The organism is Leclercia barmai, assembly GCF_049312895.1.
In the GTDB taxonomy this organism is placed as follows: Bacteria; Pseudomonadota; Gammaproteobacteria; order Enterobacterales; family Enterobacteriaceae; genus Enterobacter; species Enterobacter barmai.
Map to the genome: position 1 here is coordinate 863,468 of NZ_JBMNWZ010000001.1, position 111,763 is coordinate 975,230.

117 protein-coding genes and 2 tRNA genes (2 of these 119 cut by a window edge) are annotated in these 111,763 nt (G+C 56.4%); 68 read left to right on the top strand and 51 right to left on the bottom strand.

Annotation, left to right across the window (positions count from 1 at the left end):
• Positions 1-159: the 5' portion of a LacI family DNA-binding transcriptional regulator gene (locus ACOYA6_RS03930; RefSeq protein ID WP_422654082.1), read on the bottom strand. It extends 840 nt beyond the left edge of the window; the window shows 159 of its 999 coding nt (coding positions 1-159); its start codon is at positions 157-159; its stop codon lies off the left edge, out of view.
• 44 nt (positions 160-203) lie between these two features.
• Positions 204-1,103, bottom strand: coding sequence for an ROK family protein (locus tag ACOYA6_RS03935; protein WP_422654083.1), 900 nt, complete (start codon positions 1,101-1,103; stop codon positions 204-206).
• Positions 1,104-1,346: 243 nt separating this feature from the next.
• On the opposite strand from ACOYA6_RS03935, the gene ACOYA6_RS03940 reads away from it, so the two are divergent.
• A complete protein-coding gene (locus ACOYA6_RS03940) occupies positions 1,347-2,750 on the top strand; it encodes an MFS transporter (RefSeq protein WP_422654084.1) in 1,404 nt (467 codons plus the stop codon).
• Positions 2,751-2,760: 10 nt separating this feature from the next.
• Complete coding sequence (locus ACOYA6_RS03945) at positions 2,761-4,737, top strand: glycoside hydrolase family 127 protein (protein WP_422654085.1); 1,977 nt, start codon at positions 2,761-2,763, stop codon at positions 4,735-4,737.
• A gap of 144 nt (positions 4,738-4,881) precedes the next feature.
• Here the strand turns inward: ACOYA6_RS03945 and ACOYA6_RS03950 are convergent, their stop codons facing one another.
• The 4 genes from ACOYA6_RS03950 to ACOYA6_RS03965 form a co-directional block, all read right to left on the bottom strand.
• A complete protein-coding gene (locus ACOYA6_RS03950; protein WP_422654086.1) occupies positions 4,882-6,252 on the bottom strand; it encodes a M24 family metallopeptidase in 1,371 nt (456 codons plus the stop codon).
• A gap of 25 nt (positions 6,253-6,277) precedes the next feature.
• Positions 6,278-6,514, bottom strand: a complete 237-nt coding sequence (locus ACOYA6_RS03955) for a DUF1272 domain-containing protein (RefSeq protein ID WP_039032278.1) — start codon at positions 6,512-6,514, stop codon at positions 6,278-6,280.
• Between the two features lie 112 nt (positions 6,515-6,626).
• Entirely contained in the window at positions 6,627-7,211 is a 585-nt protein-coding gene (locus ACOYA6_RS03960; protein ID WP_422654500.1) for an NTP transferase domain-containing protein, read from the bottom strand.
• Positions 7,212-7,260: 49 nt separating this feature from the next.
• Positions 7,261-8,055: an SDR family NAD(P)-dependent oxidoreductase gene (locus tag ACOYA6_RS03965; protein WP_422654087.1), complete on the bottom strand. Its 795-nt coding sequence runs from the start codon at positions 8,053-8,055 to the stop codon at positions 7,261-7,263.
• Between the two features lie 207 nt (positions 8,056-8,262).
• On the opposite strand from ACOYA6_RS03965, the gene ACOYA6_RS03970 reads away from it, so the two are divergent.
• From ACOYA6_RS03970 to ACOYA6_RS03980, 3 genes are all read left to right on the top strand, one after another.
• Positions 8,263-9,126 carry a DMT family transporter gene (locus ACOYA6_RS03970; protein ID WP_422654088.1) on the top strand — a complete coding sequence of 288 codons (864 nt, stop codon included), beginning with the start codon at positions 8,263-8,265 and terminating at the stop codon, positions 9,124-9,126.
• 306 nt (positions 9,127-9,432) lie between these two features.
• Positions 9,433-9,927, top strand: coding sequence for a putative pterin-binding protein (locus ACOYA6_RS03975; protein ID WP_138368582.1), 495 nt, complete (start codon positions 9,433-9,435; stop codon positions 9,925-9,927).
• A gap of 17 nt (positions 9,928-9,944) precedes the next feature.
• Positions 9,945-11,876 carry a putative bifunctional diguanylate cyclase/phosphodiesterase gene (locus ACOYA6_RS03980; protein ID WP_039032283.1) on the top strand — a complete coding sequence of 644 codons (1,932 nt, stop codon included), beginning with the start codon at positions 9,945-9,947 and terminating at the stop codon, positions 11,874-11,876.
• Between the two features lie 175 nt (positions 11,877-12,051).
• Here the strand turns inward: ACOYA6_RS03980 and ACOYA6_RS03985 are convergent, their stop codons facing one another.
• Both ACOYA6_RS03985 and ACOYA6_RS03990 read right to left on the bottom strand, forming a co-directional pair.
• Positions 12,052-13,029: a hypothetical protein gene (locus ACOYA6_RS03985; protein WP_422654089.1), complete on the bottom strand. Its 978-nt coding sequence runs from the start codon at positions 13,027-13,029 to the stop codon at positions 12,052-12,054.
• Between the two features lie 287 nt (positions 13,030-13,316).
• Positions 13,317-14,201: an SDR family oxidoreductase gene (locus tag ACOYA6_RS03990; protein WP_039032285.1), complete on the bottom strand. Its 885-nt coding sequence runs from the start codon at positions 14,199-14,201 to the stop codon at positions 13,317-13,319.
• A gap of 224 nt (positions 14,202-14,425) precedes the next feature.
• Between ACOYA6_RS03990 and ACOYA6_RS03995 the strand changes: the two genes are divergently transcribed.
• Entirely contained in the window at positions 14,426-15,220 is a 795-nt protein-coding gene (locus tag ACOYA6_RS03995; protein ID WP_422654090.1) for an AraC family transcriptional regulator, read from the top strand.
• On the opposite strand, the gene leuA is transcribed toward ACOYA6_RS03995, so the two are convergent.
• The gene (gene leuA / locus ACOYA6_RS04000; RefSeq protein ID WP_422654091.1) at positions 15,172-16,848 is read right to left on the bottom strand and encodes a 2-isopropylmalate synthase; all 1,677 of its coding nucleotides are present in this window, start codon (positions 16,846-16,848) and stop codon (positions 15,172-15,174) included. The two genes, ACOYA6_RS03995 and leuA, sit on opposite strands and share 49 nt — an antisense overlap.
• A 94-nt stretch (positions 16,849-16,942) precedes the next feature.
• Positions 16,943-17,827, bottom strand: coding sequence for a LysR substrate-binding domain-containing protein (locus tag ACOYA6_RS04005; protein WP_422654092.1), 885 nt, complete (start codon positions 17,825-17,827; stop codon positions 16,943-16,945).
• Between the two features lie 100 nt (positions 17,828-17,927).
• Between ACOYA6_RS04005 and ACOYA6_RS04010 the strand changes: the two genes are divergently transcribed.
• The 6 genes from ACOYA6_RS04010 (at position 17,928) to ACOYA6_RS04035 (ending at position 20,834) form a co-directional block, all read left to right on the top strand.
• Positions 17,928-18,230 (top strand): carboxymuconolactone decarboxylase family protein, encoded by a 303-nt coding sequence (locus tag ACOYA6_RS04010; protein WP_039032288.1) that lies wholly within the window; start codon positions 17,928-17,930, stop codon positions 18,228-18,230.
• A 5-nt stretch (positions 18,231-18,235) separates the two neighbouring features.
• A complete protein-coding gene (locus ACOYA6_RS04015) occupies positions 18,236-18,646 on the top strand; it encodes a tautomerase family protein (protein WP_422654093.1) in 411 nt (136 codons plus the stop codon).
• 227 nt (positions 18,647-18,873) lie between these two features.
• On the top strand, positions 18,874-19,434 hold the full coding sequence (locus tag ACOYA6_RS04020; RefSeq protein ID WP_422654094.1) for a type IV secretion protein Rhs: 561 nt from the start codon (positions 18,874-18,876) through the stop codon (positions 19,432-19,434).
• The gene (locus ACOYA6_RS04025; protein ID WP_197057151.1) at positions 19,431-19,847 is read left to right on the top strand and encodes a putative T6SS immunity periplasmic lipoprotein; all 417 of its coding nucleotides are present in this window, start codon (positions 19,431-19,433) and stop codon (positions 19,845-19,847) included. Before ACOYA6_RS04020 ends, ACOYA6_RS04025 begins: the two co-directional genes overlap by 4 nt.
• 26 nt (positions 19,848-19,873) lie before the next feature.
• Positions 19,874-20,242 (top strand): hypothetical protein, encoded by a 369-nt coding sequence (locus ACOYA6_RS04030; protein WP_156126928.1) that lies wholly within the window; start codon positions 19,874-19,876, stop codon positions 20,240-20,242.
• Positions 20,243-20,330: 88 nt separating this feature from the next.
• Positions 20,331-20,834, top strand: a complete 504-nt coding sequence (locus ACOYA6_RS04035; RefSeq protein ID WP_422654095.1) for an Hcp family type VI secretion system effector — start codon at positions 20,331-20,333, stop codon at positions 20,832-20,834.
• Between the two features lie 128 nt (positions 20,835-20,962).
• Here the strand turns inward: ACOYA6_RS04035 and catA are convergent, their stop codons facing one another.
• Together catA and ACOYA6_RS04045 are read right to left on the bottom strand one after the other, a co-directional pair.
• A complete protein-coding gene (catA, locus tag ACOYA6_RS04040; protein WP_039032291.1) occupies positions 20,963-21,622 on the bottom strand; it encodes a type A chloramphenicol O-acetyltransferase in 660 nt (219 codons plus the stop codon).
• Positions 21,623-21,702: 80 nt separating this feature from the next.
• On the bottom strand, positions 21,703-22,173 hold the full coding sequence (locus ACOYA6_RS04045) for a winged helix-turn-helix transcriptional regulator (RefSeq protein ID WP_422654096.1): 471 nt from the start codon (positions 22,171-22,173) through the stop codon (positions 21,703-21,705).
• A gap of 146 nt (positions 22,174-22,319) precedes the next feature.
• On the opposite strand from ACOYA6_RS04045, the gene agp reads away from it, so the two are divergent.
• Positions 22,320-23,561, top strand: coding sequence for a bifunctional glucose-1-phosphatase/inositol phosphatase (agp, locus tag ACOYA6_RS04050; protein WP_422654097.1), 1,242 nt, complete (start codon positions 22,320-22,322; stop codon positions 23,559-23,561).
• A 502-nt stretch (positions 23,562-24,063) separates the two neighbouring features.
• On the opposite strand, the gene ACOYA6_RS04055 is transcribed toward agp, so the two are convergent.
• Together ACOYA6_RS04055 and wrbA are read right to left on the bottom strand one after the other, a co-directional pair.
• Positions 24,064-24,291 carry a YccJ family protein gene (locus tag ACOYA6_RS04055; RefSeq protein ID WP_039032294.1) on the bottom strand — a complete coding sequence of 76 codons (228 nt, stop codon included), beginning with the start codon at positions 24,289-24,291 and terminating at the stop codon, positions 24,064-24,066.
• 20 nt (positions 24,292-24,311) lie between these two features.
• A complete protein-coding gene (wrbA, locus tag ACOYA6_RS04060; protein WP_039032295.1) occupies positions 24,312-24,908 on the bottom strand; it encodes an NAD(P)H:quinone oxidoreductase in 597 nt (198 codons plus the stop codon).
• 394 nt (positions 24,909-25,302) lie between these two features.
• Here wrbA and ACOYA6_RS04065 point away from each other — a divergent pair, with 394 nt between their 5' ends.
• Together ACOYA6_RS04065 and ACOYA6_RS04070 are read left to right on the top strand one after the other, a co-directional pair.
• Positions 25,303-25,479, top strand: coding sequence for a con-10 family general stress protein (locus tag ACOYA6_RS04065; protein ID WP_072036748.1), 177 nt, complete (start codon positions 25,303-25,305; stop codon positions 25,477-25,479).
• A gap of 140 nt (positions 25,480-25,619) precedes the next feature.
• Positions 25,620-26,540: a DMT family transporter gene (locus ACOYA6_RS04070; protein WP_039032297.1), complete on the top strand. Its 921-nt coding sequence runs from the start codon at positions 25,620-25,622 to the stop codon at positions 26,538-26,540.
• Here the strand turns inward: ACOYA6_RS04070 and rutG are convergent.
• From rutG to rutA, 7 genes are read right to left on the bottom strand one after another with little or no spacing between them, the layout of a single operon-like run.
• Positions 26,531-27,853: a pyrimidine utilization transport protein G gene (rutG, locus tag ACOYA6_RS04075; RefSeq protein WP_422654098.1), complete on the bottom strand. Its 1,323-nt coding sequence runs from the start codon at positions 27,851-27,853 to the stop codon at positions 26,531-26,533. The two genes, ACOYA6_RS04070 and rutG, sit on opposite strands and share 10 nt — an antisense overlap.
• A gap of 20 nt (positions 27,854-27,873) precedes the next feature.
• Positions 27,874-28,365: an NADH-dependent FMN reductase RutF gene (rutF, locus tag ACOYA6_RS04080; RefSeq protein WP_422654099.1), complete on the bottom strand. Its 492-nt coding sequence runs from the start codon at positions 28,363-28,365 to the stop codon at positions 27,874-27,876.
• Between the two features lie 9 nt (positions 28,366-28,374).
• Complete coding sequence (locus ACOYA6_RS04085; protein WP_139564731.1) at positions 28,375-28,965, bottom strand: malonic semialdehyde reductase; 591 nt, start codon at positions 28,963-28,965, stop codon at positions 28,375-28,377.
• Positions 28,962-29,774: a pyrimidine utilization protein D gene (rutD, locus tag ACOYA6_RS04090; protein WP_422654100.1), complete on the bottom strand. Its 813-nt coding sequence runs from the start codon at positions 29,772-29,774 to the stop codon at positions 28,962-28,964. Before rutD ends, ACOYA6_RS04085 begins: the two co-directional genes overlap by 4 nt.
• Positions 29,775-29,781: 7 nt before the next feature.
• Positions 29,782-30,168, bottom strand: coding sequence for a pyrimidine utilization protein C (rutC, locus tag ACOYA6_RS04095; RefSeq protein WP_139564733.1), 387 nt, complete (start codon positions 30,166-30,168; stop codon positions 29,782-29,784).
• 11 nt (positions 30,169-30,179) lie between these two features.
• Complete coding sequence (rutB, locus tag ACOYA6_RS04100; protein ID WP_139564734.1) at positions 30,180-30,872, bottom strand: pyrimidine utilization protein B; 693 nt, start codon at positions 30,870-30,872, stop codon at positions 30,180-30,182.
• Positions 30,872-31,963, bottom strand: a complete 1,092-nt coding sequence (rutA, locus tag ACOYA6_RS04105) for a pyrimidine utilization protein A (protein WP_039032304.1) — start codon at positions 31,961-31,963, stop codon at positions 30,872-30,874. The genes rutB and rutA overlap by 1 nt, the downstream gene beginning before the upstream one ends.
• Positions 31,964-32,213: 250 nt before the next feature.
• Here rutA and rutR point away from each other — a divergent pair, with 250 nt between their 5' ends.
• Positions 32,214-32,852, top strand: a complete 639-nt coding sequence (rutR, locus tag ACOYA6_RS04110; RefSeq protein ID WP_039032305.1) for an HTH-type transcriptional regulator RutR — start codon at positions 32,214-32,216, stop codon at positions 32,850-32,852.
• On the opposite strand, the gene ACOYA6_RS04115 is transcribed toward rutR, so the two are convergent.
• Both ACOYA6_RS04115 and putA read right to left on the bottom strand, forming a co-directional pair.
• Positions 32,849-33,244 carry a lysozyme inhibitor LprI family protein gene (locus ACOYA6_RS04115; RefSeq protein WP_422654101.1) on the bottom strand — a complete coding sequence of 132 codons (396 nt, stop codon included), beginning with the start codon at positions 33,242-33,244 and terminating at the stop codon, positions 32,849-32,851. The two genes, rutR and ACOYA6_RS04115, sit on opposite strands and share 4 nt — an antisense overlap.
• A 164-nt stretch (positions 33,245-33,408) precedes the next feature.
• Entirely contained in the window at positions 33,409-37,371 is a 3,963-nt protein-coding gene (gene putA, locus ACOYA6_RS04120; protein ID WP_422654102.1) for a trifunctional transcriptional regulator/proline dehydrogenase/L-glutamate gamma-semialdehyde dehydrogenase, read from the bottom strand.
• 420 nt (positions 37,372-37,791) lie between these two features.
• On the opposite strand from putA, the gene putP reads away from it, so the two are divergent.
• Together putP and ACOYA6_RS04130 are read left to right on the top strand one after the other, a co-directional pair.
• Positions 37,792-39,300, top strand: coding sequence for a sodium/proline symporter PutP (gene putP, locus ACOYA6_RS04125; RefSeq protein WP_138368601.1), 1,509 nt, complete (start codon positions 37,792-37,794; stop codon positions 39,298-39,300).
• 116 nt (positions 39,301-39,416) lie between these two features.
• Complete coding sequence (locus tag ACOYA6_RS04130; protein WP_039032309.1) at positions 39,417-39,836, top strand: DUF3574 domain-containing protein; 420 nt, start codon at positions 39,417-39,419, stop codon at positions 39,834-39,836.
• A 135-nt stretch (positions 39,837-39,971) separates the two neighbouring features.
• On the opposite strand, the gene ACOYA6_RS04135 is transcribed toward ACOYA6_RS04130, so the two are convergent.
• On the bottom strand, positions 39,972-41,156 hold the full coding sequence (locus tag ACOYA6_RS04135; RefSeq protein ID WP_139564739.1) for a NupC/NupG family nucleoside CNT transporter: 1,185 nt from the start codon (positions 41,154-41,156) through the stop codon (positions 39,972-39,974).
• Between the two features lie 250 nt (positions 41,157-41,406).
• Between ACOYA6_RS04135 and efeU the strand changes: the two genes are divergently transcribed.
• From efeU to ACOYA6_RS04160, 5 genes are all read left to right on the top strand, one after another.
• Positions 41,407-42,240, top strand: a complete 834-nt coding sequence (efeU, locus tag ACOYA6_RS04140) for an iron uptake transporter permease EfeU (RefSeq protein WP_422654103.1) — start codon at positions 41,407-41,409, stop codon at positions 42,238-42,240.
• A 43-nt stretch (positions 42,241-42,283) separates the two neighbouring features.
• Positions 42,284-43,411 (top strand): iron uptake system protein EfeO, encoded by a 1,128-nt coding sequence (efeO, locus tag ACOYA6_RS04145; protein WP_039032312.1) that lies wholly within the window; start codon positions 42,284-42,286, stop codon positions 43,409-43,411.
• 4 nt (positions 43,412-43,415) lie between these two features.
• Positions 43,416-44,699 carry an iron uptake transporter deferrochelatase/peroxidase subunit gene (gene efeB / locus ACOYA6_RS04150; protein WP_422654104.1) on the top strand — a complete coding sequence of 428 codons (1,284 nt, stop codon included), beginning with the start codon at positions 43,416-43,418 and terminating at the stop codon, positions 44,697-44,699.
• A gap of 500 nt (positions 44,700-45,199) precedes the next feature.
• Positions 45,200-45,994 carry a phosphate starvation-inducible protein PhoH gene (gene phoH / locus ACOYA6_RS04155; protein ID WP_039032314.1) on the top strand — a complete coding sequence of 265 codons (795 nt, stop codon included), beginning with the start codon at positions 45,200-45,202 and terminating at the stop codon, positions 45,992-45,994.
• 488 nt (positions 45,995-46,482) lie between these two features.
• On the top strand, positions 46,483-47,976 hold the full coding sequence (locus ACOYA6_RS04160) for an alanine/glycine:cation symporter family protein (RefSeq protein WP_039032315.1): 1,494 nt from the start codon (positions 46,483-46,485) through the stop codon (positions 47,974-47,976).
• Positions 47,977-48,273: 297 nt separating this feature from the next.
• Here the strand turns inward: ACOYA6_RS04160 and ACOYA6_RS04165 are convergent.
• From ACOYA6_RS04165 to ACOYA6_RS04175, 3 genes are all read right to left on the bottom strand, one after another.
• Positions 48,274-48,361: transfer RNA gene (locus ACOYA6_RS04165), tRNA-Ser, on the bottom strand.
• A 146-nt stretch (positions 48,362-48,507) separates the two neighbouring features.
• Positions 48,508-49,185: an isochorismatase family protein gene (locus tag ACOYA6_RS04170; protein WP_039032316.1), complete on the bottom strand. Its 678-nt coding sequence runs from the start codon at positions 49,183-49,185 to the stop codon at positions 48,508-48,510.
• 20 nt (positions 49,186-49,205) lie between these two features.
• Positions 49,206-50,066 (bottom strand): pirin family protein, encoded by an 861-nt coding sequence (locus ACOYA6_RS04175; RefSeq protein ID WP_039032317.1) that lies wholly within the window; start codon positions 50,064-50,066, stop codon positions 49,206-49,208.
• A 110-nt stretch (positions 50,067-50,176) separates the two neighbouring features.
• Here ACOYA6_RS04175 and ACOYA6_RS04180 point away from each other — a divergent pair, with 110 nt between their 5' ends.
• Entirely contained in the window at positions 50,177-51,082 is a 906-nt protein-coding gene (locus tag ACOYA6_RS04180) for a LysR family transcriptional regulator (protein WP_039032318.1), read from the top strand.
• 181 nt (positions 51,083-51,263) lie between these two features.
• On the opposite strand, the gene ACOYA6_RS04185 is transcribed toward ACOYA6_RS04180, so the two are convergent.
• Positions 51,264-51,351, bottom strand: a tRNA-Ser gene (locus ACOYA6_RS04185).
• Positions 51,352-51,578: 227 nt separating this feature from the next.
• On the opposite strand from ACOYA6_RS04185, the gene ghrA reads away from it, so the two are divergent.
• The 4 genes from ghrA (at position 51,579) to ACOYA6_RS04205 (ending at position 54,492) form a co-directional block, all read left to right on the top strand.
• On the top strand, positions 51,579-52,517 hold the full coding sequence (gene ghrA / locus ACOYA6_RS04190) for a glyoxylate/hydroxypyruvate reductase GhrA (protein ID WP_039032319.1): 939 nt from the start codon (positions 51,579-51,581) through the stop codon (positions 52,515-52,517).
• A gap of 83 nt (positions 52,518-52,600) precedes the next feature.
• Positions 52,601-53,338 carry a phosphatase gene (locus ACOYA6_RS04195; protein ID WP_039032320.1) on the top strand — a complete coding sequence of 246 codons (738 nt, stop codon included), beginning with the start codon at positions 52,601-52,603 and terminating at the stop codon, positions 53,336-53,338.
• 20 nt (positions 53,339-53,358) lie between these two features.
• Entirely contained in the window at positions 53,359-53,913 is a 555-nt protein-coding gene (locus ACOYA6_RS04200) for a TorD/DmsD family molecular chaperone (protein WP_139564746.1), read from the top strand.
• A gap of 96 nt (positions 53,914-54,009) precedes the next feature.
• Entirely contained in the window at positions 54,010-54,492 is a 483-nt protein-coding gene (locus ACOYA6_RS04205; RefSeq protein WP_139564747.1) for a DUF1097 domain-containing protein, read from the top strand.
• 43 nt (positions 54,493-54,535) lie between these two features.
• Here ACOYA6_RS04205 and csgG read toward each other — a convergent pair whose 3' ends face one another.
• Genes csgG through csgD form a run of 4 tightly spaced genes read right to left on the bottom strand, consistent with a single transcriptional unit; the run spans position 54,536 to position 56,867 of the window.
• Complete coding sequence (csgG, locus tag ACOYA6_RS04210; protein ID WP_039032323.1) at positions 54,536-55,369, bottom strand: curli production assembly/transport protein CsgG; 834 nt, start codon at positions 55,367-55,369, stop codon at positions 54,536-54,538.
• 26 nt (positions 55,370-55,395) lie between these two features.
• Positions 55,396-55,809: a curli production assembly/transport protein CsgF gene (gene csgF, locus ACOYA6_RS04215; protein WP_039032324.1), complete on the bottom strand. Its 414-nt coding sequence runs from the start codon at positions 55,807-55,809 to the stop codon at positions 55,396-55,398.
• 13 nt (positions 55,810-55,822) lie between these two features.
• Positions 55,823-56,212 (bottom strand): curli production assembly/transport protein CsgE, encoded by a 390-nt coding sequence (gene csgE / locus ACOYA6_RS04220; RefSeq protein WP_039032325.1) that lies wholly within the window; start codon positions 56,210-56,212, stop codon positions 55,823-55,825.
• Between the two features lie 4 nt (positions 56,213-56,216).
• Positions 56,217-56,867 carry a biofilm master transcriptional regulator CsgD gene (gene csgD, locus ACOYA6_RS04225; RefSeq protein ID WP_039032326.1) on the bottom strand — a complete coding sequence of 217 codons (651 nt, stop codon included), beginning with the start codon at positions 56,865-56,867 and terminating at the stop codon, positions 56,217-56,219.
• A gap of 743 nt (positions 56,868-57,610) precedes the next feature.
• On the opposite strand from csgD, the gene csgB reads away from it, so the two are divergent.
• From csgB to ACOYA6_RS04255, 6 genes are all read left to right on the top strand, one after another.
• Positions 57,611-58,060: a curli minor subunit CsgB gene (gene csgB, locus ACOYA6_RS04230; protein WP_039032327.1), complete on the top strand. Its 450-nt coding sequence runs from the start codon at positions 57,611-57,613 to the stop codon at positions 58,058-58,060.
• A gap of 40 nt (positions 58,061-58,100) precedes the next feature.
• Complete coding sequence (csgA, locus tag ACOYA6_RS04235; protein ID WP_039032328.1) at positions 58,101-58,550, top strand: curli major subunit CsgA; 450 nt, start codon at positions 58,101-58,103, stop codon at positions 58,548-58,550.
• A gap of 59 nt (positions 58,551-58,609) precedes the next feature.
• On the top strand, positions 58,610-58,936 hold the full coding sequence (gene csgC / locus ACOYA6_RS04240; RefSeq protein ID WP_039032344.1) for a curli assembly chaperone CsgC: 327 nt from the start codon (positions 58,610-58,612) through the stop codon (positions 58,934-58,936).
• A 159-nt stretch (positions 58,937-59,095) separates the two neighbouring features.
• Positions 59,096-59,392 carry a type 1 fimbrial protein gene (locus ACOYA6_RS04245; protein ID WP_422654105.1) on the top strand — a complete coding sequence of 99 codons (297 nt, stop codon included), beginning with the start codon at positions 59,096-59,098 and terminating at the stop codon, positions 59,390-59,392.
• An 85-nt stretch (positions 59,393-59,477) separates the two neighbouring features.
• A complete protein-coding gene (gene ymdB, locus ACOYA6_RS04250) occupies positions 59,478-60,020 on the top strand; it encodes an O-acetyl-ADP-ribose deacetylase (RefSeq protein WP_422654106.1) in 543 nt (180 codons plus the stop codon).
• The gene (locus ACOYA6_RS04255; RefSeq protein WP_176556545.1) at positions 59,956-61,440 is read left to right on the top strand and encodes a phospholipase D family protein; all 1,485 of its coding nucleotides are present in this window, start codon (positions 59,956-59,958) and stop codon (positions 61,438-61,440) included. The genes ymdB and ACOYA6_RS04255 overlap by 65 nt, the downstream gene beginning before the upstream one ends.
• 34 nt (positions 61,441-61,474) lie before the next feature.
• On the opposite strand, the gene mdoC is transcribed toward ACOYA6_RS04255, so the two are convergent.
• Positions 61,475-62,635 carry a glucans biosynthesis protein MdoC gene (mdoC, locus tag ACOYA6_RS04260; protein WP_138368616.1) on the bottom strand — a complete coding sequence of 387 codons (1,161 nt, stop codon included), beginning with the start codon at positions 62,633-62,635 and terminating at the stop codon, positions 61,475-61,477.
• 273 nt (positions 62,636-62,908) lie between these two features.
• Here mdoC and mdoG point away from each other — a divergent pair, with 273 nt between their 5' ends.
• From mdoG to ACOYA6_RS04275, 3 genes are all read left to right on the top strand, one after another.
• A complete protein-coding gene (gene mdoG, locus ACOYA6_RS04265; RefSeq protein ID WP_138368617.1) occupies positions 62,909-64,444 on the top strand; it encodes a glucans biosynthesis protein MdoG in 1,536 nt (511 codons plus the stop codon).
• Positions 64,437-66,965 (top strand): glucans biosynthesis glucosyltransferase MdoH, encoded by a 2,529-nt coding sequence (gene mdoH / locus ACOYA6_RS04270; RefSeq protein ID WP_422654107.1) that lies wholly within the window; start codon positions 64,437-64,439, stop codon positions 66,963-66,965. The genes mdoG and mdoH overlap by 8 nt, the downstream gene beginning before the upstream one ends.
• 120 nt (positions 66,966-67,085) lie before the next feature.
• Positions 67,086-67,313: a YceK/YidQ family lipoprotein gene (locus ACOYA6_RS04275; protein ID WP_422654108.1), complete on the top strand. Its 228-nt coding sequence runs from the start codon at positions 67,086-67,088 to the stop codon at positions 67,311-67,313.
• Here the strand turns inward: ACOYA6_RS04275 and ACOYA6_RS04280 are convergent, their stop codons facing one another.
• The 3 genes from ACOYA6_RS04280 to ACOYA6_RS04290 all read right to left on the bottom strand — a co-directional run bounded on the left by ACOYA6_RS04280 (position 67,314) and on the right by ACOYA6_RS04290 (position 70,109).
• Complete coding sequence (locus ACOYA6_RS04280) at positions 67,314-67,688, bottom strand: MysB family protein (protein WP_039032335.1); 375 nt, start codon at positions 67,686-67,688, stop codon at positions 67,314-67,316. It abuts the gene before it with no gap.
• Positions 67,689-67,786: 98 nt separating this feature from the next.
• The gene (gene mdtG / locus ACOYA6_RS04285) at positions 67,787-69,037 is read right to left on the bottom strand and encodes a multidrug efflux MFS transporter MdtG (protein ID WP_422654109.1); all 1,251 of its coding nucleotides are present in this window, start codon (positions 69,035-69,037) and stop codon (positions 67,787-67,789) included.
• Positions 69,038-69,182: 145 nt separating this feature from the next.
• Positions 69,183-70,109, bottom strand: a complete 927-nt coding sequence (locus ACOYA6_RS04290) for a Kdo(2)-lipid IV(A) acyltransferase (RefSeq protein ID WP_138368619.1) — start codon at positions 70,107-70,109, stop codon at positions 69,183-69,185.
• Between the two features lie 221 nt (positions 70,110-70,330).
• On the opposite strand from ACOYA6_RS04290, the gene trhO reads away from it, so the two are divergent.
• The gene (gene trhO, locus ACOYA6_RS04295) at positions 70,331-71,380 is read left to right on the top strand and encodes an oxygen-dependent tRNA uridine(34) hydroxylase TrhO (protein WP_039032337.1); all 1,050 of its coding nucleotides are present in this window, start codon (positions 70,331-70,333) and stop codon (positions 71,378-71,380) included.
• Positions 71,381-71,419: 39 nt separating this feature from the next.
• Here trhO and ACOYA6_RS04300 read toward each other — a convergent pair whose 3' ends face one another.
• The 9 genes from ACOYA6_RS04300 to mdtH all read right to left on the bottom strand — a co-directional run bounded on the left by ACOYA6_RS04300 (position 71,420) and on the right by mdtH (position 78,123).
• The gene (locus ACOYA6_RS04300; RefSeq protein WP_039032338.1) at positions 71,420-71,995 is read right to left on the bottom strand and encodes a YceI family protein; all 576 of its coding nucleotides are present in this window, start codon (positions 71,993-71,995) and stop codon (positions 71,420-71,422) included.
• A 1-nt stretch (position 71,996) separates the two neighbouring features.
• Positions 71,997-72,563: a cytochrome b gene (locus ACOYA6_RS04305; protein ID WP_138368621.1), complete on the bottom strand. Its 567-nt coding sequence runs from the start codon at positions 72,561-72,563 to the stop codon at positions 71,997-71,999.
• Between the two features lie 260 nt (positions 72,564-72,823).
• Positions 72,824-72,937, bottom strand: coding sequence for a DUF2770 family protein (locus tag ACOYA6_RS04310; protein WP_072036751.1), 114 nt, complete (start codon positions 72,935-72,937; stop codon positions 72,824-72,826).
• Positions 72,938-72,993: 56 nt separating this feature from the next.
• Entirely contained in the window at positions 72,994-74,112 is a 1,119-nt protein-coding gene (solA, locus tag ACOYA6_RS04315; protein ID WP_422654110.1) for an N-methyl-L-tryptophan oxidase, read from the bottom strand.
• 116 nt (positions 74,113-74,228) lie between these two features.
• The gene (bssS, locus tag ACOYA6_RS04320) at positions 74,229-74,483 is read right to left on the bottom strand and encodes a biofilm formation regulator BssS (RefSeq protein ID WP_039032340.1); all 255 of its coding nucleotides are present in this window, start codon (positions 74,481-74,483) and stop codon (positions 74,229-74,231) included.
• 272 nt (positions 74,484-74,755) lie between these two features.
• Complete coding sequence (gene dinI / locus ACOYA6_RS04325) at positions 74,756-75,001, bottom strand: DNA damage-inducible protein I (RefSeq protein ID WP_138368624.1); 246 nt, start codon at positions 74,999-75,001, stop codon at positions 74,756-74,758.
• A gap of 74 nt (positions 75,002-75,075) precedes the next feature.
• The gene (pyrC, locus tag ACOYA6_RS04330; protein WP_138368625.1) at positions 75,076-76,122 is read right to left on the bottom strand and encodes a dihydroorotase; all 1,047 of its coding nucleotides are present in this window, start codon (positions 76,120-76,122) and stop codon (positions 75,076-75,078) included.
• A 109-nt stretch (positions 76,123-76,231) separates the two neighbouring features.
• Positions 76,232-76,792, bottom strand: a complete 561-nt coding sequence (locus tag ACOYA6_RS04335; RefSeq protein WP_039028902.1) for a lipoprotein — start codon at positions 76,790-76,792, stop codon at positions 76,232-76,234.
• Between the two features lie 122 nt (positions 76,793-76,914).
• Positions 76,915-78,123 carry a multidrug efflux MFS transporter MdtH gene (gene mdtH / locus ACOYA6_RS04340; protein ID WP_422654111.1) on the bottom strand — a complete coding sequence of 403 codons (1,209 nt, stop codon included), beginning with the start codon at positions 78,121-78,123 and terminating at the stop codon, positions 76,915-76,917.
• A gap of 358 nt (positions 78,124-78,481) precedes the next feature.
• Here mdtH and rimJ point away from each other — a divergent pair, with 358 nt between their 5' ends.
• The 4 genes from rimJ (at position 78,482) to murJ (ending at position 82,340) form a co-directional block, all read left to right on the top strand.
• Positions 78,482-79,066, top strand: a complete 585-nt coding sequence (gene rimJ, locus ACOYA6_RS04345; RefSeq protein ID WP_039028904.1) for a ribosomal protein S5-alanine N-acetyltransferase — start codon at positions 78,482-78,484, stop codon at positions 79,064-79,066.
• A 9-nt stretch (positions 79,067-79,075) separates the two neighbouring features.
• Positions 79,076-79,726, top strand: coding sequence for a YceH family protein (locus ACOYA6_RS04350; protein WP_422654112.1), 651 nt, complete (start codon positions 79,076-79,078; stop codon positions 79,724-79,726).
• A gap of 2 nt (positions 79,727-79,728) precedes the next feature.
• Positions 79,729-80,652 (top strand): Gfo/Idh/MocA family protein, encoded by a 924-nt coding sequence (locus ACOYA6_RS04355; RefSeq protein WP_422654113.1) that lies wholly within the window; start codon positions 79,729-79,731, stop codon positions 80,650-80,652.
• 152 nt (positions 80,653-80,804) lie between these two features.
• Positions 80,805-82,340: a murein biosynthesis integral membrane protein MurJ gene (gene murJ / locus ACOYA6_RS04360; protein ID WP_422654114.1), complete on the top strand. Its 1,536-nt coding sequence runs from the start codon at positions 80,805-80,807 to the stop codon at positions 82,338-82,340.
• A 49-nt stretch (positions 82,341-82,389) separates the two neighbouring features.
• Here the strand turns inward: murJ and flgN are convergent, their stop codons facing one another.
• From flgN to flgA, 3 genes are all read right to left on the bottom strand, one after another.
• Positions 82,390-82,812, bottom strand: coding sequence for a flagella biosynthesis chaperone FlgN (gene flgN / locus ACOYA6_RS04365; RefSeq protein WP_039028908.1), 423 nt, complete (start codon positions 82,810-82,812; stop codon positions 82,390-82,392).
• A gap of 7 nt (positions 82,813-82,819) precedes the next feature.
• The gene (gene flgM, locus ACOYA6_RS04370) at positions 82,820-83,107 is read right to left on the bottom strand and encodes a flagellar biosynthesis anti-sigma factor FlgM (RefSeq protein ID WP_039028909.1); all 288 of its coding nucleotides are present in this window, start codon (positions 83,105-83,107) and stop codon (positions 82,820-82,822) included.
• Positions 83,108-83,200: 93 nt separating this feature from the next.
• Positions 83,201-83,857, bottom strand: a complete 657-nt coding sequence (gene flgA / locus ACOYA6_RS04375) for a flagellar basal body P-ring formation chaperone FlgA (protein WP_039028910.1) — start codon at positions 83,855-83,857, stop codon at positions 83,201-83,203.
• 160 nt (positions 83,858-84,017) lie between these two features.
• Between flgA and flgB the strand changes: the two genes are divergently transcribed.
• From flgB to flgL, 11 genes are all read left to right on the top strand, one after another.
• Positions 84,018-84,434, top strand: a complete 417-nt coding sequence (gene flgB / locus ACOYA6_RS04380; protein ID WP_039028911.1) for a flagellar basal body rod protein FlgB — start codon at positions 84,018-84,020, stop codon at positions 84,432-84,434.
• Positions 84,435-84,436: 2 nt separating this feature from the next.
• Positions 84,437-84,841, top strand: a complete 405-nt coding sequence (gene flgC, locus ACOYA6_RS04385) for a flagellar basal body rod protein FlgC (RefSeq protein WP_039028912.1) — start codon at positions 84,437-84,439, stop codon at positions 84,839-84,841.
• Between the two features lie 11 nt (positions 84,842-84,852).
• Positions 84,853-85,557: a flagellar hook assembly protein FlgD gene (gene flgD / locus ACOYA6_RS04390; RefSeq protein ID WP_039028913.1), complete on the top strand. Its 705-nt coding sequence runs from the start codon at positions 84,853-84,855 to the stop codon at positions 85,555-85,557.
• Between the two features lie 26 nt (positions 85,558-85,583).
• Positions 85,584-86,864 (top strand): flagellar hook protein FlgE, encoded by a 1,281-nt coding sequence (flgE, locus tag ACOYA6_RS04395; protein WP_039028914.1) that lies wholly within the window; start codon positions 85,584-85,586, stop codon positions 86,862-86,864.
• Between the two features lie 20 nt (positions 86,865-86,884).
• Complete coding sequence (locus ACOYA6_RS04400; RefSeq protein ID WP_039028915.1) at positions 86,885-87,640, top strand: flagellar basal body rod protein FlgF; 756 nt, start codon at positions 86,885-86,887, stop codon at positions 87,638-87,640.
• Positions 87,641-87,651: 11 nt separating this feature from the next.
• Entirely contained in the window at positions 87,652-88,434 is a 783-nt protein-coding gene (gene flgG / locus ACOYA6_RS04405; RefSeq protein WP_039028916.1) for a flagellar basal-body rod protein FlgG, read from the top strand.
• Between the two features lie 57 nt (positions 88,435-88,491).
• On the top strand, positions 88,492-89,190 hold the full coding sequence (flgH, locus tag ACOYA6_RS04410; RefSeq protein WP_039028917.1) for a flagellar basal body L-ring protein FlgH: 699 nt from the start codon (positions 88,492-88,494) through the stop codon (positions 89,188-89,190).
• 12 nt (positions 89,191-89,202) lie between these two features.
• Complete coding sequence (locus tag ACOYA6_RS04415; RefSeq protein ID WP_138368630.1) at positions 89,203-90,300, top strand: flagellar basal body P-ring protein FlgI; 1,098 nt, start codon at positions 89,203-89,205, stop codon at positions 90,298-90,300.
• Complete coding sequence (gene flgJ / locus ACOYA6_RS04420) at positions 90,300-91,253, top strand: flagellar assembly peptidoglycan hydrolase FlgJ (RefSeq protein ID WP_039028919.1); 954 nt, start codon at positions 90,300-90,302, stop codon at positions 91,251-91,253. Before ACOYA6_RS04415 ends, flgJ begins: the two co-directional genes overlap by 1 nt.
• Before the next feature lie 75 nt (positions 91,254-91,328).
• Positions 91,329-92,975 (top strand): flagellar hook-associated protein FlgK, encoded by a 1,647-nt coding sequence (gene flgK / locus ACOYA6_RS04425; protein ID WP_138368631.1) that lies wholly within the window; start codon positions 91,329-91,331, stop codon positions 92,973-92,975.
• 14 nt (positions 92,976-92,989) lie between these two features.
• Positions 92,990-93,943 (top strand): flagellar hook-associated protein FlgL, encoded by a 954-nt coding sequence (gene flgL, locus ACOYA6_RS04430; protein ID WP_039028921.1) that lies wholly within the window; start codon positions 92,990-92,992, stop codon positions 93,941-93,943.
• A gap of 80 nt (positions 93,944-94,023) precedes the next feature.
• On the opposite strand, the gene ACOYA6_RS04435 is transcribed toward flgL, so the two are convergent.
• Positions 94,024-95,238, bottom strand: a complete 1,215-nt coding sequence (locus tag ACOYA6_RS04435; protein WP_039028922.1) for an MFS transporter — start codon at positions 95,236-95,238, stop codon at positions 94,024-94,026.
• A gap of 109 nt (positions 95,239-95,347) precedes the next feature.
• On the opposite strand from ACOYA6_RS04435, the gene ACOYA6_RS04440 reads away from it, so the two are divergent.
• Entirely contained in the window at positions 95,348-96,286 is a 939-nt protein-coding gene (locus ACOYA6_RS04440; protein ID WP_039028923.1) for a LysR family transcriptional regulator, read from the top strand.
• Positions 96,287-96,326: 40 nt separating this feature from the next.
• Here the strand turns inward: ACOYA6_RS04440 and rne are convergent, their stop codons facing one another.
• Positions 96,327-99,506 (bottom strand): ribonuclease E, encoded by a 3,180-nt coding sequence (rne, locus tag ACOYA6_RS04445; RefSeq protein ID WP_422654115.1) that lies wholly within the window; start codon positions 99,504-99,506, stop codon positions 96,327-96,329.
• A 571-nt stretch (positions 99,507-100,077) separates the two neighbouring features.
• Between rne and rluC the strand changes: the two genes are divergently transcribed.
• Positions 100,078-101,025, top strand: coding sequence for a 23S rRNA pseudouridine(955/2504/2580) synthase RluC (rluC, locus tag ACOYA6_RS04450; protein ID WP_039028925.1), 948 nt, complete (start codon positions 100,078-100,080; stop codon positions 101,023-101,025).
• A gap of 74 nt (positions 101,026-101,099) precedes the next feature.
• On the opposite strand, the gene ACOYA6_RS04455 is transcribed toward rluC, so the two are convergent.
• Entirely contained in the window at positions 101,100-101,684 is a 585-nt protein-coding gene (locus ACOYA6_RS04455) for a Maf family protein (protein ID WP_422654116.1), read from the bottom strand.
• Positions 101,685-101,825: 141 nt separating this feature from the next.
• On the opposite strand from ACOYA6_RS04455, the gene yceD reads away from it, so the two are divergent.
• The 13 genes from yceD to ACOYA6_RS04520 form a co-directional block, all read left to right on the top strand.
• Entirely contained in the window at positions 101,826-102,347 is a 522-nt protein-coding gene (gene yceD / locus ACOYA6_RS04460; RefSeq protein ID WP_032617547.1) for a 23S rRNA accumulation protein YceD, read from the top strand.
• A gap of 16 nt (positions 102,348-102,363) precedes the next feature.
• Positions 102,364-102,537, top strand: a complete 174-nt coding sequence (rpmF, locus tag ACOYA6_RS04465) for a 50S ribosomal protein L32 (RefSeq protein ID WP_003857964.1) — start codon at positions 102,364-102,366, stop codon at positions 102,535-102,537.
• A gap of 79 nt (positions 102,538-102,616) precedes the next feature.
• A complete protein-coding gene (plsX, locus tag ACOYA6_RS04470) occupies positions 102,617-103,651 on the top strand; it encodes a phosphate acyltransferase PlsX (protein WP_205735732.1) in 1,035 nt (344 codons plus the stop codon).
• Positions 103,652-103,657: 6 nt separating this feature from the next.
• Positions 103,658-104,611, top strand: coding sequence for a beta-ketoacyl-ACP synthase III (locus ACOYA6_RS04475; RefSeq protein ID WP_039028928.1), 954 nt, complete (start codon positions 103,658-103,660; stop codon positions 104,609-104,611).
• Positions 104,612-104,625: 14 nt separating this feature from the next.
• Entirely contained in the window at positions 104,626-105,555 is a 930-nt protein-coding gene (gene fabD, locus ACOYA6_RS04480) for an ACP S-malonyltransferase (protein ID WP_039028929.1), read from the top strand.
• Between the two features lie 13 nt (positions 105,556-105,568).
• Positions 105,569-106,303, top strand: a complete 735-nt coding sequence (fabG, locus tag ACOYA6_RS04485) for a 3-oxoacyl-ACP reductase FabG (RefSeq protein WP_039028930.1) — start codon at positions 105,569-105,571, stop codon at positions 106,301-106,303.
• Positions 106,304-106,457: 154 nt separating this feature from the next.
• On the top strand, positions 106,458-106,694 hold the full coding sequence (acpP, locus tag ACOYA6_RS04490; protein ID WP_000103754.1) for an acyl carrier protein: 237 nt from the start codon (positions 106,458-106,460) through the stop codon (positions 106,692-106,694).
• 91 nt (positions 106,695-106,785) lie between these two features.
• Complete coding sequence (gene fabF, locus ACOYA6_RS04495; RefSeq protein ID WP_039028931.1) at positions 106,786-108,027, top strand: beta-ketoacyl-ACP synthase II; 1,242 nt, start codon at positions 106,786-106,788, stop codon at positions 108,025-108,027.
• Positions 108,028-108,169: 142 nt separating this feature from the next.
• Positions 108,170-108,979, top strand: coding sequence for an aminodeoxychorismate lyase (pabC, locus tag ACOYA6_RS04500; RefSeq protein ID WP_422654117.1), 810 nt, complete (start codon positions 108,170-108,172; stop codon positions 108,977-108,979).
• A 2-nt stretch (positions 108,980-108,981) separates the two neighbouring features.
• Positions 108,982-110,004, top strand: a complete 1,023-nt coding sequence (yceG, locus tag ACOYA6_RS04505; RefSeq protein WP_223074294.1) for a cell division protein YceG — start codon at positions 108,982-108,984, stop codon at positions 110,002-110,004.
• Positions 109,994-110,635, top strand: a complete 642-nt coding sequence (gene tmk, locus ACOYA6_RS04510) for a dTMP kinase (protein WP_139564765.1) — start codon at positions 109,994-109,996, stop codon at positions 110,633-110,635. The genes yceG and tmk overlap by 11 nt, the downstream gene beginning before the upstream one ends.
• Positions 110,632-111,636, top strand: coding sequence for a DNA polymerase III subunit delta' (gene holB, locus ACOYA6_RS04515; protein ID WP_422654118.1), 1,005 nt, complete (start codon positions 110,632-110,634; stop codon positions 111,634-111,636). The genes tmk and holB overlap by 4 nt, the downstream gene beginning before the upstream one ends.
• A 10-nt stretch (positions 111,637-111,646) precedes the next feature.
• A protein-coding gene (locus tag ACOYA6_RS04520) for a metal-dependent hydrolase (RefSeq protein WP_422654119.1) crosses the window boundary here: on the top strand, positions 111,647-111,763 show its 5' portion. It continues 678 nt past the right edge of the window; only the first 117 of its 795 coding nucleotides appear in the window; it begins with the start codon at positions 111,647-111,649; its stop codon lies off the right edge, out of view.

The following is a 111,763-nucleotide window of genomic DNA, read 5'->3' on the forward strand; positions in this document are numbered from 1 at the left end:
TAACCGGGTAAAGTCATACCCCTTCGCTTTGGCGATGGACAGCACGCGCTGGCGCGTCTCATCACTCAGGCCTGGCTGGCCTTTCAGCGCCCGGGACACCGCGCCAATGGAAACCCCGCTTTCATCAGCAATATCTTTGATTCTTATGTTTTTTTTCACAACCCTTTCCTGATGAATGTCCGCGTTTTGCGCCGGTTAAGCCGTTAACCACCCAGCCACGCCGCGCCTCTTACGCCGCTGCTGTCGCCGTGTGTCGCCTGAAGAAACGTCGTCCAGCACTGTTTACCAAACACATACTCTGCGACTCTGCTCTGGAGTTCCGGGTAAAGCAGGTCAACGTTAGAGACGCCGCCGCCCAGCACAATCACATCCGGGTCGACAATGTTTACTATAATAGCCAGGGATCGCGCGACCTGGTCGAGATAACGTTGCCACATGTCGATTGCGAGCGGATCGCTATCTTTTACCCGGCTGACAATCTCGGCCACCGAAAGCTTTTCGCCATAGCGCGCCTGGTACTGCCGCTCAAGGCCGGTGCCAGAGATGAACGATTCTACACAATTTTGCTGACCACAGTAACAGCGAACGGCGGGGCCATCGCGCTCGGGTTGGTAGTGGGGGAGCGGGTTATGACCCCATTCGCCGGAACATGAATTTACGCCTGTTATCAATCGCCTGCCGATGGCGAATCCGCCACCGCAGCCGGTACCCAGAATGACCCCAAACACCCCATCGGACCCTTGCCCGCTGCCGTCAATGGCTTCAGAGAGTGTAAAGCAGTTAGCGTCATTGCTGACGGTAATCGGCTGCTGCATGTGAGCGGTAATCTGCGCGGCAAAGGGCCGATCGTTGAGGATCAGAATGTTCGAATTCTTTACCCGACCGCTGCGGGCATCGACGCTGCCAGGAATGCCAATCCCAATACTCATCGGCCCGCAGAACGCCGCCCGGGCCTGCGAAATTATCTCCACTACCGCGTCAAAAAAGTCCGCGTAGCTGCTTTTAATCGTTGGAAAACGTTGCCGCCAGACAATCTCTCCTCGTTCATCCATCACCGCCGCTTCAATCTTTGTGCCGCCAATATCCAGCCCTGTCCGGTACATTCTTCACCTCGGTTTTTACTAAAAATATTTCAGGCGGTTATAAACCATCTCCCGTCTCGCTGTCATTAGTTGACAATATTTTTACTAAAAATATAGATCGTCTTCACACTGCTTGAATTTCATCCTTTTGTGATCGCTTTATGAGCACTATCTTCGCTATGAAAGATTTTTTACTAAAAACCTACAAGCCTAATGCAGTAAAGGCACCAACCCGATAAAAAGCCTGAGCGTGAGGATTTATGTATGACTTCTACCCCGATAAGCAGTGATGACATCGCCGTAGCGGATGCCAGCGATGACATCTCTACCCGCGAGAAGATTGGTTATGGTCTGGGAGATGCGGGAGGACACTGCATCTCCGATTTAATCAGCGGTTTTCTGCTCTTTTTCTACACCGACGTGTTTGGCTTAAGCCCGGCCATCGTAGGTGTGATGTTTATTATTTTGCGCGTTGTGGATGCCGTATCCGATCCGGTGATGGGCATTCTGGCGGATAAAACCCGTAGCCGCTGGGGACGTTTTCGCCCGTGGCAACTCTGGACCGCGGCACCCCTGGCCATCATCGGTATTCTGACCTTTACCGTGCCGGACCTGAGTCCGGAGATGAAAATCGCCTGGGCCTTCGGCACCTATTTCCTGCTCTCCATCGGCTACACCGCCAATAACGTGCCGTACTGCGCGATGATCAACGCCATGACCGATCGCCACGACCAGGTGATCGCCTGTCAGTCCTGGCGCTTTGTGCTCAGCGGCATTGCTGGCTTCCTCGTCTCCGTCGGCCTGCCGTTAATGGTGACGTGGTTTGGCGGCGGCGATTTAGCCAAAGGCTATCAGTACGGGGTGACGGTGCTGTGCGGCATTGGCATGGTGATGTTCCTGCTCTGCTTTCTGTGGGTGAAAGAGCGCGTGCCGCTGTCGGTGGCGGGGCAGTTCACCATTCGCCAGCATCTGGCGGGTCTGCGTAAAAACGATCAGCTGATTCTGATGCTGCTGATGTCTTTCCTGCTGGTGAACATTCTCTGTATTCGCGGCGGCGGGTACATGTACTTCATCTCCTACGTATTGCAGGGCTCCTCTTTTTATATGTCGCTGTTCTTCGGCATGGTGACTCTGGCCGCCATTCTGGGGGCGGTGATCGTCAATAAGCTCTCCCGACGTTTTGATATGGTGAGGCTCTACTCCGGCACCAACCTGATCCTCGCCGCCTTTGGTTTTGGCATGTATTTCCTGCCGTCCGGCCCGGAATACCAGACCCTGTGGCTGGCGATCATCTTTATCAACAACATGGTGCTGGGATTCACCCTGCCGCTGCACTTTTCCATTATGGCCTTTGCCGATGACTACGGTGAATGGAAAAACGGGGTGCGCTCATCCGGCATGAACTTCGCCTTCAACCTCTTTTGCATCAAATTATCCTGGGCCTCATCGGGCGGCATTATCAGCCTAGTGCTGTTCCTGGTGGCCTATCGCCCGGGATTAGAACACCAGACCGCCGCCTCCATTCAGGGCATTTCGCTGCTGCAAAGCGTGATCCCTGCGCTTTTCCATCTGGCGCTGGCGCTATGCCTGCGCGGATGTCGCCTTAACAATCCCATGATGACGCGAATTTCTGCTGAACTGCGTCAACGCCATGCCCAATTAGCCTGAGGAACTTACGATGTATCAGTCTGACGTAATGGAAACCGACCTGCGTAAATTAACCGTTAACGATCCCTTTCTCGGCGAATACCAGCGCCTGGTCAGAAACGTGGTTATTCCCTATCAGTGGGACGCGCTGAATAACCGGATCCCCGACGCCGAGCCCAGCCATGCCATTGACAATTTCCGTATCGCTGCCGGTCAGCAGGACGGGGAGTTTTACGGCATGGTCTTTCAGGACAGCGACGTCACCAAATGGCTCGAAGCCGTGGCCTGGTCGCTGTGCCAGAAACCCGATGCGGAGCTCGAAAAAACCGCCGACGAGGTGATCGATTTACTGGCGGCGGCGCAGTGTGAAGATGGCTACCTCAATACCTGGTACATGCTCAAAGAGCCCGGCCAGCGCTGGACCAACCTGGCGGAGTGCCATGAACTCTACTGCGCGGGCCATCTCTTCGAAGCCGCCGTTGCCTTCTTTAAGGCCACCGGCAAACGCGCTCTGCTGGAGATTGCCTGCCGCTTCGCCGACCACATTCATAGAGTGTTCGGCCCCGGCGAGGGGCAGATCCACGGCTATCCGGGCCACCCTGAAATCGAGCTGGCGCTGATGCGCCTGTATGAAGTCACCGGCAACCGCAACTATCTGCAACTGGCAAACTATTTTGTCGAGGAGCGCGGGGCGCAGCCGCACTTCTACGATATTGAGTATCAAAAGCGGGGCGGGACATACCACTGGGATAACTGGGGCGAAGCCTGGATGATCAAGGACAAAGCCTACACCCACGCCCATAAGCCGCTGGTGGAGCAGGATGAAGCGGTCGGGCACGCGGTGCGCTCGGTCTACCTGATGACCGGCGTGGCCCATCTGGCCCGCATCAGCGGCGACGAGGCTAAGCGGCAGGCCTGTCTGCGGATCTGGAACAACATGGTCCAGCGCCGGATGTATATTACCGGAGGCATTGGCTCCCAGGGCATCGGCGAGGCTTTTACCTCGGACTACGATCTGCCGAACGATACCGCCTATTCCGAGAGCTGCGCCTCGATTGGCCTGATGATGTTTGCCCGCCGCATGGTCGAGATGGAGGGCGACGGCCACTATGCCGACGTGATGGAGCGGGCGCTCTATAACACCGTGCTGGGCGGCATGTCGATGGACGGAAAGCACTTCTTCTACGTGAACCCGCTGGAGACCTACCCGAAAGCGATCCCGTTTAACCATATCTACGATCACATCAAGCCGGTCCGCCAGCGCTGGTTTGGCTGCGCCTGCTGCCCGCCAAACATTGCCCGCACCCTGGTGGCGCTGGGGCACTATATTTATACTCCGCGCGCGGACGCCCTGTTTATCAACCTGTATGTCGGCAACCGGATGCAGGTTGCCGTCGGGGAGAAAAACCTCGATCTCACCCTCAGCGGCAACTACCCGTGGCAGGACAACGTTGAGATAACCATCGACTCAGCGGAGCCGGTGGAGCATACCCTGGCCCTGCGTATTCCCGGCTGGTGCGAGGATGCGCAGGTGGAACTGAACGGAGAGCGGTACTGCGGGGAGATCGACAAAGGATATCTGCACATTCGCCGCACGTGGGCGGCGGGCGACAAAATCGCCCTGACGCTGCCGATGCCGGTGCGTCGGGTGTATGGCAATCCGCTGGTCCGCCATCTCGCCGGGAAAGTTGCCCTCCAGCGGGGTCCGATTGTGTACTGCCTGGAAGAGGCGGACAACGGCAGCGAGTTGCACAACCTGACGCTCGATAAAAACAGCACCTTTGTCGAAGTGCCGGGCAGCGGGGTGATGGCGAATAAGATCCTGATCCAGGCCCAAGGGTATCGCCAGGGACTCAGCGCCCCGCAGGACAAGCCGCTGTATCAGTTTGATCGGCCGATGACCTGTAAGGAACCTCAGACGCTGACCTTTATTCCGTGGTTTAGCTGGGCAAATCGCGGGGAAGGGGAGATGCGAATTTGGGTGGATGAGAGCCATACCTGTCTGTGACAGAACGGTGCGGCCTGATGCCCTCACCCCGGCCCTCCCCCACGGGGAGAGGGTGCACAAACTAAAAACGGCAACCGGAGGTTGCCGTTTTGCGTTGACCTTGTAGGCCCGCGCAAGCGCAGCGCCGCCGGGCAAAAAACCGGCTCAGCAGGTAAATGCCTGCTCCTTCGCCAGCAGGAACGGTCGCAGATATGCCACGGTATTCGACAGCGGGATCACCTCGTCCGCCAGCCTGATATTTAATACGTCACGAATGTACGCCTTACGGGTGACGATCCGCGCCCACAGCTCCGGATACGCCGCCTGGATCTTCTCCTGCAAATCCTCGTCCGCCAGGGCGATGCTCTCCTCGGCGCTCACCCCGGTATAGCCCGGCACGGAGGGGATAATATCGATCTGCAGGATCATCCCGCTCTTCAGCGTCTCGGCAGAGCCGGGGTAAATGGGCGAAGACATCCACTCCTCATCGGCGCTGAGGTGGCCCGGATTCAGATGCCAGCCATACAGCGCTTTATTAAGCACCTGCTCGATATGGGCGTACATCTCACCGCCCGGCATTCCGGTATGGATAGTTTCAAGCCAGCTGGCGACGGCGGCAAAGTAGGGTTTCGCTACCCGATCCAGATAATCGTTCTGACCCTCCGGCAACTCGCTCTCGTCGGCAATCACAAACCCGGTCCGGCTGGAAAGCCCGCCCTTAAACCCGGTGGTCATCGACAGCGGCTGACCGCGCTCCAGCTTTTTATAGGTGGGATAAAAGTTCGCCTTCTCAAAGCGCTGCCCGGCGGCGGCGATGGTGACCACGGTCTGATACTGCCCCTCTGCCGCCAGCAGCGCACCCAGCTCAGTCTCGCGGATGCCCGGCACCACCGCGTCCATGGCTTTCAGCATACAGGTTGAGGCCAGATTCGCGCCGTATTCATAGTGCGCAATTTCGTTCGCGTTGTTGGTGATACGGGCCCCGCTATTACCGCCGATAAACAGGTGTGTGGCGTTTTCAAGCGTTGCCGGGGTGCTGTTTTTCAGCGCCTCGACGATAAAATACGGCAGATCGAAAAGCTGCTTATTATCCGTCCCGGACGCGGTAAACATCTTCCAGCCCACCACCCCGATTCGGCCATACGCGCTCAGGCCCGCTTCGCCAAACAGCCTCTCCAGCGAGGCCTCATTTTCCATCGGCTGGTTGGGCAGCGAGAAAAACGGGCAGTGTTTGAGCTCAACCGGAATGCGGGAATGCTTCGCCATCTTCAGGTTCTCATTGCCCAGAATCACCGTCGCCGCACCTGTTTTATCCAGGATCAACAGCCCCTCCTCGAAGCGCGGCACAAACCCGGTCAGGTACTCAAAGTTGCTTCCGTGCTCCTTATCGGCATAGATCACCAGGGCGTCATAGCCCGCCTCGTTGATGCGGGTCAGTACCCTGTTTTTACGCTCAAGCAGGGTGGCATCGGTGAGCAACACCGGGGCTACGTCGGGGAAGGTGCGCGGAGCAGGAACGGTCTGCAGCTGGATCATTATTTACCTCGTTAAGGCATGGGAGTCAGGATCGTTTTTGCGTATGCACCCGCACGGTGGAGGCAGGCGCGTTCACCAGCTTCGTCGCCGGACGCACCGGGCGGCGCACCAGTTCGCCCTGGCAGTTGGGGCAGCGGTGGTTGAGATGGGTGTTGGCGCAGGCCGCGCAGAAGGTGCACTCAAAGGAGCAGATTCGGGCGTCCAGGTCATCAGGGTGCAGATCGCGGTCACACCATTCGCAGTTCGGGCGAAGCTCGAGCATGGTTTTCATCCTGTTCAGTGAGTTGCGTCTTCTTCACTATGACAGAGAGTAAAAAAAACCGCGACACCCCGATCTCAGCGGGCGTCGCAGGGACATTTCAAATGGACCACAATCACGCTGAGCTCTTTTTAACCAGCAGTTGCAGCTTCCTGAAATCGTCCGGAGTATCGATATCAAAAATGATTTCCGGGCGTTCAAGAGACACGCTGTGATGTTTACCCTGCATTAGCGCCTGGCGCATAGTGCGGATATCCGGCCGGGCAATGGCCTGGAGCAGGCTGTTTTTATCAACCAGAACAGGGTGACCCGGCGTGCCCAGATAGTGCGGCAGGAGCGCCCCCTCGGCACGTAACGCCCACAGCTCACGGTAAACATCCCCGTGCAGGCAGGGTAGATCGCCTGTGGTGATAAAGCAGTACTCCGTCTTTACCGCCCGGGCACCGGCAATAACGGAACCCAACATCCCTTTTTCATAATCGGGATTATGAACCAGCGTCACACTTTCCTGATGGCGATACCGGGCCTGCAACGCTTCTGCGCGATAACCGGTGACAAGGATGATTCGGGAGCAAAATTGCAGTGCGTTTTCAATGCTTGCATCGAGAATCGTCCCATCCCGTAAGGGCAGCATCATTTTCCACTTCCCCATCCGGGAGGAGAGTCCTGCGGCGGTAATAATACAGTCGACCGACATTATTTATCCCGTTGTGAAGATGAGTGGGGAAATAAAAAATATACCGCAAATTTCAGCGCGTCAGATAGCGCGGCGCCGGTTCGCCGGTCCGGGCGCTGGCAAACAGCGCCAGCCTCGCCTCTTCATAGCGCGTCCACAGCGCTTCATCGTGCATCGGCGGAATGGTAATCAGCTCACCTTGATCGAGCCCCGCCAGCGCCGCATCCACCATGTTGTCGGTGGTCATCACCGACCCGGCGGGCAGATCGTCGGCGGTGATGCCGGACAGCTCCCAGATCTCCGTGGCCGTTGCCGCCGGTAATACCGCCTGAATGCGCACCTTGCTGTCGGCAAACTCCTCCTGCAATCCACGGGTAAAGTTCAGCACCCAGGCTTTGGTGGCGCTGTAGAGCGCGCTGCCCGCCCGGGCGTGGATCGACAGTACCGAGGCGATGTTAATCAGCGTGCCGCGATTATTTTGCGCCAGTCGCGGCAGCAGAGCATACGTGAGGCGCATCAGGGCGGTGGTGTTGAGCATGTTGATCGCCTGATGTTGCGCCATGTCGCCCGCGAGGAAAGGGGCCATCTGGGCGGTACCGGCATTGTTGATCAGGGTGTCGATAGCGGTATTGCTGCGCAGGAGCTCTTCCACGGCGCGGATCCCGGTTTCATCGGTAAGATCCGCCGTCAGGGTGGCGACCTTCACCCCATAACGTTGCTCAAGCTGTTCCGCCAGCGCCAGCAGGCGCGCTTCCCGGCGGGCGACCAGCACCAGATCGTAGCCGCGCGCGGCGAGACGGTCGGCGTAGACCGCGCCGATCCCGGAAGATGCACCTGTGATTAAAGCGGTGGAACGTTGCGTAGTCATCGTAATACCTCTGGGTTGTAAGATGGTTGGTTTCAAAATGAAACTAAACAAAGGGTGGAGTATTTGGTTTTATAATGCAACCACTATGCAGGTTTTTTTTGATCTTTGCGGAGGAAAAGTGAAACAGTCATTCGTGCGGTTTTGCATTACAGTAAAGACAAAGAACTAAACGCCAGCCGGGTGCTGGCGATCCTCGTCAGGAAGCGTATGAAAAAGCTGTTGCTGGTGCTTTTTGTGTTAACTGCCTTTGCCGCTAACTCGATTCTCTGCCGCATCGCCCTTAAAAACGGCCATGCCGATCCGCAGACCTTCAGCATGCTGAGATTGCTGGGTGGAGCGGGGGTGCTGTTCGCCTGGCATCTGGCGCGCGGGAAGGTGAAAGAGATACGCTGGAAAATCATCGACGCCGTATTGCTGTGCGCCTATGTCTTGTTCTTCTCGCTGGCTTACGTTCAGCTCAATACGGCGACAGGCGCATTGCTGCTGTTTGGCGCAGTTCAGGTCTGCATGATTGGCTGGGGCATGATAAAAGGCGAGAAACTGAGCGGGTTTAAGGCCTGCGGCATTCTTATTGCCATTGGCGGGATCGTTACGCTTCTGTTGCCCGGCGCCACCGCGCCTCCTCTGTTTGCCGCCATTACCATGGTGGCCTCTGGCCTGGCGTGGGGAGCCTATTCCGTGCGCGGTAAAAATATCAAAGCGCCAGCAGGCACGACGGCGGGGAATTTCATTCTCGGCTTACCGGTCATTCTGGTCTGGAGCCTGATACGACAGGCACCCGTGCAGATTGACGCCAGCGGCATCCTTCTTGCGCTGCTGTCAGGCGGGCTGGCTTCCGGCGTAGCCTATGTGCTCTGGTATGCCCTGGTCGCCACCCTCTCTTCGGCCACCGCCAGCACATTGCAACTGAGCGTGCCCTGTATTGCCGCCGCAGGCGGGGGGTTATTTCTCGGGGAAGTGCCGGATATAAGAATGGTGATTTGCACGCTGGTGGTGCTGGCGGGGATAGCGATGGTTATCGCTGCCGATCGCAAACAGCGCGAAAAGGTTAAGCGAAATGATTTCAGATAAGGAAGAGAGTCCCCAACTTCCCGGCCCATACAAACAAAAATTAAACCTTTATATTGTTGTGTGTTTAATTGCATTAAATAAGCGCGTGGCTTATTTTTTGTACAGACAGAATAAAATCTGGCGTAATTCAAATAACAGTGCAGATTTTACTTAATCGTTTTAAAAAATAGAAAAATTTAACCTATTGATTTTAATGAGTTATAATGTGAATGTTCTTAGTGCGTCAATAATAGCCAGGTCGCATATATAAATAGCATGTTAACTAAATTATAATTCCGTAAAATCCGGTAGAAAGGGGAGGTCAGTATGCGGTTAATTGTCATGTTGTTGAGCCTGGTGGTCGCCACCCAGGTCTGGGCGGGTGAACTTCCCAAACCTGAAGGCAAAGTCCTTTTAACCCTCTCCGGTAATATTCAAAATACGAATGCAGACGGGAAAGCCGTTTTTGATATCGCCAGCCTTGAGAAACTGGGCCTGGTCAGTTTCCAGACCACTTCTCCCTGGTACAATGGGCGTACAACCTTTACGGGCGTTCCGCTACGAAAGCTCATGGAGTATGTTGGCGCCAAAGGTTCTATCGTCAAGGTCATTGCGCTTAATGACTATACTACCGTTATCCCTCTCAATGACTTCAATAAATACAATGTTATTCTTGCCTTAAAAGTCAACGGCGAATATATGCGTATCCGTGACAAAGGCCCGTTATTCATTGTGTATCCATATGACAGCATGCCCGAGCTGAATAGTCAGATTTTTTATTCAAGATCAGCATGGCAGGTCAGCAAAATGAATATTGAGTAGGAGTTCAGACGCGCATCATGAACAGGATACTGGCGGGCATCATTTTTTTCCTATTTATCTCTACTGGATACATCTCTTTCCTTGTACATGAAAGGCAGCAAGAGTTACAAAAACTGACTCACTACACGGATTCATGGTCTGCGGCCCAGCTGGTATCGGAGTATTATCGTTTCGAATCAACGCTGGGTCTTTATGCAAATCAAAGTGAAGCCCTGACCATCGATGATGTGCGCCTGCGTCTGGACATTATGCTCAGCCAGAGTGGTTTGATGAAAGAAGGGGATCTTGGGCGTTATATTGCCAGCAATAAGGCCCACCATGAACTCGCTTTAAATGTCGAAAACATCCTCAAATATCTTGATGCTCATCTTGAGAGGATGGACCGTTCAGAGATCCAGGTCTATCTGGACAAAATGCATACGCTTGATGCCCCCCTTAGCCACCTTTCCTCCAGTGCACTGGATAATGACGTTAACTCGATAAACAGAGCTAACCTGAAAATACAGACGCTTTACTATATTTATTCGGCTGCTTCATTACTGCTGATAATTTTGAGCGGCATCCTGGGCGTGATGATATTCTTTCAAAACAGGAATATTCTTAAAGCGCACCTTCAGGTTAAAAGCCTTGCTGAAGAATTACAGAAATCCAAAGAAAAACTGCAAATCCAGAATACGCAGCTGGAATATGACGTCTACCATGACTCCCTGACCGGGATGAATAACCGTCAGCTTTTCTGGGAAAACATTAAAAAAGTCATCCAGACCGCCGAGAAAAACGGTGAATCTGTGGCGGTGATGCTATTCGATTTGGATCGCTTCAAGGAGATCAATGACACCTATGGTCACGATGTCGGCGATATGTTACTTCGTCAGATATCCGACCGTCTGGTTTCCATGAGCCTGACCGCCGATACCCTTTATCGCCTGGGTGGCGATGAGTTTGCGTTTCTTTCAAGTGGCCTGACGGAGAGCAGTGCCGTTTCGCGAGCCCGACAAATTTGCGCGTCTATCAACCAGCCGTACACCATCTATAACACCATCATCAATATCGCCACCTGCGTGGGTATTGTTATCTCAGACACCGAACGGCGCTCCGATTATCTGTATAAATTCGCCGATCTGGCCCTGTATGAGGCCAAAAGTGAAGGCCCGGGTAAGATAAAAGTGTTCCGGCCATTTATGCTGCAAAAGCTGCAGGAAAGCCGGACCCTGGAACACGATCTGGCGATGGCGTTAGCGAATAAAGAGTTCGTGGTGTATTACCAGCCTATCGTCGATTCGTTCACGCGGGAAATCTACAGCTATGAAGCCCTTATTCGCTGGATACACCCGTTAAAAGGGCTCCTGTCGCCTGACACTTTTGTTCCTGCCGCTGAAAAAACTGGCATGATCAACGAGATGGGTAAATATGTGCTGGAGATTGCCTGCCGGGAAGCGGCGACCTGGGCGGTGCCGGCAAAAATTTCCGTGAATGTCTCGCCAATCCAGTTGAGCAGCAAAGCCTTTGCCGGGATCGTGCTCTCTATTCTGGAAGAGAGTGGGCTGTCGGCAGATCGCCTTGAGCTGGAAGTGACCGAGTCCTCTCTCTTTACCGAGAACGATACGCCGCTGAAGACGCTCAATAAGCTCAGAGCCCGGGGCGTGCAAATTTCTATTGATGATTTTGGGACCGGATACTCTTCGCTTTCCCGTCTGAGTAAGCTTGCCTTCGATAAAATAAAAATAGATAAATCCTTCGTACATTCGATATCCACCCAGGATGATGCCCTGAATATCATCAGGCTCATCACCGGCATGGCGAAGTCCCTCAATATGAAGGCGGTTGCAGAAGGGGTTGAAACCCAGGAGCAGCTGGAAAGGCTTCAGGCGCTGGGTTGCGATCTCGCCCAGGGCTATCTGTTCGGGAAACCTCAGCCGGGCATCGCCGGCAGGATCCGCAACGGTTAAACGATAAAATAGACAGGATGCTTGTAGCTAAAAACATAAATGCCCTTTCGGGCATTTATGTTCAGGCGGCGGCTATTAGTGGAAGAACAGCGCAATCAGAATAATGATTGGGATAGGAACGCCTAAAAAGAACAGTAATAGTGAGCGCATTTTAAACCTCCTGCTTAATTAAAAATTATAAGTCACGTTGACGGCCACCGTAGGTCGCACACAGGCTGGCGACGAAAGCACCGGCCAGCAGTGAGATGAATGTCCAGAGCATCAGGTAGCTTGTGGCTTTACGTGCAGCATCAGCGGCTTGCTGTGCTTTCTCCTTGGTTTCTTTTAGTTTGGCCTGAGCTTTGTCATAGGTGGCCTGTACACGCTGTTCAGCTTCTTGCTGACTGATGCCGGTCTTCTGCGCAATCAGCTGGGCGACATACTGACGATCTTCTGCAGGTAACGCCCCGGTGCTAATGCTGTTAGCAAAAATACCGGTCACTTCGCTTAGCTGGGCAGGGGTCAGATCCTGGCCGGGCGTGGCTGGCGCTGCCGGAGCCGGAGCCGCGGCAGGGTCTGTCGGTGCCGCAGGTGCTGGAGCCGCATTTCCTCTGAACATCGAATTCACGAAATAGTCCATTGGATTACCAGGTGCGCCAGACGAAGCGTTCGCCATACCCGCAGCGCCCGCCGCTGTAGCCGTCGCAGCACCACCGGCAACGGTACCCACAACCTTAGCGCCGCCGCCAATAATGGCACCTACGGTGCTGGTTAACAGCGCAGCCGAAACCAGCGCAGCCACCGCCCATGTCAAAAATCCGTGGGCCGTATCGCGGAAATAAACTTCATCCGTGTGTACATCGACCCATTTGGTGCGCAGTCGCCCGGCTAAATAACCCCCCATGCCCGACGCCACGATTTGGGTGAACGTCAGCCAGGCTATGGCTGCGATGCCCACCGTCCCGGCGTCGAGTCCGCGGCTCTCCCAGGGCGAGATGGACGTCAGGCCCAGACCTGCGCCCAGCATCAGCAAAATCAGCGACAGGGATGCGGCGGCGGCCGCGCCGGCAAAGATGGCACCCCAGGATACGGCGCTACTGCTCGCGGCAGGCACGGGCAGACGCGTATCGGGATACGTAGTGTTAACCGTAGCGTGTTCGTGAATGTGAGTCATAGCTGTTGCCCTTTAATTAATATGCGTTCGGAAACAGGAACCGATTGAAAAACAGGAAACATTATCAACTTCAACATTTAAGCCCTTTAAGAGCCAGAGGATGTCATTTTTAACAAATTAGACTTTCAAGCTTAAAGGAATAAAAAAACGAAAATTAACGATCTAATAATAGTTGATAATTTTCCGCCGGACGGCTTTTGAAATTTTAAAATCCATTACCGCTTCGAATAATGGATTTATAATAAGTCCGCCAGCCGTCAGGCAGGTCAAAAATAAAGACAACAGAATCAGGCTACGCCGGTACCACCGTCTGAGCACCAGACCTGACCGGAGGCATAAGAGCACTCTTCAGACGCCAGCAGAACATAAAGCGGCGCGATCTCCACGGGCTGACCCGGTCTGCCCAGCGGTGTATCTTCCCCGAACTGCTGCACCTTCTCCTGCGGCTGACCGCCGCTTGATTGCAACGGGGTCCAGTAAGGGCCCGGTGCCACGGCATTCACCCGAATACCTTTGGGTCCAAGCTGTTTCGCCAGTGATTTGGTAAAGGCCACGTTACAGGCTTTGGTCTGGGCATAATCCAGCAGGATCTCGCTCGGCTTAAACGCCTGAACCGAAGAGGTATTGATAATGACGGCACCTTCCGACAGGTGACGCACGGCCGCGCGGGTGATCCAGAACGGCGCATACACATTGGTTTTGAACGTCGCGTCGAAAGCGGCGGTGGTCAGATCTTCAATGGACTCGCAGAACTGCTGTCTGCCCGCGTTATTGACTAAAATATCGAGGCCGCCCAGTTCAGTGACGGCGCGCTCAACCAGCGTCTCACAGAACGATTCCACGCGAATATCGCCCGGGATCGCTACGGCCTTACGTCCTTCCGCCTGAATCAGGGCAATAACCGCTGCGGCGTCAGATTCTTCTTCGGGCAGATAGCCAATAGCCACATCGGCACCTTCACGGGCATAGGCGATTGCCACGGCGCGGCCAATACCGGAATCACCACCGGTAATAAGCGCTTTTTTACCTGCGAGTCGACCCGAGCCGGTATAACTGGTTTCGCCATGATCGGGGATTGGCTTCATCTCTGATGCCAGTCCTGGCATTTGTTGCGGTTGTTCCACAAATGGGGGTTGTGGGTAGTTTTTTGAAGTGGTGTTTCCTGATGTCATCCCGACCTCCTTAGTCAATGAATTTAAAGCGTAGCCACTGTGACGCAACGCACCTTTATGCAGGACGTAATTCGGATTATTCTTCTTCTGGATATATTTTTGCGTTTTTCTGAATATGTCATATGAGGAAGCAGGGTGTTATTTTCCTGGAAAGGAATGCATAAGCTGACGTATAAAAAAGCCACGCTCATCGAGCATCAAAATAAATCATCCGCGAGTTACCTGTGACCACACAAACACAATTCAGCTTTACTACCCGGCCGCTGGTGCCGTTTGCCCACGATTACACCCATGGAGAAACGGAGCCGTGGCACAGCCACGACTGCGCGCAGCTGCTGCACACCCTGAGCGGGGTGGTGCGGGTGGAGACCGGGCAGGGGTTCTGGATTGTGCCGCCGGGGCGGGGCGTCTGGCTGCCTGCCGGGACCCGGCATCGGCTGCTGATCACCGGCAACGTGGCGGCGCGGACGCTGTTTATCGATCCCTTTGCCCGGGCGGATTTACCTTCAGTGTGCCAGGTGGTGCAGATATCCACCCTGCTTCGCGAGCTGATCATCGCCTCGCTGCACCTGCCGGAAAGCTACGGTGCAGGCAGTCGGGCGGAGCGCATCTACGAGCTGATCCTCGATGAGATCCGGGGGATTAGCGTGCTGCCGTTTAACCTTCCTGAACCTCAGGCGCCCGCGCTGCTGGCACTCTGCCGCCGGATCCAGGCCGAGCCGGGAACAAAGTGGACAACGATGTTCGCAGCAAAAACGCTCAATATCAGCGAACGCACCCTGCTGCGGCACTTTCGCCAGCAGACCGGGCTGGCGTTCAGCGAATGGCTGCGCAGGGCGCGGCTGATGGAGGCGCTGAACCGACTGGCGCAGGGTCAGTCGGTGCTTCGGGTGGCGCTGGACCTCGGTTATGAGAGCCACAGCGCCTTTAGCGCGATGTTTCGCCGCACGCTCGGGGTGGCACCGAGCGACTACTTCCCGCCCGGGGCGCTCTCCGGCAATGCGTTCAGCAAGGCCTGAAGCGACGCCCGGGAAACGTCGTTGTCGATGCCCGTCCCCCAGCGGCTTTCACCCTGCTTAAAGCTGCAGCGGATATAGGCCGCCGAGCGGCTTTCGCTGCATCGGCCAAGCGTATGCTCGTGATAATCCTCAATAGCGAAGGTCAGACTGAAGCAGGTTTTCATCGCGCTGGCGGCGGCTGAGAGCAGGCCGTTGCCTTTCCCCTCCAGAGTCACAATACCTTCCGCAGTCTGGACGCGGGCCCACAGCGCCAGCCCGCCATCAGCCTGGCTCTCGGTGCGGTAATCCAGCAGCTGCCGAGGGGCGAGCTGATGCGGCCCGTACAACTCGCGATACAGCTGCCACAGGGCGCTCAGCGTCATCTCGGTGCCTTCCCGGTCGGTATGCGCCTGAACGTGGCGGCTAAAGTCCTGCTGCAGGGCGCGGGGCAGCACCAGGCCATGATTTTGCTCCAGCATCCAGGCCGCACCGCTTTTCCCGGACTGGCTGTTGACGCGGATCACCGCCTCATAGCTACAGCCGATATCCTCCGGGTCGACCGGAAGATAAGGCATCTCCCAGCGCGGAGAGGTGGACTGTTCCCGGGCGTGAAAGCCCTTTTTGATGGCGTCCTGATGTGAGCCAGAGAAGGCGGTAAAGGCCAGCTTCCCGGCGTAAGGATGGCGGGGATGCACCGGCAGCTGGTTGCACTGCTCCACCAGCTCCACCACCTGCTTCATGTCGCTGAAATCCAGCTCAGGCGGGACGCCCTGGCTGTAAAGGTTCATCGCCAGCGTCACCAGGCAGACGTTCCCGGTGCGCTCCCCGTTGCCGAACAGGCAACCTTCAACCCGGTCAGCGCCTGCCAGCAGGGCCAGTTCGGCACTGGCGACGCCGCTGCCGCGATCGTTATGGGGATGGACGCTGATGCAGACGTCTTCCCGACGGGAAAAGTGACGGCAGAAATACTCGATCTGATCGGCATACACGTTGGGTGTATTCACCTCAACCGTCGCGGGCAGGTTGATAATCATCGGCCGTTCGGCAGAGGGCTCCCAGACATCGGCTACCGCCTCGCAGATTTGCAGGGCGAATTCCGGCTCGGTGAAGCAAAAGGTTTCCGGCGAGTACTCGTACGTCCAGCGCGTCTGCGGGTTGGCCTCGCACAGCGCGCGTATCTGGCGCGTGGCGCTGACGGCCAGCTGGACAATCTCCTCCTTGCTCTGGCGAAACACCAGCTCGCGGAACAGCGGCGCGGTGGCGTTATAGAGATGCACCGTGGCGCGTTTTACGCCGTCCAGCGACGCGAAGGTGCGCTCAATCAGATCCCTGCGGGCCTGGGTGAGCACCTGAATGGTGACATCATCCGGAATGCGCTGCTCCTCAATCAGCTGGCGCACAAACTGAAAGTCCGTTTCGGAGGCGGAGGGGAAAGCCACCTCGATCTCCTTAAAGCCGCATTTGAGCAACTGCTCCCAGAAGCGCAGCTTGCGGGGGATATCCATCGGCTCGGCCAGCGCCTGGTTGCCGTCGCGGAGATCGGTAGAGAGCCAGCGCGGGGCGTGGGTCAGCGTCTTATCCGGCCACTGGCGATCGGGTAAGGAAATCGGGGCATAGGCCGCGTACTTTTGCGAGGGATTGCGCAACATAGTGATTCTCCAGGTGATGTCGTGTTTTCATCCTGGCGAATAACGGGGAAGGGTACTGGCGCAAAACTGACAACCTGTGGCGAGGATCCGCCATTTACGTCACTGCACGCAGGGCCTGCTCCATCAGCTGGGCCAGCAGCGTCTGCGCGCGCTGCTGTGACTCGCTCCCGTGCTGCTGCTCCAGCGTAATCCCCAGCCTGCCCGGCGCGGGCAGCTCGCTTCCCGTCACCTGCAGCCTGGGCGGCATCCCGATCCGGGTGCGCAGCGTCACGCCGAGCCCGGCCTGCACCGCAGCCCAGATCCCGCTCAGGCTGTGGCTGACAAACTCCACCCGCCAGGGGATGCCCGCCCGGTTCAGGCAGTCGATGGCGTGGGAGCGCATCAGGCAGGGGCTGTCGAACATCACCAGCGGCAGAGGCTCGCCCCGGGCAAGCAGACTGACGATGTCCATCTCCGGGGGCTGGATCCACACCAGCTGGCTCTGGCCGATCGCTGTGCCCTTGCGCGGTTCGCTCTCGTTCTGCCACAGCAGCACCATATCAAGGGCGTTATCATCAAAGGCGTTGAGCAGCGCCCGGTTGCGATCCACCCGGGCAACGATCCGTACCCCCGGATGGTGGCGTCTGAATTCCCCCAGGATCCCCGGCATCAACGACTCGCCAAAATCCTCCTGCATGCCGATGCGGATCTCCTCCTGCAACCGTTCGCCCTTCAACGCGAACTGCACCTCGTCGTTCAGCGCCAGCATGCGGCGGGCGTACCCCATGACGATTTCGCCGTTGCGGGTCAGCGTCAGGCCACGGCCTTTTTTCATCACCAGCTCTGCGCCGCACTGCTGCTCCAGCTTTTTGAGCTGGGCGCTTACCGCCGAGGTGGAGCGGCAGAGGTGGGTTGCGGCCAGGGCAAAGCTGCCATACTCAATGCCGGTGACAAAACTGCGCAGCGCGTCGAGGTCGAGCGTCGGGGGAAGCTTGTTCATAATCATCCTGAAATGCGGGATGGTATGCCGCATATAATTTGATTTTCAGGATGAAAATATGACGCCAGAATCGCCTTACTGTCAATGCGGAGAGAACACGATGGCGAAATCACTCACTTCTGAAACCCTGAGCCGCGTCGCGCCGAAACTGGCCGAGCTGAGCCAGGAGGTGCTTTTCAATGATATCTGGAAACGCGACGCGCTCTCCCCGCGCGATCGCAGCCTGATTACTCTCGGTGCCCTGACGGCGCTGGGCCGGGTGCAGCAGTTGCCCTGGCATATCGGTTTCGCGCAGCAAAACGGCCTGAGCCGGGAGCAAATCACCGAAGTCTTTACCCATCTGGCGTTCTACGCCGGCTGGCCTGCGGCGGTCTCCGCCCTCGGCTGCCTGGAAGAGGAGTGATCCCGATGCCCTTCATCCGTATTTCCCTGCGTCCCGGATACAGCGACGCGCAGATAGCGCAGATCTCCGACATCCTCCAGCAGAGCCTGGAGGCAGAATTCGCGGTTCCGCCTGGGGATCGCTTCCAGATTTTTGAGGAGATCCCGGCCACGCGCCACCTGTTCGACCGGCACTATAAAAGCGGCGGGCGCAGCGACAATTTTATTCAGTTTCACATTCTGGCGGGCAAGCCCCGTTCGTCTGCGCAGAAGCAGAACCTCTGCCGCAGGCTGTGTGAAGGGCTGCACCGGGCGCTGAATATTCACCCGGATGACGTGATGGTGATGATCCAGTTCAACACCGCCGATGAGTGGAGCTTCAGCCAGGGACGAATGCTGTCGGAGGAGGGGTTTTCGCATCGACTACATGGCGAGTGAATTTATGAATTAATTGCCGCCATTGTTAAGGCTTTTTATTACGCGTCCGTTTTACTGGCGCGTTTTTTTTGTGTCATAAATTTTGAATATAAGATAGACGGTTGAATGTGTTATTTAAATACATTCCTGAATGATTTCTTATTTTTAATTTAATGTATGTTTTGCTCCGGAAGTACGTGAGTGAATGAGATACGCTTTTCGTCAAATACCACTCCGGGAATAACGATATGTATTATCCAAATTCTGTTGAATGGGCAGAGACTGAAGAAGGCGGGTTAAGGCGGTTAAGGCTTGGTGAAATAAACTTAGCCAGTACCCTTTATGGTTACAGCATTCATTATCATAAAGTCTGGATCCATCGTGAAAGTTATCTTCCTTTTAATCTGCAGGATCCTAACCGGGCTATGGCTCCTGATGGTGAGATGTGGTTCCGAACCGGCACATATCAGGATGATTTTTCTATTCCGGGCAAAGAGGACACGCCGTTCGCCCAACATCTTTTTCTGCATGAAATGACGCATGTCTGGCAGCATCAGCGTGGCATGTGGGTACGGATGCGCGGTGCATTTTCATGGATGGCGGATTACACCTACAGCCTGGATAAAGCAAACCTGCTTGATTACGGTCTGGAACAGCAGGCGTCTATTGTGAGCGATTACTGGTTGTTGAAACATTATGGGTTCGAAGGCAGTGAACGCCTACATGATTACAAGGATTATGATCCCTCTGAACCTTTTCTGGTGTTAATGCGAAAATATGAGAGGGTGCTAGGGAGTTTCCCAGGATGAAAAAACTATTAATAACTTCTTTAGTCGTTCTGCTTACAGGATGTCCAGGTAAAGGTAAAGAAGGAGCACAATATGGAGAAAGAAAAGCAATTCACATTGAGGGTAACCGCGTCTGCTTTACTCTTGATAAAAATGATGTTTTAGAAAGTTATAGCTTATCACCCAACCACGATGTAATTGATAAGTTACTTAGAAATTATTCCGCGCAATTGACCTATCCTGACACATGTTTTCATGTCAATTTAGAAAAGGCTGTAGTCTACGGGACACGCTATACGGTCAACCAAAAAATGTACTATTACACTTTCATTATTGATAACCACGGTCAGGTCATTGATTTAGGCTGGAACGCAGTTTGCCCTTTCCCGGGTAAGGCTTCAGAAATAACTTCTGCGCATGCAGAAAAGGATTGAGGGGCTTATCAAGGATGAGAAAAATCATGTTGCTTACTCTGATTGCGTTACTGTTCGGATGCGTGAGTAAAGATTCACAGCATGTAAGAAGAGGGGGGGTGTTTATTGACGGAAATCGGGTCTGTTTCAGCGTTAATAAAAATCAAGTGCTTAGTCATTATGAGTTTTCGGCAATTGGTAAAGTCTACTCATCTTTACTGAGTGGACGTTCAAAACATCTTTCCTATCCAGACAGTTGTTTTATGGTTCCTTTAGAAAATGGGGTAATCTACCGGGCAAATTATATAGTGGATAATGAAAAATATTATAACGTTTTTATTAAGGATAATACTGGCCATGTCATATATTTATGGTCGGGCATCGACTGTCCTTATTTGAGTACTGTTCCGTGGTGATGAACGATGCAGTTAATATGTTAAATGGCAACGAAATCTCCAAATTCTACACTGGGAAAACTAACTTAAGCCTAAGGAAAAACTAACCATGTCATTACCTGCCTACCTGTTTCTTTACGATGAAAATGGGATGTTATTAAACGGCGGAAGCCTTGCTCTGGGCCGTGAAGGCGCGGTTGAAGTGATGAGTAGCAGCTATGGTGTTAGCCAACCGGTTGACACGCACACCGGGAGAATGACAGGTACCAGACAGCATGCGCCATACATCATCCATAAACAGGTGAATAAACTGTCTCCTTATCTCGCTATCTGTATTTGTGAGGGGCGGCGACTGCAAAAAGCTGAAATCAAATATTATGAAATCAACGCTGCGGGTATCGAGCGGGAAATCTACCGGGTTACTATGGAAGGTGTTGTCATCATGTCGGTAAATGCCAATCATACGTATATCCCGGGTACCAATAGCCACAATATGATTGAAACTGTTAGTTTATGTTATAACAGCATTGAGTGGTATTATCTGGACGGCGTAATTAAATATTCTGACGCCTGGTCTAAGCCTGCGCCACAGCAGCAAAAAGCTGGTCAATAAAACGAGTATGTGTGCTGGGTTCGTTGCACTAGAAAGCGGGGCAGTAAAGCACATAATAGCCATCTTTCCCGCTCACTCCCCGTATAAAGATCTTGAAGACCTAAAGCGCATCACGCATTGCGTGACGCTCACTGGTGCCGTAAGTCATCACACATCTCCTGCAACTCATTAAACAGTCTTGCCGCATGAAAACCGTCGCACACCGAATGGTGGATCTGAATAGCGAGAGGCAATAATACTTTCCCATCCTGGTTGTAATATTTTCCAAAGGTGAACATCGGCGAGAAAAAGTTCTGCATTTTCGCAATGTTCATATTGAAGTTGGTAAAGGTTACCCAGGGAATCGACGATACAAAAAATATATTCTCCGGTGATTCTCCCTTAGGCCAATAAGCAAGGTTATTACCATAGCGGGCGACGTCTTCTGAATAAGTGTTCTGGAAGTGCTGAAGATTGCCATCATATTGACTCCATAATGATGAAAAGGTCTCCGTTTCATTATGGAAAATGGTATAGCTGGGATGCACTTCATTCCAGATGACAAGCTCATTGTTTTTCATGGCCATGCGAAACTCCGCATGCCTGTTCACAATTTTAGCGAGGAGAGAAATAATCGTCGGATAAAACTTCCAGCCAACCTCTTTGATATGTTTTAGCAACGCGGTAATGTCCACCAGAACCGTCTGGTTAATTGAGCATTCAGCAAAGGACTGGAATACCTCAAAATGCTCTTTCCTTGCCCAGGTTGATAAGTCAACAGGTGTATATTCTGGCGTTATTTTTTTCATTTTTAACCTTTGTTCGGCAGTGATATATCAGACAGTAGTCTGAGCGTTGTCGTGCTTTATGCAGATGATTTTCGAAATATCTAATCTGCTGAGTGAGAGGATTCTTCCAGCGCCGGATACTTCGCCACCACCTCATCCGGCCCCAGTTCCCGCCCGTCGCTCGCGATCATCGTTAGCCTGCGCAGGGGCTGGCGATCCCGCGCGTCTACCAGCACGGTTCCCGTATCGCCCTCGGCGAACAGGTGCGCGTTCCCCCATTGCGAGAGCGCCAGCAGCACGGTTTGCAGATCGCGGCCTTTTTCGGTCAGCACATACTCCTGCCAGGCGCTGCCGTCGGAAGCGGGTTGCAGCACCAGGATGCCTTCGTCCACCAGCAACTTCAACCGGGTTGCCAGCATGTTCTTCGCAATGCCGAGGCTTTTCTGAAACTCACCAAAACGCGTAACGCCGCTCAGGGCATCGCGCACGATCAGCAGGGACCACCAGTCGCCGATAATATCCAGCGAGCGGGCAACAGGGCAGGGACTCTCTTCCAGACGGGTACGTTTCATGGTGTCTCCTTATCAGCGGTAAGTTTAATTATAAAACCAATCTGCCCTAACGTACAAAGCAAGCCGTCACTTTGCGGGCAGGCTCCAGGTAATTCGTCACAAATCTGTCACACTGTTAACGACAATAAACACGTGAGGAATTAGGGATGAGAAAAGCACTACTCGCTGTCGCCGTGGCGGGCAGCATCGGATTGTCTTGTGGCGTTCAGGCGCAAACCGCGCCGGAAGGGTATCAGCTGGAACAGGTTCTGATCATGAGCCGCCATAACCTGCGTGCGCCGCTGGCTAATAACGGCAGCGTGCTAGAACAGTCGACGCCGGAAAAATGGCCGGAGTGGGATGTGCCCGGCGGGCAGCTCACCACCAAAGGGGGCGTGCTGGAGGTCTATATGGGCCACTACATGCGCGAGTGGCTGGCTGAGCAGGGCCTGGTGAACGCCGGGGAGTGTCCGGCGGCGAACAGCGTCTATGCCTATGCCAACAGCCTCCAGCGCACGGTGGCGACCGCGCAATTCTTCATTACCGGCGCCTTCCCGGGCTGCGATGTGCCGGTGCACCATCAGGAACAGATGGGCACCATGGACCCAACCTTCAATCCGGTGATCACCGACAACTCGCCGGAATTCCGCGAGAAAGCGCTGCAGGCGATGAATAAAGAGCGCGCCGGAATGCAGCTTGATGAGAGCTACAAGCTGCTGGAGCAGATGACCGACTACGACCAGTCGCCGTCCTGCAAAGAGAAACAGGTCTGCTCCCTGACGGAGGCGAAAGACACCTACAGCGCCGAATACCAGAAAGAGCCCGGCGTCTCCGGTCCGCTGAAGGTAGGGAACTCGCTGGTGGACGCCTTCACGTTGCAGTATTACGAGGGCTTCCCGATGGATCAGGTGGCCTGGGGCGAGATCAAAACCGACCAGCAGTGGCGGGTGCTCTCTCAGCTGAAAAATGGCTATCAGGATTCGCTCTTCACCTCCGCAGAGGTGGCGCGTAACGTGGCGAAACCGCTGGTGAAATACATCGACAACGCGCTGGTCACCGACCGGGCGAAAGCGCCGAAAATTACCGTGCTGGTCGGGCATGACTCTAACATTGCCTCTCTGCTGAAGGCCCTCGATTTTAAACCCTATCAGCTGCACGGCCAGTACGAGCGCACGCCAATCGGCGGCAAGATCGTCTTCCAGCGCTGGCACGACAAGACCGGCAACCGCGACCTGATGAAAATTGAGTATGTTTACCAGAGCACAGAGCAGCTGCGAAATGCCCAGGTGCTGACGTTAGAAGCCCCGGCGCAGCGCGTCACCCTGGAGCTGAACGGCTGTCCGGTGGATGCGAATGGGTTCTGCCCGGTGGAGACGTTTAATACGGTGCTGAATAAGACGGCGAAGTAAGGGATGCCCCTCACCCTAACCCTCTCCCCAAAGAGGAGAGGGAACCGATCGAGCTTATAGCGATTACAGTGGTACAGACTGGCTTTATATCTACAGCGACGTCATGGTCCGGCAGAAAATCGCCGAAGCGTTTCCGGAAGGCCGGGGCGAGGCGCAGGGATGCGCCGAGAGGGCATAGCCTGCAAGGATGCAGGCTGGTGCCCGACCCGAAAGCCTGAAGGAATAAGCTGAGGACAAAATTGCCGGGAGCAATTTTGGACAGCGCTTGCGCTGGCCCCGAAGGGGTGAGTCCCAGGGATGGGGCGAACAATCCGCGAAGCGGCGATTTTCTTGCCGGGAGCCCGGGTTGCCAGGGCGGTGGCGATTGAGCCGCCCTGGCACGTTCACCGGTTCCGTTGTGACAGAGAAGCATAGCTCTGGAAGTGAACGGAATAACCACCAGTGCCATATAGACCCCTCACCCTAACCCTCTCCCCATAAGGGAGAGGGGATAGATCAGCGGTCAGACGTTTTTACGTTCGATGGTCTGCTCGCCCCAGAACAGCGAGTCTTTGTCGGTTTTTTCGAAGGCTAACATCAGCACCTCATCATTACCTTCTTCCCAGATTTTCTCTGCCAGTTTTTCGTCATATTTTGCGACTTCAAAAATCGCCTCGGCGATCTCCGGTGACGTATTACGTAAGCGCGCAAATTCCCCGACGCGATGTGCTTTGGCTTCTTGTGTTGGCATAGTGATCCTCCAGTTGAGAGTTAACCTTTCAGTTTAGCAGCCAGGCCGGCGACATATTCACCCTGGTAGCGGGCGATGTTCAGTTCTGCTTCTGACGGCTGACGCGAGCCGTCGCCACCGGCAATGGTGGTCGCGCCGTAAGGCGTTCCGCCGCGAACCTGTGAAATATCAAACAGCTCCTGTGTACCATAGCCGATCGGCACAATGACCATCCCGTGGTGGGCAAGGGTGGTCCAGGTGGAGGTGATGGTCTGCTCCTGTCCGCCACCGGTGCCGGTTGAGCTGAACACGCTAGCAATCTTGCCGTGTAACGCGTTCTTAACCCACAGCCCGCCGGTTTGATCGAGGAAGGTGCGCATCTGTCCGGCCATGTTGCCGAAGCGCGTCGGGGTACCAAAGATGATCGCGTCGTAATCGCCCAGCTCCTGTGGAGAGGCCTCCGGCGCGTCCTGCGCTTTGCCGCCTGCTTTGGCAAAAGCGTCTGCCGGCATGGTTTCCGGCACGCGTTTGATCACTACCTCAACCCCCTCGACTTTCCTGGCGCCGTCCGCCACTGCGTGAGCCATGGTTTCGATGTGTCCGTACATGGAATAGTAGAGCACCAGAATTCTCGTCATTTCGCCTCACTCCTCGCATGATTTTTTTGGCCAGCGGCATGCTGTCCTCATTTAAAGATATGACGTGACAGCGAGACTGCAAATCTGAAGGCCATTTGTTTGATTTTAAACAACAAAGAATGCCGGGCCTTCTTCGTAGCAAAATGACACATTTTCCCTATTGTGAATTTCTGGAATGATAAGAAAGGTTTATGGTTCCGTTTCGTCGGGCTTCATACAAAAGGCTGATATCGTATTGCAGGATATTACGATTGGCTGGCTGAATGCCCATGCTCCACTAAGCTTAGGTTCACGCGGCGCAGATAAAGCCACTTTTTTAGCGTCGTCAGGTGGAAGAAACCGCTTTCACTGAATGCAGAATGAAATCTTATGTTTCTAACTCTGGAGGTCCGACATGGCAAACCATCGTGGTGGGTCAGGTAATTTTGCAGAAGACCGTGAAAGAGCATCAGCAGCAGGACGTAAAGGTGGCCAGCAGAGCGGGGGTAACTTCAAGAATGACCCTCAGCGCGCATCCGAAGCTGGCAAAAAAGGGGGTAAAAATAGCCATGGCGGTAACAGGAGTAAATAAGTTGTCGCTGTCTGAAGTACGGGTCTCATGACCCCTGGCACCCCCGCCGCCGGGATACCCGGCGGTTTTTTTGTGCCTGTTATTGAACTGTTATCAAATTCCTCCCACACTAGCGGATTCACTCTTTACCCTGGTGTCCCATGTCCTCCTCTCGTTATGCCTTCTCCATCAAGCCGCAGGAAGCGATCCTGATCCTTATCACCATGTTCTGGGGCGGTACCTTTCTGGCCGTGCAGTACGCTGTGACGCTCAGCGATCCCTTCTTCTTTGTCGGCCTGCGCTTTGCCACGGCGGCGCTGGCGGTGGCGCTGATTTCCCTCAAAACCCTGCGCGGCCTGACCATGACCGAGCTGAAGGCGGGGCTGGCGATAGGGGTGGCGATTGCGATGGGCTACAGCCTGCAAACCTGGGGACTACAGACCATCCCCAGCAGTAAATCGGCCTTTATTACCGCCATGTATGTTCCGCTGGTGCCGCTGCTGCAGTGGCTCTGCCTGCGCCGGATGCCGGGGATGATGTCCTGCATCGGTATCGTGCTGGCCTTTATCGGGCTGATCCTGCTGGCCGGGCCGGAAGATAATCTGCTGGCGCTCGGGAAAGGTGAGATCATTACCCTGGTGGGCGCGGTGGCGATTGCCGCCGAGATTATCCTCATCAGCGCCTGGGCCGGAAAGGTGGATGTCAAGCGCGTCACCGTTGTGCAGCTGGCCACCGCCTCGCTGGTGGCGTTTCTGACCATGATCCCGGCCGGGGAATCCGTTCCGCCGATGTCGGCCGGGCTGTGGATCGTGGCGCTCGGGCTTGGGATTTTCAGCGCCATTATTCAGGTGACCATGAACTGGGCCCAGCGCAGCGTCTCCCCGACGCGGGCAACGGTTATCTATACCGGCGAGCCTGTGTGGGCGGGGATCTTTGGCCGTCTGGCCGGGGAGCGTCTGCCGTTGCTGGCTCTGCTGGGCGCCGCCTTTATCATTGCGGGCGTGCTGGTGAGCGAGCTAAAGCTCAAAAGAAAGAATAAGGCGCTGGCGGAAGCCGACAGCGCCTCGCTGGATCAGTCCTGAGGAACCGCTTCGCCCTGCGTCACCCCGGCCATCCGGCGGCTGAGCAGGGCGTTAAGGGCAATCGCGCCGAAAGTGGCCGTGCCGATACCGCCGAGGGTAAAGCCGCCCAGCGAAAGGGCAAAATCACCCGCTCCCAGCACCAGGGTCACGGCGACCATAATCAGGTTACCGTTCTGGCTCAAATCGACATGGTTCTGCACCCAGATCCGCGCCCCGGCCACCGCGATTAACCCGAACACCACTATCGATGCCCCGCCAATCACCGGCGCGGGGATGGTGTGGATCAGCGCGCCAAACTTCGGTGAGAAACCGAGCAGCACGGCAATCACCGCCGCCGCCACGAACACCAGCGTCGAGTAGACTTTGGTCACCGCCATCACGCCGATATTCTCGGCATAGGTGGTCACTCCGCTGCCGCCCACCGAGCCCGACAGCATGGTCGCCAGCCCGTCGCCCACAAACGCCCGGCCCATATACGGGTCCATGTTGCGCCCGGTCATTCCGGCCACCGCCTTCAGGTGGCCGAGGTTCTCCGCCACCAGGATCACCGCCACCGGAGCAATCAGCATCATCGCCTGGCCGTTAAAGGTGGGCGAGGTCAGCTGCGGCAGGCCAAACCACGCCGCCTGCTGCACAAGGGCAAAATCCACCGGTTTGCCGAGCCCAAAGAGGCTGGTCACCAGAGCGTAGAGCAGGCAGGCGACGATCAGCCCCACCAGGATCAGCAGCCGCTGAACCATTCCCCGGGTAAACACCGCCACCAGACCGATGCACAGCACCGTCATCACCGCCATCCAGCTGTCAAAGGCCGAACCGGAAACGCCTTTAACGGCGATAGGGGCCAGGTTCAGGCCTATCGCCATCACCACCGCCCCGGTCACCACCGGCGGCATCAGCCGTTCGATCCAGCGGGTGCCCATCTTCATCACCACCAGCCCAATCACGGTATAGATCGCACCGCAGGCGATGATCCCGCCCAGGGCGACGCTCAGCTGCGGGTTAATCCCCTGGCCGCTAAAGCCGGTAGCGGCAATGACCACCCCGACGAAGGCCGCGCTGGAGCCGAGGTAGCTCGGCACCCGTCCCCCGGTGATGAAGAAGAACAGCAGGGTGCCGATGCCCGACATCAGAATCGACAGGTTAGGATCCAGTCCCATCAGGATGGGCATCAGCACCGTGGCGCCGAACATCGCCACCGCGTGCTGCACGCCCATCACCGCGGTTTGCGCCAGCGGGAGACGTTCATCCGGCGCGACCACGCCGCTTTCTGAGGTCGATTTCAACTGCCAGTGAGGAAAACCGAATAGTGCCATCAGCTGCTCCTTAAGGAGGGTTAACAGGCGGGTCGCATCAGCGCGTGGTAGCCGCGGTCAAACCACACCAGGCCCTGCGGCACCGGGTGGCGGGTAATTGCAACGATCTCGCAAAACAGAATGTCGTGAGTGCCGACGCTTACCACCTGGCTAATCCGGCAGTCGAACGAGGCCAGCGCGTCGTCCAGCCGCGGGCAGCCGGTGGCCCCTGTCTGCCAGTCGGCGGCGGCAAAGCGGTCGGCCATCGGGGTTTTCCCTCCGAACATATTCGAGAGCGCCTCCTGGCCCGCGCTCAGGGTGTTGACGCACAGGGTGCGGTTGTCGTTAAACACCGGCCATACCGACGCGCCGCGGTTCAGGCACACCAGCAGGGTCGGCGGCGAGTCGGTCACGCTGCACACCGCGCTGGCGGTAAAGCCCGCCTGACCGGCCGGGCCGTCGGTGGTGATGATATTGACCGCCGCGCCGAGACAGGCCATCGCATCCCGAAAAGTTTGTTTATCGATGTTCATGGTGGCTCCTTATGCCAGCCCGCAGGCGTCTTCAAAGCTGAGACGGGGCAGACGCCCGTAGAGTTTGCTGGTATCGCCGTAGCCGATATTGATCAGCAGATTGCTTTTCAGGCTGCTGCCGGTGAAGAAGGCCGCGTCTACTTTCTCCCGATCGAAGCCGGACATCGGCCCGGTATCCAGCCCCAGCGCCCGGCAGGCGACGATCAGATAGGCCGCCTGCATCGTGCTGTTGCGAAAGGCGGTCTCCTCGGCGAGCTGCGGGCTGGCGGTAAACCAGCTCCGGGCATCCCCGTGGGGGAACAGCTCCGGCAGACGCTCATAAAACACGCTGTCCCAGGCCACAATCGCCGTCACCGGGGCGGTGAGGGTCTTTTGCAGATTGCCGCTGGAGAGCGCCGGGCGCAGCTTCTCTTTGCCTTCCGGGGTGCGGATAAACACCATCCGCGCCGGGGAGCAGTTGGCCGAGGTCGGGCCCCACTTCATCAGGTCGTAAATTTCGCGCAGCGTCTCGTCGCTGACCGGGCGATCCAGCCAGCCGTTGTGGGTTCGCGCCTCGGTAAACAGTGCGTTCTGCGCCGTCGGGTTGATGGCTTCACTCATGGTAACTCCTTCGATAAACGTTCGTGGCGGTGTAGCAGGCTGGCGAGCCCGTTTTGCAGCAGGGCGTTAAACGCCTCCGGCTCGGTCACGTTGCAGGCGTGGCCGCCCTGGGGCATCCGGGTGAAGATGCTGTCGGGCAGGGCGGCGTGCAGCTGCGAAGAGCAGACCGCGGGCACCAGCAGATCGTCGGCGGAACAGATGATTTGCACCGGGCAGCGGATGCGCATCGTCTGGCGACTGTAATCGGCCCGCTTCAGGGCGCTGAGCCTGCGCAGCAGGGTGGTTTTGCCCTGGAAGTGGGCGAGGGCCAGCGCCTCTTCGGCCTCCATGCGCGGCTGGCGGGCCGCCATCCAGTCCGCCGGATAGAGAAACAGCGGCTGGGCTTCCACCCACGCCTGAGCGCCCCCTGCGTGCAGCAGCCGCTCGCGGATCTGAAAGCAGCGCCGGGTATGGGGATGCAGCGCCAGCCAGCCGTTGACGCACACCAGCGCGCTGAGTGCGCCGGGGTGATCCACCGCCAGCTGCAGGCCGACAAGCGCCCCCAGGGCATGGCCCACCACGCTGAACTGCGCGATCCCGGCGGCCTCCAGCGCCTGCCACAGCTCGTCGGCCATCTGCGCCAGGGTGTAATCCTCCGGCAGCTCGCCGGGATTGTTGCCGGTGCCGCGCTGGTCATAGCACACCACCTGATACCCCTGCTCCAGGTCGGCAAGCTGGGGCAGCCAGTAGCTGGCGCTGCCCCCTAATCCGGCGATCAGCACCACAACCGGCGCACCGGCAAAGGGGGGCGGTGAAATGGACAGATTCATGGCAACCTCACGGCGTGATGTGGGCGATGGTGGCGATCTCCACCAGCGCCTCGGGTTTGACCAGCCCGCACTGAATGCAGAAGCGGGCCGGTTTATCGCCGGGGAAAAACTCGGCGTAGATTTCGTTAATCGCGGCGTAGTTTTTCCAGTCGGTGATAAAGATGCTGTTGAAGGTCACGTCCTCCATGGTCCCACCCGCCGTTTCGATAACGCGCTGAATGGTCTGCAGCACGTGGCGGGTTTGTGCCTTTGGGTCGTCGGGGAAGACCACGTTGTTCTGCGCATCAAACGGCAGGGTGCCGGAGACGTAGACCACGCCGTCCGCCAGGGTACCGGGAACGAATGGGGCAATCGGGGTGCTGGTGCCCGGGGGGATAATCACAGATTTCGGCATTGGCTTGCTCCTCAGGCTATACGGGCATACGCGGCGGGGGAGAGGGCGTCGCAGAAGGTGGCGACGTCGCTGACCCAGCCAAAAAAGGTTTCGATATTGAACAGCGCGGCCTGCTGGGCAAACGCCGGTCCCGCCTGGTGGGTGGCATCTTCCAGCACCACGCCGAAATATTCGAGAAAGAAGCCGTCGCGCAGGGTGGACTCCACGCAGACGTTGGTGGCAATGCCGGTGAAGATCAGATGGCGGATGCCGCGGCTGCGCAGCAGGCTGTCCAGCGGCGTATTAAAGAAGCCGCTGTAGCGCGGTTTCGGCAGCACGATGTCGCCCGGCTCCGGCACCAGTTCGTTCACCAGTTCATAGTCCCAGCCGCCTTTCGCCAGCAGCTGGCCCTGCAATTCCGGGCGCTGGCGCATGGTTTTCAGGGCGTTCGATTTGTGGAAGTTAGGCGAGCCGGGGCCGCCTGCCTCCACGTACTGGTCGTCCCAGCCGTTCTGGAACCAGACGATCAGCATTCCGGCGCGGCGGGCGGCGGCCACCGCGGTGCGGATATTCTCGATCACCGGGCGGGTGGCGGAGACGTCAAACCCGGCGAGATCGAGATAGCCGCCGGGGCTGGCGTAGGCGTTTTGCATATCCACCACGATCAGCGCGCTCTGCTGAGGGTCAAAGGTGATGGCTTCCGGGCGTGCGGGCAGGGTCGTCATTACGCCACCTCCTTCGTGATGGCCGGAATGTGGGCGCGGCACTGCATCAGCGGCTGGATGCGCTCGCCGAAGGTCTCAATGCCGGTAAGGAAATCATCAAAGGTCAGGAGCACGCCTTCTGCCCCCGGGACGCTGGCGACGTCATCGAGCATCCGCGCGACGCTGGCGTAAGAGCCCACCAAGGTGCCCATGTTGATATTCACCGCCGAGGTGGGGTCGGCCATCTGGCGCACGTTGGTGTCTGAACCGGAGCGGGTGTCCTTCTGGCTCTGCTCGCTGAGCCAGCTCAGGGCTTCGTCGTCGGCTCCGGCTTTGTAGTGCTCCCACTTCGCCCGCGCCGCCTCGTCGGTTTCGTCGGCGATCACCATAAACAGCACGTAGGAGCCGACGTCGCGCCCGGTCTTTTCAGCGGCGGCCTTCATGCGGGCGGCGGTAGGGGCAAAGGCCGCCGGGGTGTTAACCCCTTTACCGAAGCAGAAGTTGAAGTCGGCGTATTTCGCCGAGAACTCCATCCCGGCATCGCTCTGCCCGGCGCAGATCACCTTCATCGGCACCGACGGCTGCGGGCTGACGCGGCAGTCGTTCATGGTGAAGAACTCGCCTTTGAAGTCGCTCTTGCCGGTGCCCCATAGATCGCGCAGGACCTGCACGTATTCGGTGAGGTAGTCGTAGCGTTTCGCGAAATAGTCATCCCCCGGCCAGAGCCCCATCTGCTCATACTCCGGCTTCTGCCAGCCGGTGACGAGGTTCACGCCGAAGCGCCCGCCGGAGATGGTATCGATGGTGGAAGCCATCCGCGCCACGATGGCCGGAGGCAGGGTGAGGGTGGCGGCGGTAGCGTAGATCTGGATGCGCGAGGTAACCGCCGCCAGCCCCGCCATCAGGGTGAAGGACTCCAGGTTGTGATCCCAGAATTCGGTCTTACCGCCGAAGCCGCGCAGCTTAATCATCGACAGGGCGAAATCGAAGTGATAGTGCTCTGCCTTCTGCACGATGGCCTTGTTCAGCTCAAAGGTCGGCATGTACTGCGGCGCGTGGGTAGAGATAAGCCAGCCGTTGTTGCCAATGGGAACGAATACGCCAATTTTCATCACGAACCTCTCTTCATCTCAGCATGGGGGAAAGTCTGAGGTCGGTTTTGCAAAGGCGATGCCAGTTTTGAAATTGGTAATGTTATTATGGTGTTAACGAATGGTTGATGAATTGTTTGCGTTAAAACTGGACTGTCTGGTCAAAATAGTTGCACACAAAGCAGGCAGTCGTGCGCGGTAGCGGTGCAGATTGTCGTAGCAGGCCTGGGGTTTTTGCTATGCTGGGGGCATATCAACAAGGAGTGAGCCCATGGCGCAAGGCGCAGTGAAAACAGGCGGTAAACGTTCGCAGGCAGTGAGCGCGAAAAAACAGGCGATCCTCTCGGCGGCGCTGGAGACCTTCTCGCAGTTTGGCATTCACGGTACGCGCCTGGAGCAGGTGGCTGAACTGGCCGGGGTGTCGAAAACCAATCTGCTCTACTACTTCCCCTCGAAAGAGGCGCTGTACATTGCCGTCCTGCAACAGATTCTGGATATCTGGCTGGCACCGCTGAAGGCGTTTCGCGAGGAGCTCACCCCGCTGCTGGCGATCCAGCAGTATATCCGCCTGAAGCTGGAGGTCTCACGGGACTACCCTCAGGCCTCGAGGCTGTTCTGTCTGGAGATGCTGCAGGGGGCACCGCTGCTGAAGGCGGCGCTGAGCGGCGATCTGAAATCGCTGGTGGATGAGAAGTCGGCGATCATTGCCGGCTGGGTCGCCACCGGCAAACTGGCACCGGTGGACCCGCACCATCTGATCTTTATGATCTGGGCCGCCACCCAGCACTACGCCGACTTTTCCGCTCAGGTCGAGGCGGTGACGGGCAAGACGCTCAAGGATGATGACTTCTTCCACAGTACGGTGGAAAACGTTGAGCGGATGATCATCGAAGGGATCCGGGTGCGTTAATTCGCCGGTGGCAGAGGGCAGCTCAGGTCGCCCTCTTCACACTGCATCAGCGTGGCCAGATACGCTTCACGTTCGTTGGTTTTATCTGCCAGACACTGGTTCACAATCATCGGCTGAATGGAGCCGCCTTCGGTGCCGGAGCCGATAAAGGCGCAGTCGGCATCACGCAGGGCGATCCACGCCTGCTGGGCCTTTTTCAGCAGCTCGCGCTGGGGCGCTTCGGCGCGTTTGATGGCCGCCTGATAAGTCTGGTTCAGGGTTTTATCCGCAGCTTGATACTGCTGCGCGGTGCAGGTATTCATTTCCATCTGGGTGCTGGCGTTGGCGCACTCGTCCGCCTGGGCAAGGCTGCTAAGCAGTAGTGCGCCTGCGGCAATCATTAATCGTTTCATTATTTGCTCCCTGTAAAAAAGCCGGATGCGCTACGCTTATCCGGCCTGTGAAAATCACATTGTCATTCTCTGTAGCCCCGGTAAGCGCAGCGCCACCGGGGAACACAGACCGCACAATCCCGTAGCCCCGGTAAGCGTAGCGCCACCGGGGACGGATTGCACGCTTAACCGATGGTCATCAGGCTGGCGTTGCCCCCTGCTGCGGCGGTGTTGACGCTAAGCGAACGCTCCACGTACAGGCGCTCCAGCTGGAGATTGGTTTCACCCCGGGCGAAGCCCTGCACTGAGACGATCGCGCCGTTACGGGCCGCAACCTGCTCACACAGCTCGCGCAGCTGGTCAGAGTCACCGTGATAGATCACCGCGTCAAACGGCTGGCTGGTCAGTACATCGGCTTTGGCAAAGCGAATGCGCTCGGTCACCGCCTTCGGCAGCTGCTTGGCCAGGTCGCGGTGCAGGCCATCTTCCGGCCAAAGCACTTCACACCCGGTCGCCAGCGCGGCCGCCAGCTGGGTAAGCGCATCCTGCTCGTTATCCGCCACGCACAGCACGCGCTCGCGCGGCATCAGCGTCCAGGTGTTGCGCTCGCCCGTTGGGCCTGGCAGCACGCGCTGGGTTCCGGCCTGCGCCAGCTCGCCATACTCCTGGCACAGCTCACGCAGCTCAGGGCGTTTTTCTGCCCAGGCTTTCAGGGTTTCCAGCGGCTGGGTCAGCACCGTTTTCACCTGGGTGTCCACCGCGTACTGCGCATCCTGACGCGCCAGGGTCACGCCCAGCGCCTTCGCCGGACGGTTAGCCAGCAGGCGATAGAGGTACATTGGACCACCGGCTTTCGGACCGGTGCCCGACAGCCCTTCGCCGCCGAACGGCTGGACGCCAACCACGGCGCCCACCATATTGCGGTTCACGTACAGGTTGCCGACGTTGGCGCTGCCGGTCACCTGGGCGATGGTCTCGTCGATACGGGTATGCACGCCGAGGGTCAGACCGTAGCCGGAGGCGTTGATCTGCCCGATCAACTGGTCGAGATTGTTACGGTTGTAGCGCACCACGTGCAGGACCGGCCCAAACACCTCTTTCTTCAGCTCGTCGAAGCTCGCCAGCTCAATCAGGGTTGGGGCTACAAAGGTGCCGCTGGTCCACTCGCGGGCATCTTCGCTGTTCTCACGCACCGCCTGGTAAACCGGACGGCCTTTGGCACGCATCGCCTGGATGTGGTTTTCGATGTTGGCTTTCGCTTCGGCATCAATCACCGGACCGATGTCGGTGGTCAGACGGCCAGGATTGCCCATCCGGCATTCCGCCATCGCGCCGCGCAGCATTTTCAGGGTATGGTCGGCGACTTCATCCTGCACGCAGAGCACGCGCAGGGCAGAGCAGCGCTGTCCGGCGCTGTCGAAGGCCGAGGCAACCACGTCCACCACCACCTGCTCGGTGAGGGCGGAGGAGTCGACGATCATCGCGTTCATACCGCCGGTTTCGGCGATCAGCGGCGTCGGACGGCCCTGCGCATCCAGACGGGTGGCGATGTTGCGTTGCAGCAGGGAGGCCACTTCGGTGGAGCCGGTGAACATCACGCCGCGCACGCGGTTGTCGGCGGTCAGCTTCGCGCCAACGGTCTCGCCGCGGCCTGGCAGCAGCTGCACCACGCCCGCCGGAACGCCCGCTTCCAGCAGGATATTGATCCCCTGGGCGGCAATCAGCGGCGTCTGTTCGGCCGGTTTTGCCAGCACGCTGTTACCGGCGGCAAGGGCGGCGGCAATCTGGCCGGTGAAGATGGCCAGCGGGAAGTTCCACGGGCTGATACAGACCACCGGGCCCAGCGGGCGGTGGGTTTCGTTGTCGAAATCGTCACGCACCTGACCGGCATAGTAGTGCAGGAAGTCAACGGCCTCGCGCACTTCGGCGATGGCGTTGCTGAAGGTTTTACCCGCTTCACGCACCAGAATGCCAATCAGCTGCTGCATCTGATCTTCCATCAGCACCGCAGCACGCTCCAGAATGGCCGCGCGCTCCTGCGGCGGGGTGGCGAACCAGATAGGGGCGTTGTTCACCGCGCTGTCGAGGGCCAGATCCACTTCCTGTTCGGTAGCTTCCCGGGCAAATCCGACGATGTCTTTCGGCTCGGCCGGGTTGACCACCGGCTGCATTTCGCCGTCGCTGACCGGCTGCTCCAGAATCGGTTTTGCCTGCCACTTCTGCAGGGCGCTGTTGAGCAGCGACGAGGAGAGGGACGCCAGACGGTGTTCGTTCGCCAGATCCAGGCCTGCAGAGTTGATGCGGCCATTGCCGTACAGCTCGCGCGGCAGGGCAATTTTCGGATGCGGCAGACCGACCTGACCTTCCTGAGCGGCCATTTTCTCCACCGCCTGGACCGGATCCGCCACCAGCTCGTCCAGCGGCAGGGTGGCATCGGCGATGCGGTTAACGAAGGAGGTGTTAGCCCCGTTTTCCAGCAGACGACGCACCAGGTACGCCAGCAGCGTTTCGTGGGTGCCGACCGGGGCGTAGATGCGGCATGGACGGTTCAGTTTGCCATCCGCCACTTTACCGGTGACCTGCTCGTACAGCGGTTCACCCATGCCGTGCAGGCACTGGAACTCGTACTGGCCCGGATAGTAGTTCTGACCGGCCAGCTGATAGATGGCCGCCAGGGTGTGGGCGTTGTGGGTGGCGAACTGCGGGTAGATCAGGTTCGGCACGCCGAGCAGCTTTTTGGCGCAGGCGAGGTAGGAGACGTCGGTGTAGACCTTGCGGGTGTAGACCGGATAGCCCTCCAGACCGTCCATCTGGGCGCGTTTGATCTCGCTGTCCCAGTAGGCGCCCTTCACCAGACGGATCATCAGGCGGCGACGGCTGCGGGTGGCGAGGTCAATCAGGTAGTCAATCACGAACGGACAGCGTTTCTGGTAGGCCTGAATAACAAAGCCAATCCCGTTCCAGCCCGCCAGCTCTGGCTCGAAGCACAGTTTTTCCAGCAGATCGAGGGAGATCTCCAGGCGGTCTGCCTCTTCGGCATCGATGTTGATGCCGATGTCATACTGGCGCGCCAGCAGGGTCAGGGACTTCAGGCGCGGGTAGAGCTCTTCCATCACGCGATCGTACTGGGCGCGGCTGTAGCGCGGGTGCAGGGCGGAGAGCTTGATGGAGATCCCCGGGCCTTCATAGATGCCGCGGCCGTTGGAGGCTTTACCGATGGCGTGGATCGCCTGCTGGTAAGAGACCAGATAGGCCTGCGCGTCGGCGGCGGTCAGCGCCGCTTCGCCCAGCATGTCATAGGAGTAGCGGAAGCCTTTGTCTTCCAGCTTGCGGGCGTTAGCCAGCGCTTCGGCGATGGTTTCGCCGGTCACGAACTGCTCGCCCATGAGGCGCATCGCCATGTCCACGCCTTTACGGATCAGCGGCTCGCCGCTCTTGCCGATAATGCGGTTCAGGGAGCGGGAGAGGTTGGCTTCGTTATGGGTGGAGACCAGCTTGCCGGTAAACAGCAGGCCCCAGGTGGCGGCGTTCACGAACAGCGACGGGCTGCGGCCAATGTGGGAGTGCCAGTTGCCGTTGCTGATCTTGTCGCGGATCAGGGCGTCGCGGGTGGCTTTGTCCGGGATACGCAGCAGCGCTTCCGCCAGACACATCAGGGCCACGCCCTCCTGAGAGGAGAGGGAGAACTCCTGCAGCAGGCTCTGCACCATCCCGGCGCGGCCTGAGGCGTTTTTCTGGTTACGCAGTTTTTCAGCAAGCTGATACGCCAGGCTGTGGGCCTGGGAGGCAATCGGCTCCGGCAGACGCGCCTGCTCCAGCAGCATCGGTACGGCGTCGGTCTCGGCACGACGGTAAGCGGCGGTAATGGCCGCACGGCTCACCGACTGCGGCAAAATCTGCTCGGCAAATTCGAGGAACGGCTGGTGGATCTCATCGCTCGCCTCGGCGCTGTCGTCGCTCTCGTTGGCGGCACCGGCCAGCAGGGCAGGCAGCTCTGGCAGGGCGTCGTCGCTCTCCAGTTTTTCCAGATAGTTGAAGATTGCCTGCTTAATTAACCAGTGTGGCGTGCGGTCAATTCGGGTTGCGGCCGATTTAATCCGTTCGCGGGTCGCGTCATCCAGCTTAACCCCCATAGTGGTCATGCCCATGCCAAAAACTCCTGTGATTCAGTAGCGCTAGTGTAGTTAACGTGAAATATCCACTATGTTGCAACTTTGTGCAACCACGTTAAATGTGACCCGGTTTGCAAGCTGGAAAATGAATGGAATGTTACGAAGGGGTTAACCGTAAAATAAGTGTGGATTTTAAGAGTGAAGCTTGGTTTCATGCGGCGCTTAACACTTTTTAAAGGTGCAACCGCGAAAAACGTGAGCGAGTGCAACCTCCAGGAATCTGGTGTGAAACCGGGGATGAAATTGATGTAAATGCAGTGTTAAATCGTTTGTGTCATGGAGGCGCATACGGCAGGATACGCGCGGCCAACAGAAACACACATCATCACCCCCTCGTTCCGGGGGTGTAATAAAGACGGTCAGAAAGGCCGTCGAACATCTTTGCGGAGTATTTAAATGGCAATTAGCACACCGATGCTGGTGACATTTCTTATCTATATTTTTGGCATGATCCTGATAGGGTTCCTTGCATGGCGTTCTACTAAGAACTTTGACGACTACATCCTCGGCGGGCGTAGCCTTGGGCCGTTCGTGACCGCGCTCTCTGCGGGTGCGTCGGATATGAGCGGCTGGCTGCTGATGGGGCTGCCGGGCGCCATCTTTCTCTCCGGGATCTCGGAAAGCTGGATCGCCATCGGCCTGACGCTGGGGGCATGGATTAACTGGAAGCTGGTGGCCGGGCGTCTGCGCGTGCACACCGAAGCCAACAACAACGCCCTGACCCTGCCGGACTACTTCACCGGCCGTTTCGAAGATAAGAGCCGCATCCTGCGTATTATCTCAGCGGCGGTTATTCTGCTGTTCTTCACCATCTACTGTGCCTCCGGCATCGTGGCGGGCGCGCGTCTGTTCGAAAGCACCTTCGGCATGAGCTACGAAACCGCACTCTGGGCGGGCGCGGCGGCGACCATCCTCTACACCTTCGTGGGCGGGTTCCTGGCGGTAAGCTGGACCGACACCGTGCAGGCGAGCCTGATGATTTTTGCCCTGATCCTGACCCCGGTGATTGTGATCCTCTCCGTGGGCGGTCTGGGTGATTCGCTGGCGGTTATCCAGCAGAAGAGCATTGAAAACGTCGATATGCTGAAAGGGCTGAACTTTGTCGCCATCGTGTCGCTGATGGGCTGGGGGCTGGGTTACTTCGGTCAGCCGCACATCCTGGCGCGCTTTATGGCGGCAGACTCTCACCACACCATCGTTCATGCCCGTCGTATCAGCATGGCATGGATGATCCTCTGCCTGTGCGGCGCCTGTGCGGTAGGCTTCTTCGGGATTGCCTACTTCAGCAACAACCCGTCTCTGGCGGGCGCGGTAAACCAGAACGCCGAGCGCGTGTTTATCGAGCTGGCGCAGATCCTCTTCAACCCTTGGATCGCCGGTATTCTGCTCTCCGCCATCCTGGCGGCGGTAATGTCCACCCTGAGCTGCCAGCTGCTGGTCTGCTCCAGTGCCATCACCGAAGATCTGTACAAAGCCTTCCTGCGTAAAAACGCTAGCCAGAAAGAGCTGGTATGGGTCGGTCGCCTGATGGTGCTGGTGGTAGCCCTGGTCGCTATCGCCCTGGCATCTAACCCGGAAAACCGCGTGCTGGGTCTGGTGAGCTATGCCTGGGCAGGCTTTGGTGCTGCCTTTGGTCCGGTGGTGCTGTTCTCGGTGATGTGGTCACGCATGACACGTAACGGCGCGCTGGCGGGGATGATTATCGGTGCGGTCACGGTAATCGTCTGGAAACAGTTTGCGTGGCTGGGTCTGTACGAAATCATCCCGGGCTTTATCTTCGGCAGCATCGGGATTGTGGTCTTCAGTCTGCTGGGTAAAGCGCCGTCTGCCACGATGCAGAAACGCTTTGCCGACGCCGATGCGATGTATCACACCACTGCACCAACGAAGTTACAGGCTGAGTAAAAAGTTTCTCCCTTCACGTAGGCCGGGTAAGCGCAAGCGCCACCCGGCTTTTTTCTTGCCAAAATTCAAAAATTACGTTGATATCCTTGTGCTTATAACAATGAGGATAGCAAAGCATGACAATCAAAACAGGGCTGATGGCAGGCGCAATGTTACTGCTGGCAGGCTGCAACGCCCCATCGCACACCCCCGCGGATAACACCTGCAAAGCCGATAATCAGATGCAGCAGACCACCCTCTATTTCGGCCTTAACCGTCCGGCAGGCGAGGCGATCACCGGCCAGGAGTGGCAGCAGTTTGTCGATCGGGACGTCACGCCGCGTTTTCGCGATGGCTTAACGGTGTTTGATGCGCGCGGGCAGTGGCTCGGTAACGACGGGAAAGTGGCGCGCGAGTCGAGCAAGGCGCTGATGCTGATCCACGGCAAAGATGCGCAGAGCGAGAGCAATATCGAGGCGTTGCGGGGGATCTATAAACAGCGCTTCGCCCAGGAGTCGGTGATGCGCGTTGACCAGCCGGTGTGCGTGCAGTTTTAAACCCGCCCGGTAGGGTGCGGCCTGATCCCCTCACCCCGGCCCTCTCCCAAAGGGAGAGGGTGAAAACATTAAAAACGGTAACCTGAGTTACCGTTTTGCATTTACCTCGCCGCCGGGCGTTTTACCGCACCAGAGCTACAGCACCAGCCCCGCAAAGCTCGCCGACAACAGGCTCACCAGCGTTGCGCCATACACCAGGCGCAGACCAAAGCGTGACACCACGTTACCCTGCTGCTCGTTCAGCCCCTTAATCGCCCCCGCGACAATGCCGATAGAGGCAAAGTTGGCGAAGGAAACCAGGAACACCGACAGGATCCCCAGCCCGCGCGGCGTCATCTGAGCGGCAATTTTTTGCAGCTCGATCATCGCCACAAATTCATTCGCCACCAGCTTGGTTGCCATAATGCCGCCCGCGTGCAGGGCATCGCTCAGCGGGATCCCCACCAGCCAGGCCAGCGGATAGAAGACATAACCCAGAATCTGCTGGAAGCTCAAACCAAACAGGCTTGAGAAGAGGGCGTTGACGGCGCTGATCAGGGCGATAAAGCCAATCAGCATCGCCAGAATAATCATCGCCACTTTGAACCCGGCCAGAATATATTCCCCCAGCATCTCAAAGAAACTCTGGGATTCGTGCATCTTCTCGAGCTTAATTTCCGGCTCCGCTTCCGGGCGGGTCGGGTTAATCACCGTCAGGATGATAAAGGTGCTGAACATATTCAGGATCAGCGCCGCCACCACATATTTTGCCTCCAGCATCGTCATATAGGCGCCGACGATGGACAGGGAAACGGTGGACATTGCGGTGGCCGCCATGGTGAACAGACGACGGGAAGAGAGATCTCCCAGCACCCCTTTGTAAGCAATGAAGTTTTCTGACTGGCCGAGCGTCAGGGAGCTGATGGCGTTAAAGGATTCCAGCTTGCCCATGCCGTTCACTTTCGACAGCAGGGTGCCGACAACGCGAATAATCACCGGCAGAATACGCCAGTGCTGAAGAATACCGATCAGCGCGGAAATAAAGATAATCGGGCACAGGACGCCGAGGAAAATAAACGCCAGCCCTTTTTCGCCCATCCCGCCAAATACAAAGTTGGTGCCTTCGGCGGCATATTTCAGTAACGACTCAAAGAAGCCCGAGACGTACTGAATAACAAACAGGCCGCTTTCGGCGTGAAGGAAAAAGAACGCCAGCGCAATCTCAATAACGATAAGTTGAATGACGTAACGAATGCGAACGCTGCGGCGGTCGAAGCTGACCAGCCAGGCCAGCGCAAGGATAACCACCAGCGCCAGCAGGAAGTGCAGGAATTGATACATAGTTGATTTTCAGCAGATTAGTGAGGCGCACATTTAGCCACAGCCTGCCGTAACCGTAAATGAACTTTTAAGTCTTAACTTATAAACCTTTTAATCACTTAAGTGATTATGTTTACGTTATGGTTTTACATCCTGTCATCAAAATGCAGCATATTTCGCTTGTATTTCTTATTGCCGTAATGATAATCACTATCACAAGAATTTACCTTTCTTTGCATCAGTTGACGGCGAAAAACATTTAAGGTGTCGCATGTTTGTTCCATTTCTCATTATGTTACGTGAAGGGCTCGAAGCAGCCTTAATTGTCAGCCTCATTGCCAGCTATCTGAAACGCACCCAGCGGGGCCGCTGGATCGGCGTCATGTGGATTGGCGTCTTCCTTGCCGCCGCGCTGTGTCTGTGTCTTGGCATTGCCATCAACGAAACCACCGGCGAATTCCCGCAGAAAGAGCAGGAGCTGTTCGAAGGGATCGTGGCGGTGATTGCGGTGGTGATCCTCACCTGGATGGTGTTCTGGATGCGCAAGGTGTCGCGTAACGTGAAGGTTCAGCTGGAGCAGGCGGTGGACAGCGCCCTGGCGAAGGGCAATCACCACGGCTGGGCGCTGATTATGATGGTCTTTTTCGCCGTGGCGCGGGAAGGGCTGGAGTCGGTCTTCTTCCTGCTCGCCGCTTTCCAGCAGGATGTCGGGATCTGGCCGCCGCTGGGCGCGGTGCTGGGCCTGGCGACCGCGGTGGTGCTCGGTTTTCTGCTCTACTGGGGCGGCATTCGCCTCAACCTGGGCGTCTTCTTCAAATGGACCAGCCTGTTTATTCTGCTGGTGGCCGCCGGGCTGGCCGCGGGCGCGATCCGCGCCTTCCACGAGGCGGGCCTGTGGAACCACTTCCAGGATATGGCGTTCGACCTCAGTAACGTCCTCTCCACCCATTCCCTGACCGGCACCCTGCTCGAAGGCATCTTCGGTTATCAGGAAGCGCCGAACGTCAGCGAAGTGGCGATGTATTTCATCTATCTCATTCCGGCGCTGGCGCTGTTCTTTATGCCCCCGCGTGCAGGCACGCAGCCGTCGCGGTCTGCGCCCTGAAGTGCTCAATGTAGTTACAACATACTTTTAAAAGGGAAAGGTCATGGCAATCCATTTTCGTCGTAGTGCGTTACAGGCTGGCGTGGCAGCGCTGATTGCGTCTGCATTTGCGGCCCAGGCCGCGGATGTCCCGCAGGTGAAAGTCACCGTCAATGATAAGCAGTGTGAGCCGATGACCATCACGGTCAACAGCGGCAAAACCCAGTTCATTATCCAGAACCACAGCCAGAAAGCGCTGGAGTGGGAGATCCTGAAAGGGGTGATGGTGGTGGAAGAGCGTGAAAACATCGCGCCGGGCTTCAGCCAGAAGATGACCGCCAACCTGCAGCCGGGCGAATACGACATGACCTGCGGCCTGCTGACCAACCCGAAAGGCAAGCTGATTGTGAAAGGCGCCGCCACCGCCGATGCCGCCAAAGGGGAAGCGCTGCTGAGCCTGGGCGACGCCATTACCGCCTATAAAGCTTATGTCACCAAAGAGACCGCCGATCTGGTTGCGGGCACCAAAGCCTTTACCGACGCGGTGAAGGCGGGCGATATCGAAAAAGCGAAATCGCTGTACGCGCCAACCCGTCAGCACTACGAGCGCATCGAGCCGATTGCCGAGCTGTTCTCCGATCTCGACGGCAGCATCGACGCCCGTGAAGACGACTACGAGCAGAAAGCCGCCGATCCGAAATTCACCGGCTTCCACCGTCTTGAAAAAGCGCTGTTTGGCGACAACTCCACCAAAGGGATGGAGCAGTACGCGGAGCAGCTGAACAGCGACGTGCTGGATCTGCAAAAACGCATCAGCGAGCTGGCCTTCCCGCCGTCAAAAGTGGTGGGCGGCGCATCCGGTCTGATTGAAGAAGTGGCGGCCAGCAAGATCAGCGGGGAAGAAGATCGCTACAGCCATACCGACCTGTGGGACTTCCAGGCCAACGTCGAGGGGGCTCAGAAGATTGTTGACCTGCTGCGTCCGCAGCTGCAAAAAGACAACAGCGAACTGCTGGCAAAAGTGGATGCTAACTTCAAGAAAGTGACCACCATTCTGGCGAAATACCGCACCAAAGACGGCTTTGAGACCTACGACAAGCTGACCGATGCCGACCGTAATGCCCTGAAAGGGCCGATTACTACTCTGGCAGAAGATCTGGCTCAGCTGCGTGGTGTCCTGGGCCTGGATTAATTCGATGAACAAGCATGATGAGTACGACGTCGCTGAACCTTCACGGCGTCGGTTGTTAAAAGGGGTAGGGGCGCTTGGCGGCGCTCTTGCTCTGGCAGGTGGCTGTCCGGTGGCGCATGCGGCAAAACCGCAGAGCGCGCCGGGCACGCTCTCCCCGGATGCGGGGATGGAGACCCAGCCGTTTCACGGCCTGCATCAGGCCGGGATCTTAACCCCGCAGCAGGCCTCAATGATGCTGGTGGCCTTTGACGTGCTGGCCAGCGATAAAAGCGAGCTGGAACGCCTGTTCCGCCTGCTGACCCAGCGCATCACCTTCCTCACCACCGGCGGCCCGGCACCCGACACACCGAACCCGCGTCTGCCGCCGATGGACTCCGGGATCCTGGGGGCCTTTATCGCTCCGGATAACCTGACCATGACGGTGTCGCTGGGGGCGTCGCTTTTTGACGATCGCTTCGGCCTTGCCGGGCTGAAACCTAAATCACTGCAGAAGATGGTGCGTTTCCCGAATGATTCGCTGGATGCGGCGCTGTGTCATGGCGATCTGCTGATCCAGATCTGTGCCAACACCCAGGACACGGTGATCCACGCCCTGCGGGATCTGATCAAGCACACCCCGGATCTACTGAGCGTGCGCTGGAAGCGGGAAGGGTTTATCTCTGACCACGCCGCGCGCAGCAAAGGCAAAGAGACGCCGGTGAACCTGCTCGGCTTTAAGGATGGCACTGCCAACCCCGACAGCCAGGATGCGCCGCTGATGGATCGCGTGGTATGGGTGACGGCGGATCAGGGCGAACCGGCCTGGACGGTGGGCGGCAGCTATCAGGCGGTGCGCATCATCCAGTTTCGCGTTGAGTTCTGGGACCGGACGCCGCTCAAAGAGCAGCAGACCATTTTTGGCCGCGACAAGCAAAGCGGTGCGCCGCTGGGCATGAAGAACGAACACGACGTGCCGGATTACGCCAGCGATCCGGACGGTAATGTTATCGCCCTCGACAGCCATATCCGTCTTGCCAATCCGCGCACGAAGGAGACCGAGCAAAACCTGATGATGCGCCGGGGATACAGCTACTCGCTGGGGGTGACCAACTCCGGTCAGCTGGATATGGGGCTGCTGTTTGTCTGCTTCCAGCACGATCTGGAGAAGGGCTTTTTGACCGTCCAGAAGCGCCTGAACGGCGAAGCGCTGGAAGAGTACGTGAAGCCGATTGGCGGGGGCTACTTCTTTGCCCTGCCGGGCGTGCAGAATAAAAACGGCTGGCTGGCACAGGGTCTGCTCGAAGCCTGATTAGCGCCCCGCTTAACCCTTAAGCGGGATGATTTTTTTCCGTCTCTCTATCTCCTTGTTATAATTCTGTAATAGTCCGATAGCAGACTAAGTGAAACTGTAGGTCGAGTCTTAAAAGTTGCATTCGGGTAAAATAAATGTTGCATTCATGCTAAATCCTGATGTACTTACTTTAAGAAAGCGGTAAACCTTACAGTGAATATGAATCACTCTGGAGATCGCCGATGGTTGGGTCCTGTACTGGACAAGGTAAACGTAACAACCGCAGCACCCGGCGCGGAGGCTCAAACTCCGGCAGCGATCTCTTCACCGAAAAATTCTCCCCCTCCACAGCAAATCCTGATTTTACCGACCCGTCGAATGGTGAGCATAGCGATCCGGCGGCGTCATTTAACCAAGCAAGCTATGGCTTAGAAGGAAGCCAACCCTCAGATGTTTGTTCGCCTAATCGCACTGATTCCGGTGCGAGTGATGAATACCAACAACTCAAGGTGCTATCCATGGGAAGACAAAAAGCAGTGATCAAAGCTCGTCGTGAAGCGAAACGTGTGCTGAGACGGGATTCACGTAGCCATAAACAGCGTGAAGAAGAGTCGGTCACCTCGCTTGTGCAGATGAGTGGCGTTGAAGCAATTGGCATGGCGCGGGACAGCCGTGATACCACCCCAATTGTGGCGCGCAATGACGCTCAGGCGCAGTACCTGAATGCTATTGAGAGTAAGTCGCTTATTTTCGCCACCGGCGAAGCCGGTTGCGGGAAAACCTGGATAAGTGCAGCCAAGGCGGCGGAGGCTCTGATTCATAAGGACGTCGATAAGATCATTGTGACCCGTCCGGTATTGCAGGCTGATGAAGATCTCGGCTTCTTACCTGGCGATATTTCGGAGAAGTTTGCCCCCTATTTCCGGCCCGTCTACGACGTGCTTGTGAAACGGTTGGGTGCATCTTTTATGCAGTACTGCCTGCGTCCCGAAATTGGTAAGGTAGAAATTGCGCCGTTCGCCTATATGCGCGGACGTACATTTGAAAATGCAGTTGTGATTCTCGACGAGGCTCAGAACGTAACTGCTGCGCAAATGAAGATGTTTTTAACGCGCCTCGGGGAAAACGTGACGGTGATCGTGAACGGGGATATCACCCAGTGCGACCTGCCGGCTGGCGTCAAATCGGGTCTGAGCGATGCGCTGGCACGTTTCGAAGAGGATGAGATGGTGGGCATCGTACGGTTCGATAAAGACGATTGCGTACGTTCGGCGCTCTGCCAGCGGACGCTGCAGGTCTACTCCCGGTCATAGCATAACCTTCTCGTTTTACTTGCTTCCTGTAACCCCTTCCCGGCGTAATGCCGGGAAGCTGCGTCTGATTCCTCGGTTGAAATGTACCTGCGGTTGTCTTACACAAGATCGTTGAAATGTACCTGCGGTTGTCTTACACAAGATCATATTATGATGATGACATATTTATTTCGTATAGAAAATGCCGGGTATTACGCGGTGTTTTGCTGTATTTATAAGTCTTGTTGTTAACTCAACAGGCTTTTTAATAAAAATGACAGAAGTGTGATATTCATTCGTAATACCCACAAAATATGTATTAAAACCATGATCAGGCTAATTATAAATAATCAATTAAACGTGAATGTTGTCACAATTCACTACTGTCAGCCGAATATTAAGTTGGTAACTTTCGGGCTATTATCTATGTTTCGTAGTCATTCAAACACAATTCTAAAAAGAAACTCCCGGGAAGACTTTTCTCTGGAACATCACGCTGAGGGCCATACATGAACGAACTGGTTAGTGCAATTAATGGTGTTATCTGGAGCCCGGCGTTAATATTTTTATGCCTGGGTGTTGGCCTCTATTTCTCACTGCGTAGTCGCTTTTTACAATTACGCCATGTCAAACATATGGTGGCTCTGATGTTCCAGGGGCGTGCCACGGATGCAGGCGTATCGTCGTTTCAGGCACTGACAATGACGCTGGCGGGTCGCGTGGGGACCGGTAACATCGCGGGTGTGGCAACCGCCATTACCTTTGGCGGGCCGGGAGCGCTATTCTGGATGTGGATGGTGGCGTTTTTGGGTGCCAGCTCCGCTTTTGTTGAATCCACTCTGGGTCAGGTTTATAAAGAAAAAATTAACGGCGAATATCGTGGCGGTCCTGCCTTCTATATTGAAAAAGGTTTGGGCGTGAAATGGTACGCATGGTTATTTGCTATTGTGACTATTTTCTCCTGCGGCTTATTACTTCCTGGTGTACAGGCAAACTCTATTGGCGCCAGCCTGGATATTGCCTTTGGCCTCGATCCAAATGTCACCGCCGCATTATTGGCTATATTATTAAGTTTCATTATTTTTGGTGGTGTGAAAAGGATCGCCAGCTTTAGCAGTATGGTCGTTCCTTTTATGGCGCTCGGCTATATTATTGTCGCCTGCGTTATTATCGCCATTAATATTGAGCAACTTCCTTCTGTTATTCTGCTGATCTGGAAAAGCGCATTTGGCCTTGAAGCAGGCTTTGGTGCTGTTCTGGGGCAGGCAATAATGTGGGGCGTTAAGCGCGGGGTATATTCCAACGAGGCGGCGCAAGGTACAGGGCCACATGCTTCCTCAGCGGCCGAAGTGAGCCATCCGGCGAAACAGGGCCTGGTTCAGGCCTTCTCAGTCTATATCGACACGCTGTTCGTCTGCTCCGCGACCGGGTTCATGCTGTTGATTACCGGGTTGTATAATGTTCAGGGCGTCGATGGCGCGGCAATCTATACAGGGATTGCAGGCGTGGCAGCGGGCCCTGGCTATGTGCAGACCGCCATGGAAAGCATGATGCCTGGTTTTGGTAATTACTTCGTTGCCATTGCGCTGTTCTTCTTTGCTTTCACCACTATTATTGCCTACTACTATATTGCTGAAACAAATATCGCGTATATCAACCGTAAAATTCACCGCCCGTGGCTGACGTTCTTGCTGAAAATATGCCTGTTAACGTCCACGGTATATGGCACCGTGCGTACTGCAGATCTGGCATGGGGGTTGGGCGATATTGGGGTCGGCCTGATGGCGTGGCTTAACATTATTGCAATTGTTCTTTTACATAAAAAAGCATTTGCCAGTCTTAAAGATTATGAAAGCCAGAAGGCGCAAGGTATCGATCCGCAATTTGATCCGATTCGACTTGGGATTAAAAATGCCGATCACTGGGTTAAAGACCGTAAAGATGAAAAGGATGCGAGCCTGGGTCAGACATCTTCACTGTCGGGAAATCGTACACTAAGTTGATGGTGCAAAAAGAGCCCGTATGAAAGTACGGGCTCTTTTTTTATATGGCGGTGAGAAGGTTAGGGGGCTGGATTCCGTGAACATGCCTGATGGCGCTTCGCTTATCAGGCCTACGGGATTGAGGCCGGGTAACGCTTTGTTCCCTCGCCCCTTTGGGCAGCCTGTTCGCTGCGCTCTCAGTCTGTCCAACTGGCTGTCGCCAGTTGTTGAACCCCGGTCGAGGGCTCTCATCCTTCCCTCTCGGGAGAATATAAAAGAAAAGAGCCCGTACTTTCGTACGAGCTCTCATCTCGAATATGGCGGTGAGGGAGGGATTCGAACCCTCGATACGTTGCCGTATACACACTTTCCAGGCGTGCTCCTTCAGCCACTCGGACACCTCACCATATTGTTTTGCTGCCTTTCCTCTCGGGGGCAACGGGGCGCTACTATAGGGAGTCGGGCTAAAACGGTCAAGCAGATTTTCTGCTTTACTGCGCGTTCGGTTAAGCAATAAGCAGCTCCACGGTTTTCAGGCCGTGGAGCGAGCCATTAGCGCTGTGAATCGAGGGCTTCAGCGTTCTTAATAACGTCCTGCGCCTTGCCGTAGCTTTCAATCAGCAGCTGATACGCCGGGAAGATATGGGTATAGACTTCAGCCCACTGCGCCGCATCTTCACGATTCCAGGTGCGCTGGATCTCCGAGGCGACGGCGGCGGTATCCATTGGCACTACGCCTGCCTGCACCACACGCGCCAGGGTGATCTCCTGGGCCATTTTGCTGTAGGTGCCCGACGCGTCGATCACTGCAAACACCTTATAGCCGTCGGCCACCGCGCTGATTGACGGGAAGGCCATGCAGACGCTGGTGATGGTCCCGGCGATAATCAGCGTTTTACGTCCGGTCGCCTTCACGGCGGCCACGAACTCCGGGTTGTCCCAGGCGTTAATCTCACCTTTACGCGCCACGTACTGCGCATGCGGCGCATTGGCGTGGATCTCCGGGATCAGCGGCCCGTTTGGCCCCTGCGGCACGGAGGCCGTGGTGATCACCGGGATATTCGCCAGGCTGGCGATTTTCGCCAGCGCCGCGGCGCGGGCGCGCAGTTCCGGCATCGGCATGTCGCCGACGGTCTGGAACAGGCCGCTCTGGTGATCGATAAGCAGCATCACTGCATCATTCACATCAATCGCCGGACGTGCGCCGTTAAAGTTAGCGGGGGTAGACATGATTCTCTCCTTTATTACATTCAGATCTGACCGAAGCGGCCTGAATTGAAATCGCGAATGGCTTCGGCGATTTCGCTTTTACTGTTCATCACAAACGGGCCATAGCCCACAATCGGCTCATTCAGGGGCTCCCCGGCCATCAGCAGCACTTTGGCGTCGCTGCTGGCTTCCAGATGGAGCGTCTCTCCCTGCTGGCTCAGCACCGCCATCTGGGCTTCACCTGCCTCTGCGGTGCCGTTCACCGTCACGTTGCCCTCCAGCACCACCAGCGCGGTGCTCCAGCCTTCAGGCTGAGCGAGGGTAAGATGGCTGCCCTGACGCAGGGCGAGATCCCAGACGTTCAGCGGCGAGTAAGTGTGCGCCGGGCCGGTAGTCTCTTCGTAGCGACCGGCGATCACCCGCAGCGAGCCGCTGTTGTCGGGCAGCGTCACCACCGGAATCTGGCTTTTGGTGATGCTCTGATAGCCCGGCGCCGCCATCTTGTCTTTTGCGGGCAGGTTGACCCACAGCTGCATCATTTTTAGCTCGCCGCCTTTCTGCGCAAAGGCGCTGGAGTGGAACTCCTCATGCAGAATGCCGGCGCCCGCCGTCATCCACTGAACGTCCCCAGGGCCAATCACGCCGCCTTTTCCGGTTGAGTCGCGATGCTCCACTTCGCCGGAATAGACGATGGTGACCGTTTCAAAGCCACGGTGGGGATGCTCACCCACGCCGCGTTTTGCGCCATCCGCCGGGAAGATATAAGGCCCGGCGTAATCGAGCAGTAAAAACGGGCTCAGCGGCTCACCCTGTGTCTGGTAAGAAAACATCGAACGCACCGGGAAACCGTCGCCAACCCAGTGCTGACGGGGTGCGGTATAAATGCCTGTAACGTTTTTCATGGTGTTCTCCTGATGTTCTGTTGATGTAATTAGCTTATATTCAGGTTTAATATCCCGGTAGATAGTGAAAATAAGTTGCACTGTTCTGTTTATGGAACGATGAGGGCGTGATGCAGGATCTCAATGATTTCGTGTGGTTTGTGAAGGTGGTCGATCACGGTGGCTTTGCGGCGGCGGGTCGGGCGCTGGATCTGCCAAAATCCCGGCTCAGCCGACGGATAGCCCAGCTTGAGGCGCGGCTTGGCGTGCGTCTGATCCAGCGGACCACGCGCCAGTTTACGGTAACGGAGGTGGGGCAGACCTTCTATCAGCACTGCAAGGCGATGCTGGTGGAGGCCGAGGCGGCGGAAGAGGCGGTTGCGGCGTTGCAGGCTGAACCGCGCGGCATGGTGCGGATCACCTGCCCGGTCACGCTGCTGCACGTTCACGTCGGGCCGATGCTGGCAAGGTTTATGGCGCGCTATCCCGGCATTAATCTGCAGCTGGAAGCGACTAACCGGCGGGTGGACCTGGTGGCAGAGGGCATTGATATTGCTATCCGGGTGCGTCCTCGCCCGTTTGACGACAGCGATCTGGTCCTGCGGGTACTGGCCGACAGGGGGCATTGCCTGGTGGCGGGGCCAGCGCTGATTCAGCGCCTGGGCGTGCCGACAACGCCGTCGGAGCTCAGTGCCTGGCCCGGCTTGAGTCTGGGGGAGGGGAGGCAGATCCATAAGTGGGCATTAAGCGGGCCCGAAGGGGCAAAGGCCGAGGTTCATTTTCATCCGCGCCTTATTACCACCGACATGCTGGCGCTGCGGGAAGCGGCGATAGCGGGGGTAGGGCTGGTGCAGTTACCCATTTTGATGGTCAAAGACCAGCTGGCGTCCGGGGCGTTAATAAAAGTGCTGGAGGCATGGGAGCCGCGGCGGGAAGTTATTCACGCGGTTTATCCCTCCCGCCGCGGGCTGTTGCCGTCAGTCAGAACGTTGGTGGATTTTTTGACGGAGGAGTATGCGAGGATGGTGGAGGAATGATTGGGGGTCAGGTTTTGATTTTGTAGGTCAGGTAAGCGAAGCGCCACCCGTCGCTTTTTTCCCTCTCCCCTTTGGGGAGAGGGTCAGGGTGAGGGGCCCAGCCCGCACGGTGCCGCATCTGGCTCCGGGAGAATATAAAAGAAAAGAGCCCGTACTTGCGTACGAGCTCTCATCTCGAATATGGCGGTGAGGGGGGGATTCGAACCCCCGATACGTTGCCGTATACACACTTTCCAGGCGTGCTCCTTCAGCCACTCGGACACCTCACCATATTGTTATCCCGTTGCTGCCGGGACGGGCGCTAATGTAAGGAAAAGCCTGACTGACGTCAATCAACTTTTTCAGTAAATTAGCGCGTTAAGACAAACTTCAACCAACATGATTTTTAATTGCGCTGAAAGCGCCTTTTTTATCAACAACACCCCGGTCGCAAATTTTGTTATGCTGCAATGCAGTTGAAAATGAACGTAAAACAGCGCAACAGAAGGCAATCGCAATGGACATTATTTTTTACCACCCGACATTTGATAACGCTTACTGGATAAAAACACTCTCGGCGGCGCTGCCGGGCGCGCGGGTACGGGAGTGGAAGCGCGGCGATAATGAACCGGCAGATTACGCTCTGGTGTGGCATCCGCCAGTTGAAATGCTGCAGGGCCGTAACCTGAAAGCGGTATTTGCCCTCGGGGCCGGGGTGGACTCGATCCTCAGCAAGCTCAAGGCGCACCCGGAAATGCTGGCGGAGTCGATCCCTCTGTTCCGCCTCGAAGACACAGGTATGGGCCAGCAGATGCAGGAGTATGCCGTAAGCCAGGTGCTGCACTGGTTCCGCCGGTTCGACGACTATCAGGCGCTGAAACAGCAGGCCCGCTGGGAACCGCTGGCCGATTACCCGCGCGAAGAATTTACCATCGGCATCCTCGGCGCCGGGGTATTGGGATCGAAAGTGGCCGAGGCGCTGGCTCCCTGGGGCTTCCCGCTGCGCTGCTGGAGCCGTACCCGCAAGAGCTACCCTGGCGTCACCAGCTTTGCCGGGAAAGAAGAACTGCCGCAGTTTTTACAGGGCACGCGGGTGCTGATTAACCTGCTGCCGAATACGGCTGAAACCGTCGGCATCATCAATAAGGACCTTATCAGCCAGTTGGCGGATAACAGCTATCTGATGAACCTGGCGCGCGGCGTACACGTGGTGGAGGCCGATCTGCTGGCGGCGCTTGAGAGCGGCAAGCTGAAAGGCGCGATGCTGGATGTCTACAGCAAAGAGCCGTTACCCGCTGACAATGCCCTGTGGGCGCACCCGCGCGTGGCGATGACGCCGCACATTGCAGCAGTGACGCGTCCGGCAGAAGCCATCGACTATATTGCCCGCACCATCTCCCAACTGGAGAAGGGCGAGCAGGTCACCGGGCAGGTCGACAGACAGCGCGGTTACTGAGTCAAACCCGGCGATAGCCGGGTTTTTGCTAATAAACGCCCGGGATAACTGCTATCCTTTGGGAAACACGAGAGGAGAGAACGATGTACCCCGTTGACCTGCATATGCACACCGTCGCCAGTACCCACGCCTACAGCAACCTTCATGACTACATCGCCCAGGCTAAACAAAAGCACATCAAACTCTTTGCGATCACCGATCATGGCCCGGATATGGCTGATGCGCCGCACTACTGGCACTTTGTGAATATGCGCATCTGGCCACGGGTGGTGGACGGCGTCGGGATCCTGCGCGGCATTGAAGCCAATATCAAAAACACCCAGGGTGAAATTGACTGTACCGGCCCGATGCTCACCTCTCTGGATCTGATCCTCGCCGGTTTTCACGAGCCGGTTTTCGCACCTCAGGATCGGGCGACCAACACCGAGGCGATGATCGCCACTATCGCCAGCGGTAACGTACATATCATCAGCCATCCGGGTAACCCGAAATATCCCATCGACATTCAGGCTGTCGCCCGGGCGGCGGCAGAGCATCGCGTGGCGCTGGAGATCAACAACTCCTCCTTTATTCACTCCCGCAAGGGCAGTGAAGCGAACTGCCGGGCAGTAGCGGCGGCGGTGAAGGAGGCCGGTGGCTATGTGGCGCTGGGATCGGATTCCCACACTGCCTTCACGCTGGGTGATTTTAGCGAATGCCGCAAAGTCCTCGACGATGTAGACTTCCCGGAAGATCGCATTCTGAACGTCACGCCGCGCCGGATGCTGGATTTCCTCGAGTCGCGCGGCATGGCGCCAATTGCTGAATTTGCCGAATTTTAACTGTGTAATGGACTAAATAAATGAACGAGTTTTCCATCCTCTGTCGCGTACTGGGTTCTCTTTACTATCGCCAGCCGCAGGATCCGCTGCTGGTGCCGCTGTTAACCTTGATCCGCGAAGGCAAGCTGGCCCAGAACTGGCCGCTTGAGCAGGATGAGCTGTTGCAGCGTCTGCAGAACAGCTGTGATATGCAGCAGGTGGCCGCTGATTACAATGCGCTGTTTGTGGGCGAAGAGTGCCGCGTGTCGCCGTATCGCTCCGCATGGGAAGAGGGCGCAACCGAAGCCGAAGTGCGCGCGTTTCTCTCTGCACGCGGGATGCCGTTGACCGATACCCCGGCCGATCATATCGGTACGCTGCTGCTGGCGGCCTCGTGGATTGAAGATCATGCGGCGGAAGATGAAAACGAGGCGCTGGAAACCCTGTTTGGGGAGTACATCCTGCCGTGGTGCGGGGCGTTTCTCGGTAAGGTCGAAGCGCATGCCACCACTCCATTCTGGCGCACCATGGCGCCACTCACCCGTGACGCCATTGCCGCTATGTGGGACGAACTGCAGGAAGAGAATGAAGAGTGATTTAGATCACTCTTTACATGTAACAGCAAATCTCAATTTGCATATTATGTGTTCCTGATCGCATTTCATGGCCGCGTATCTGCTAAGATGCGCGCCATGAACATACTACTCTCTATCGCAATCACGACAGGCATCCTCTCCGGGATATGGGGTTGGGTTGCCGTCTCTCTCGGACTCCTGAGCTGGGCGGGCTTCCTCGGCTGCACGGCCTACTTTGCCTGCCCGCAGGGCGGCGTGAAGGGGCTGTTTATCTCGGCATGTACCCTAATGAGCGGCGTGGCCTGGGCGATGATTATCATCCACGGCAGCGCGCTGGCACCGCATCTGGAAATCCTGGGCTACGTCATGACCGGCGTGGTGGCGTTTCTGATGTGCATTCAGGCAAAACATCTGCTGCTGTCATTTGTCCCTGGCACCTTTATGGGAGCCTGCGCCACCTTTGCAGGGCAGGGGGACTGGAAGCTGGTGGTGCCTTCGCTGGCGTTGGGGCTGGTGTTTGGTTACGCCATGAAAAACAGCGGACTTTGGCTGGCGGCGCGACGGGAACGAACGCGCAACGTCACGGCGCTGAGCAAATAAAAAAAGGCGAGACCCGGGTCTCGCCTTTTTAATGCGCTTTCTGTCAGGATTCTGGCGGCGTCGACATCTCGCGGTATTTCACCAGAATATCGTTTTTCACTTCGTTTTTGTTTTGCAGGTCCCACAGTCCGCGATCGATACCGTCGTTAATCAGGAAGATCACCCCGGTTTCTATTGCCGACATCAGGCAGAGCATGACCGGCTCGTTAGAGGTATAGCCGATTTCGCCTTCCAGCAGACGCTGGTAGTCGATGAAGCGGAACACCCCGGCCTGCACTTCGTACGAGAGAATCGTTTTGCTGGTGGTAACGGACGACAGGATTTCGCCGGTACTGACGTTAACCACACGCAGGTTCACCGCAATCTGGTCAAGCTGGTACTGCGTATCGCCGCCGATACCGAAGTAACGGGCCCCCACACCGCCCGATTTGACGTTACTTTCGTAGCCGATAATTGAGCCTTCGACCATGACGTTCGCGGCCGTAAGCGAATGCAACGGAATGCGGTTGTTCATCGCTACGGTGCCGTTATCCTGCGCAGCACGAATGATCTTACGTTCGTTAAGCAGGTTTTGCAGCCCCTGACGTTCCAGAGGAATAAACCAGCGTGAGTCTTTTAACGCAGTGACCAGCATGGCGGTGGCGCTTTGCGGTACAGCCGTTGAGAAGTTACTTGCCGGATACGGTTTAAATTGCCCGGTTTCATCCTGAATATTATAAACCGACACGTAAATCTTACCCGTTGGCAAAGGCAATTTGGTTAAATCACGATAGCTCTGGGCGCGAGGCATTAATGTCGGTTTCGCTGCTTCTTTCGGCGGAGCAGTTAAACAACCGCTCAATAAGCACACTGCAACAAGGAGGAGAAAGCGCTGCATGATTATTGTCCTTATCTCGACATTTTTTAAAAGTCGGTAGAATTGTTTTGCAAGCCCGCAACCTGAATGGTGGAGGTTTTCCCCGTTTTCCGGTCTGTCACGTTCAGCTGCATTTGACCGTCCGCATTGGCGATGTCGACAATAAAGTCGCTGGTCACCATACGGCCGGGTGTGCCGGTATTAATATTGGTCAGCAGTCCGCCCAGAACCTGGGCCTGAATTGCCTGGGTAAAGTTATCCAGCGCGCTCGGGGTTTCAATACCAAAATCATCGGAGCTTGGATCCGTATAGGAGTTTTGCGCCTGCGCCGAGTTTAAAAGGAAAGAGCCGTTATTTGGGTTTCCACCAAAGTTCGGGTTGCGGAACTGGAAGGTCATATTTCCGGCCCAACTCAGAGATGGAATTAGCATTAAAGCTACAACTGCATGGACAACACGCATGAATGCCTCCGAATTAAAATTCGTCTTGCGCTAAATCGCCGGTACTCAGCAGAGCTTTATCGATCTGCAGACGATTTAATGCCTCTTCGGTTTGAGCCAGAGCAAAGACCACGTTTTTATCCAGGTCAGTTTTCGAGGGGTATAAGAAGGTCTGGAAAATAACGTCCTGATTGACCGTTATTGTGATCCAGCTTCCCCATCGTGCACTGGGCCGTTCATTGATCGTTAAGTTACCGGGATAGTCACTTTCCCATTTGTCGCTAAAGCCACGATAGAAAGCATGGCCGACAGCCGAGACGGTGTGGTCAGTTAACAATCCAGGTATCTCAACTTCAACCGCATGAAGATTCCCGGCAGCAAGCCACAGGCCTGCTGCGGTAATCCAACTCATTGTGCGTTTCATACTGTTAACGCCTGAGGTTATCATTCGCCCATGAAACCGCCTGAGTCCGGTTTTTGACAGCTATCTTCTTGAAAAGATTATAAAGATGGGTCTTAACCGTATTTTCGCTGATAAATAACGAACGGGCGATTTCAATATTTGAAGCACCTATACGTAATTTATTCAGAATCTCTTTTTCGCGATGGGTCAGCAAAGCGGACTCTGAACTGTTATAGCGATAATTTCCGGAATGCGTGATGAGGTAGCTGGCAAGTTTCTGCGAAAAATAGCATTCCCCACGCAGTACTCCCTGCAGGCCATCCACCACGCGTGTCTCGTCCTCGTTGACATAAAAGACACCGTTGATATGTGGCCAACTTTCAATATCCCTGAATGGGTATTCTTCGGGAGTATTTAACAACAATACACGGATATTGTTGTTTTTCCTGCTTAAAATATCTTGCCAGTATTGGATAAGCTTTTTATCCGCTTCCATCATATCGAAAAGAATAATGCTGCCAGGAGCAATGTCATCGAAAGAGCGTTGAATGCTATGCAATTTTCCGCTCAACGTTAAGCTATGCTTTAAATGCTGTAGTAGAGCTGTCGCCTGTAAAGAAGGTTTGGTGACTAACAATAAAGTCTGACCATGCAAGCTTTGGACTTCATTAAACATGATGAAACCCCTTTTTTGAACATCTGGCAGCTGCCCCCAATATATATTGGGGGCACCAGAAGTACTGACAGATGTGCACTGCTGTGTGTAGAAGAAAGACCATATCCCTTGAGAGAAGGGAAAATAAAATTAACAATGCCGAACTTCTGTTTTCAATCTAGCTATTACGATTTTTAAAGCAAGTGTTAAACGTGTAACAAGATGTAAAAATCAATATTACTTTGTAAAAAATGAGTTCATGAATTGCTTAGGAATCATTAAAAAGTTGTACACATTGTTATTGATGCACACATTTTAAAAATCATACAAATAACGATATGTTTATGATTTTTATAGGGTATATTATTTTGTAAATATGTGTAGTCAGGTATGAGCTTGTTCAAAAAGCTAAGTCTATTTTTACAATGTGTAAACGTCTTAAGAAATCACGAGGTTTGTCACGCAATCATGGATATATCCCGTTTTCCCTTCTGCAGAGCAGACGAAACGGCAAATCTGCCGAATTGACGATTTTGATTTTTGCAAACTGAAAAAGACGCTTTTTGCACCCCTCTAAAATCGTTGTATCGCCACAGTATTTAATTTTATTTAATACTTTGGGGTGAACGAAAGAATAAAAATACAACTGGCGGGTGAGATATTAAAATTGTTTCGGCAGACATACTCTTCATCGTAACGCCGGGTTAACAAAATATTTGTTCTTGTTAACGCAGTTATTATACCACCAGGTCCAGGGTGATAACATGAAGAACAAGTTGTTATTGATGTTGACATTACTGGGTGCACCTGGATTTGTTTTCGCAACGACTGATTTAGCAGCGTCAGAATACAATTTCGCGGTTAATGAGCTAAGCAGATCCTCATATAACCAGGCAGCTATCATTGGACAAACTGGCGTGAATAACAATGCCAACGTTCAACAGCAAGGTCAGAAATTGTTATCTGTCGTTTCTCAGGAGGGCGGGAATAATCGGGCGAACATTGATCAATCAGGCAGTTACAACCTTGCCTATATAGATCAAAAAGGGAACTCGAACAATGCGAGTATTAATCAAGGTGCATATGGTAATACCGCAGTGATTATTCAGAAAGGTTCTGGTAATAAAGCGAATATTACGCAGTATGGTACGCAAAAAACGGCAGTTGTAGTGCAGAGACAGTCGCAGATGGCGATTCGCGTTATTCAACGCTAGCTATTGGGCGATAATTAATCAATCCGATGGGGGCTTTACAATGAAACTTTTAAAAGTGGCAGTAATTGCAGCAATCGTGGTTTCTGGCAGTGCTATGGCTGGTTCTATTCCACAATGGGGTAATAACCATGGTGGTGGCGGAAATAACAACGTCAGCCCAGAATCGCTGACCGTTTATCAATACGGTGGCCGTAACAATGTGGACGCTTTGCAAAGCGATGCACGTGGGTCTGAAATTACTGTTCGTCAGAATGGTTTCGGTAACGATGCTGACCTGTCTCAGGGCGCTGACAGCAGCGAAATCAGCCTGACCCAGCGTGGCCAGGGTAACGAAGCGACCATCAGCCAGTGGAGCGGTCGTGACCTCTCTGCGACTGTTAGCCAGTCTGGTGGCCGTAACGAAGTCGATCTTCGTCAAACTATGAACGGCGCTACTGCTAACATTACTCAGGTTGGCTTCGGCAACACCGTGACTGCTGGCCAGTACTAATACTGCCGCTGAACGTCGAAAAACAGGGCTGAGGCCCTGTTTTTTTTTGGGAGAAAATGATGAATACACTTTTATTGCTTGCCGCGCTAACCAGTCAGATTACCTTTCAGACCTCCACCGAAGGTGAGATGGTCACTATTATTCCTCAGGTGACCGTCACGGAACCCTGCTTATGTCAGGTGCAGATCCTCACTTCGCGCAGTGGCCCCGGTGGGCAGAGCACCTCGCGCCAGCAAAACACCGTCTCATTGCCAGCTAATAAAACGGTCAACCTTTCCCGCATGACCCTCAATTCCGGGCCCAATGACAAGGTCAACGTCATTGTGACGGTGTCGGATGGGAAATCGCTGCACTTATCACAGCAGTGGCCGCCGTCTAAAGGCTAATGTTTGAAATATTCATAAAATCAATACATTAATTGATGTGGCGAAAATGTTATTCCATTGTTATTCTCATGTTGCTGGCGTCGTCGATGCCAGCCGATAGCCCCCTGTGAGGGCTCGTTGTTTAAGGATCAGGGACGATTGTCATTGAGGAGTATACCGATGGTCACGTTCCGTAATGCCCTTGCCGCAGCGTCTTTCTTTGCCGTAACGCTCGCTCCCGCTTTCGCCAATGTTATTCATTTCACCGGACAGATTGTTGAAGACCCGTGCAATATCACGCCTGATTCACACAGGTTGTCCATTACCTGCCCGCAGGATAAAAAGATGACGACCCAACAGGTAAGCTATCAGGAGGCGATCAACGGCAATGTTCCCGCTGCAGACCGCGCGACCGTCAGCATGAAGTACATTAACCCGCAAAAATCTCTCGCCATCGTGCAGGTTGATTACCGCTAAGGCGGAGCCGTTTTCTGTCAACCTGGCTGCCACAACCCAACCTCTGCGATACACTTAAGAAAAAAGCGGTATCCAGAGGTTGCTTATGTACTCCCGAATTGAAGTCTTTCATGGTGATATCACCACGCTGCATGTTGATGTGGTGGTCAATGCTGCCAATCCTTCCTTAATGGGCGGGGGCGGCGTGGACGGCGCCATCCACCGGGCGGCGGGACCCGCACTGCTTGAGGCCTGCAAGCTGGTGCGCCAGCAGCAGGGCGAGTGCGCCCCGGGGCACGCGGTGATTACCCTCGCAGGCGATCTGCCCGCCAAAGCGGTGATCCACACCGTCGGACCCGTCTGGCATGGGGGAGAGCAGCATGAAGCACGTATCCTTGAAGAGGCCTACCTCAACAGCCTGAATCTGGCGGCAGCCAACGGTTACCGCACCCTGGCATTCCCCGCAATAAGCACTGGCGTCTACGGTTATCCCCGTGCGGCAGCAGCAGAAATCGCCGTAAACACGGTTTCGGATTATCTCACCCGCAAGCCTCTGCCGGAGCGGGTATACTTTGTCTGTTATGATGAAGAAAATGCCCGGCTATACCAGCGACTGCTTACCCAACGAGGACAGGAAACCGACGCATAATACGCGACTGGGGCGTGCTATCGCGCCGGTCAGCTCCGCTCACCCTGGACTTTGCGGCCTTCTTCCCCTTGATAACAGTCTTGACGCCTTCGCCTGCCGCTACCGGTTGGCGGAGATGGCGGAAAAGACGTTAGATGTTCAGTACTACATCTGGGAAGACGACATGTCAGGACGGCTGTTGTTTTCCGTACTGTTGTCCGCCGCCATGCGCGGGGTACGCGTGCGCCTGTTGCTCGATGATAACAACACCCAGGGGCTGGACAGCATCCTGCGCCTGCTGGACGCCCATCCCAATTTCTCGGTCCGGCTGTTCAATCCTTTCTCCTTCCGCACCCTGCGCGCGCTGGGTTATCTCACCGATTTCGCGCGACTTAACCGCCGGATGCACAACAAGAGTTTTACCGTCGACGGCGAGGTCACCATCATTGGCGGGCGCAACGTCGGCGATGCCTATTTTGGCGCGGGCGAAGAGCCGCTCTTTTCCGATCTGGATGTGATGGCGACCGGTCCGGTGGTGCAGGACGTCGCGGATGATTTTGAGCGTTACTGGAACTGCGCGTCGGTCTCCACGCTCCAGCAGGTTCTGGAACTCTCTGAAGCCGAAATCGAGGATAAAATTCATCCGCCGGAGGAGTGGTACCGGGACGATATTACCCGGCGCTATCTGGATAAACTCCAGTCCAGCGACTTTATTACCAATCTTGAAGCGGGCAATTTACCGCTGATCTGGGCAAAAACCCGGCTGCTTAGCGACGATCCGCGCAAAGGGCAGGGCAGGGCGAAACGCCACTCCCTGTTGCCGCAGCGCTTACTGGACGTGATGGGCTCACCGGTGGAGCAAATTACGATTATCTCGGCCTATTTTGTGCCGACCCGGGCCGGGGTGGCGCTGCTGCTGCAGATGGTGCGCAAAGGGGTTAAGGTTGCCATCATGACCAATTCGCTGGCCGCCAACGACGTCTCTGTGGTTCATGCCGGCTACGCCCGCTGGCGCAAAAAATTGCTTCGTCACGGCATCGAGCTTTATGAGCTGAAGCCCACCCAGGACGGTGTCCCGCCGGCGCACGACCGCGGGATCACCGGGAACTCCGGCTCCAGCCTGCATGCCAAGACGTTCAGCGTCGACGGCGAGAAAGTGTTTATTGGTTCGCTCAACTTTGATCCCCGCTCCACCATGCTCAATACCGAGATGGGTTTTGTCATCGAGAGCGAGAAGCTGGCGAGACTGATCCATACCCGGTTCGTGCGCAGCCAGCGTCACGAAGCCTGGCAAATTCGGCTGGATAAGCTCGGGCGTCTGAACTGGATCGAGCGCAAGGACGGGCAGGAGATCGTGCATAAAAAGGAGCCCAAAACCCGCTTCTGGCAGCGGGTTCTGGTGCGTCTGGTTTACTGGCTGCCGGTCGAGTGGCTGCTGTGATGACGCGCCGGTTCAGCGACCGGCGCAAAAATGCTTAGCTGGTGGCCTGCGGGGTGTTATTCGCTTTCGTGGCCGGTTTGCCCGAAAACAGGAAGCGCAGCAGCGGAATACGCAGATGGATTTCATACAGCACAATCGCAATCCCTACCACAAAGACCAGGCCGCAGATAAAGCCGAGCAGGTTTGAGCTGATATGCGGCGTGATGTACGCGCCAAAGAACAGCGTCAACGGATGGTGCACCAGATAGATGAACAGCGAGGCGTTAACGAAATAGGTGACGCGCGCGGATTTAAAGTTCAGCAGGCGGTGACCCAGGGCAAAGACCACGTTGACCATCCACAGACCCAGCAGCATGGTGATCACGCTTTCGGTTTCATACATCCACGCATCGCCGCTGCCATAACGCTGGTTGAGCAGATAGGCGATAAACGCCAGCAGCGCCCCGAGAGTGCAGCCACGCGACGGCGTGGTGAACAGGGCTTTCAGCTTCGGATGGACAAACGCCAGCGCGCCGATCAGGAAGAACGGCAGGTAGAACAGGGTCTGCATCACCACAAAATTGAACAGGCCATCGCTGAGGATCGGCGAACAGACGATGAGCAGCGTGCGGCGCAGCGCGGCATAGGCAATACCCAGCACCAGAAACAGCACTGACAGTTTGCCCCAGCTGATATCGGCAAAAAACGCGTCCGAGCGGGCGCTCAGATGATGGCGCATACGGCTGAACAGCCACAGGCTGACGGTGGTCATCACCACCAGCACCAGCAGGAACCACAGGTGCGAGACCAGCTCCCAGGCCAGCGTGTTGTATTTATCGTACAGCGACAGGCTGTGCCAGGTGTCGGCTTTGCCTTTGACATACTGCAGCATAATAAATTGCGGCAGCGTCAACAGGGGAATGGCGGTAAGCATCGGAATGCCGACGCGCTCCACGCGCACTTTCCACCAGCGCTTAAGCGGGTAGCGCAAAAAAAGCATGTAAGAGAAGTAGCCCGAAATAACGAAAAAGACCTGCATCCGGAAGGAGTGGATAAAATCGTTAAACAGCGTCAGCCACCATGACGACTCCGCACTATTGACGTGCCAGACGTGGCTCGAATAAATCAAGGAAATGTGAAACGGGATCCCCAGCAGCATGAGCCAGGCCCGGATAGAATCAAGGAAATATTCGCGTTGTGCGGGTACGGTACTCATATAACGTTGCGCATTCTCAGACTTTTCGTCTTATCCCTAAGACCAATAGTGTTTACATTCGGTGCCAACCCTACACGAAGTCTGACACACTGTCTCCAGGATAAGCACGCAAAGTGAAAACGGGTTACTTTCACTTGCTTAATCCATGAGCCAGCACGCTGAACAAAGCGGTGATTATGTTGTCGGAATGCCTGATTTTCCATTAAAATGGATCGGATCGATATAAGCACACAAAGGGGGAAGTGCTTACTTATTATGAAACATAAACCACAAATGATGAAAATGCGTTGGTTAGGAGCGGCAGTCCTGTTGTCTCTGTATACCTCATCGGCCCTGGCCTTTACCATCGACGACGTCGCAAAACAGGCAAAATCGATGGCCGGTAAAGGGTACGAAGCGCCAAAAAGTAACTTACCCTCCGTTTTCCGCGACATGAAATATGCGGACTATCAGCAGATCCAGTTTAATCACGATAAAGCGTACTGGAATAAAATTAAGACCCCGTTCAAGCTTGAGTTTTATCATCAGGGGATGTACTTCGACACGCCGGTCACCATTAATGAAGTGACCTCTAACGCGGTACGCAAAATCAAGTATAGCCCGGACTATTTCAATTTCGGCAACGTACAACACGACAAAGACACCGTGAAAGATCTGGGCTTCGCGGGCTTTAAAGTGCTTTATCCCATCAACAGTAAAGATAAAAACGACGAAATTGTCAGCATGTTGGGGGCAAGCTATTTCCGTGTAATCGGCGGCGGCCAGGTTTACGGCCTCTCTGCGCGTGGTCTGGCGATTGATACCGCCCTGCCTTCCGGGGAAGAGTTCCCGCGCTTTCGCGAGTTCTGGATCGAGCGTCCAAAACCAACGGACAAACGCCTGACCATCTATGCGCTGCTGGATTCCCCGCGCGCAACCGGTGCCTATCGCTTTGTGATTATTCCGGGCCGCGATACCGTGGTCGACGTGCAGTCTAAAGTCTATCTGCGCGACAAGGTTGGCAAACTGGGCGTAGCGCCGCTGACCAGTATGTTCCTGTTCGGGCCAAACCAGCCGTCTTCAGTCAGCAACTTCCGCCCGGAACTGCACGACTCTAACGGTCTGTCGATCCTGGCCGGAAACGGCGAGTGGATCTGGCGTCCGCTGAACAACCCGAAACACCTGGCGGTAAGCAGCTTCAGCATGGAAAACCCGCAGGGGTTTGGTCTGCTGCAGCGCGGTCGTCAGTTCTCCCGCTTTGAAGATCTGGACGATCGTTACGATCTGCGCCCGAGCGCCTGGATCACTCCGAAAGGCGACTGGGGCAAAGGTAAAGTTGAGCTGGTAGAGATCCCGACCAACGACGAAACCAACGACAACATCGTCGCCTACTGGACGCCGGACCAGCTGCCGGAAGCCGGCAAAGAGATGAACTTCAACTACAGCATCACCATGAGCCGCGATGAAGACAAGCTGCATGCGCCAGAAAGCGCGTATGTGCTGCAGACCCGCCGTTCAACGGGTGATGTGAAACAGTCTAATCTGATTCGCCAGCCTGATGGCACCATCGCGTTTGTTGTCGATTTCACCGGCCAGGATATGAAAAAACTGGCACCGGAAACCCCGGTCACCGCTCAGGCGAGCATTGGTGATAACGGCGAAATCGTTGAGAACAGCGTGCGTTATAACCCGGTCACCAAAGGCTGGCGTTTAACCCTGCGCGTGAAGGTAAAAGACGCGAAACAGCCGACTGAGATGCGCGCCGCTCTGGTGAACGCAGACCAGCCGTTGAGTGAAACCTGGAGCTATCAGCTACCTGCCAATGAATAAGATAACTGAGTATATCGATGCCATGCCGCTGACCGATATCGAGAAGGCGGCACTGCCGAAGGGTGACATCAGTGCGGTTCACACCGCGCTGGATGCCGATCATCATCCGTTTACCCGTGAAGATGATACCCCGCTGGGCTCGGTGAAAAGCCGTCTCGAGCAGGCCTGGCCCAATTCACTGGCCGAAGGCCAGCTGATTAGCGATGACGAAGGGCGCGCCCAGCTTGAGGCGATGCCGAAAGCGACGCGCTCGTCGATGTTCCCGGATCCGTGGCGCACCAACCCGGTGGGCCGTTTCTGGGATCGCCTGCGTGGCCGCGACACTAATCCGCGCTACCTCTCTCGCCTGTCTAAAGAGCAGCAGGCCAGCGAGGAAAAATGGCGTACCGTCGGGAGTATTCGCCGCTACATCCTGCTGCTGCTGACCATCGCGCAGACCGTCGTCGCCACCTGGTATATGAAGACCATTCTGCCTTACCAGGGCTGGGCGCTGATCAATCCTGCCGATATGTTCGACCAGGATCTGCTGGTGTCGTTTATGCAGCTGCTGCCGTACATTCTGCAAAGCGGCATCCTGCTGCTGTTCGCCATTCTCTTCTGCTGGGTATCGGCCGGTTTCTGGACCGCGCTGATGGGCTTCCTGCAGCTGTTGATAGGCCGGGATAAGTACAGCATTTCCCACTCGACGGTGGGGGATGAACCCCTTAATCCTGAACACCGTACGGCGCTGATCATGCCTATCTGTAACGAAGACGTTGATCGTGTCTTCGCCGGCCTGCGCGCCACCTGGGAGTCGGTGAAAGCTACCGGTAACGCCGAACATTTCGATGTTTACATCCTGAGTGACAGCTACGACCCGGACATCTGCGTGGCAGAACAGAAGGCGTGGATGGAGCTGATCGCCGAAGTGCAGGGCGAAGGGCAGATCTTCTACCGCCGTCGTCGCCGTCGCGTGAAGCGTAAAAGCGGCAACATCGATGACTTCTGCCGTCGCTGGGGCAATCAGTACAGCTATATGGTGGTGCTGGATGCCGACTCGGTGATGACCGGTGAGTGTCTGACGGGCCTTGTGCGCCTGATGGAAGCTAACCCGAATGCCGGGATCATCCAGTCGTCGCCAAAAGCGTCGGGCATGGACACGCTGTACGCCCGTTGCCAGCAGTTTGCTACCCGCGTGTACGGACCGCTGTTTACCGCCGGTCTGCACTTCTGGCAGCTGGGTGAGTCGCACTACTGGGGTCATAACGCCATTATCCGCGTCCAGCCGTTCATTGAGCACTGTGCGCTGGCGCCGCTGCCGGGCGAGGGCTCGTTTGCGGGCTCGATCCTGTCGCACGACTTCGTGGAAGCCGCGCTGATGCGTCGTGCCGGTTGGGGGGTGTGGATCGCCTACGACCTGCCGGGCTCCTATGAAGAGCTGCCGCCGAACCTGCTGGATGAACTGAAGCGTGACCGCCGCTGGTGTCACGGGAACCTGATGAACTTCCGTCTGTTCCTCGTGAAAGGGATGCACCCGGTACACCGTGCCGTGTTCCTGACCGGCGTGATGTCCTACCTCTCCGCGCCGCTGTGGTTTATGTTCCTGGCCTTGTCGACCGCGTTGCAGGTGGTTCACGCCCTGACCGAGCCGCAGTACTTCCTGCAGCCGCGCCAGCTGTTCCCGGTGTGGCCGCAGTGGCGTCCTGAGCTGGCGATAGCGCTCTTTGCCTCGACGATGGTGCTGCTGTTCCTGCCGAAGCTGCTGAGTATCGTGCTGATCTGGTGCAAGGGCTCGAAGGAGTACGGCGGTTTCTTCCGCGTGACCCTCTCCCTGCTGCTGGAAGTGCTGTTCTCCGTGCTGCTGGCACCGGTGCGTATGCTGTTCCACACCGTCTTCGTGGTCAGCGCGTTCCTCGGCTGGGAAGTGGTCTGGAACTCGCCGCAGCGTGACGACGACTCCACCCCGTGGAGCGAAGCCTTTATGCGTCACGGTTCCCAGATGCTGTTGGGTCTGGTCTGGGCGGTGGGCATGGCGTGGCTGGATCTGCGCTTCCTGTTCTGGCTGGCACCGATTGTCTTCTCGCTGATCCTGTCGCCGTTCGTGTCGGTGATCTCCAGCCGCTCGACGGTGGGTTTGCGCACCAAACGCTGGAAGCTGTTCCTGATCCCGGAAGAGTACTCCCCGCCGCAGGTGCTGGTGGATACCGATCGCTATCTGGAGCTCAACCGCAGTCGTTCGCTGGAAGATGGCTTTATGCACGCGGTGTTTAACCCGTCATTCAACGCCCTGGCTATCGCGATGGCGACAGCCCGTCACCGTGCCAGCCGTGTGCTGGAGATCGCCCGCGATCGTCACGTTGAGCAGGCGCTGAACGAGACGCCGGAGAAGCTGAACCGCGATCGCCGTCTGGTGCTGCTGAGCGACCCTGTGACCATGGCGCGTTTGCATCATCGTGTGTGGTCCGCTCCGGAGAAATACTCTTCATGGGTGAACCATTATCAGACGCTGAAGCTGAATCCGCTGGCGTTGAAAGGGAAGTGATGCGCCGGGTGGCGCTGCGCTTACCCGGCCTACAAAACCTGTAGGCCCGTGCAAGCGCAGCGCCGCCGGGCAAATAAATACCGGCCCTGGAGCCGGTATTTTTATCTTTTGAGGTACGGGATGAGATTTTTGATCGTCATCACAATGGCGTTATTACTGAGCGGCTGCGGCAGCATTATCAGCCGGGCGGTCCCGGGACAGGGGCACGGCAATCAATATTACCCGGGCGTGCAATGGGATGTCCGCGACTCCGCATGGCGCTACCTGACGATACTGGATCTGCCGTTCTCGCTGGTCTTTGATACGTTACTGCTGCCCATCGACGCTCAGCATGGGCCCTATGAATAATTAACGCTCGTCCCACTCATCCGCTGCGGTTTGACCCTCTTCGGTATCCAGCGGCGGCTCGAGCTGAAATTCACCCTCATCCCATTCGTGCAGGGTGTTTTCTTCCAGCCACTCCTGACGCAGCTCAATCTCGTCATAATCGCCATCAAACACCGCCTGAGCCGCTTCGCCGCTCAGTACGGGCAGGCATTCGCCATCTTCACCGTCATCGGCAAAAAATTCGGCCTGCCACATAATGTCCCCATCCTGCATGACATATTTTTGAATATTGAGTTGTTCAATATTCGCGTCATCTTCCTCAATGCCTGGATTATCGGCGAGAAACTCTTCGCGCGCGGCATCAATCGCTTCCTCTAAAGTGGCAAACATAGTCATCGGCGTCTCCCTGTGAATTGACGTGGTATTCAGGGAAAGAATAGCTGATTCTCCATAATTGCAAGTATGAAAGCGGCAAAAGCCGTCACGAGGTTGTCTTATTCGGACAATGAGACCTTATCTGACTCAGAAATAACCGCTGGCCGACGCACCGCCCGCGACAAACTGAACCACGAGTAAACCGCGTTAAACATCACCACGCAGGCGGTGACGATAAACACCGCGCGAAAACCGTAGCTGGCAGCAATACCCGCCCCGAGGAGAGGGCCGGTGACGTTGCCGATATCGCGAAATGACTGGTTGTAGCTGAAGATGCGCCCGGCAATCTGGTTGGTGGAGTTATAGACCAGCAGGGTCTGCACCGCAGGCAGCAGGGCACCATCGGCTGCACCGAGTAAAAAGCGCAGCACGCCCAGCTGCCACGGCGACTGCACAAAGGACATCGGAATGAGCAGCAGGACGGAGATCATCAGGGCGACAATCAGGATCCTTTCCGGACCAATCCGATCCCCCAGTTTCCCCAGACGCGGAGCGCTGATCAGGGCCGCCACGCCGGGCACCGAGGCAATCATGCCGCTGATAAAGGCGATATTGCCGACGTGTCCGGCCAGATCGCGCACGTACAGCGTCAGGATTGGCGCGATAGAGCCGGTAGCCACCTGAATGATCATGGTGGTGACAAACAGGCTGATGACCAGCCGGGGATTCTTCAGCGAAGCGAAGACCTGGCGGGCGTGAAGCATCTCTTTTTTCGGCACCGGGGTGAAATTTTCACGGATGCAGAAAAAGGTCAGCAGGAAGCAGGCAAACAGCACGCCTGCGGTAATGAAGAAGACCGGGCGCAGACCGTAGCTGTCCGCCAGTAAACCGCCCGCCAGCGGGCCGAGCAGGGCGCCGCTTACCGCGCCGGTGGAGAGGGTTCCCAGCGCCCAGCCGCTTTTATGGCGGGGTATCTGCGTGGCGATAAGTGCGTTGGCGTTGGGCACAAAGCCGCCCAGCAGCCCCAGCACCGCGCGCAAAATCAGAAACTGCCAGATATTTTGCGCCATCCCCATCAGCAGCATGATGATGGCCATCCCCAGCGCCGAGCGCAACAGCATGATTTTGCGGCCTTTGCGGTCGGCCAGTCCGCCCCAGAAGGGGGAGGCGATAGCGGAGAAGAGAAAGGTGATGCTGAATACCAGCCCGGACCACATGTTGAGCGCGCTGTGGCCGCTGACGCCGAGCTGCTCGACGTAGAGGGGCAGGAAAGGCATCACCAGGCTAAAGGCGGCACCCGTGAGAAAGCAGCCCAGCCAGGCAACCGTAAGGTTCCGCTTCCAGTTTATTGGCGTTTCTGAGGGAGACATAGCTATCCGCGTTATGATGCGCTGCGGCATCATTATAAAAGAAGGTAATAAGCCTGCTAATTATGCGCCGGGGTGATGATTGCTGCAATGGCGGAGAGCATTATAAGCTCAAGGGAGGCTGCGGCCGGGGAGGCCGCAGGGGGAATTAATAGCGGGAAGGGACGCCTTCCGGGCGGGTTTTAAAGCGGCGATGCAGCCACATATACTGTTCCGGAGCCAGCAGGATGCATTTTTCCACCACCTCATTCATCCACGCCGCCGTGGTTCTGGCATCGTCCAGCGGCGGGGCGCACTCCGGTTCCAGCATCATCAGCTCATAACCTTTGCCGTTGGATTTACGGCGCGGCACGAACGGCACAATGGCCGCATTCGACAGACGGGCCAGGGTCCAGGTGCCGGTGGTGGTGGCCGCCTCGTCTACCGCAAAGAAGGGCACAAAGACGCTGGCGGTTGGGCCGTAGTCATGGTCGGGCGCGTACCAGATCACTTCCCCGGACTTCAGGGCGCGGATCATCCCCTTGAGATCTTTACGATCGATCATGCTCTTGTTGGAGCGCATCCGGCCCCAGGTTTGCAGCCAGTCGATCACCGGGTTGTCGTTCGGACGGTAAACCCCAATGCCAGGTGCCTGCATGCCAAACATCCGCGCGCCGATCTCCAGCGTCAGAAAATGGACGCCAATCAGCAGCACGCCGGTTTTATTTTCCTGCAGATTGTGTACCGGATCCATGCCGGTGCCGGTCACTTCCGACCAGCGCGCCATGCGCTTATCAGACCAGAACCAGGCCATTCCGGTTTCCATCAGGCCCATGCCGACGGATTCAAAATTTTTCACCACCATGTCGTGGCGCTCCTGCTCGCTCATCTCCGGGAAGCAGAGTTCCAGATTGCGGCGGGCAATGCGGGCGCGGCGTGACATAAAGCGCATCGCCAGTCGACCCAGGCCGCAGCCAATGCGGTAGATCAGCGGGTAGGGCAGTTGCACCAGTAACCACAATAAACCGATGCCAGCCCAGGTCAGCCAGTAACGAGGATGTAATAGTGCAATGGAAAATTTAGGTAGTTGAGTCATGTCGTTCCTGTTTTTGATACGTCCTGTTGTCCTAGTGTCGCATTTTTCCATTCATAACCAAAACGCATGCCAATGGATTGGTCATTATTACAGCAGATGTTATTTCCCGGATAATTTAACCTGTGAAATGTAGCGCAAAATGAAGGGATGTAAATTGCCAATGTTTGCTATATCATGCCGACCGATTTTCATTCTCACTACGATTGCAGGAACCGTACACCATGCCAGTGTTACACAACCTCATTTCGAACGAAGAGCTGAAAGCGCGCATGTTGGCTGAAACCGAGCCGCGCACGACGATCTCGTTCTATAAATATTTCACCATCGTTAATCCGCAGGCAACCCGCGACGCGCTGTATAAAGCCTTAACCGCGATGAATGTCTTTGGCCGTATTTATCTGGCCCATGAAGGTATCAATGCCCAAATCAGCGTGCCTGAAAGCAAGGTCGATGAGCTGCGCACCTTCCTGTACGGTTTCGATCCGGCGCTGGACGGCCTGCGCCTGAACATCGCTCTGGACGATGATGGTAAATCCTTCTGGGTGCTGCGTCTGAAAGTGCGCGAGCGCATTGTGGCGGACGGCATTGACGACCCGACCTTTGACGCCAGCGACGTGGGTGATTACCTGAAAGCGGCGGAAGTGAACGCCATGCTGGACGATCCCGATACGGTGTTTATCGATATGCGCAACCACTACGAATATGAAGTGGGCCATTTTGAAAACGCGCTTGAGATCCCGGCGGACACTTTCCGTGAACAACTGCCGAAAGCCGTCGAGATGATGCAGGAGCACAAGGACAAGAAAATTGTCATGTACTGCACCGGCGGGATCCGCTGCGAAAAAGCCAGCGCATTCATGAAGCACAACGGCTTTAACAAAGTCTGGCATATCGAGGGCGGGATCATCGAGTATGCCCGTCGCGCGCGCGAGCAGGGGCTGCCGGTGCGTTTTATCGGCAAGAACTTTGTCTTTGACGAGCGCATGGGCGAGCGTATCTCTGATGATGTGATTGCCCATTGCCACCAGTGCGGCACACCGTGCGACAGCCATACCAACTGCAAAAATGACGGCTGTCATCTGCTGTTTATTCAGTGTCCGGCCTGTGCGGAGAAGTTTAACGGCTGCTGTAGCGAGCTGTGCAGCGAGGAGAGCGTGTTGCCTGAAGAGGAGCAGCGCCGCCGTCGTGCCGGACGCGAGAATGGCAATAAGATCTTCAATAAGTCGCGTGGTCGTCTGAACACCCGCCTCGGCATTCCTGACCCGGAATGATCCTGAAACCTTGCCCGGTCCTGTGACCGGGCGAGGGCATTACTTCTGCTGAACCCCTTCCACCGAAATGATCAGCTCAACGTCCTGCGACGCCGGGCCCAGATCGGTAGTGATATTGAAGTCTTTCAGGTGAATTTTGCCTGATGCTTCAAACCCTGCGCGCTTGCCGCCCCACGGATCGTCACCCTGGCCAATCAGTTTTGCATCCAGCGTTACCGGCTTCGTCACGCCGTTCAGCGTCAGGTTGCCGGTAATATCCAGACCGTCGCCATCCTTTTTCACTTCCGTTGAGGTGAAGGTTGCCTGCGGGTATTTCGCTACGTTGAGGAAATCCGCGCTGCGCAGGTGCTTGTCGCGCTCGGCATGGTTGGTATCGAGGCTATTGGTGTTCAGGGTCACATTGACCTTATCGTTCGCTGGGTTGCTCTCATCGAAGGTGAAGGAGCCATCGAAATCCTTGAAGGTGCCGTACAGCCAGCTGTAACCCAGATGCTGAATACGGAAGTTCACAAAGGCGTGCTGGCCTTGTTTATCAATTTTGTAGTCCGCTGCCACGGCGGTACCGGTGGTGAACAGCAGAGACGCTAAGGTTAATCCCAGCAGGCTTTTCTTCATTTTAAGCTCCAGAGTCAGGTGACGCTTTGCCCAACATACGTGTCAGGGTGGCGTCTTTGTCGATAAAGTGATGTTTCATGGCGGCAAGACCATGCAGTACGGAAAGGCTCACCACGCCCCATGCCAGCCACAAATGCACGGTGCCGGCCAGATCGGCCTGTGCGCCGGCATCGGCCAGCAGGGCGGGCACGTCAAACAGGCCAAAGACGCTGATCGGTTTGCCGTCGGCGGTAGAAATCAAATACCCGCTGATCAGAATGGCGAACAAGATTGCGTACAGCGCGATATGGGCGGCGGCGGCGCTGAGACGCGTGAGGCGCGACTGGCTCTTCAGCGCCGGAGGAACAGGGGAGAAACGGCGCCACAGCAGTCGCACCACCAGCGCCAGCATCAGCATAAACCCGATGCTTTTATGCAGCTCCGGTGCCTGGTGATACCAGCCGTCGTAATAGCTGAGGGTCACCATCCAGAGGCCCAGGCCAAACATGCCATAAACCGCAATAGCCATCAGCCAGTGCAAACTCATGGAAATAACGCCATAGCGTGTGGGGGAATTACGCACCTGCATTGTGAGTACCGTTATTAATTAGCAAGCGCTAAAAATGGCGTGGGGGAAACATTAATGCAAATGATATTTACAGATATTTATTATTAATTTTATTCGTTCAGTTATTTTGAAGTAAAATTGACGTTTATAGTCAATGTTGTTGTTAATGGCTAATGGTTTTGGTTGATTTTGGCGGGCTGTGACGATTTTATTATGTTCAAATAATTTATTGTGAAATTATAGTTTTCTGAAGAAATGTCAATTTTTGTCAGTATTTTTCATCAGAAAAAGACAATGTAGAGAATATCCAGCAGTGCCAGCAGCGACCACAGCAAAATATAGAGCATCAGATGCTCGCGAATATTATTGACCAGATAATTAACGATACGACGCATGAGGATACCGATGAGAGGATGAATGAAAGGCTTCGGAAACCCGAAGCCTGACAGCATTATCGGCTAAAGCGCGACAGGGAGAAAGGCGTGAGATCAAACGGCGCGTCGATCTGCAAAGAGAATTGCGCCGCAATCTCACCCAGCACGCTGGCAAATTTGAAACCGTGTCCGCTCAGACCGGTGATCAGCAGCGTGTTGTCATGGCCTGGCAGGGTATCAATGATGAAATCTTCATCCGGGGTGTTGTCGTAGGTGCAGGCTGCGCCGTGCAGCAGGCCGCCGATGCCGGGAAGGACGTTACGCAGGAATTTAAAGGCTTCTGAACCATCGCCAGGGTAAGCGCCAAACGGCTTGCGCTCTTCCGGCGAGTTGATGACCTGGCCGCCGTTGTGTTTGCCAATCTTCAGGGCATCTTTCTCGGACGGGAAGCCGTAAAACTGATCGCCGTCCGGCAGTTCGCCGGTAAAAGCAGGGAAGTGGTTCTGGTGGCTGTAACGGCCGTCGGCCTGGAACCAGGAGAAGACTTTGCGCACCGGCTGCACCGGCAGACCCGGCACCAGACGCGAAACCCAGGTCCCCGCGCTCACCAGCAGGCGATTTGCGCTGTACGGGCCATCCGGCGTTTCGACGGTGACGCCGTCGTCATGGTGGGTAATGGCGGTCACCGGGCAGTTAAACAGCTGGGCGCAACCGGCCTCTTTCGCCAGCGCAATCCAGGTTTTAATCGCCAGTTCGCTGCGCAGTACGCCCGATTCGGCTTCAAACAGGCCGATGTAATCCTCAGGGACGTTAATCTCAGGCCAGCGCTTCATGATGGCTGCGGCGTCCAGGCGCTCGAGATTGAGGCTGAACTGACGGGCGCTTTGCTCCACGGTGGCCAGAAACTGTGAATCCGACGGCCCGAGGTTGACCACGCCCGTGCGTTCAAAGACCGGCTCACCGCTGATTTCCGCCAGTTCATCCCACAGCGCCTGCGCGCGTAAAACCAGCGGCACATAGCGCTCACCTTCACCGTACGCGTGGCGCATCAGACGGGTATCACCGTGATGGCTGCCTTCGGTGTGGGGCGGCATATGAGCATCGATCATCAGCACATTCTGGCCTGCCCGGGTTGCGTAATAACCTGCCGCTGCACCGACAGATCCGCTGCCAATAATAATAAGGTCGTATTTCATGGGGATCTCTTTACGCGTTTCGTTGGTTAGCAGGGTAATTAAGACAGGGCGGTTATACAAGGGAGAAATAAGTGAGGCACCGTCAGGTGCCTTTGGGGTGAGATTCAGACATTATACTAATGTCGCTTATACTCATTTTCCTGGTAGTCACTGGATTCTATTTTTGCAATACCGGCTTCTAAAATAGAAATAAACTGGCGTGCGACGTCTGTGGTTAACCACAGGGTCTGCCCAACTTCCGCTTCTTCGGTGTCAGGGTGATTTGGGGTCTGGTAATGCAAACGCAGCATCAGTGCGTCGTAGCTATCTACAGTGCTGATATCCCAGCCAACAAGTGGATGTGTCTGGATGACTTCATTATTCTTTTCCATCATAACCCCCTGAATACGTGTTAAAAAGACAACGACTGTGAGGTTCAATGCGTGTTTTTCTGAAGCAATTTCAGTATATCAATAAATAAGGCTTCTGAAGGGAAAAAGAAACAGGGAGCACCACTTTTTTATCGCTTTTAGGATTGTTTGAACATTAAAACATCACCTTGCTGATGATTTTTGATGGACTCAAACAGATTATTTGCGCCTGGCTTGATCAGACGAAAAAAAGCCGGGGCGACCCGGCAAAAAAACACAATGAAGGAGAAAATTTAATCGGTAATAAACCAGTCGTCAGCGCTCTCCCAGGTTTCCTGTAAAATTTCGCTGATGCGCTCTTTATCTTCTTTTGCGCCACCGATTACCGACAGATTGTTTGACCCCGCATAACGCACGGTGACAGCACCATCGCGTTCGGGAAAGGAGTGATTTATACGGCGGGAGAGTTCACCCGCCAGCGCGTCCAGCGCACCGGCAGGTAAAGCAGTTGTTCTGGCAATGGTCACTTCGATACGCATAGTTGCCCCCTGTGTAATATACTGTTTATTTATACAGTTATATCGTTGAACTTACAACAGGGGACAAACAATTTTTAACGTTTCACCGTCCACTGAACGGTTTCGCCCGCGAGGAACGGGATCAGCGTGTCGTCGGTCAGGGCGATCGACTCCACCACACTGCTCTCTTCGCGCACCAGTTCAACGAAGGTTTCGTTCACCGGCAGACCGTAGAAGCGCGGCCCGTTCAGGGAACAGAACGCCTCAAAGTGCTGCAGGGCGTTCATCTCGTCGAACACCTGGGCGTAGCTGGCAAGGGCCGTCGGGGCGTTAAAGCAGCCTGCACAGCCACAGCTGGCCTCTTTGCGATGACGGGCGTGCGGCGCAGAGTCTGTACCGAGGAAAGCGCGCTCAAAGCCGCTGGCGACCAGCTCACGCAGGGCCTGCTGGTGAATGTTGCGTTTGAGGATCGGCAGGCAGTACAGGTGAGGACGCACGCCGCCCACCAGCATGTGGTTGCGGTTGAACATCAGGTGCTGCGGGGTGATGGTGGCAGCCAGAAGCTCATTGCCATCGCGCACGTATTCCGCGGCGTCTTTGGTGGTAATGTGCTCAAACACCACTTTCAGGCCCGGCAGACGCTGGCGCAGCGGCTCCATCACGGTTTCAATAAAACGCGCTTCGCGGTCGAAAATGTCGATCTCGGCATGGGTCACTTCGCCGTGCACCAGCAGCGGCATGCCCAGTTTTTCCATGCGCTCCAGCACCGGCATAATCGCATCAGTGCTGGTGACACCGTGGCTGGAGTTGGTGGTGGCGTTGGCCGGATAGAGCTTGGCGGCGGTAAAGACCCCTTCGTTAAAGCCGCGTTCAATCTCATTAGGATCGAGCGTGTCGGTCAGATAACAGGTCATCAGCGGGGTAAAATCGTGACCGGCAGGCACGGCATCAAGAATGCGCTGGCGATAGGCAATCGCCGCGTCGACCGTGGTGACTGGCGGCACCAGGTTTGGCATGACAATCGCGCGGCCATAAATTTCACTGGTATACGGCACGACGGTTTTCAGCATATCGCCATCGCGAAGATGGATATGCCAGTCGTCTGGGCGGCGGATTTTCAAAACCTGGGATTGTACAGTCATGGATAGGCTCCGGCTGGGTGAGATGATTTTTGCCGGACACAAAGAATAGAGGGAAACGTTTTCGTTTGCACTCTTTTCTGTAAAAAAAGGCGCCGGAGCGCCTCAGAGGTTAATCGACGAAGGGGATAACAATCTCACCCGGCTTCACCTCGATGCCTTTCGCGTATTTTTTCGCCAGCGCTTCACCCTTGCTGTTATCTTCTTTCAGAATGTAAGCGGGCTGGCGATTAAAGTAGTTCTGCAGGGACTGGTTCAGGTACGGCATCAGCGTTTGCAGGACCGGTTTCATCTTGTCCGGCGACACGACGGCGTCGGCGATCTCCATCTGCTGCAGGTAGATCGCGCCCTGTTCTTTATTGAAGACCGGCAGCGCTTTTAACTTCAGCTTGATATTGGCTTTCTGGCTGCCGAACAGCGAGGTCATGTCCAGGCTGGCATCGCCGGAGAGCATCACTTTATTCGGCTCTTCACGCCCAATCTGGCTGGTAAGATTGGTCAGGACGATATGCGCATCGGCCACGCCCGGAACGCCAATATCTTTCGCAAAGTTATTGCGCTTCTGCAGGGCCTGGTTGATCTCCTGCTCACTGACGGTGTACTGGGTAAGCTGATTACAACCAACCAGCAGGCCGCTGACGATCAACGCAGTGGCAATAACAAATTTTTTCATGGTTTTCCTCGACATGATGTCAGCGCTTCAATCCTGACGCGCAAGTATGTCAGGGGACAGCCAGCCAGACCAGCAGAAAAAACTGATAACGGCGAAGAACAGGAATAGTGCCTGAGACTCGGTCAGGCACCGGGCTCCAGCATGCCTGGGGCTGTGCGTCTGTGGCTGAACTGCCAGCCCAGCGCGAAGAAGGTCATCACCCCGATAAGGGCCAGCATCACCCACGGCAGCTCAGGCTGGTTGAAGGCCTTCCCGGCGTCGAATAGCCAGCCGCCGCCGGCATAGCCCAGCGCGCCGCCAATCGCCAGCCCGAGACGGCTAAAGCCCATATAGCTGCCCCGCGCACGGGCGTCCGCCAGCTGCGCGCTCAGGGTTTCGCGGGCGGGCTCAGCAATGATTGAGCCGATGTAGAAGGTGCAGATCAGGATAAACAGCTGCTGCAGCGAGCCCACCATCCCGACAGGCAACATGCTCAGGGACATGATCAGCAGCCCCGCCATCAGGCGGTGCTCAAGGCGGAAGCGTTTTTCGCTCCAGCGGGCGATAGGGTAGAGCAGGGTGAGGGAAAGGCAGGCCTCAATGGCGTACATCCACTTTACCGCCGCCGGAGAACCAGCGATATCGTTGACCATGATCGGCAGCATCAGCATCACCTGCACCGCCAGCATGTAATAGCCCGCCAGCGTCAGGACGTAGGTGATAAAGCGTTTGTCACGCCAGACGCGGTCGAGCCCTTCCCGCACCGGTGCTTTGACGGTAGAGAGTTTCCACGCGGGCAGCAGCCACGCATTGAACGCCGCGCAAAGGATAAACAGCACCGCGCCGGTGGCGCAGACCAGACGGAAATCATACTGCAGCAGCCAGCTTCCCAGCAGCGCACCCACCACCGCACCGGCGCTGTCCTGCATCATCAGCAGCGAGAAAAAGCGCCCGCGATGCTGAGGGCGGATCAGTTTGACAACTAACGCCGTGCGCGGCGGGTCGAACAGGGTGCCGCCAAGCCCTGAGACGATACAGGAGACCCACAGCAGCCAGGGCTCGTGAGCGATCGCCATGGTGGCAAAGCCCGCCGCCCGCAGCAGCATGCCGGTAACAATCATCGGTTTAGCGCCAAAGCGGTCGGCAATCGCCCCACCAAACACCCCCAGCCCCTGCTGTACGAACTGGCGCAGACCCAGCGCAATGCCGACCATTAATGCCGCCCAGCCCATCTGATCGACAAAGCGAATCGAAATAAGCGGAAAAACGACGAAAAAGCCGAGGACAACCAGCATGTTATCGACAAGCAGGAAATATTTACCCAGGCTCCGGGCCTGTGATATACGAGACATTTCCCCTCCAGGGAAAGATACCCGTCATACTTCAAGTTGCCGGTGCGTTGGCCTCCTCGCTCACCCCTGTCACTTACCGGAGTAAGCTCCTGGGGATTCGCTGCGTCGCCGCCTTCCTGCAACTCGAATTATTTAGGGTATCAAGATAATGAGCGCGCTAATATTCTGCGGTGTCGGCCGGTTTTTTCCCACTGCGCAGGCGACGATATTTTTTTATCAAAAGGGTACTTTGATTGAGGGTTTTCATCGAAAAATGTGAAAAGTCTTCAAAATGGTATGTCACTGTTTTCCCGAAAGGCAGCGGCGCAGGTATAGTAAAGCTAACGGGTCAAGGTTGTAACATGAAGGAGTTGTATCCATGTTTGGCTATCGCAGTAATGTGCCGAAAGTGCGCCTGACGACCGACCGGCTGGTGGTTCGCCTCGTGCATGAGCGTGATGCCTGGCGGCTGGCGGACTACTACGCTGAGAATCGTCAGTTTTTAAAACCCTGGGAACCCGTACGGGATGAGAGCCACTGCTATCCCTCCGGCTGGCAGGCCCGGCTGAGCATGATTGCCGAGTTTCACAAGCAGGGCTCGGCGTTCTATTTTGCCCTGCTGGATCCCGATGAAAAAGAGATTATCGGTATCGCCAACTTCTCTAACGTGGTGCGGGGCTCGTTTCACGCCTGCTATCTGGGCTACTCCATCGGACAAAAATGGCAGGGGCAGGGGCTGATGTTCGAGGCGCTGACCTCGGCGATCCGCTATATGCAACGCACCCAACATATGCACCGCATTATGGCCAACTATATGCCGCACAATCAGCGCAGCGGCGATCTGCTGGCGCGCCTCGGATTTGAGAAAGAGGGCTACGCCAAAGACTACCTGCTGATTGACGGCGAATGGCGCGATCATGTCCTGACGGCGCTGACAACCAAAGAGTGGAGCGCGGGGCGCTAAGGAACAGAGATGAAATATCAATTAACCGCCACAGAAGCGCGCGTCATCGGCTGCCTGCTGGAGAAGCAGGTCACCACCCCGGAACAGTATCCGCTCTCGGTGAATGCCGTCACCCTGGCCTGCAACCAGAAGACCAACCGTGAACCGGTGATGAACCTGGCCGAGCATGAGGTGCAGGATCAGCTCGATGCGCTGGTCAAACGCCACTACCTGCGCACCGTCAGCGGTTTTGGCAATCGCGTGACCAAATATGAACAGCGTTTTTGCAACTCCGAGTTTGGTGCCCTGAAGCTGAGCGCCGCCGAAGTGGCGATCGTCGCGGCCCTGCTGCTGCGGGGCGCCCAGACGCCGGGTGAGCTGCGCACCCGCGCCGCGCGCATGCATGAGTTCGCCGATATGCAGGAAGTGGAGCAGACTCTCGAAGGGCTGGCCGCCCGGGAGGATGGCCCGTTTGTCCTGCGTCTGGCGCGCGAGCCCGGCAAGCGTGAAAGCCGCTATATGCATCTCTTCAGCGGTGAGGTTGAAACCGTCGTCGCGGCGGTGGAAGCCGTGGCGCCGGCAACCGACGAAACCTTACTGGCCCGCGTGGAAGCGCTGGAAAATGAAGTTGAAGAACTTAAGCAGCGCCTCGATTCGCTGCTGGCACATCTGGGAGATTAACGGTGACAAAATTACGAGTGGGCGTGGTAGGGCTGGGCGGTATCGCCCAGAAAGCCTGGCTGCCGGTGCTGAGCGCCGCGTCAGACTGGACGTTGCAGGGCGCCTGGTCGCCGTCCCGGGATAAGGCTTTGCGGATCTGCGAGTCGGTACGCATGCCTTACTACGAATCGTTGCAGGAGCTGGCCCGCGCCTGTGATGCGGTCTTTGTCCATACCTCCACCGCCACCCACTATCAGGTGGTCAGCGAGCTGCTGCATGCCGGGGTACATGTCTGTGTCGATAAACCGCTGGCGGACAATCTGGCCGACGCCGAGCGGCTGATCGACCTCGCCGCGCAGAAAAAACTGACCCTGATGGTCGGCTTTAACCGCCGCTTTGCGCCTCTCTACCAGCAGCTCAAAACCCAGCTGAACGGTGCGGCATCGCTGCGGATGGACAAGCATCGCGCCGACAGCATCGGGCCCAACGATCTGCGTTTTACCCTTCTCGATGACTATCTGCACGTGGTGGACACCGCCCTGTGGCTGGCGGGGGATAACGCGCAACTGACCGGCGGTACCCTGCTAACCAATGAGCAGGGGGAGATGGTCTATGCCGAGCACCATTTCAGTACGGGCACGCTGCAGGTAACCACCTCCATGCACCGCCGGGCAGGGAGCCAGCGGGAGTGGATCCAGGCGGTAACGGACGGGGCGCTGCTGGACGTGACCGACATGCGCGAATGGCGCGAAGAGCGGGGAGCGGGCGTTGTCACGCCGGCGATACCGGGCTGGCAAAGCACCCTGGAGCAGCGCGGTTTTGCCGGCTGCGCGCGTCACTTTATCGAATGCGTGCAAAATCAGACGGTTCCTGAAACCTCGGGCGAACAGGCGATCCGCGCCCAGCGCATCGTGGAGAAGCTCTGGCGCGATGCCATGAGCGAATAACCCGCTGTAACATCTGCCCATAGCAATTCGCGTTTTTACGAGTAGACTAGGCGCGTTTATTGTCTTGCAGGCCGGGTAAGCGCAGCGCCTCCCGGCGAGAATCACGCCTGCTTTGCAGGCGTTTTGCCGTCTGGTAGTGGAAATTCACGTTAATGAACCTATTAAAATCGCTGGCCGCCGTCAGCTCGATGACCATGTTTTCGCGCGTGCTGGGCTTTGCGCGCGACGCCATTGTGGCGCGGGTGTTTGGCGCAGGAATGGCGACTGACGCCTTTTTTGTTGCTTTTAAACTGCCTAACCTGCTGCGCCGTATCTTTGCTGAAGGGGCGTTTTCTCAGGCTTTCGTTCCCATTCTGGCGGAGTACAAAAGCAAGCAAGGGGAAGATGCGACTAAGGTGTTTGTCTCCTACGTCTCAGGACTGTTGACCCTCGCCCTGGCGATCGTTACGGTGATCGGGATGCTGGCGGCGCCCTGGGTGATCATGGTCACCGCCCCCGGCTTTGCCGATACCGCCGACAAGTTCGCCCTGACCTCGCAGCTGCTGCGCATCACCTTTCCTTATATTCTGCTGATCTCGCTGGCGTCGCTGGTTGGGGCCATTCTCAACACCTGGAACCGCTTCTCGGCCCCGGCGTTTGCGCCGACGTTTCTGAACGTCAGCATGATCGGCTTTGCGCTCTTTGCCGCGCCGCACTTCCATCCGCCGGTCCTGGCGCTGGCGTGGGCGGTGACGGTGGGTGGGGTTCTGCAGCTGGCGTATCAGCTGCCGCACCTGAAGAAAATCGGCATGCTGGTGCTGCCGCGCATTAACCTGCGCGATGCCGGGGCGATGCGGGTGGTTAAGCAGATGGGACCGGCGATCCTCGGCGTGTCGGTAAGCCAGATCTCGCTGATCATCAACACCATCTTTGCCTCGTTCCTCGTCTCCGGGTCGGTTTCCTGGATGTACTACGCCGACCGCCTGATGGAGTTTCCGTCCGGGGTGCTGGGTGTGGCGCTGGGGACCATTTTGCTGCCTTCGCTCTCCCGCAGTTTCGCCAGCGGCAACCATGATGAGTACTGCCGCCTGATGGACTGGGGGTTACGCCTCTGCTTCCTGCTGGCGCTGCCAAGCGCGGTGGCGCTGGGGATCCTCGCCAAACCGCTCACCGTCTCCCTGTTCCAGTACGGAAAATTTACCGCTTTTGATGCAGCGATGACCCAGCGGGCGCTGGTCGCCTATTCGGTGGGCTTGATGGGACTGATCGTGGTGAAAGTGCTGGCCCCGGGCTTCTACTCACGTCAGGACATCAAAACGCCGGTGAAAATCGCCATCGTGACGCTGATCATGACCCAGGTGATGAACCTGGCGTTTATCGGCCCGCTGAAGCATGCCGGTCTGTCGTTGTCCATCGGTCTCGCAGCCTGTCTCAATGCCGGGCTGCTCTACTGGCAGCTGCGCAAGCAGCAGATCTTCACCCCGCAGCCGGGCTGGGCGAGCTTCCTGTTGCGTCTGGTGATTGCCGTGCTGGTGATGGCGGCGGCGCTGGTGGGGATGCTGTACGTTATGCCGGACTGGGCGCTGGGCACCATGCCGTACCGTCTGCTGCGCCTGATGGCGGTGGTCGTGGTGGGTGTGGTGGCGTACTTCGCCACCCTCGCGGTGCTAGGCTTTAAGGTTAAAGAGTTCGCCCGCCGCACGGCGTAAAAAAAGGGGAGCGCCTGTCGGTGCTCCCCTTTTTTTGGCTATCGCCTGATTAAATCGAAAATTTCTTCCCGCCGGTGCGTGAGCTGGCTGTCTGGCCATCGGCGCCATACAGTCCTGTCTCCTGATGCGGCTTAAGCACCTCAAGCGCCTGCTGGTTGCGAAGGATTTGACCCTCAAGTAACCATCCGTTGTGCTGATTCAGATCGCGCAGATGCTGCGTTTTTTCAGTAATAGTTTGCCAGCGATCGACGACATCATCATTTGCACTGTGGCGCGCGGATTGCTCGCCGCGTCGCTGCTGTTCAAGGTAGTCCAGCGTGGCCAGCAAAGAGCTTTTGTCTTCTGTAATGCGCTGCAGCGCGCTGCCGTGAACATTCCCGGCAGAGAGCTGCTGTTGTTCGGCGTCCATCACCGTTTTCAGGTCGTTCAGCACGACCGTCATTTGATCCATTATTTCCGTCAGACGACTCATACGGTGATTACTCTAAGAAACTTTGCGCATCCTGGATCAGCGCATCAGCGATTTTACTGGTATCCATTTTTAGCTCGCCATTACGGATGGCGGTTTTCAGCGCTTCAACGCGTTCCATGTTGATATCGTTGCTACCAGGCTGCATCAGTTTCGCCTGGGCATCGCTCAGCGTGACGCTGGTGCTGTTGGCGGTCGCCGATTTCTGCGGGCGAGTCTTTGCAGTGGCAGTGTCATTCAGCTCGCGCGGTTGTACAGGGCTAACCGGCTTCAGGGGCGATGTACGATCAATGCTCATTATGTTGTCCTCATCGAGGGTTCGCGGCGTTGGCGCCTGACATCATCATTTGTTACTTATTTATCGGCAGCCGCCGCATAATCTTTAAAAAGATTATAGGTTAATCAGAATATTCCCATCCGTATCGACGGTTCCGCTTACCACCTGGCCCGATGTCATCCTGACCCGTGCATTCTGCGCGACCGCGGCATTGTTCAGCGCCTGGCCTTCACCGTTGACGCTAAAGCCGTCGCCGCTGGCAATCACCATCACCCGCTGCCCGGCTTTGATTCGCCAGGACTGGCGCAGCATCGACAGCTGTAACGGCTGTCCTGGCACCAGATCCCGCAGCGTGACGGCATTTTGCACCTGGTTTATATCCAGAATAGCCCGCGGTGGAAGCTGATCCAGCCTGCCGCGCTTCAGCGTAACGCTGCCCGGCTGCAGGGCGGCCCCCCGGGGGATGCTCCGGGACGCGACAACATAATCGCCCGTCGCCTGAACTGCAACCTGAATAAACCGTTTTTCATTGCCACATTGTGCCCTGACGCTGACGTTGCCCCACAGCTTTGTGTTGCCGGGGGCGCTGAATTCAGGCGTCTCGCAGGAGGGACGCATGTTGTCTGGCGTGCGGACCTGCACCGAAACCTCATCGCTAAATCCCGCCAGCCGCTGGGCAAAGAACGCCGTCAGTTGGGCATCGAGATCCTGTGCCTGCGAAAGGGCGCTCCACAGGAGCAGGGTTGCGGTCACACCACGTTTGAATGCCATATCGCCAGTTACCGTCGGTTTAATGATGAGCAGAATTCTACCTGTAGCGCATTGGCATCAACGCAATAAATAGCGACGCATTTTGCGCTTATTCCGTCGATGAAGGAGATGGGGTGAGATTTAAGCTATCCACTGAAATTTTGCCATCAGCGGAGGAGACATGCTCGATAAACTCGACGCCGCGCTACGTTTTCAGCAGGAAGCGCTCAACTTACGCGCCCAGCGTCAGGAGATTCTGGCCGCCAATATCGCAAACGCTGATACCCCCGGGTTTCAGGCGCGTGATATCGATTTTTCCAGTGAATTAAAGAAAGTGATGGAGCGCGGCCGGGCCGAAAATAGCGGTGTCGCCCTCGCGCTGACCTCTGCACGCCACATTCCCGCAGAGACCGTGACCACCCCGAATATCGATTTACTTTATCGCGTTCCCGATCAGCCATCCCTGGACGGCAACACTGTTGATATGGACCGCGAGCGTACGCAGTTCGCCGATAACAGCCTGAAGTACCAGATGGGACTGACCGTTCTCGGCGGGCAGATTAAAGGCATGATGAATGTACTGCAAGGAGGCAACTAATAATGGCCTTACTCAATATCTTTGATATCGCGGGTTCAGCGCTGACCGCGCAATCCAAACGTCTGAACGTGGCCGCCAGTAACATGGCGAACGCCGACAGCGTGGCCGGCCCGGACGGGCAACCCTACCGCGCCAAACAGGTTGTGTTTCAGGTGGATGCTGCACCGGGTGCACAAACCGGCGGGGTAAAAGTCGCCAGTGTGATTGAGAGCCAGGCACCGGACAAACTGGTGTACGAGCCGGGCAATCCGCTGGCTGACGCCAATGGCTACGTCAAGATGCCGAACGTGGATGTGGTCGGCGAGATGGTGAACACCATGTCAGCGTCCCGCAGCTACCAGGCCAACGTTGAAGTGCTGAACACCGTGAAGAGCATGATGCTTAAAACGCTCACTCTGGGCCAGTAAAGGAGAGATCAATGTCTATTGCCGTTAATGTAAATGACAGGTCAGCGACTACGGGTGTCTCCGGCACCACGGGCAGCAGCTCACTGACCGGAAGCAACGCTTCCGATCTGCAAAGCAGCTTTCTGACGCTGCTGGTTGCGCAGCTGAAAAACCAGGACCCGACCAACCCGATGCAGAACAACGAACTGACCACGCAGCTTGCGCAGATCAGTACGGTAAGCGGCATCGAGAAGCTCAACACCACCCTGGGTTCCATTTCCGGGCAGATCGACAGCAGCCAGTCGATGCAGGCCAGCACCCTGATTGGTCATGGCGTGATGATCCCGGGAACCACCGTTCTGGCGGGCAGCAGCACCACCGACGGCACCAGCACCACCTCCACCACGCCGTTTGGCGTTGAGCTGCAGCAGAGCGCCGACAAAGTGACCGCCACCATCACCGACAAGAACGGTGCGGTGGTTCGCACTATTGATATCGGCGAACTGAAAGCCGGTGTTCACACCTTTACCTGGGACGGCACGATGACCGATGGCAGCAGTGCGCCAAACGGTTCTTATAACGTGGCAATTTCCGCCAGCAGCGGCAGCACGCAGCTGGTGGCCCAGCCGCTGCAGTTCGCAATGGTGCAGGGCGTGATCCGCAGCAGCAGCGGTAACACGCTGGATCTCGGGACTTACGGTACAACTACGCTCGACGAAGTTCGGCAGATTATTTAAGCCTTAACCCTTATCAGGAGTAACAAATGGCCTTTTCACAAGCGGTCAGCGGCCTGAATGCTGCAGCCACTAACCTCGACGTCATTGGTAACAACATTGCCAACTCCGCGACCTATGGCTTTAAGTCCGGTAGCGCGTCGTTCGCAGACATGTTCGCCGGCTCCAAAGTGGGTCTGGGCGTAAAAGTTGCTGGTATCACCCAGGACTTCGCTGATGGTACCACCACCAACACCGGCCGTGGTCTGGACGTCGCGATCAGCCAGAACGGTTTCTTCCGTATGCTCGACAGCAACGGTTCCGTCTATTACAGCCGTAACGGCCAGTTCAGCCTGGACGAAAACCGCAACCTGGTGAACATGCAGGGTCTGCAGGTAACGGGTTATCCGGCTGGCGGCACCCCGCCAACGGTACAGACCGGCGCGAACCCGCAGCCGATCACCATTCCAAACAACCTGATGTCGGCAAAAGCGACCAGCACCGCGGCCCAGCAGATCAACCTGAACTCTACGGACAGCGTGCCGACCATTGCGTTTGACGTGACCAACGCCAACCCGGATTCAGACAGCTACAACAAGAAAGGCACCATCACCGTTTATGACAACCAGGGTAATGCCCACAACATGTATGTCTACTACGTGAAAACGGCAGACAACAAGTGGGATGTCTATTCACAGGATGGCAGCGTGGCGAACGGCAAGATCACCAAATCTGCCCAGATGAGCTTCGACAGCAACGGTAACCTGGAAGGCGTTTATAACTACACCGCCATGGGCACCACGCCGGAAACCTGGACGATGAGCGCCACGGCAAATGCCAACGCGTCTATCAACGTGACTACCGATCCGCTGAGCGGCGCGCTGCCGGTGACCTTCTCCCTGAGCTTCCTGAACTCCATGCAGCAGAACACCGGGGCGAACAACATCGTGGCCACCAACCAGAACGGCTACAAGCCGGGCGATCTGGTGAGCTATCAGATCAACGATGACGGCACTGTTGTGGGCAACTACTCCAACGAACAGAACCAGGTTCTGGGTCAGATCGTGCTGGCGAACTTCGCCAACAACGAAGGTCTGCAGTCCGAAGGTAACAACGTCTGGTCTGCCACGCAGTCCTCAGGCGTGGCGCTGCTGGGCACCGCCGGTTCCGGTAACTTCGGTACCCTGACCAACGGCGCGCTGGAAGCCTCCAACGTCGACCTGAGTAAAGAGCTGGTCAATATGATCGTCGCGCAGCGTAACTACCAGTCGAACGCGCAGACCATCAAAACCCAGGATCAGATCCTCAACACGCTGGTTAACCTCCGCTAAGTGGCTGACGGGATAGCTTAATGGATCACGCAATATATACCGCGATGGGCGCGGCCAGTCAGACGCTTAATCAGCAGGCCGTGACCGCCAGTAACCTGGCGAACGCCTCCACGCCGGGTTTTCGTGCGCAGCTGAACGCCATGCGCGCCGTGCCGGTGGAAGGGCTCTCCCTGCCAACGCGTACGCTGGTGACGGCGTCCACTCCTGGCGCCGATATGACGCCGGGGCAGATGGATTACACCTCGCGCCCGCTCGACGTGGCGCTGCAGCAGGACGGCTGGCTGGCGGTTGAGACCGCCGACGGCGGCGAAGGCTACACCCGTAACGGGAACATCCAGGTGGATTCGGTCGGGCAACTGACCATCCAGGGGCGTCCGGTTATTGGTGAAGGCGGCCCGATCACCGTGCCGGAAGGCTCGGAGATCACCATCGCGGCAGACGGCACCATCTCCGCCCTGAACCCGGGCGATCCGCCGAACACCGTGGCCCCGGTTGGCCGCCTGAAGCTGGTAAAAGCCGAAGGTTTCGAAGTGCAGCGTGGCGACGACGGCATGTTCCGTCTGACCCAGGCGGCGCAGGCTACCCGTGGCCCGACGTTGCAGGCCGACCCGAGCATTCGCGTCATGTCTGGCGTGCTGGAAGGCAGTAACGTTAAGCCGGTGGCCGCGATGACCGACATGATCGCCAGCGCACGCCGTTTTGAAATGCAGATGAAGGTGATCTCCAGCGTTGATGAAAACGCCGGTCGCGCCAACCAACTGCTGTCAATGAGTTAACAGGACTTCTTATGATCAGTTCTTTATGGATCGCGAAAACGGGTCTCGACGCGCAGCAAACCAATATGGACGTCATCGCCAACAACCTGGCGAACGTCAGCACCAACGGGTTTAAGCGCCAGCGTGCCGTTTTCGAAGATTTGCTTTATCAAACCATCCGCCAGCCAGGGGCGCAGTCGTCTGAACAGACCACGCTGCCTTCCGGCCTGCAGATCGGTACCGGTGTTCGCCCGGTGGCGACCGAGCGTCTGCACAGCCAGGGCAACCTGTCCCAGACCAACAACAGCAAAGACGTGGCGATCAAAGGCCAGGGCTTCTTCCAGGTTCAGCTCCCGGACGGCACCTCTGGCTACACCCGTGACGGTTCGTTCCAGGTGGATCAGAACGGCCAACTGGTGACCGCAGGCGGTTTCCAGGTGCAACCGGCGATCACCATTCCGGCGAACGCCCTGAGCATCACCATCGGGCGTGACGGGATCGTGAGCGTGACCCAGCAGGGCCAGGCCGCGCCGGTGCAGGTTGGCCAGCTTAACCTGACCACCTTCATGAACGACACCGGTCTGGAAAGCATCGGTGAGAACCTGTACATCGAAACCCAGTCCTCCGGTGCGCCGAACGAGAGCACGCCGGGTCTGAACGGTTCAGGTCTGCTGTATCAGGGGTATGTGGAAACCTCAAACGTCAACGTCGCGGAAGAGCTGGTAAATATGATCCAGGTGCAACGCGCGTACGAAATTAACAGTAAAGCAGTGTCGACGACCGACCAGATGCTGCAGAAACTGACGCAACTCTAAGGTGTAGTCCGGTGCGGTTCGCGCCGCACCGGCTCCCTGTTTTCGAAGATGAAGGCAATGCAAAAACACGCGGCGATTCGTTATCCGATAGTGACTCTCCTGGCCGTTACCCTCAGCGGTTGCGCCTGGGTTCCGTCTCAACCGTTGGTGCAGGGTGCGACTTCCGCCCAACCCATTCCTGGCCCGACCCCGGTAGTGAATGGCTCAATTTTCCAGACCGCGCAGCCGATTAACTACGGTTATCAGCCGCTGTTTGAAGACCGTCGCCCACGTAATATCGGCGATACGCTGACCATCCAGCTGCAGGAAAACGTCAGCGCCAGTAAGAGCTCGTCGGCGAATGCCAGCCGCGACGGGAAGACTAATTTTGGCTTCGACACCGTGCCACGCTACCTCGAAGGCCTCTTCGGTAACGCGCGTGCCGATGCCGAGGCGTCTGGCGGCAACTCCTTTAACGGAAAAGGCGGCGCCAATGCCAGCAACACCTTTAGCGGCACCCTGACGGTCACCGTCGACCAGGTGCTGGCGAACGGCAATTTACATGTCGTGGGTGAAAAACAGATCGCCATCAACCAGGGCACTGAGTTCATTCGCTTCTCCGGTGTGGTTAACCCTCGCACCATCAGCGGCTCCAACACCGTACCGTCCACTCAGGTGGCCGATGCGCGCATTGAGTATGTCGGCAACGGCTACATCAACGAAGCGCAGAATATGGGCTGGTTGCAGCGCTTCTTCCTTAACCTCTCACCGATGTAATCGAGGTGACCTATGTTTAAATCCCTCTTCGGATTCCTGCTGGTGCTGGTGGCAACCTGTGCCCAGGCCGACCGTATTCGCGATCTCACAAGCGTACAGGGCGTGCGGGAAAACTCACTGATCGGTTACGGTCTGGTGGTGGGGCTGGACGGTACGGGTGACCAGACCACCCAGACGCCGTTCACCACCCAGAGTCTGAACAACATGCTCTCCCAGCTCGGCATTACCGTGCCGGCAGGGACCAACATGCAGCTGAAAAACGTGGCGGCGGTTATGGTCACCGCCTCCTTCCCGGCATTCGCGCGCCAGGGGCAGACCATCGACGTGGTGGTCTCCTCCATGGGTAACGCCAAAAGCCTGCGTGGCGGTACCCTGCTGATGACCCCCCTGAAAGGGGTGGACAGCCAGGTCTATGCCCTGGCGCAGGGGAATATCCTCGTCGGCGGGGCAGGAGCCTCCGCGGGCGGCAGCAGCGTGCAGGTAAACCAGCTTAACGGTGGGCGTATTACTAACGGGGCCGTCATCGAGCGTGAGCTGCCGACCCAGTTCGGCACCGGCAACACCATCAACCTGCAACTGAACCAGGATGACTTCACCATGGCGCAGCAGATTGCGGACACCATCAACCGCGGCCGCGGCTTCGGCAGCGCCACCGCGCTGGATGCCCGCACCGTGCAGATCCGCGTCTCCAGCGGCGGCAGCAACCAGGTACGTCTGCTGGCAGATATCCAGAATATGGAAGTGAACGTCACGCCGCAGGACGCCAAAGTGATCATCAATTCCCGTACCGGCTCGGTGGTCATGAACCGCGAGGTGACGCTGGACAGCTGTGCCGTGGCGCAGGGCAACCTCTCCGTTACCGTTAACCGCTCGGCGAACGTCAGCCAGCCGGATACTCCGTTTGGCGGCGGTGAAACGGTGGTGACGCCGCAGACCCAGATTGATTTACGCCAGAGCGGCGGCTCGTTGCAGAGCGTGCGCTCCAGCGCCAACCTGAACAACGTGGTACGTGCCCTCAACGCCCTGGGCGCCACCCCGATGGATCTGATGTCGATTCTGCAGTCCATGCAGAGCGCGGGCTGTCTGCGCGCCAAACTGGAAATCATCTGATGCTGACCGATAGCAAACTGCTGAGCAGCGCGGCCTGGGATACCCAGTCGCTCAACGAACTGAAGTCCAAAGCGGGTAAAGATCCGGCGGGGAATATCCGTCCGGTGGCCCGCCAGGTCGAGGGAATGTTTGTCCAGATGATGCTGAAAAGCATGCGTGAAGCCCTGCCGAAAGACGGCATCTTCAGCAGCGACTCAACGCGTCTGTACACCAGCATGTATGACCAGCAGATTGCGCAGCAGATGACCGCCGGTAAAGGGCTCGGGCTTGCGGACGTGATCGTCAAGCAGATGGCGGCCGCCCAGGGCGTGCCGCCGGAAGATGCGCCGCAGCAGGTGCCGATGAAGTTCGATCTGGAAAAGGTGACCAGCTATCAAAATCAGGCCCTGACCCAGATGGTGCGTAAAGCGGTACCGAAGGCGCCTGAAAGTAACGATGAACCCCTCACCGGCGACAGCAAAGACTTCCTGGCGCAGCTCTCGCTGCCGGCGCGTCTTGCCAGCCAGCAGAGCGGGGTGCCGCATCACCTGATCCTCGCCCAGGCGGCGCTGGAGTCGGGCTGGGGGCAACGTCAGATCCGCCGCGAGAACGGCGAACCGAGCTTTAACATCTTCGGCGTCAAGGCGTCGGGAAGCTGGAAGGGGCCAACCACCGAGATCACCACCACCGAATATGAAAATGGCGAGGCGAAAAAGGTCAAAGCCAAATTCCGCGTGTACAGCTCGTATCTGGAGGCGCTTTCAGACTATGTCGGCCTGCTGAGTCGTAACCCGCGCTATGCGGCAGTGACCCAGGCCGCGACGGCAGAGCAGGGGGCGCAGGCGTTGCAGAATGCGGGCTACGCCACCGACCCGCAGTATGCCCGCAAGCTGACCAGCATGATTCAACAGCTGAAATCGATGGGTGAGAAAGTCAGCAAAGCCTACAGCAACGATATCGAAAATCTGTTCTGAAAGTTCTCAAGTCCGGCTGGAGACTGCCGATAATCTCCAGCAGGACTCGTGTCTGAAAGTATAAAAGGAACCCCCATGTCCAGTTTGATCAACAGCGCCATGAGTGGCCTCAGTGCGGCACAGGCTGCGCTGAATACCGCCAGTAATAACATTTCGAGCTACAACGTGACGGGCTATACCCGTCAGACGACGGTGCTGAGTGCCTCAAACAGCACGCTGACGGGCGGCGGTTGGGTTGGCAACGGCGTGTATGTCTCCGGGGTACAGCGCGAATATGATGCATTCATTACCAACCAGCTGCGCACCGCGCAGAACCAGAGCAGCGCCCTGACCACCCGCTACCAGCAGATGTCCAAAATCGACGACATTCTGTCTGGCAGCAGCAACAGCCTGGCCACCACCATGCAGGACTTCTTCAGCAGCCTGCAGACTCTGGTCAGCAACGCCGAAGATCCGGCTGCGCGCCAGACGGTGCTGGGCAAGGCCGATGGCCTGGTGAACCAGTTCAAGGTGAACGATCAGTATCTGCGCGATCAGGATAAGCAGATCAACACCGCGATCGGCACCAGCGTTGAGCAGATCAACAATTACGCCAAACAAATTGCCAACCTCAACGATCAGATTTCCCGTCTGACCGGCGTGGGCGCGGGCGCGTCCCCGAACAACCTGCTCGATCAGCGCGACCAGCTGGTGAGCGAGCTGAACCAGATCGTGGGCGTTGAAGTCTCCGTTCAGGACAGCGGCACCTATAACGTCTCCTTCGGTAACGGCTACAATCTGGTTCAGGGCAGCACCGCCAACCAGCTGGCGGCCGTGAAATCCAGCGCCGATCCGTCCCGTACTACGGTAGCCTTTGTTGACGGTACCTCGGGCCCGGTCGAGATCCCGGAAAAACTGCTGACCAGCGGTTCTCTGGGCGGCATGATGACCTTCCGCACCGAAGAGCTCGACGCGGCACGCAATACCCTCAACCAGCTGGCGCTCTCCTTCGCTAACGCAATGAATACCCAGCATGAAAAGGGTTATGACGTAGAAGGCAAAGCCGGCGGTAAATTATTTGATATCGGCGCGCCAGCGGTGTTGGCCAACAGCAAAAATACCGGTACGGCTGCCGTGTCCGCGACGGTCGATATGGACAACTTTTCCAAAGTGCAGGCGACTGATTACAAAATGGAGTTTGATGGCTCCAACTGGAAAATCACCCGCCTTTCCGATAAAACGACGGTCACTGCCACCGATGACGGTAACGGAAATCTCTCCTTCGATGGCCTGAAGGTTAACGTATCCGGCGCGGCGAAAAACAAAGACAGCTTTACCATCAAGCCTGTTGCTAATGCCATCGTGAATATGGACGTGGCGATCAGCGAAGAGGGAAAACTGGCGCTGGCCTCTGACCCTGATGGCGGTGAAAGTGATAACCGCAACGGCCAGGCGCTGCTGGATCTGCAGAACAGCAAAGTGGTCGGCGGCAACAAAACCTTTAACGATGCCTATGCCTCGCTGGTCAGTACCGTCGGCAGCAAAACCGCGACGCTGAAAACCAGCAGCACTACCCAGGCAAACGTGACGACGCAGCTGAGCAACCAGCAGCAGTCGATCTCCGGCGTTAACCTCGACGAAGAGTACGGCAACCTGCAGCGCTACCAGCAGTACTACCTGGCCAATGCCCAGGTGCTGCAAACCGCCAGCACGCTCTTCGACGCGTTAATTAATATTCGCTAAGGCTGAGGTGAACGATGCGTATTAGCACCCAGATGATGTACCAGCAGAACATGCGCGGGATCACCGATTCCCAGAGCAAGTGGCTGAGTTACGGTGAGCAGATGTCCACCGGCAAACGCGTTAACCGTCCGTCTGACGACCCCATTGCCGCGTCGCAGGCGGTGGTGCTGTCGCAGGCCCAGGCGCAGAACAGCCAGTTTACGCTGGCCCGCTCTTTTGCCTCCCAGCGAGTAGGGCTGGAGGAGAGCGTTTTGGGTCAGGTGACCACGGCGCTGCAATCAGCGCAGGATAAAATTGTCTATGCCGGTAACGGCTCCCTGAGTGACAACGACCGTAGCTCCATTGCTACCGACCTGCAGGGTATCCGCGATCAGTTGGTGAACCTGGCAAACAGCACCGACGGTAACGGACGCTATATTTTCGCCGGTTATAAAACGGACGCTGCAGCTTTCGACCAGGCCACGGGTACCTATAACGGCGGTGACACGCCTATCCGGCAGCAGGTTGATTCCGCGCGTAACATGCAGATCAGCCATACCGGCAGTGAAGTGTTTGAATCCTTCACCAGTAACGCAGCGCCAGAGCCGGACGGCTCAACCCCGGAAACCAATCTGTTCAAGATCCTGGATAATGCGATTGCAGCCCTGAAAACGCCGGTCAGCGGCGATCAGGACAAGACGGATCAGCTGAATCTGGATATCGATAAGGCCAACCGCGGTCTGCGTAACTCCCTTGATAACGTGCTGACCGTGCGCGCTGACCTGGGGACTAAGCTGACCGAACTCGATGCACTGGATACGCTGGGCAGCGATCGTGCGTTAGGCCAGACCCAGCAGATGAGCGATCTTATTGACGTAGACTGGAACGCTGCAATTTCGTCCTACACCATGCAGCAGGCGGCGCTTCAGGCATCCTATAAAGCGTTCAGCGATATGCAGGGTATGTCGCTGTTCCAGATGAATAAATAACTGACTTGACCTTTAGAGCATGGCTTGAAACTGGTTATGTTCTCTGTGCCCAATCCGTTTTGCGGATTGGGCATTTTTTTTCAGGAATTCTGCACGGCTGATGGGGTTGAGCGGACGTTCCCGGTCATACGGATAACCAGCGCCACACCGGCTGTCATCGTCGCCAGGGCAATCACGCCCGGCCAACCGGCCAGGGTATACAGCTGACTACCCAGCGCTGAACCCAACGCCATGCCGATAAACACGCCGGTGAAGAGCAGGGCGTTCAGGCGACCACGCGCCTGCGGCTCGAGGCTGTAAACCAGGTTCTGGTGGGCCACCAGGCTTGACTGCAGACCGAGATCAAAGCCCACGGCGGCAACGGCAATCAGGATCAGCTGGCCAAGTACGCCTAAAGCAGGCATTAAAAACATCAGGGCGAAGGAGACAGTCACCAGGGCGGCACCCAGTTGGGTGACTTTACCCGCACCCAGTTTATCCGCCAGACCACCCGCCAGCGGCGCGGCCAGGGCACCTGCGGCACCGGCAATACCGTATCCTCCGGCTACCGCACTGCCAAGCCCATAATGTTCCATCAGCATGACCGCCAGGGTCGACCAGAAGGCGCTAAAGGCAATGGAGAGGAAACCCTGAGCCAGCGCGGCGCGGCGCAGGGCCGGGTAGCGGCGCCACAGGTGCGCCATGGAACGCATCAGTTCCGGATAACGCAGGTTCGACGGCACCGCGAAACGGGGCAGAATGAACCACATCACGGCGGCGAGGATCGCAATGCTGCCCGCAGCCAGCTGATACATCACGCGCCAGCCAAAGGCTTCCCCTACCACGCCGCTCACCGTACGGGAGAGCAGGATCCCCAGCAACAGGCCGGTCATCACCGTACCGACGGTTTTGCCCTGTTTGCCCTGAGGCGCAAGAATTGCCGCAGCCGGGACGATATCCTGCGCCATGGTGGCGGTCATACCAATCAGCAGGCTGACCAGCAGCAGGGAGTGGATCTGCCCCGTCAGGCTACAGGCCAGAAGCAGCAGCGCCAGGGCGACGCTTTTCACCACTATCAGGGTGCGACGGTCGTAGCGATCGCCGAGCGGCAGCAGGAACAGGATCCCAAGTGCATAACCGGCCTGGGTGAGAGTTGGCACCATTCCCATCCCTTCAACGCTGAGATGCAAATCCGAGCCCATCAGCGGCAGCAGCGGCTGAGCATAATAGATGGCGGCGACGCTAAATCCTGCGCCGATGGCGAGGATAAAAATGACCCAGCGGCTGACGGCTGGGGTTAAGGAGCTGGTGTTCATATGCGATTCCTCATTTCGGGTGTGTCGCTATTCTTTATCAGCCCGCCTTGCGGTGGTAGCCAGCCCAGTGATAAAACACTTATACGTGTAACGTATAACCGTGACGATAATGAAACGTTCAGAACGTATAGACAGAGTAGAGTTAATGCGGACCTTTGTACGCATCGTCGAAACCGGCTCTCTCTCCGCTGCCGCCGTGCAGATGGCTACCAGCCAGGCCACAGTCAGCCGCCGACTGCAGTCGCTGGAGATGCTGCTCGGCGCGCGCCTGATCCTGCGAACAACCCATGCCATGAAGCTGACCGATGACGGCGAACGCTGCTATCAACATGCCCGGCGGGTGATCGACAGCTGGCATGCGCTGGAAGATGAAGTGGGGCAGACGGAAGATGAACCGGTGGGGGTGCTCCGGGTGAGGGCACCGCATGCCTTCGGTCAGGAGCAGTTGCTTGAACCACTCACGCAGTTTTTGCTGCGTTATCCCCGGCTGAACGTGGAGTGGATGCTCAACGATCGCTCGGCTGATTTTTTAAGCGACAATATCGACTGCGCTATTCGGGTCGGGGCGGAGATCGACCCGGCCACGGTGTCGGTCCTGCTGGCCGAAGTGCCGCGCTGCATTGTGGCATCCCCGGAATTGCTTGCACGCTTTACCCCTGTGGAGAAGCCCGAAGATCTCTCCGCGTTGCCCTGGGTGGCACTCAATACGTTTTATCGTCAGCATATTGAGCTGTTCAGCGCGGGGACATCACAACCGCTGCGGGTGGCTATCTCGCCGCGATTAAGTACCGACAGCCTGTACGTGGCGCGTAAAAGCGCACTCACCGGGCTGGGCGTTGCTGTGGTCTCGAGCTGGACGGTCGAAGCGGATATCCGCGAGGGCAGGCTGGTGCATCTCCTGCCGGACTGGCAGCCGGCCGCGCTGCCGGTTCATCTGGTCTACCCGTGGTCACGCTATTATCCGGCGCGACTGCGTCGTTTTCTGGAGATGATGAGAGAGGTGATGCCTGAAATTGCGGGAATGCGCAGGCCTGAGCAGATGCAATAAAAAAGCCGACCCGAAGGTCGGCTTTTACGCTTAAGCGGGCTTATTCAGCCGGCTGTGGGCGCGTGGCTGGCGCAGTGGCCTGATGCGTGGCGCTGTGACCGCCTGCAGAGCCTTTACCGTCAAACTCAAATGCCGGACGTACCCAGTCGCTGTGACGCGGTGCTTCCGCAACATATTCCGGTGCCGGAGCACGGGTCATTGGGGCAGTGGCGTGATGCGCTTTAGCGTGAACCTGCGCGGCTGGCGCCGGTTTCACCTCAGGTTCTGGTTTCACTTCTGGCGCTTTTACTTCCGCGACTTCAGTGTCTTCAGGTTCCACTTCAGCAACCTCAACCGGTTCAACATCGATTTCGATTTCAGGTTGAACTTCAGTTTCCACTTCAACTTCCACGACCGGCTGTGGTTCGGCTGCAACCTCGGTGGTTTCAGCCGGTTCAGCAGCGGCAGCTTCTTCCACAACCTGCTCTGCGACAACCGCGTCTTCAGGGGTGACGATCTGCGGTTGTTCAGTCACAGGCGCAGCAATCACTTCCGGATGTGACGTTTCAACTTCAGCAACCTGCGGCTCAGGGATCGCAACGGCAGCGGCCTCAGTAATCGCCTCAACGGCGGCTGGCGCAACAGGGGCTACCGTTTCTGCAGCAACGTTCTGCTCTTCAAACTGTGGCTCCTGAGGACGGGCAACCGGATAACGGATCCAGGCTTTACCTGATGCCATCTCTGGTGACGCACAGGCAATAGCCAGCGGCATTGGAGACTGCAGCGGATAACGCTCGTCACGATAACGGCGACGACGCTGACCGCTCACGCGCAGGTGACGCGGGGAGCGACGTGAACGACGCGGCATGCCGGCGTTTTCACGGCCTTCGACGTTCTCTTCCTGCTCAGGTGCGTTTTCGATAACGGCAGGCAGGTCAACTTTTGCCAGTTCGGTGCTCTGGGCTGGTTCAGCCGGAGGTGCAACCGCTTCAACCGCTGCCTCTTCAGTCTGAGACTCGAAGCGCACTTTCTGGTTCAGCTGACGCTGCTTACGGCGTGGCATGACCTGAACGCGTTCTTCCTGCTCAGCATCCTGCACGGTCTCTTCTTCGCGATTCAGCGCTTTGACTTCCTGCTGGGCCTGGCGCTTGTCATCATTACGACGACGGTTACGCTCACGGCGCGGCTGCTGCTCATCACGCTGTCTGCCTTTATCAGACTCTTCGCTGACCGGCTGGCGAATTTCACGATCTTCCGCGTTCTGCTGCGGCTTCTCACGGCGGTTGCGACGGTTGTCGTCACGCCCTTCACGGCGCTCACGACCCTCACGGTTGTCGCGATTATCGCGATTGTCACGACCTTCATTGCTGTCTGAACGGTTATCGCGGCGCTCGGTGCGGTCTCGACGGTTGTTCTGACGTTTACGACGATCCGGTGAACGCTCCTGTTTCTCTTCTTTCTTCTCAACCGGCGCCGGGGCTGGCTGCGGCTCTTCGCCTGCAAACATTTTTTTCAGCGCGCTGAAGAAGCGGCTCAGCAGGCCTGGCTGCTCAGTCGGCTGGCTGGCTTCTGCCGCCGGTTTGGCTGCAGCAGGCTTAGCCGCAACGGTCTCCTGCGCTGGCGCAGGTGGCGCTTCAGGCATCACGAATGCCGCAAGAGCAGGTTGCTCAGGCAGCTTACGCTCTGAGTACTCTTCCTCAGACGGCAGCGCCATCTCTTCTTCATGCAGCTTCGGCAGCATGTAGCTCAGGGTGGACGTCTCTTCACCTTTGCGCACGCGCAGCACGGAATAGTGCGGGGTTTGCATCTGGTCGTTAGGGACGATCACGCAGCGTACGCCGCTCAGACGGGATTCGATTGCGCTTACCGCTGCACGTTTTTCGTTCAGCAGGTAGGAGGCAACCGGCACAGGCACAATGGCGTGAACTTCTTTGGTATTCTCTTTCAGCGCTTCTTCTTCGATGAGACGCAGGATAGAGAGCGCCAGCGATTCGTTGTCACGCACGGTACCGGTGCCGCTACAGCGTGGGCAGACGTGATGGCTGGATTCGCCGAGCGACGGGCTCAGACGCTGACGGGACATCTCCAGCAGGCCAAAACGGGAGATATGGCTGATCTGGATACGGGCACGATCCTGACGCACCGCTTCACGCAGGCGGTTTTCCACCGCGCGTTGGTGACGTACTGGCGTCATGTCGATGAAGTCGATAACGATCAGGCCGCCGAGGTCACGCAGGCGCAGCTGACGCGCAATCTCATCTGCCGCTTCCAGGTTGGTGTTGAACGCCGTCTCTTCGATATCGCCGCCGCGGGTTGCACGTGCGGAGTTGATATCGATGGCGGTCAGCGCTTCGGTGCTGTCGATAACGATAGAGCCGCCGGATGGCAGACGGACTTCACGCTGGAAGGCGGATTCAATCTGCGATTCGATCTGGTAGTGGCTGAACAGCGGGATCTCACCGGTGTACAGTTTGATTTTGCTGGTGAAATCCGGACGACCCAGGGCTGCGATGTGCTGGCGAGCCAGCTCAAGCACTTTCGGATTATCAATCAGAATTTCGCCGATGTCCTGACGCAGATAGTCGCGGAAGGCACGTACAATAACGTTACTTTCCTGGTGGATCAGGAACGGAGCAGGGCGACTTTCAGCGGCTTTCTGGATCGCTTCCCAGTGCTTCAGGCGGAAGCCCAGGTCCCACTGCAGGGCTTCGGCAGATTTGCCAACGCCTGCGGTACGGACAATCAGGCCCATGCCGTCCGGCAGCTCAAGGCTTGCCAGCGCTTCTTTCAGCTCGGTACGGTCGTCGCCTTCGATACGGCGAGAGATACCACCCGCGCGCGGGTTGTTAGGCATCAGAACGAGGTAGCTGCCTGCCAGGCTGATAAAGGTTGTTAGTGCCGCGCCTTTGTTGCCGCGCTCTTCTTTATCAATCTGGACAATAACTTCCTGACCTTCACGCAGAACATCTTTGATGTTTGGACGGCCATGGGCGTTATAGTTGGAAGGGAAATACTCGCGAGCGATCTCTTTCAGCGGGAGGAAACCATGACGCTCGGCACCGTAATCGACAAATGCGGCTTCAAGGCTGGGTTCAATGCGGGTGATTTTGCCTTTGTAAATGTTCGCTTTTTTCTGTTCGTGTCCAGGACTTTCGATATCCAGATCGTACAGACGCTGCCCATCCACAAGGGCGACACGCAACTCTTCTTGCTGAGTTGCGTTGATTAACATTCTTTTCATCGTAACTTACTCATTATTCTTACATTGACGACTAAGCTGCGGGCAAGGTGACGCTTTCCGGGGTATGAACCGATGGCCTCGTGTCTATTCACGTCGCCAACCTCACGGTTGTCGCTCGCTTAAGAGGCGCAAAGTGTCGGTTGCCTGTATTTCATACGGAAATACAGCGCGATTATCAGGGGAATAGCCTGGGTAAAACTCTCCAGAGAAGATTCCATTTACCGGTAAGTACTGCAACCCGCAGCCCGCTAACTGTCTGAAAGATCAATACGTCTTACGCCATTGCTGCGTGGATGATCGGTCAGACAAAATTGGTCATTCCGTCGATATCCTTACAAAACCCGGATTTAACGCGGAAAACAGCAGCATTATTCCATTGCTAACCGGGTTATAGCAAGATGACTTTTACCAATTATCACCCGGTTACTCACAGTTTTTTCACTTCTCTGACGTGATTGGTTTAATAACCATCAAATCGATTGCGTGAATGAAACACCGTCCGGGTAAAGGTAAATATAAGCACAGAAAAATGAGTGGCGCTATTGGCTGCCGATAATTAGAATCGCCCCCCATGAAAACAGAGACTCCAGCCGTAAAAATGGTTGCCATTACCGATGATGAAGCGGGGCAACGCATCGACAACTTTTTGCGCACCCAATTGAAGGGCGTGCCGAAGAGTATGATTTATCGCATCCTGCGTAAGGGTGAAGTGCGTGTGAATAAGAAGCGCATCAAACCTGAATACAAACTTGAAGCAGGTGATGAAGTCCGCATTCCACCCGTTCGCGTCGCCGAGCGGGAAGAAGAGGCGGTATCGCCGCATCTGAATAAAGTTGCTGCGCTTGCGGATGTGATTTTATATGAAGACGATCATATCCTGGTGCTCAACAAACCGTCCGGTACCGCAGTACACGGCGGCAGCGGACTGAGCTTCGGCGTCATTGAAGGCCTGCGCGCGCTGCGTCCGGAAGCCCGCTTCCTTGAGCTGGTTCATCGCCTTGACCGCGACACCTCTGGCGTACTGCTGGTGGCGAAAAAGCGTTCGGCGCTGCGTTCGCTGCATGAACAGCTGCGTGAGAAAGGGATGCAGAAGGATTACCTCGCGCTGGTGCGCGGCCAGTGGCAATCCCATGTCAAAGTAGTGCAGGCACCGCTGCTGAAAAACATTCTGCAGAGCGGCGAGCGAATTGTCCGCGTGAGCCAGGAAGGCAAGCCGTCAGAAACACGCTTCAAAGTTGAAGAGCGTTATGAATTCGCCACCCTGGTACGCTGCAGCCCGGTCACCGGTCGTACCCATCAGATCCGTGTTCATACTCTGCATGCGGGTCATCCTATCGCTTTCGACGATCGCTATGGCGACCGGGAATTTGATAAGCAGCTGGCCGGTACGGGGTTATCTCGTCTGTTCCTGCATGCCGCCGCGCTGAAGTTTACCCATCCGGGTACCGGCGAGGTCATACGTATCGAAGCCCCGATGGACGAGCAGCTGAAACGCTGTCTTAAAGTTCTGCGCGGTTGATTGCCCGGCGGCGCTGCGCTTGCACGGGCCTACGGTTTTGTAGGCCGGGTAAGCGCAGCGCCACCCGGCGTAAATTACGCTATCAACGGGTTGCAGTGCTCGCGACGCAGCATCTGACACAGCGCAATCAGCGGTAATCCCACCAGCGTGTTCGGGTCACGCCCGTCCAGCCTGTCGAATAACGCAATCCCCAGTCCTTCGCTCTTAAAGCTGCCCGCGCAGTTTAACGGACGCTCTTTACGGACGTAATCTTCAATCTCCTGTTCACTAAGATGGCGGAAATGAACATCAAAGGGCTCGCATTCCGTCTGCAGATGGCCCGTAGCGCTGTTATAGAGGGCGAGGCCAGTATAGAAGGTCACAATAGTGCCGCGGGCTTTCAGCAGCTGCTGGCGCGCATTCTCTTGGGTGTGCGGTTTTCCGGTGATAATCCCATCAAGGACGCAAACCTGATCGGAACCTATAATAAGATGGTCAGGAAATCGCGCTGCCAGGCTTTTCGCTTTTTCCTGCGCCAGACGTACCACCAGATGCCGTGGCGATTCACCGGGTTGTGGGCTTTCATCCACGTCCGGCGCGGCGCATTCAAAGGGTACGCCAAGTTTTTCCAGCAGCATGCGGCGGTAGGGCGAAGTCGAGGCGAGGATCAGATTTGGCATATTTTTTTCACCAGATATAGCGTATCGATGCCAGCCATTTTAAACTACGGGCCGCAATGTGTGCGAATAATTGGCAAAAGGCAGCCTGAGGTTGCCTTTTTCTTTGACTCTATGACGTTACAAAGTTAATATGCGCGCCCTATGCAAAAGGTAAAATTACCCCTGACTCTTGATCCGGTTCGTACGGCTCAAAAACGCCTTGATTACGAAGGTATCTATACTCGTGATCAGGCTGAGCGTATCGCCGAATCCGTAGTCAGTGTGGACAGTGATGTGGAATGCTCCATGTCGTTCGAAATCGATCCCCAGCGCCTTGCCGTTATTACCGGTGATGCAAAGGTGTCGGTCACGCTCGAGTGTCAGCGTTGCGGGAAACCGTTCCCACTTCATGTTCACACAACATATTGTTTCAGTCCGGTTCGTTCAGACGAACAGGCTGAAGCACTACCGGAAGCGTATGAGCCGATTGAGGTTAACGAATTCGGTGAAATCGATCTGCTGGCGCTGGTTGAAGATGAAATCATCCTCACCTTGCCTGTAGTTCCGGTGCATGATTCTGAACACTGTGAAGTGTCCGAGGCGGACATGGTCTTTGGGGAACTGCCTGATGAAGCGCAAAAACCAAACCCATTTGCCGTATTAGCCAGCTTAAAGCGTAAGTAATTAAGGAGTAAGGTCCATGGCCGTACAACAGAATAAACCAACCCGTTCCAAACGTGGCATGCGTCGTTCCCATGACGCGCTGACTGCAGTTACCAGCCTGTCTGTAGACAAGACTTCTGGTGAGAAACACCTGCGTCACCACATCACTGCTGACGGTTTCTACCGCGGCCGCAAGGTTATCACTAAGTAATCACGCGTTTGCGTGATTAGGCTTAGTGAGGGTTTCCCCGTGCAAACGGGGATATACCGAACCAGGCTGCGACGATACCTTGACACGTCTAACCCTGGCGTTAGATGTCATGGGGGGAGATTTTGGCCCTTCCGTGACAGTGCCTGCAGCATTGCAGGCACTGAACTCTAATTCGCAACTCACTCTCCTTTTAGTCGGCAATCCCGACGCTATCACGCCATTACTCGCAAAAGCTGACTTCGAACAACGTTCGCGTCTGCAGATTATTCCTGCGCAGTCAGTTATTGCCAGTGATGTCCGGGCCTCACAGGCGATCCGCAGCAGTCGCGGAAGCTCGATGCGCATTGCGCTGGAGCTGGTAAAAGAAGGACGCGCGCAAGCGTGCGTCAGCGCCGGAAATACCGGCGCGCTGATGGGGCTGGCAAAATTACTGCTCAAACCGATTGATGGTATTGAGCGCCCGGCGCTGGTGACGGTTCTGCCGCATCAGCAAAAGGGCAAAACGGTGGTGCTGGATTTAGGCGCTAACGTTGACTGCGACAGTGTTATGCTTGCGCAGTTTGCCGTTATGGGCTCGGTGCTGGCAGAAGAGGTCGTCGGGATTTCGCATCCCCGCGTTGCCTTGCTGAATATTGGCGAGGAAGAGACTAAAGGTCTCGACAGCATCCGCGAGGCGTCCGAGAGGCTAAAAAATGAGCCATCCATAAACTATATTGGATATCTCGAAGCCAACGAATTATTGACCGGAAAAACGGATGTCCTGGTGTGTGACGGGTTTACTGGAAACGTTACATTAAAAACCATGGAAGGGGTGGTGAGAATGTTTCTTTCTCTGCTTAAATCGCAGGGAGAGGGTAAAAAACGGTCATGGTGGCTGATTATATTGAAGCGTTGGTTACAAAAGAGCCTGGCGCGGCGATTCAGTCACCTCAACCCCGACCAGTATAATGGCGCCTGTCTGTTAGGATTGCGCGGCATTGTGATTAAGAGTCACGGTGCGGCCAATCAGCGAGCCTTTACCGTCGCGATTGAACAGGCAGTGCAGGCGGTGCAGCGACAAGTCCCACAGCGGATTGCCGCTCGCCTGGGATCTGTATTAGCAAAAAGTGACTGAGCGTACATGTATACGAAGATTTTAGGTACCGGCAGCTATCTGCCAAAGCAAGTGCGAACCAACGCCGATCTGGAAAAAATGGTCGATACCTCTGACGAGTGGATCGTCACACGTACAGGTATCCGCGAACGTCGTATTGCCGCGCCAGATGAAACAGTTTCCACCATGGGCTATGAAGCCGCCCAGCGCGCGCTGGAGATGGCGGGTGTCGATAAAGATGACATCGGCCTGATTATCGTTGCGACCACCTCAGCCACGCATGCTTTCCCAAGCGCCGCGTGCCAGGTTCAGAACATGCTGGGGATCAAAGGCTGCCCGGCGTTTGACGTTGCCGCTGCATGCGCAGGCTTTACCTATGCGCTGAGCATTGCCGATCAATACGTGAAATCTGGTGCCGTGAAGCATGCGCTGGTTATCGGTGCTGACGTGCTGGCTCGCACCTGCGATCCAAACGATCGCGGGACGATCATTATTTTTGGTGATGGCGCGGGTGCGGTCCTGTTAGGACAATCTGAAGAGCCGGGCATCATCTCCACGCATCTCCACGCGGACGGCCGCTACGGTGAGCTGTTAACGCTGCCAAACGCGGATCGTGTTAACCCGGACAGCTCTATTTACCTGACCATGGCCGGTAACGAAGTCTTTAAAGTGGCCGTGACCGAGCTCGCGCACATCGTTGACGAGACGCTGGAAGCCAATAATCTGGAGCGCTCCGCTCTCGACTGGCTGGTGCCGCATCAGGCTAACCTGCGCATTATCAGCGCCACAGCTAAAAAGCTCGGCATGTCTATGGATAACGTTGTGGTGACGCTCGATCGTCATGGCAATACGTCTGCAGCATCAGTACCGTGCGCGTTTGACGAAGCGGTGCGCGATGGACGAATTCAACGAGGCCAACTGGTCTTGCTCGAAGCCTTCGGTGGCGGTTTCACCTGGGGCTCTGCGCTGGTTCGTTTCTAGAAAAAGGATAAAAAATGACGCAATTTGCTTTTGTATTCCCAGGTCAGGGTTCTCAGGCCGTTGGAATGTTGTCTGTATTAGCGGAACAGTATCCGGTTATCGAAGAGACTTTTCGTGAAGCTTCTGATGCGCTGGGCTACGATCTGTGGGCGCTGACCCAGCAAGGGCCAGCCGAAGAGCTGAATAAAACCTGGCAGACGCAGCCAGCACTGCTGACCGCATCGGTCGCACTGTGGCGCGTGTGGCAGCAGCAGGGTGGCAAAACCCCAGCGCTGTTGGCCGGTCACAGCCTGGGTGAATACTCAGCGCTGGTTTGCGCGGGTGTGATTGCGTTTGCTGATGCTGTGCGCCTGGTTGAGCTGCGCGGCAAATTCATGCAGGAAGCGGTGCCGGAAGGTACCGGCGGTATGTCAGCGATTATTGGTCTGGATGATGCTGCCATTGCGAAAGCGTGCGAAGAGTCCGCAGAAGGCCAGGTCGTTTCGCCGGTAAACTTCAACTCGCCGGGCCAGGTGGTTATCGCCGGCCATAAAGAAGCGGTTGAGCGTGCAGGCGCAGCCTGTAAAGCCGCTGGCGCGAAACGTGCGCTGCCGCTGCCGGTGAGCGTTCCGTCCCACTGCGCGCTGATGAAGCCTGCTGCGGATAAACTGGCTGTTGAGCTGGAAAAAATCACCTTCAGCGCACCGGCTATTCCGGTGGTGAATAACGTTGATGTGAAGTGTGAAACCGCACCAGAGGCCATCCGCCATGCGCTGGTTCGCCAGCTGTATAGCCCGGTTCAGTGGACGAAGACCGTTGAATTCATGGCAGCACAGGGCGTTGAGCACCTGTATGAAGTGGGCCCGGGTAAAGTCCTCACCGGTCTGACCAAACGTATTGTTGATACCCTGACCGCATCGGCGATTAACGAGCCTGAAGCACTGTCAGCGGCACTTGCGCAGTAAGAAGAGGAATATCATGAGCTTTGAAGGAAAAATCGCACTGGTCACTGGCGCAAGTCGTGGTATTGGCCGTGCCATCGCTGAAACCCTCGTCGCGCGCGGCGCGACAGTGATCGGTACCGCGACCAGCGAAAACGGTGCGCAGGCCATCAGTGAATACCTGGGTGCGAACGGTAAAGGTCTGATGTTGAATGTGACCGATCCTGCATCTATCGAATCTGTTCTGGGAAATATTCGCGCAGAATTTGGCGAAGTGGATATTCTGGTCAATAATGCCGGAATCACTCGTGACAACTTACTGATGCGAATGAAAGATGATGAGTGGAACGATATTATCGAAACCAATTTGTCATCTGTGTTCCGTCTGTCAAAAGCGGTAATGCGAGCTATGATGAAGAAGCGTCATGGACGTATTATCACTGTCGGTTCTGTGGTTGGTACCATGGGAAATGCTGGTCAGGCAAACTACGCTGCGGCGAAAGCAGGCCTGATCGGTTTCAGTAAGTCGCTGGCACGTGAAGTTGCGTCCCGCGGAATTACTGTAAACGTTGTTGCTCCGGGCTTTATTGAAACGGACATGACGCGTGCGCTGACCGATGAGCAGCGTGCGGGTACGCTGGCGGCAGTTCCAGCGGGTCGTTTAGGCGACCCTAAAGAAATCGCCAGCGCGGTTGCATTTTTAGCCTCTGACGAAGCGAGTTACATCACTGGTGAGACTCTCCACGTCAATGGCGGGATGTATATGGTTTAACCACGATAGAAAATATTTGCGTTATGAGGGGGAATGGCCTCAAAATAACGTAAAATCGTGGTAAGACCTGCCGGGATTTAGTTGCAAATTTTTCAACATTTTATACACTACGAAAACCATCGCGAAAGCGAGTTTTGATAGGAAATTTAAGAGTATGAGCACTATCGAAGAACGCGTTAAGAAAATTATCGGCGAACAGCTGGGCGTTAAGCAGGAAGAAGTGACCAACAATGCTTCTTTCGTTGAAGACCTGGGCGCAGATTCTCTTGACACCGTTGAGCTGGTAATGGCTCTGGAAGAAGAGTTTGATACTGAGATTCCGGACGAAGAAGCTGAGAAAATCACCACCGTTCAGGCTGCCATTGATTACATCAACGGTCACCAGGCGTAAGTGAGCATCTCCAGGCGGTCATTCGACCGCCTGTGTTTTTTCTTTTGTAGTCCCTCGATTTTCTTTTTTTATCCCTCCCTGGAGGACAAGCGTGTCTAAGCGTCGTGTAGTTGTGACCGGACTTGGCATGTTATCTCCTGTCGGCAATACCGTAGAGTCCACCTGGAACGCTCTCCTTGCCGGTCAGAGTGGCATCAGCCTAATCGACCATTTCGATACTAGCGCCTATGCAACGAAATTTGCTGGCTTAGTAAAGGATTTTAACTGTGAAGAGATCATCTCGCGCAAAGAACAGCGCAAGATGGATGCCTTCATTCAATATGGAATTGTCGCTGGCGTTCAGGCCATGCAGGATTCTGGCCTTGAAATTACGGAAGAGAACGCAACCCGTATCGGCGCCGCTATCGGCTCCGGGATTGGCGGTCTTGGCCTGATTGAGGAAAACCACACCTCTCTGGTGAATGGTGGTCCGCGTAAAATCAGCCCGTTCTTCGTTCCGTCAACGATTGTTAACATGGTGGCAGGTCATCTGACCATCATGTTCGGCCTGCGTGGCCCAAGCATTTCGATTGCCACGGCCTGTACTTCAGGTGTGCATAACATCGGTCAGGCAGCGCGTATGATTGCCTATGGCGATGCTGATGCGATGGTCGCCGGTGGCGCAGAAAAAGCCAGCACCCCATTGGGCGTGGGCGGTTTCGGCGCAGCGCGTGCCCTGTCTACCCGCAACGATAATCCGCAGGCGGCAAGCCGTCCGTGGGATAAAGACCGTGATGGCTTTGTGCTGGGTGACGGTGCAGGTATGGTCGTACTGGAAGAGTACGAACATGCGAAGAAACGCGGCGCGAAAATTTATGCAGAAGTTGTCGGCTTCGGCATGAGCAGCGATGCCTATCACATGACCTCTCCACCGGAAAACGGTGCAGGTGCTGCGCTGGCGATGGTTAACGCTATCCGTGACGCGGGTATCGAGCCGGGTCAGATTGGCTATGTGAATGCGCACGGCACCTCTACGCCTGCGGGCGATATCGCAGAAGCGCAGGCGGTTAAGTCTGTGTTTGGCGAGGCAGCCAGCCGCGTAATGGTCAGCTCCACCAAATCCATGACCGGCCACCTGCTGGGTGCGGCGGGTGCAGTAGAGTCTATCTACTCCATCCTGGCACTGCGCGACCAGGCCGTTCCGCCAACCATCAACCTGGATAACCCGGATGAAGGTTGCGATCTGGACTTCGTTCCACACGAAGCACGCCAGGTCAGCGGAATGGAGTACACCCTGTGTAACTCCTTCGGCTTTGGCGGCACCAACGGCTCTCTGATCTTCAAAAAGGTCTGAGGCTAATCGCCGGGGCGATAGTCTTGCTTCCCGGCACACTGATAAAAAAGGTCCGCTTGTCGGGCCTTTTTTATTCGGTTTTCTTCCCTTGTCCCGGGCTCACCTTCCTGCCAGACTATTTGACCATCTTAAAGGAGCCACCATGTTCTTGATAAATGGCATAAAGCAGGCACTGCTTCCGGCAAATGACCGGGCTATCCAGTTTGGTGACGGATGCTTTACTACGGCGCGCATTGTCGAAGGCAAAGTCTGTTTGCTTAACGCGCATGTGCAACGTTTGCAGACGGCCTGTGAAAGATTGTTTATTCCCTTTGCCCAGTGGGCAGAGTTAGAAAAGGAAATGGCAGAGCAGGCGCTGGGCATCGATCGTGGCGTACTGAAGGTGATTATCAGCCGGGGAAGCGGCGGCAGGGGATACAGCGCAGCTGGCTGTCTGCAGCCGGTTCGCATTCTTTCCGTGTCGGCGTATCCGGCCCATTACGATCGCTGGCGGACCGAGGGGATCGCCCTGGTATTGAGTCCGGTGCGTCTTGGCCGTAATCCGCATCTGGCGGGGATAAAACACCTTAACCGGCTTGAACAGGTGTTGATCCGCTCCCATCTTGAACAGACGGACGCCGACGAGGCGCTGGTCCTTGACAGCGAAGGGTTCATTACGGAATGCTGTGCGGCGAATTTATTCTGGCGGCAGGGTAAGGACGTGTTTACCCCCCGTCTGGATCAGGCGGGCGTCAATGGCCTGATGCGCCAGTTTTGTCTGCGACAGCTGGCACACTCCGCCTTTCGCGTTGTCGAAGTGCAGGCCCGCGAGGCTGCGCTGAAGGATGCCGACGAAATCGTCGTGTGCAATGCGTTGATGCCTGTGGTGCCGGTGCGCCAGTATGGTCCTCACCATTTTTCATCGCGTGAGTTGCACCTGTTTTTAGCCCCTCTGTGTGAGCAAACCAGATAGTCATGAAGAAAATGTTGCGCTTTATTCTCCTCGTCGTTGTCGTGCTGGGCATTGCCGCTGGCGTGGGGATATGGAAGGTTCGCCAGCTGGCGGACAGCAAAATCCTCATCGCGGATGAGACGATATTTACCCTGAAGCCAGGCACCGGACGACTGGCGCTGGGCGAGCAGCTGTATGGCGAAAAGGTCATTAATCGCCCGCGGGTGTTCCAGTGGTTATTACGCGTGCAGCCGGAGCTGTCGCATTTCAAAGCCGGTACTTACCGTTTTACGCCAGGCATGACCGTTAAGGAGATGCTGGAGCTGCTCGAAAGCGGTAAAGAGGCCCAGTTCCCGCTGCGTTTGGTTGAAGGGATGCGCCTGAGCGATTACCTGAAACAGTTACGCGATGCGCCATACATCAAGCACACGTTGTCGGACGACAGCTATGCCGCCGTCGCTGAAGCCCTGAAGTTTGAGCATCCTGAATGGGTCGAAGGCTGGTTCTGGCCGGATACCTGGATGTACACGGCGGGCACCACCGATGTGGCGCTGCTGCAGCGTGCGCATAAAAAGATGGTCGAGGCGGTGGAGAAAGCCTGGGAAGGGCGGATGGAAAACCTGCCGTATAAAGATCAAAACCAGTTCGTGACCATGGCGTCTATCGTCGAGAAAGAGACGGCGGTGGCCAGCGAGCGCGATCAGGTGGCGTCGGTGTTTATTAACCGCCTGCGTATCGGCATGCGCTTGCAGACCGACCCAACGGTGATTTACGGGATGGGTGAGAACTACAAGGGCAAGATCTCACGTAAAGACCTCGAAACCCCAACCGATTATAATACCTACGTCATTAGCGGATTACCCCCGGGACCGATTGCCACACCGGGCCAGGCATCGCTGAATGCCGCCGCGCATCCGGCAAAAACGCCGTATCTCTATTTCGTCGCTGACGGAAAGGGTGGACATACTTTTAACACCAATCTTGCCGGTCATAATCGTTCGGTTCAGGACTATCTGAAGGCACTTAAGGAAAAAAATGCGCAGTAACTACATCGTCATTGAGGGGCTGGAAGGCGCCGGGAAAACCACCGCACGCAACGCGGTGGTTGAGACGCTGAAACAGTGTGGCATCGAAGAGATGATCTTCACCCGCGAACCGGGCGGCACACAGCTGGCGGAAAAACTGCGTAGCCTGGTGCTGGACATCAAATCGGTTGGCGACGAAGTGATTACCGACAAAGCCGAAGTCATGATGTTTTACGCTGCCCGTGTTCAGCTGGTTGAAACCGTGATTAAACCTGCGCTGGCGCGCGGTTGCTGGGTCATCGGCGACCGCCACGATCTCTCCACCCAGGCTTACCAGGGTGGAGGTCGCGGCATTGACCAGAATATGCTCGCCACGCTGCGCGACGCGGTGCTGGGTGATTTCCGCCCGAACCTGACGCTCTATTTAGACGTGACGCCGGAAGTGGGCCTGAAGCGGGCCCGCGCCCGTGGGGAACTGGATCGTATTGAACAGGAGTCGCTGGACTTCTTCAACCGTACCCGCGCCCGTTACCTGGAGCTGGCGGCACAGGACAGTTCAATCCGCACCATCGACGCGACGCAGCCTCTGGAAGCGGTAATGGGGGACATTCGTGCCACCGTTACTGACTGGCTGAAGGAACAACAGGCATGAAATGGTATCCATGGTTGCGCCCGCACTTTGAACAGCTGGTGAACGGCTATCAGTCCGGTCGGGGGCATCATGCGTTACTGATCCAGTCGCTGCCGGGGATGGGGGATGATGCGCTTATCTACGCCATCAGCCGTTTCCTGATGTGCCAGCAGCCGCAGGGGCATAAGAGCTGCGGCCAGTGCCGTAGCTGTCAGCTGATGCAGGCGCAAACCCACCCGGACTATTACGCCCTGGAGCCCGAAAAGGGCAAAACGACCCTTGGCATTGATGCGGTGCGCGGGGTCAGTGAGAAGCTGTACGAACGCGCGCGCCTCGGCGGGGCGAAGGTTGTCTGGCTGAAAGATGCCGCCCAGCTGACCGAAGCCGCCGCCAACGCGCTGTTAAAAACCCTGGAAGAGCCGCCGGAAAATACCTGGTTTCTGATGGCCTGCCGTGAACCGGGGCGATTGCTGCCGACTCTGCGCAGCCGCTGTCGTTTGCATCATCTCAGCGTTCCGCAAGAGGCGTGGGCTATCAGCTGGCTCGCAAGAGAAGTGACAACGTCACAAGAAGCGGCGCTGAGTGCGCTGCGCCTGTGCGGTGGGGCGCCCGCCGCGGCGCTGGCCTTGTTGCAGCCTAAAGTCTGGACCCAACGCGAACAGCTTTGCCTGGCGCTCGGGGCGGTGTCCGACAGCGGCGACTGGATGAGCCTGCTGCCGGTACTTAATCATGAGCAGGCGGCAGATCGCCTGCACTGGCTGGCAGCGTTGTTGCTGGATGCGCTTAAAATTCAGCAGGGCGCGACCCTGCTCAGCAATGCTGACGTCTGGCAACTTGTGAATAATCTCGCCCATAGCCTGCCAGGCGTGGCACTGCGGGCTATTCTTCATGACGTATGCCAGTGTCGCGAACAATTACTCAGCGTAACGGGGCTGAACCGGGAGCTTGTGCTGACCGACCTGTTACTCACTATCGAGCATTACCTGCAACCGGGCACGACGCTGCCTGTATCCCATCTCTGAGAGAGACATTATGTTTTTAGTCGACTCACACTGCCATCTCGATGGCCTGGATTATCAATCCCTGCATAAAAACGTCGATGACGTGCTGGAAAAAGCGGCCACCCGCGATGTGAAATTTTGTCTGGCG

Excerpts from the sequence above, each read along its gene's own strand:
- flgC (WP_039028912.1), top strand. The coding sequence starts at position 84,437 with ATGGCCTTACTCAATATCTTTGATATCGCGGGTTCAGCGCTGACCGCG.
- putA (WP_422654102.1), bottom strand. The coding sequence starts at position 37,371 with ATGGGCATGACCACTATGGGGGTTAAGCTGGATGACGCGACCCGCGAA.
- rutD (WP_422654100.1), bottom strand. The coding sequence starts at position 29,774 with ATGAATCTGTCCATTTCACCGCCCCCCTTTGCCGGTGCGCCGGTTGTG.
- flgM (WP_039028909.1), bottom strand. The coding sequence starts at position 83,107 with ATGAGCATTGATCGTACATCGCCCCTGAAGCCGGTTAGCCCTGTACAA.
- phoH (WP_039032314.1), top strand. The coding sequence starts at position 45,200 with ATGGGAAGACAAAAAGCAGTGATCAAAGCTCGTCGTGAAGCGAAACGT.
- flgJ (WP_039028919.1), top strand. The coding sequence starts at position 90,300 with ATGCTGACCGATAGCAAACTGCTGAGCAGCGCGGCCTGGGATACCCAG.
- dinI (WP_138368624.1), bottom strand. The coding sequence starts at position 75,001 with ATGCGTATCGAAGTGACCATTGCCAGAACAACTGCTTTACCTGCCGGT.
- mdtH (WP_422654111.1), bottom strand. The coding sequence starts at position 78,123 with ATGTCTCGTATATCACAGGCCCGGAGCCTGGGTAAATATTTCCTGCTT.
- ACOYA6_RS04245 (WP_422654105.1), top strand. The coding sequence starts at position 59,096 with ATGGTCACGTTCCGTAATGCCCTTGCCGCAGCGTCTTTCTTTGCCGTA.
- putP (WP_138368601.1), top strand. The coding sequence starts at position 37,792 with ATGGCAATTAGCACACCGATGCTGGTGACATTTCTTATCTATATTTTT.
- csgG (WP_039032323.1), bottom strand. The coding sequence starts at position 55,369 with ATGCAGCGCTTTCTCCTCCTTGTTGCAGTGTGCTTATTGAGCGGTTGT.
- csgD (WP_039032326.1), bottom strand. The coding sequence starts at position 56,867 with ATGTTTAATGAAGTCCAAAGCTTGCATGGTCAGACTTTATTGTTAGTC.
- catA (WP_039032291.1), bottom strand. The coding sequence starts at position 21,622 with ATGAAAAAAATAACGCCAGAATATACACCTGTTGACTTATCAACCTGG.
- ACOYA6_RS04160 (WP_039032315.1), top strand. The coding sequence starts at position 46,483 with ATGAACGAACTGGTTAGTGCAATTAATGGTGTTATCTGGAGCCCGGCG.
- ACOYA6_RS04005 (WP_422654092.1), bottom strand. The coding sequence starts at position 17,827 with ATGAACAAGCTTCCCCCGACGCTCGACCTCGACGCGCTGCGCAGTTTT.
- murJ (WP_422654114.1), top strand. The coding sequence starts at position 80,805 with ATGAACCTATTAAAATCGCTGGCCGCCGTCAGCTCGATGACCATGTTT.
- ACOYA6_RS04065 (WP_072036748.1), top strand. The coding sequence starts at position 25,303 with ATGGCAAACCATCGTGGTGGGTCAGGTAATTTTGCAGAAGACCGTGAA.
- rpmF (WP_003857964.1), top strand. The coding sequence starts at position 102,364 with ATGGCCGTACAACAGAATAAACCAACCCGTTCCAAACGTGGCATGCGT.
- ACOYA6_RS04175 (WP_039032317.1), bottom strand. The coding sequence starts at position 50,066 with ATGAAAAACGTTACAGGCATTTATACCGCACCCCGTCAGCACTGGGTT.
- ACOYA6_RS04335 (WP_039028902.1), bottom strand. The coding sequence starts at position 76,792 with ATGAAAAAATTTGTTATTGCCACTGCGTTGATCGTCAGCGGCCTGCTG.
- ACOYA6_RS03985 (WP_422654089.1), bottom strand. The coding sequence starts at position 13,029 with ATGACTCACATTCACGAACACGCTACGGTTAACACTACGTATCCCGAT.
- ACOYA6_RS04280 (WP_039032335.1), bottom strand. The coding sequence starts at position 67,688 with ATGACTATGTTTGCCACTTTAGAGGAAGCGATTGATGCCGCGCGCGAA.
- yceG (WP_223074294.1), top strand. The coding sequence starts at position 108,982 with ATGAAGAAAATGTTGCGCTTTATTCTCCTCGTCGTTGTCGTGCTGGGC.
- ACOYA6_RS03950 (WP_422654086.1), bottom strand. The coding sequence starts at position 6,252 with ATGATCCAGCTGCAGACCGTTCCTGCTCCGCGCACCTTCCCCGACGTA.
- ACOYA6_RS03975 (WP_138368582.1), top strand. The coding sequence starts at position 9,433 with ATGCGGTTAATTGTCATGTTGTTGAGCCTGGTGGTCGCCACCCAGGTC.
- rutF (WP_422654099.1), bottom strand. The coding sequence starts at position 28,365 with ATGAACATCGATAAACAAACTTTTCGGGATGCGATGGCCTGTCTCGGC.
- ymdB (WP_422654106.1), top strand. The coding sequence starts at position 59,478 with ATGTACTCCCGAATTGAAGTCTTTCATGGTGATATCACCACGCTGCAT.
- ACOYA6_RS04310 (WP_072036751.1), bottom strand. The coding sequence starts at position 72,937 with ATGCGTCGTATCGTTAATTATCTGGTCAATAATATTCGCGAGCATCTG.
- fabG (WP_039028930.1), top strand. The coding sequence starts at position 105,569 with ATGAGCTTTGAAGGAAAAATCGCACTGGTCACTGGCGCAAGTCGTGGT.
- mdoG (WP_138368617.1), top strand. The coding sequence starts at position 62,909 with ATGATGAAAATGCGTTGGTTAGGAGCGGCAGTCCTGTTGTCTCTGTAT.
- rutR (WP_039032305.1), top strand. The coding sequence starts at position 32,214 with ATGGCGCAAGGCGCAGTGAAAACAGGCGGTAAACGTTCGCAGGCAGTG.
- flgA (WP_039028910.1), bottom strand. The coding sequence starts at position 83,857 with ATGGCATTCAAACGTGGTGTGACCGCAACCCTGCTCCTGTGGAGCGCC.
- ghrA (WP_039032319.1), top strand. The coding sequence starts at position 51,579 with ATGGACATTATTTTTTACCACCCGACATTTGATAACGCTTACTGGATA.
- ACOYA6_RS04400 (WP_039028915.1), top strand. The coding sequence starts at position 86,885 with ATGGATCACGCAATATATACCGCGATGGGCGCGGCCAGTCAGACGCTT.
- ACOYA6_RS04025 (WP_197057151.1), top strand. The coding sequence starts at position 19,431 with ATGAAAAAACTATTAATAACTTCTTTAGTCGTTCTGCTTACAGGATGT.
- csgF (WP_039032324.1), bottom strand. The coding sequence starts at position 55,809 with ATGCGTGTTGTCCATGCAGTTGTAGCTTTAATGCTAATTCCATCTCTG.
- ACOYA6_RS04435 (WP_039028922.1), bottom strand. The coding sequence starts at position 95,238 with ATGAACACCAGCTCCTTAACCCCAGCCGTCAGCCGCTGGGTCATTTTT.
- rluC (WP_039028925.1), top strand. The coding sequence starts at position 100,078 with ATGAAAACAGAGACTCCAGCCGTAAAAATGGTTGCCATTACCGATGAT.
- ACOYA6_RS04455 (WP_422654116.1), bottom strand. The coding sequence starts at position 101,684 with ATGCCAAATCTGATCCTCGCCTCGACTTCGCCCTACCGCCGCATGCTG.
- ACOYA6_RS04170 (WP_039032316.1), bottom strand. The coding sequence starts at position 49,185 with ATGTCTACCCCCGCTAACTTTAACGGCGCACGTCCGGCGATTGATGTG.
- flgE (WP_039028914.1), top strand. The coding sequence starts at position 85,584 with ATGGCCTTTTCACAAGCGGTCAGCGGCCTGAATGCTGCAGCCACTAAC.
- csgB (WP_039032327.1), top strand. The coding sequence starts at position 57,611 with ATGAAGAACAAGTTGTTATTGATGTTGACATTACTGGGTGCACCTGGA.
- ACOYA6_RS03980 (WP_039032283.1), top strand. The coding sequence starts at position 9,945 with ATGAACAGGATACTGGCGGGCATCATTTTTTTCCTATTTATCTCTACT.
- acpP (WP_000103754.1), top strand. The coding sequence starts at position 106,458 with ATGAGCACTATCGAAGAACGCGTTAAGAAAATTATCGGCGAACAGCTG.
- ACOYA6_RS04115 (WP_422654101.1), bottom strand. The coding sequence starts at position 33,244 with ATGAAACGATTAATGATTGCCGCAGGCGCACTACTGCTTAGCAGCCTT.
- ACOYA6_RS04130 (WP_039032309.1), top strand. The coding sequence starts at position 39,417 with ATGACAATCAAAACAGGGCTGATGGCAGGCGCAATGTTACTGCTGGCA.
- bssS (WP_039032340.1), bottom strand. The coding sequence starts at position 74,483 with ATGGAAAAGAATAATGAAGTCATCCAGACACATCCACTTGTTGGCTGG.
- ACOYA6_RS03990 (WP_039032285.1), bottom strand. The coding sequence starts at position 14,201 with ATGACATCAGGAAACACCACTTCAAAAAACTACCCACAACCCCCATTT.
- efeB (WP_422654104.1), top strand. The coding sequence starts at position 43,416 with ATGAACAAGCATGATGAGTACGACGTCGCTGAACCTTCACGGCGTCGG.
- rutB (WP_139564734.1), bottom strand. The coding sequence starts at position 30,872 with ATGACGACCCTGCCCGCACGCCCGGAAGCCATCACCTTTGACCCTCAG.
- rutA (WP_039032304.1), bottom strand. The coding sequence starts at position 31,963 with ATGAAAATTGGCGTATTCGTTCCCATTGGCAACAACGGCTGGCTTATC.
- trhO (WP_039032337.1), top strand. The coding sequence starts at position 70,331 with ATGCCAGTGTTACACAACCTCATTTCGAACGAAGAGCTGAAAGCGCGC.
- rne (WP_422654115.1), bottom strand. The coding sequence starts at position 99,506 with ATGAAAAGAATGTTAATCAACGCAACTCAGCAAGAAGAGTTGCGTGTC.
- mdtG (WP_422654109.1), bottom strand. The coding sequence starts at position 69,037 with ATGTCTCCCTCAGAAACGCCAATAAACTGGAAGCGGAACCTTACGGTT.
- rutC (WP_139564733.1), bottom strand. The coding sequence starts at position 30,168 with ATGCCGAAATCTGTGATTATCCCCCCGGGCACCAGCACCCCGATTGCC.
- csgC (WP_039032344.1), top strand. The coding sequence starts at position 58,610 with ATGAATACACTTTTATTGCTTGCCGCGCTAACCAGTCAGATTACCTTT.
- ACOYA6_RS04290 (WP_138368619.1), bottom strand. The coding sequence starts at position 70,109 with ATGACTCAACTACCTAAATTTTCCATTGCACTATTACATCCTCGTTAC.
- ACOYA6_RS04275 (WP_422654108.1), top strand. The coding sequence starts at position 67,086 with ATGAGATTTTTGATCGTCATCACAATGGCGTTATTACTGAGCGGCTGC.
- ACOYA6_RS04070 (WP_039032297.1), top strand. The coding sequence starts at position 25,620 with ATGTCCTCCTCTCGTTATGCCTTCTCCATCAAGCCGCAGGAAGCGATC.
- mdoH (WP_422654107.1), top strand. The coding sequence starts at position 64,437 with ATGAATAAGATAACTGAGTATATCGATGCCATGCCGCTGACCGATATC.
- wrbA (WP_039032295.1), bottom strand. The coding sequence starts at position 24,908 with ATGACGAGAATTCTGGTGCTCTACTATTCCATGTACGGACACATCGAA.
- ACOYA6_RS04045 (WP_422654096.1), bottom strand. The coding sequence starts at position 22,173 with ATGAAACGTACCCGTCTGGAAGAGAGTCCCTGCCCTGTTGCCCGCTCG.
- flgH (WP_039028917.1), top strand. The coding sequence starts at position 88,492 with ATGCAAAAACACGCGGCGATTCGTTATCCGATAGTGACTCTCCTGGCC.
- yceD (WP_032617547.1), top strand. The coding sequence starts at position 101,826 with ATGCAAAAGGTAAAATTACCCCTGACTCTTGATCCGGTTCGTACGGCT.
- flgB (WP_039028911.1), top strand. The coding sequence starts at position 84,018 with ATGCTCGATAAACTCGACGCCGCGCTACGTTTTCAGCAGGAAGCGCTC.
- ACOYA6_RS03955 (WP_039032278.1), bottom strand. The coding sequence starts at position 6,514 with ATGCTCGAGCTTCGCCCGAACTGCGAATGGTGTGACCGCGATCTGCAC.
- pyrC (WP_138368625.1), bottom strand. The coding sequence starts at position 76,122 with ATGACTGTACAATCCCAGGTTTTGAAAATCCGCCGCCCAGACGACTGG.
- ACOYA6_RS04255 (WP_176556545.1), top strand. The coding sequence starts at position 59,956 with ATGAAGAAAATGCCCGGCTATACCAGCGACTGCTTACCCAACGAGGAC.
- ACOYA6_RS03945 (WP_422654085.1), top strand. The coding sequence starts at position 2,761 with ATGTATCAGTCTGACGTAATGGAAACCGACCTGCGTAAATTAACCGTT.
- flgL (WP_039028921.1), top strand. The coding sequence starts at position 92,990 with ATGCGTATTAGCACCCAGATGATGTACCAGCAGAACATGCGCGGGATC.
- ACOYA6_RS04415 (WP_138368630.1), top strand. The coding sequence starts at position 89,203 with ATGTTTAAATCCCTCTTCGGATTCCTGCTGGTGCTGGTGGCAACCTGT.
- ACOYA6_RS04475 (WP_039028928.1), top strand. The coding sequence starts at position 103,658 with ATGTATACGAAGATTTTAGGTACCGGCAGCTATCTGCCAAAGCAAGTG.
- efeO (WP_039032312.1), top strand. The coding sequence starts at position 42,284 with ATGGCAATCCATTTTCGTCGTAGTGCGTTACAGGCTGGCGTGGCAGCG.
- ACOYA6_RS04020 (WP_422654094.1), top strand. The coding sequence starts at position 18,874 with ATGTATTATCCAAATTCTGTTGAATGGGCAGAGACTGAAGAAGGCGGG.
- ACOYA6_RS04055 (WP_039032294.1), bottom strand. The coding sequence starts at position 24,291 with ATGCCAACACAAGAAGCCAAAGCACATCGCGTCGGGGAATTTGCGCGC.
- flgK (WP_138368631.1), top strand. The coding sequence starts at position 91,329 with ATGTCCAGTTTGATCAACAGCGCCATGAGTGGCCTCAGTGCGGCACAG.
- ACOYA6_RS04200 (WP_139564746.1), top strand. The coding sequence starts at position 53,359 with ATGAACGAGTTTTCCATCCTCTGTCGCGTACTGGGTTCTCTTTACTAT.
- rimJ (WP_039028904.1), top strand. The coding sequence starts at position 78,482 with ATGTTTGGCTATCGCAGTAATGTGCCGAAAGTGCGCCTGACGACCGAC.
- pabC (WP_422654117.1), top strand. The coding sequence starts at position 108,170 with ATGTTCTTGATAAATGGCATAAAGCAGGCACTGCTTCCGGCAAATGAC.
- ACOYA6_RS04010 (WP_039032288.1), top strand. The coding sequence starts at position 17,928 with ATGGCGAAATCACTCACTTCTGAAACCCTGAGCCGCGTCGCGCCGAAA.
- solA (WP_422654110.1), bottom strand. The coding sequence starts at position 74,112 with ATGAAATACGACCTTATTATTATTGGCAGCGGATCTGTCGGTGCAGCG.
- holB (WP_422654118.1), top strand. The coding sequence starts at position 110,632 with ATGAAATGGTATCCATGGTTGCGCCCGCACTTTGAACAGCTGGTGAAC.
- ACOYA6_RS04015 (WP_422654093.1), top strand. The coding sequence starts at position 18,236 with ATGCCCTTCATCCGTATTTCCCTGCGTCCCGGATACAGCGACGCGCAG.
- flgN (WP_039028908.1), bottom strand. The coding sequence starts at position 82,812 with ATGAGTCGTCTGACGGAAATAATGGATCAAATGACGGTCGTGCTGAAC.
- ACOYA6_RS04305 (WP_138368621.1), bottom strand. The coding sequence starts at position 72,563 with ATGCAGGTGCGTAATTCCCCCACACGCTATGGCGTTATTTCCATGAGT.
- ACOYA6_RS04085 (WP_139564731.1), bottom strand. The coding sequence starts at position 28,965 with ATGAGTGAAGCCATCAACCCGACGGCGCAGAACGCACTGTTTACCGAG.
- ACOYA6_RS04135 (WP_139564739.1), bottom strand. The coding sequence starts at position 41,156 with ATGTATCAATTCCTGCACTTCCTGCTGGCGCTGGTGGTTATCCTTGCG.
- ACOYA6_RS04300 (WP_039032338.1), bottom strand. The coding sequence starts at position 71,995 with ATGAAGAAAAGCCTGCTGGGATTAACCTTAGCGTCTCTGCTGTTCACC.
- csgA (WP_039032328.1), top strand. The coding sequence starts at position 58,101 with ATGAAACTTTTAAAAGTGGCAGTAATTGCAGCAATCGTGGTTTCTGGC.
- ACOYA6_RS04180 (WP_039032318.1), top strand. The coding sequence starts at position 50,177 with ATGCAGGATCTCAATGATTTCGTGTGGTTTGTGAAGGTGGTCGATCAC.
- flgD (WP_039028913.1), top strand. The coding sequence starts at position 84,853 with ATGTCTATTGCCGTTAATGTAAATGACAGGTCAGCGACTACGGGTGTC.
- rutG (WP_422654098.1), bottom strand. The coding sequence starts at position 27,853 with ATGGCACTATTCGGTTTTCCTCACTGGCAGTTGAAATCGACCTCAGAA.
- csgE (WP_039032325.1), bottom strand. The coding sequence starts at position 56,212 with ATGAAACGCACAATGAGTTGGATTACCGCAGCAGGCCTGTGGCTTGCT.
- ACOYA6_RS03940 (WP_422654084.1), top strand. The coding sequence starts at position 1,347 with ATGACTTCTACCCCGATAAGCAGTGATGACATCGCCGTAGCGGATGCC.
- fabD (WP_039028929.1), top strand. The coding sequence starts at position 104,626 with ATGACGCAATTTGCTTTTGTATTCCCAGGTCAGGGTTCTCAGGCCGTT.
- ACOYA6_RS04195 (WP_039032320.1), top strand. The coding sequence starts at position 52,601 with ATGTACCCCGTTGACCTGCATATGCACACCGTCGCCAGTACCCACGCC.
- ACOYA6_RS04035 (WP_422654095.1), top strand. The coding sequence starts at position 20,331 with ATGTCATTACCTGCCTACCTGTTTCTTTACGATGAAAATGGGATGTTA.
- ACOYA6_RS04030 (WP_156126928.1), top strand. The coding sequence starts at position 19,874 with ATGTTGCTTACTCTGATTGCGTTACTGTTCGGATGCGTGAGTAAAGAT.
- mdoC (WP_138368616.1), bottom strand. The coding sequence starts at position 62,635 with ATGAGTACCGTACCCGCACAACGCGAATATTTCCTTGATTCTATCCGG.
- ACOYA6_RS03970 (WP_422654088.1), top strand. The coding sequence starts at position 8,263 with ATGAAAAAGCTGTTGCTGGTGCTTTTTGTGTTAACTGCCTTTGCCGCT.
- flgG (WP_039028916.1), top strand. The coding sequence starts at position 87,652 with ATGATCAGTTCTTTATGGATCGCGAAAACGGGTCTCGACGCGCAGCAA.
- ACOYA6_RS03935 (WP_422654083.1), bottom strand. The coding sequence starts at position 1,103 with ATGTACCGGACAGGGCTGGATATTGGCGGCACAAAGATTGAAGCGGCG.
- ACOYA6_RS03965 (WP_422654087.1), bottom strand. The coding sequence starts at position 8,055 with ATGACTACGCAACGTTCCACCGCTTTAATCACAGGTGCATCTTCCGGG.
- ACOYA6_RS04350 (WP_422654112.1), top strand. The coding sequence starts at position 79,076 with ATGAAATATCAATTAACCGCCACAGAAGCGCGCGTCATCGGCTGCCTG.
- leuA (WP_422654091.1), bottom strand. The coding sequence starts at position 16,848 with ATGTTGCGCAATCCCTCGCAAAAGTACGCGGCCTATGCCCCGATTTCC.
- tmk (WP_139564765.1), top strand. The coding sequence starts at position 109,994 with ATGCGCAGTAACTACATCGTCATTGAGGGGCTGGAAGGCGCCGGGAAA.
- ACOYA6_RS04440 (WP_039028923.1), top strand. The coding sequence starts at position 95,348 with ATGAAACGTTCAGAACGTATAGACAGAGTAGAGTTAATGCGGACCTTT.
- ACOYA6_RS04205 (WP_139564747.1), top strand. The coding sequence starts at position 54,010 with ATGAACATACTACTCTCTATCGCAATCACGACAGGCATCCTCTCCGGG.
- efeU (WP_422654103.1), top strand. The coding sequence starts at position 41,407 with ATGTTTGTTCCATTTCTCATTATGTTACGTGAAGGGCTCGAAGCAGCC.
- agp (WP_422654097.1), top strand. The coding sequence starts at position 22,320 with ATGAGAAAAGCACTACTCGCTGTCGCCGTGGCGGGCAGCATCGGATTG.